General features: G+C 70.0%; 92 protein-coding genes, 10 tRNA genes, 1 pseudogene and 1 riboswitch. Of the genes and pseudogenes, 55 read left to right on the forward strand and 48 right to left on the reverse strand.

The window, feature by feature from the left end; all coding sequences use genetic code 11:
- Window positions 1–561 precede the first annotated feature (561 nt).
- The 3 genes from QSK17_RS27955 to QSK17_RS27965 all read left to right on the forward strand — a co-directional run bounded on the left by QSK17_RS27955 (window position 562) and on the right by QSK17_RS27965 (window position 2,739).
- On the forward strand, window positions 562–882 hold the full coding sequence (locus QSK17_RS27955; protein WP_285708379.1) for a hypothetical protein: 321 nt from the start codon (window positions 562–564) through the stop codon (window positions 880–882).
- A 390-nt stretch (window positions 883–1,272) separates the two neighbouring features.
- The gene (locus QSK17_RS27960; protein ID WP_285708380.1) at window positions 1,273–1,548 is read left to right on the forward strand and encodes a hypothetical protein; all 276 of its coding nucleotides are present in this window, start codon (window positions 1,273–1,275) and stop codon (window positions 1,546–1,548) included.
- A gap of 810 nt (window positions 1,549–2,358) precedes the next feature.
- Complete coding sequence (locus QSK17_RS27965) at window positions 2,359–2,739, forward strand: hypothetical protein (RefSeq protein ID WP_285708382.1); 381 nt, start codon at window positions 2,359–2,361, stop codon at window positions 2,737–2,739.
- Between the two features lie 541 nt (window positions 2,740–3,280).
- On the opposite strand, the gene QSK17_RS27970 is transcribed toward QSK17_RS27965, so the two are convergent.
- The gene (locus QSK17_RS27970) at window positions 3,281–5,551 is read right to left on the reverse strand and encodes a hypothetical protein (RefSeq protein ID WP_285708383.1); all 2,271 of its coding nucleotides are present in this window, start codon (window positions 5,549–5,551) and stop codon (window positions 3,281–3,283) included.
- Between the two features lie 621 nt (window positions 5,552–6,172).
- Here QSK17_RS27970 and QSK17_RS27975 point away from each other — a divergent pair.
- The gene (locus QSK17_RS27975; protein WP_285708384.1) at window positions 6,173–6,469 is read left to right on the forward strand and encodes a hypothetical protein; all 297 of its coding nucleotides are present in this window, start codon (window positions 6,173–6,175) and stop codon (window positions 6,467–6,469) included.
- Window positions 6,470–6,655: 186 nt separating this feature from the next.
- On the forward strand, window positions 6,656–8,011 hold the full coding sequence (locus QSK17_RS27980; RefSeq protein ID WP_285708385.1) for an IS701 family transposase: 1,356 nt from the start codon (window positions 6,656–6,658) through the stop codon (window positions 8,009–8,011).
- Window positions 8,012–8,333: 322 nt separating this feature from the next.
- Here the strand turns inward: QSK17_RS27980 and QSK17_RS27985 are convergent, their stop codons facing one another.
- Window positions 8,334–8,834, reverse strand: coding sequence for a phosphate-starvation-inducible PsiE family protein (locus QSK17_RS27985; RefSeq protein WP_285708387.1), 501 nt, complete (start codon window positions 8,832–8,834; stop codon window positions 8,334–8,336).
- A gap of 235 nt (window positions 8,835–9,069) precedes the next feature.
- Between QSK17_RS27985 and QSK17_RS27990 the strand changes: the two genes are divergently transcribed.
- From QSK17_RS27990 to QSK17_RS28000, 3 genes are all read left to right on the forward strand, one after another.
- Window positions 9,070–9,441 (forward strand): VOC family protein, encoded by a 372-nt coding sequence (locus QSK17_RS27990; RefSeq protein WP_285708389.1) that lies wholly within the window; start codon window positions 9,070–9,072, stop codon window positions 9,439–9,441.
- Window positions 9,442–9,514: 73 nt separating this feature from the next.
- Window positions 9,515–10,501, forward strand: a complete 987-nt coding sequence (locus QSK17_RS27995; protein WP_285708390.1) for a GNAT family N-acetyltransferase — start codon at window positions 9,515–9,517, stop codon at window positions 10,499–10,501.
- Between the two features lie 47 nt (window positions 10,502–10,548).
- Window positions 10,549–10,929 carry a VOC family protein gene (locus QSK17_RS28000; RefSeq protein ID WP_285708391.1) on the forward strand — a complete coding sequence of 127 codons (381 nt, stop codon included), beginning with the start codon at window positions 10,549–10,551 and terminating at the stop codon, window positions 10,927–10,929.
- Between the two features lie 75 nt (window positions 10,930–11,004).
- Here QSK17_RS28000 and QSK17_RS28005 read toward each other — a convergent pair whose 3' ends face one another.
- Window positions 11,005–11,469: a MarR family winged helix-turn-helix transcriptional regulator gene (locus QSK17_RS28005; RefSeq protein ID WP_285708392.1), complete on the reverse strand. Its 465-nt coding sequence runs from the start codon at window positions 11,467–11,469 to the stop codon at window positions 11,005–11,007.
- A gap of 125 nt (window positions 11,470–11,594) precedes the next feature.
- Here QSK17_RS28005 and QSK17_RS28010 point away from each other — a divergent pair, with 125 nt between their 5' ends.
- On the forward strand, window positions 11,595–12,593 hold the full coding sequence (locus tag QSK17_RS28010; protein WP_285708393.1) for a pirin family protein: 999 nt from the start codon (window positions 11,595–11,597) through the stop codon (window positions 12,591–12,593).
- A gap of 119 nt (window positions 12,594–12,712) precedes the next feature.
- Here the strand turns inward: QSK17_RS28010 and QSK17_RS28015 are convergent, their stop codons facing one another.
- The 3 genes from QSK17_RS28015 to QSK17_RS28025 form a co-directional block, all read right to left on the reverse strand.
- Window positions 12,713–13,729, reverse strand: a complete 1,017-nt coding sequence (locus QSK17_RS28015; protein ID WP_285708394.1) for a CU044_5270 family protein — start codon at window positions 13,727–13,729, stop codon at window positions 12,713–12,715.
- On the reverse strand, window positions 13,722–14,282 hold the full coding sequence (locus tag QSK17_RS28020; RefSeq protein ID WP_285708395.1) for an RNA polymerase sigma factor: 561 nt from the start codon (window positions 14,280–14,282) through the stop codon (window positions 13,722–13,724). Before QSK17_RS28020 ends, QSK17_RS28015 begins: the two co-directional genes overlap by 8 nt.
- A 134-nt stretch (window positions 14,283–14,416) precedes the next feature.
- Complete coding sequence (locus tag QSK17_RS28025; protein ID WP_285708396.1) at window positions 14,417–14,923, reverse strand: MarR family winged helix-turn-helix transcriptional regulator; 507 nt, start codon at window positions 14,921–14,923, stop codon at window positions 14,417–14,419.
- A gap of 67 nt (window positions 14,924–14,990) precedes the next feature.
- Here QSK17_RS28025 and QSK17_RS28030 point away from each other — a divergent pair, with 67 nt between their 5' ends.
- Genes QSK17_RS28030 through QSK17_RS28040 form a run of 3 tightly spaced genes read left to right on the forward strand, consistent with a single transcriptional unit; the run spans window position 14,991 to window position 17,328 of the window.
- On the forward strand, window positions 14,991–15,770 hold the full coding sequence (locus tag QSK17_RS28030) for an SDR family NAD(P)-dependent oxidoreductase (RefSeq protein ID WP_285708397.1): 780 nt from the start codon (window positions 14,991–14,993) through the stop codon (window positions 15,768–15,770).
- Window positions 15,767–16,507 carry a hypothetical protein gene (locus QSK17_RS28035; protein ID WP_285708398.1) on the forward strand — a complete coding sequence of 247 codons (741 nt, stop codon included), beginning with the start codon at window positions 15,767–15,769 and terminating at the stop codon, window positions 16,505–16,507. The genes QSK17_RS28030 and QSK17_RS28035 overlap by 4 nt, the downstream gene beginning before the upstream one ends.
- A gap of 8 nt (window positions 16,508–16,515) precedes the next feature.
- Window positions 16,516–17,328, forward strand: a complete 813-nt coding sequence (locus QSK17_RS28040; protein WP_285708399.1) for an SGNH/GDSL hydrolase family protein — start codon at window positions 16,516–16,518, stop codon at window positions 17,326–17,328.
- A gap of 2 nt (window positions 17,329–17,330) precedes the next feature.
- Here QSK17_RS28040 and QSK17_RS28045 read toward each other — a convergent pair whose 3' ends face one another.
- The 3 genes from QSK17_RS28045 to QSK17_RS28055 form a co-directional block, all read right to left on the reverse strand.
- The gene (locus tag QSK17_RS28045) at window positions 17,331–18,083 is read right to left on the reverse strand and encodes an amino acid ABC transporter ATP-binding protein (RefSeq protein ID WP_285708400.1); all 753 of its coding nucleotides are present in this window, start codon (window positions 18,081–18,083) and stop codon (window positions 17,331–17,333) included.
- A 96-nt stretch (window positions 18,084–18,179) separates the two neighbouring features.
- Window positions 18,180–19,040 (reverse strand): amino acid ABC transporter permease, encoded by an 861-nt coding sequence (locus QSK17_RS28050; RefSeq protein ID WP_285708402.1) that lies wholly within the window; start codon window positions 19,038–19,040, stop codon window positions 18,180–18,182.
- Window positions 19,001–19,828: a transporter substrate-binding domain-containing protein gene (locus QSK17_RS28055; protein WP_285708403.1), complete on the reverse strand. Its 828-nt coding sequence runs from the start codon at window positions 19,826–19,828 to the stop codon at window positions 19,001–19,003. Before QSK17_RS28055 ends, QSK17_RS28050 begins: the two co-directional genes overlap by 40 nt.
- Window positions 19,829–20,130: 302 nt before the next feature.
- On the opposite strand from QSK17_RS28055, the gene QSK17_RS28060 reads away from it, so the two are divergent.
- On the forward strand, window positions 20,131–20,493 hold the full coding sequence (locus QSK17_RS28060; RefSeq protein ID WP_285708491.1) for a DUF2203 domain-containing protein: 363 nt from the start codon (window positions 20,131–20,133) through the stop codon (window positions 20,491–20,493).
- A 141-nt stretch (window positions 20,494–20,634) separates the two neighbouring features.
- On the opposite strand, the gene QSK17_RS28065 is transcribed toward QSK17_RS28060, so the two are convergent.
- Window positions 20,635–21,147 (reverse strand): NUDIX domain-containing protein, encoded by a 513-nt coding sequence (locus QSK17_RS28065; protein WP_285708404.1) that lies wholly within the window; start codon window positions 21,145–21,147, stop codon window positions 20,635–20,637.
- Between the two features lie 116 nt (window positions 21,148–21,263).
- On the opposite strand from QSK17_RS28065, the gene QSK17_RS28070 reads away from it, so the two are divergent.
- Together QSK17_RS28070 and QSK17_RS28075 are read left to right on the forward strand one after the other, a co-directional pair.
- Window positions 21,264–21,812 (forward strand): RNA polymerase sigma factor, encoded by a 549-nt coding sequence (locus QSK17_RS28070; protein ID WP_285708405.1) that lies wholly within the window; start codon window positions 21,264–21,266, stop codon window positions 21,810–21,812.
- A complete protein-coding gene (locus tag QSK17_RS28075; protein ID WP_285708407.1) occupies window positions 21,809–22,705 on the forward strand; it encodes a hypothetical protein in 897 nt (298 codons plus the stop codon). The genes QSK17_RS28070 and QSK17_RS28075 overlap by 4 nt, the downstream gene beginning before the upstream one ends.
- A 124-nt stretch (window positions 22,706–22,829) precedes the next feature.
- On the opposite strand, the gene QSK17_RS28080 is transcribed toward QSK17_RS28075, so the two are convergent.
- The gene (locus tag QSK17_RS28080) at window positions 22,830–23,678 is read right to left on the reverse strand and encodes a sirohydrochlorin chelatase (RefSeq protein WP_285708408.1); all 849 of its coding nucleotides are present in this window, start codon (window positions 23,676–23,678) and stop codon (window positions 22,830–22,832) included.
- A 199-nt stretch (window positions 23,679–23,877) separates the two neighbouring features.
- On the opposite strand from QSK17_RS28080, the gene QSK17_RS28085 reads away from it, so the two are divergent.
- The 11 genes from QSK17_RS28085 to QSK17_RS28135 all read left to right on the forward strand — a co-directional run bounded on the left by QSK17_RS28085 (window position 23,878) and on the right by QSK17_RS28135 (window position 36,180).
- Window positions 23,878–24,987 carry a LacI family DNA-binding transcriptional regulator gene (locus QSK17_RS28085; RefSeq protein ID WP_285708409.1) on the forward strand — a complete coding sequence of 370 codons (1,110 nt, stop codon included), beginning with the start codon at window positions 23,878–23,880 and terminating at the stop codon, window positions 24,985–24,987.
- Window positions 24,984–25,901 carry a carbohydrate ABC transporter permease gene (locus QSK17_RS28090; RefSeq protein ID WP_285708410.1) on the forward strand — a complete coding sequence of 306 codons (918 nt, stop codon included), beginning with the start codon at window positions 24,984–24,986 and terminating at the stop codon, window positions 25,899–25,901. The genes QSK17_RS28085 and QSK17_RS28090 overlap by 4 nt, the downstream gene beginning before the upstream one ends.
- On the forward strand, window positions 25,901–26,719 hold the full coding sequence (locus QSK17_RS28095) for a carbohydrate ABC transporter permease (RefSeq protein ID WP_285708411.1): 819 nt from the start codon (window positions 25,901–25,903) through the stop codon (window positions 26,717–26,719). The genes QSK17_RS28090 and QSK17_RS28095 overlap by 1 nt, the downstream gene beginning before the upstream one ends.
- 57 nt (window positions 26,720–26,776) lie before the next feature.
- The gene (locus QSK17_RS28100) at window positions 26,777–28,081 is read left to right on the forward strand and encodes an ABC transporter substrate-binding protein (RefSeq protein ID WP_285708412.1); all 1,305 of its coding nucleotides are present in this window, start codon (window positions 26,777–26,779) and stop codon (window positions 28,079–28,081) included.
- Window positions 28,078–29,148 carry an ADP-ribosylglycohydrolase family protein gene (locus tag QSK17_RS28105; RefSeq protein WP_285708413.1) on the forward strand — a complete coding sequence of 357 codons (1,071 nt, stop codon included), beginning with the start codon at window positions 28,078–28,080 and terminating at the stop codon, window positions 29,146–29,148. The genes QSK17_RS28100 and QSK17_RS28105 overlap by 4 nt, the downstream gene beginning before the upstream one ends.
- 6 nt (window positions 29,149–29,154) lie before the next feature.
- Window positions 29,155–30,339 (forward strand): ADP-ribosylglycohydrolase family protein, encoded by a 1,185-nt coding sequence (locus QSK17_RS28110; RefSeq protein ID WP_285708415.1) that lies wholly within the window; start codon window positions 29,155–29,157, stop codon window positions 30,337–30,339.
- A complete protein-coding gene (locus tag QSK17_RS28115; RefSeq protein ID WP_285708416.1) occupies window positions 30,336–31,487 on the forward strand; it encodes an ADP-ribosylglycohydrolase family protein in 1,152 nt (383 codons plus the stop codon). Before QSK17_RS28110 ends, QSK17_RS28115 begins: the two co-directional genes overlap by 4 nt.
- On the forward strand, window positions 31,487–32,893 hold the full coding sequence (locus tag QSK17_RS28120; protein WP_285708417.1) for an ADP-ribosylglycohydrolase family protein: 1,407 nt from the start codon (window positions 31,487–31,489) through the stop codon (window positions 32,891–32,893). Before QSK17_RS28115 ends, QSK17_RS28120 begins: the two co-directional genes overlap by 1 nt.
- A gap of 34 nt (window positions 32,894–32,927) precedes the next feature.
- A complete protein-coding gene (rbsK, locus tag QSK17_RS28125; protein WP_285708419.1) occupies window positions 32,928–33,812 on the forward strand; it encodes a ribokinase in 885 nt (294 codons plus the stop codon).
- A 137-nt stretch (window positions 33,813–33,949) separates the two neighbouring features.
- Complete coding sequence (locus tag QSK17_RS28130; RefSeq protein WP_285708420.1) at window positions 33,950–35,125, forward strand: CaiB/BaiF CoA transferase family protein; 1,176 nt, start codon at window positions 33,950–33,952, stop codon at window positions 35,123–35,125.
- A gap of 140 nt (window positions 35,126–35,265) precedes the next feature.
- Window positions 35,266–36,180: an HpcH/HpaI aldolase/citrate lyase family protein gene (locus tag QSK17_RS28135; RefSeq protein ID WP_285708422.1), complete on the forward strand. Its 915-nt coding sequence runs from the start codon at window positions 35,266–35,268 to the stop codon at window positions 36,178–36,180.
- Window positions 36,181–36,214: 34 nt separating this feature from the next.
- Here QSK17_RS28135 and QSK17_RS28140 read toward each other — a convergent pair whose 3' ends face one another.
- Together QSK17_RS28140 and QSK17_RS28145 are read right to left on the reverse strand one after the other, a co-directional pair.
- Entirely contained in the window at window positions 36,215–36,421 is a 207-nt protein-coding gene (locus tag QSK17_RS28140) for a hypothetical protein (RefSeq protein WP_285708425.1), read from the reverse strand.
- Window positions 36,422–37,273: 852 nt separating this feature from the next.
- Window positions 37,274–37,528 (reverse strand): diol dehydratase small subunit, encoded by a 255-nt coding sequence (locus QSK17_RS28145; protein WP_285708492.1) that lies wholly within the window; start codon window positions 37,526–37,528, stop codon window positions 37,274–37,276.
- A gap of 471 nt (window positions 37,529–37,999) precedes the next feature.
- On the opposite strand from QSK17_RS28145, the gene QSK17_RS28150 reads away from it, so the two are divergent.
- The 4 genes from QSK17_RS28150 (at window position 38,000) to QSK17_RS28165 (ending at window position 42,041) form a co-directional block, all read left to right on the forward strand.
- The gene (locus tag QSK17_RS28150; protein WP_352231857.1) at window positions 38,000–38,377 is read left to right on the forward strand and encodes a UTRA domain-containing protein; all 378 of its coding nucleotides are present in this window, start codon (window positions 38,000–38,002) and stop codon (window positions 38,375–38,377) included.
- Window positions 38,378–38,442: 65 nt separating this feature from the next.
- Complete coding sequence (locus QSK17_RS28155) at window positions 38,443–39,507, forward strand: TIM barrel protein (protein WP_285708427.1); 1,065 nt, start codon at window positions 38,443–38,445, stop codon at window positions 39,505–39,507.
- A 127-nt stretch (window positions 39,508–39,634) separates the two neighbouring features.
- Window positions 39,635–40,681 (forward strand): hypothetical protein, encoded by a 1,047-nt coding sequence (locus tag QSK17_RS28160; RefSeq protein ID WP_285708429.1) that lies wholly within the window; start codon window positions 39,635–39,637, stop codon window positions 40,679–40,681.
- 70 nt (window positions 40,682–40,751) lie between these two features.
- Window positions 40,752–42,041 carry a DNA polymerase domain-containing protein gene (locus QSK17_RS28165; protein ID WP_285708430.1) on the forward strand — a complete coding sequence of 430 codons (1,290 nt, stop codon included), beginning with the start codon at window positions 40,752–40,754 and terminating at the stop codon, window positions 42,039–42,041.
- Here QSK17_RS28165 and QSK17_RS28170 read toward each other — a convergent pair.
- From QSK17_RS28170 to QSK17_RS28200, 7 genes are all read right to left on the reverse strand, one after another.
- Complete coding sequence (locus QSK17_RS28170) at window positions 42,017–44,410, reverse strand: GMC oxidoreductase (RefSeq protein WP_285708431.1); 2,394 nt, start codon at window positions 44,408–44,410, stop codon at window positions 42,017–42,019. The genes QSK17_RS28165 and QSK17_RS28170 overlap by 25 nt on opposite strands.
- Before the next feature lies 1 nt (window position 44,411).
- On the reverse strand, window positions 44,412–45,554 hold the full coding sequence (locus QSK17_RS28175; RefSeq protein ID WP_285708432.1) for an alpha/beta hydrolase: 1,143 nt from the start codon (window positions 45,552–45,554) through the stop codon (window positions 44,412–44,414).
- 129 nt (window positions 45,555–45,683) lie between these two features.
- The gene (locus QSK17_RS28180) at window positions 45,684–48,731 is read right to left on the reverse strand and encodes a helix-turn-helix transcriptional regulator (RefSeq protein WP_285708433.1); all 3,048 of its coding nucleotides are present in this window, start codon (window positions 48,729–48,731) and stop codon (window positions 45,684–45,686) included.
- 283 nt (window positions 48,732–49,014) lie between these two features.
- A tRNA-Val gene (locus QSK17_RS28185) sits at window positions 49,015–49,089 on the reverse strand.
- 14 nt (window positions 49,090–49,103) lie between these two features.
- Window positions 49,104–49,175: transfer RNA gene (locus tag QSK17_RS28190), tRNA-Gly, on the reverse strand.
- Window positions 49,176–49,251: 76 nt separating this feature from the next.
- A tRNA-Cys gene (locus QSK17_RS28195) sits at window positions 49,252–49,322 on the reverse strand.
- A 45-nt stretch (window positions 49,323–49,367) separates the two neighbouring features.
- Window positions 49,368–49,439, reverse strand: a tRNA-Gly gene (locus tag QSK17_RS28200).
- A 298-nt stretch (window positions 49,440–49,737) separates the two neighbouring features.
- On the opposite strand from QSK17_RS28200, the gene QSK17_RS28205 reads away from it, so the two are divergent.
- Entirely contained in the window at window positions 49,738–50,013 is a 276-nt protein-coding gene (locus tag QSK17_RS28205) for a hypothetical protein (protein WP_285708434.1), read from the forward strand.
- Window positions 50,014–50,021: 8 nt separating this feature from the next.
- Window positions 50,022–51,839, forward strand: coding sequence for a glutamine--fructose-6-phosphate transaminase (isomerizing) (gene glmS, locus QSK17_RS28210; protein WP_285708435.1), 1,818 nt, complete (start codon window positions 50,022–50,024; stop codon window positions 51,837–51,839).
- Between the two features lie 129 nt (window positions 51,840–51,968).
- On the opposite strand, the gene fmdA is transcribed toward glmS, so the two are convergent.
- The 3 genes from fmdA to QSK17_RS28225 form a co-directional block, all read right to left on the reverse strand.
- Entirely contained in the window at window positions 51,969–53,222 is a 1,254-nt protein-coding gene (fmdA, locus tag QSK17_RS28215; protein WP_285708436.1) for a formamidase, read from the reverse strand.
- 71 nt (window positions 53,223–53,293) lie between these two features.
- Entirely contained in the window at window positions 53,294–53,905 is a 612-nt protein-coding gene (locus QSK17_RS28220; protein ID WP_285708437.1) for an AmiS/UreI family transporter, read from the reverse strand.
- 143 nt (window positions 53,906–54,048) lie between these two features.
- On the reverse strand, window positions 54,049–54,333 hold the full coding sequence (locus QSK17_RS28225) for an FmdB family zinc ribbon protein (RefSeq protein ID WP_285708439.1): 285 nt from the start codon (window positions 54,331–54,333) through the stop codon (window positions 54,049–54,051).
- Between the two features lie 362 nt (window positions 54,334–54,695).
- On the opposite strand from QSK17_RS28225, the gene QSK17_RS28230 reads away from it, so the two are divergent.
- From QSK17_RS28230 to QSK17_RS28240, 3 genes are all read left to right on the forward strand, one after another.
- The gene (locus QSK17_RS28230) at window positions 54,696–55,655 is read left to right on the forward strand and encodes a Bug family tripartite tricarboxylate transporter substrate binding protein (protein WP_285708440.1); all 960 of its coding nucleotides are present in this window, start codon (window positions 54,696–54,698) and stop codon (window positions 55,653–55,655) included.
- Window positions 55,656–55,825: 170 nt separating this feature from the next.
- A riboswitch (cobalamin riboswitch) is annotated at window positions 55,826–56,059 on the forward strand.
- A gap of 147 nt (window positions 56,060–56,206) precedes the next feature.
- The gene (locus QSK17_RS28235; protein ID WP_285708441.1) at window positions 56,207–58,522 is read left to right on the forward strand and encodes a ribonucleoside-diphosphate reductase subunit alpha; all 2,316 of its coding nucleotides are present in this window, start codon (window positions 56,207–56,209) and stop codon (window positions 58,520–58,522) included.
- Window positions 58,523–58,557: 35 nt separating this feature from the next.
- The gene (locus QSK17_RS28240; protein WP_285708442.1) at window positions 58,558–59,559 is read left to right on the forward strand and encodes a ribonucleotide-diphosphate reductase subunit beta; all 1,002 of its coding nucleotides are present in this window, start codon (window positions 58,558–58,560) and stop codon (window positions 59,557–59,559) included.
- Window positions 59,560–59,681: 122 nt separating this feature from the next.
- Here the strand turns inward: QSK17_RS28240 and QSK17_RS28245 are convergent, their stop codons facing one another.
- A complete protein-coding gene (locus tag QSK17_RS28245) occupies window positions 59,682–61,259 on the reverse strand; it encodes a hypothetical protein (protein ID WP_285708443.1) in 1,578 nt (525 codons plus the stop codon).
- A gap of 165 nt (window positions 61,260–61,424) precedes the next feature.
- Window positions 61,425–62,663, reverse strand: coding sequence for a DUF5685 family protein (locus QSK17_RS28250; protein WP_352231855.1), 1,239 nt, complete (start codon window positions 62,661–62,663; stop codon window positions 61,425–61,427).
- Between the two features lie 211 nt (window positions 62,664–62,874).
- Between QSK17_RS28250 and QSK17_RS28255 the strand changes: the two genes are divergently transcribed.
- Window positions 62,875–63,465, forward strand: a complete 591-nt coding sequence (locus QSK17_RS28255; RefSeq protein WP_285708445.1) for an Rv1733c family protein — start codon at window positions 62,875–62,877, stop codon at window positions 63,463–63,465.
- Here the strand turns inward: QSK17_RS28255 and glgC are convergent.
- Window positions 63,452–64,711: a glucose-1-phosphate adenylyltransferase gene (gene glgC, locus QSK17_RS28260; protein ID WP_285708446.1), complete on the reverse strand. Its 1,260-nt coding sequence runs from the start codon at window positions 64,709–64,711 to the stop codon at window positions 63,452–63,454. The genes QSK17_RS28255 and glgC overlap by 14 nt on opposite strands.
- 86 nt (window positions 64,712–64,797) lie before the next feature.
- On the opposite strand from glgC, the gene glgA reads away from it, so the two are divergent.
- The 3 genes from glgA to QSK17_RS28275 all read left to right on the forward strand — a co-directional run bounded on the left by glgA (window position 64,798) and on the right by QSK17_RS28275 (window position 67,655).
- Entirely contained in the window at window positions 64,798–65,985 is a 1,188-nt protein-coding gene (glgA, locus tag QSK17_RS28265; RefSeq protein ID WP_285708447.1) for a glycogen synthase, read from the forward strand.
- A gap of 59 nt (window positions 65,986–66,044) precedes the next feature.
- Complete coding sequence (pgeF, locus tag QSK17_RS28270; RefSeq protein WP_285708448.1) at window positions 66,045–66,755, forward strand: peptidoglycan editing factor PgeF; 711 nt, start codon at window positions 66,045–66,047, stop codon at window positions 66,753–66,755.
- A 177-nt stretch (window positions 66,756–66,932) separates the two neighbouring features.
- Entirely contained in the window at window positions 66,933–67,655 is a 723-nt protein-coding gene (locus QSK17_RS28275; protein WP_285708449.1) for a hypothetical protein, read from the forward strand.
- A gap of 12 nt (window positions 67,656–67,667) precedes the next feature.
- Here QSK17_RS28275 and QSK17_RS28280 read toward each other — a convergent pair whose 3' ends face one another.
- The 3 genes from QSK17_RS28280 to add all read right to left on the reverse strand — a co-directional run bounded on the left by QSK17_RS28280 (window position 67,668) and on the right by add (window position 70,328).
- The gene (locus QSK17_RS28280; RefSeq protein ID WP_285708450.1) at window positions 67,668–68,348 is read right to left on the reverse strand and encodes a hypothetical protein; all 681 of its coding nucleotides are present in this window, start codon (window positions 68,346–68,348) and stop codon (window positions 67,668–67,670) included.
- A 479-nt stretch (window positions 68,349–68,827) separates the two neighbouring features.
- Window positions 68,828–69,163, reverse strand: coding sequence for a hypothetical protein (locus tag QSK17_RS28285; RefSeq protein ID WP_285708451.1), 336 nt, complete (start codon window positions 69,161–69,163; stop codon window positions 68,828–68,830).
- A 187-nt stretch (window positions 69,164–69,350) separates the two neighbouring features.
- Complete coding sequence (gene add, locus QSK17_RS28290) at window positions 69,351–70,328, reverse strand: adenosine deaminase (RefSeq protein WP_285708452.1); 978 nt, start codon at window positions 70,326–70,328, stop codon at window positions 69,351–69,353.
- 327 nt (window positions 70,329–70,655) lie between these two features.
- Between add and QSK17_RS28295 the strand changes: the two genes are divergently transcribed.
- Window positions 70,656–71,267 carry a hypothetical protein gene (locus QSK17_RS28295; protein ID WP_285708453.1) on the forward strand — a complete coding sequence of 204 codons (612 nt, stop codon included), beginning with the start codon at window positions 70,656–70,658 and terminating at the stop codon, window positions 71,265–71,267.
- A 211-nt stretch (window positions 71,268–71,478) separates the two neighbouring features.
- Here QSK17_RS28295 and QSK17_RS28300 read toward each other — a convergent pair whose 3' ends face one another.
- The 3 genes from QSK17_RS28300 to QSK17_RS28310 form a co-directional block, all read right to left on the reverse strand.
- Window positions 71,479–71,697 (reverse strand): DUF5302 domain-containing protein, encoded by a 219-nt coding sequence (locus tag QSK17_RS28300; RefSeq protein WP_285708455.1) that lies wholly within the window; start codon window positions 71,695–71,697, stop codon window positions 71,479–71,481.
- 176 nt (window positions 71,698–71,873) lie between these two features.
- Window positions 71,874–71,944 (reverse strand) — tRNA-Cys (locus QSK17_RS28305).
- A 29-nt stretch (window positions 71,945–71,973) separates the two neighbouring features.
- Window positions 71,974–72,045 (reverse strand) — tRNA-Gly (locus QSK17_RS28310).
- Window positions 72,046–72,238: 193 nt separating this feature from the next.
- On the opposite strand from QSK17_RS28310, the gene dusB reads away from it, so the two are divergent.
- Window positions 72,239–73,351 (forward strand): tRNA dihydrouridine synthase DusB, encoded by a 1,113-nt coding sequence (gene dusB, locus QSK17_RS28315; RefSeq protein WP_285708456.1) that lies wholly within the window; start codon window positions 72,239–72,241, stop codon window positions 73,349–73,351.
- Window positions 73,352–73,420: 69 nt separating this feature from the next.
- On the opposite strand, the gene QSK17_RS28320 is transcribed toward dusB, so the two are convergent.
- Window positions 73,421–75,910 carry a DEAD/DEAH box helicase gene (locus QSK17_RS28320; RefSeq protein ID WP_285708457.1) on the reverse strand — a complete coding sequence of 830 codons (2,490 nt, stop codon included), beginning with the start codon at window positions 75,908–75,910 and terminating at the stop codon, window positions 73,421–73,423.
- 87 nt (window positions 75,911–75,997) lie between these two features.
- Window positions 75,998–76,825: a helix-turn-helix transcriptional regulator gene (locus QSK17_RS28325; RefSeq protein WP_285708459.1), complete on the reverse strand. Its 828-nt coding sequence runs from the start codon at window positions 76,823–76,825 to the stop codon at window positions 75,998–76,000.
- 144 nt (window positions 76,826–76,969) lie between these two features.
- On the opposite strand from QSK17_RS28325, the gene QSK17_RS28330 reads away from it, so the two are divergent.
- Together QSK17_RS28330 and QSK17_RS28335 are read left to right on the forward strand one after the other, a co-directional pair.
- The gene (locus QSK17_RS28330; protein ID WP_285708460.1) at window positions 76,970–77,671 is read left to right on the forward strand and encodes an SDR family oxidoreductase; all 702 of its coding nucleotides are present in this window, start codon (window positions 76,970–76,972) and stop codon (window positions 77,669–77,671) included.
- Window positions 77,672–77,773: 102 nt separating this feature from the next.
- Window positions 77,774–78,256 (forward strand): hypothetical protein, encoded by a 483-nt coding sequence (locus QSK17_RS28335; protein ID WP_285708461.1) that lies wholly within the window; start codon window positions 77,774–77,776, stop codon window positions 78,254–78,256.
- Window positions 78,257–78,358: 102 nt separating this feature from the next.
- Here QSK17_RS28335 and QSK17_RS28340 read toward each other — a convergent pair whose 3' ends face one another.
- From QSK17_RS28340 to QSK17_RS28350, 3 genes are all read right to left on the reverse strand, one after another.
- On the reverse strand, window positions 78,359–79,030 hold the full coding sequence (locus QSK17_RS28340; protein WP_285708462.1) for a rhomboid family intramembrane serine protease: 672 nt from the start codon (window positions 79,028–79,030) through the stop codon (window positions 78,359–78,361).
- A gap of 205 nt (window positions 79,031–79,235) precedes the next feature.
- Window positions 79,236–79,637 (reverse strand): nitroreductase family deazaflavin-dependent oxidoreductase, encoded by a 402-nt coding sequence (locus QSK17_RS28345; protein ID WP_285708463.1) that lies wholly within the window; start codon window positions 79,635–79,637, stop codon window positions 79,236–79,238.
- Window positions 79,638–79,643: 6 nt separating this feature from the next.
- Window positions 79,644–80,225 (reverse strand): TetR/AcrR family transcriptional regulator, encoded by a 582-nt coding sequence (locus tag QSK17_RS28350; protein ID WP_285708465.1) that lies wholly within the window; start codon window positions 80,223–80,225, stop codon window positions 79,644–79,646.
- A gap of 110 nt (window positions 80,226–80,335) precedes the next feature.
- On the opposite strand from QSK17_RS28350, the gene QSK17_RS28355 reads away from it, so the two are divergent.
- Window positions 80,336–81,967 (forward strand): MDR family MFS transporter, encoded by a 1,632-nt coding sequence (locus tag QSK17_RS28355; protein WP_285708466.1) that lies wholly within the window; start codon window positions 80,336–80,338, stop codon window positions 81,965–81,967.
- A gap of 120 nt (window positions 81,968–82,087) precedes the next feature.
- On the opposite strand, the gene gnd is transcribed toward QSK17_RS28355, so the two are convergent.
- The gene (gene gnd / locus QSK17_RS28360; RefSeq protein ID WP_285708467.1) at window positions 82,088–83,509 is read right to left on the reverse strand and encodes an NADP-dependent phosphogluconate dehydrogenase; all 1,422 of its coding nucleotides are present in this window, start codon (window positions 83,507–83,509) and stop codon (window positions 82,088–82,090) included.
- Between the two features lie 362 nt (window positions 83,510–83,871).
- Between gnd and lysS the strand changes: the two genes are divergently transcribed.
- Window positions 83,872–85,584, forward strand: a complete 1,713-nt coding sequence (lysS, locus tag QSK17_RS28365; RefSeq protein WP_285708468.1) for a lysine--tRNA ligase — start codon at window positions 83,872–83,874, stop codon at window positions 85,582–85,584.
- Between the two features lie 124 nt (window positions 85,585–85,708).
- Here the strand turns inward: lysS and QSK17_RS28370 are convergent, their stop codons facing one another.
- Window positions 85,709–86,251, reverse strand: coding sequence for a GNAT family N-acetyltransferase (locus QSK17_RS28370; protein ID WP_285708470.1), 543 nt, complete (start codon window positions 86,249–86,251; stop codon window positions 85,709–85,711).
- A gap of 98 nt (window positions 86,252–86,349) precedes the next feature.
- On the opposite strand from QSK17_RS28370, the gene QSK17_RS28375 reads away from it, so the two are divergent.
- Entirely contained in the window at window positions 86,350–87,150 is an 801-nt protein-coding gene (locus QSK17_RS28375) for a class I SAM-dependent methyltransferase (protein ID WP_285708472.1), read from the forward strand.
- A gap of 47 nt (window positions 87,151–87,197) precedes the next feature.
- Here QSK17_RS28375 and tnpA read toward each other — a convergent pair.
- Window positions 87,198–87,477 (reverse strand): annotated as a pseudogene (gene tnpA, locus QSK17_RS28380) (IS200/IS605 family transposase); the annotation flags it as partial.
- Between the two features lie 22 nt (window positions 87,478–87,499).
- Here tnpA and QSK17_RS28385 point away from each other — a divergent pair.
- The gene (locus tag QSK17_RS28385; protein WP_285708473.1) at window positions 87,500–88,732 is read left to right on the forward strand and encodes an RNA-guided endonuclease InsQ/TnpB family protein; all 1,233 of its coding nucleotides are present in this window, start codon (window positions 87,500–87,502) and stop codon (window positions 88,730–88,732) included.
- A gap of 166 nt (window positions 88,733–88,898) precedes the next feature.
- Here the strand turns inward: QSK17_RS28385 and QSK17_RS28390 are convergent, their stop codons facing one another.
- Window positions 88,899–89,186, reverse strand: a complete 288-nt coding sequence (locus QSK17_RS28390) for a VOC family protein (protein WP_285708475.1) — start codon at window positions 89,184–89,186, stop codon at window positions 88,899–88,901.
- Window positions 89,187–89,313: 127 nt separating this feature from the next.
- Between QSK17_RS28390 and QSK17_RS28395 the strand changes: the two genes are divergently transcribed.
- The gene (locus tag QSK17_RS28395) at window positions 89,314–91,014 is read left to right on the forward strand and encodes an SWIM zinc finger family protein (protein ID WP_285708477.1); all 1,701 of its coding nucleotides are present in this window, start codon (window positions 89,314–89,316) and stop codon (window positions 91,012–91,014) included.
- 147 nt (window positions 91,015–91,161) lie between these two features.
- Here QSK17_RS28395 and QSK17_RS28400 read toward each other — a convergent pair.
- From QSK17_RS28400 to QSK17_RS28410, 3 genes are all read right to left on the reverse strand, one after another.
- Window positions 91,162–91,233: transfer RNA gene (locus QSK17_RS28400), tRNA-Val, on the reverse strand.
- A gap of 15 nt (window positions 91,234–91,248) precedes the next feature.
- Window positions 91,249–91,319 (reverse strand) — tRNA-Cys (locus QSK17_RS28405).
- Window positions 91,320–91,332: 13 nt separating this feature from the next.
- Window positions 91,333–91,404: transfer RNA gene (locus tag QSK17_RS28410), tRNA-Gly, on the reverse strand.
- Window positions 91,405–91,544: 140 nt separating this feature from the next.
- Between QSK17_RS28410 and hutH the strand changes: the two genes are divergently transcribed.
- The gene (hutH, locus tag QSK17_RS28415; RefSeq protein WP_285708479.1) at window positions 91,545–93,092 is read left to right on the forward strand and encodes a histidine ammonia-lyase; all 1,548 of its coding nucleotides are present in this window, start codon (window positions 91,545–91,547) and stop codon (window positions 93,090–93,092) included.
- 33 nt (window positions 93,093–93,125) lie between these two features.
- Here the strand turns inward: hutH and QSK17_RS28420 are convergent, their stop codons facing one another.
- Entirely contained in the window at window positions 93,126–93,353 is a 228-nt protein-coding gene (locus tag QSK17_RS28420) for a hexameric tyrosine-coordinated heme protein (RefSeq protein WP_285708480.1), read from the reverse strand.
- Window positions 93,354–93,491: 138 nt separating this feature from the next.
- The gene (locus tag QSK17_RS28425) at window positions 93,492–94,715 is read right to left on the reverse strand and encodes an NAD(P)-binding domain-containing protein (protein ID WP_285708481.1); all 1,224 of its coding nucleotides are present in this window, start codon (window positions 94,713–94,715) and stop codon (window positions 93,492–93,494) included.
- 89 nt (window positions 94,716–94,804) lie between these two features.
- Between QSK17_RS28425 and QSK17_RS28430 the strand changes: the two genes are divergently transcribed.
- Genes QSK17_RS28430 through QSK17_RS28440 form a run of 3 tightly spaced genes read left to right on the forward strand, consistent with a single transcriptional unit; the run spans window position 94,805 to window position 97,606 of the window.
- The gene (locus tag QSK17_RS28430) at window positions 94,805–95,746 is read left to right on the forward strand and encodes a LysR family transcriptional regulator (protein WP_285708482.1); all 942 of its coding nucleotides are present in this window, start codon (window positions 94,805–94,807) and stop codon (window positions 95,744–95,746) included.
- Window positions 95,747–95,756: 10 nt separating this feature from the next.
- Entirely contained in the window at window positions 95,757–96,752 is a 996-nt protein-coding gene (locus QSK17_RS28435) for an anthranilate synthase component I family protein (protein WP_285708484.1), read from the forward strand.
- A 23-nt stretch (window positions 96,753–96,775) separates the two neighbouring features.
- The gene (locus QSK17_RS28440) at window positions 96,776–97,606 is read left to right on the forward strand and encodes an aminotransferase class IV (protein ID WP_285708485.1); all 831 of its coding nucleotides are present in this window, start codon (window positions 96,776–96,778) and stop codon (window positions 97,604–97,606) included.
- A gap of 4 nt (window positions 97,607–97,610) precedes the next feature.
- On the opposite strand, the gene QSK17_RS28445 is transcribed toward QSK17_RS28440, so the two are convergent.
- A complete protein-coding gene (locus tag QSK17_RS28445; RefSeq protein WP_285708486.1) occupies window positions 97,611–99,035 on the reverse strand; it encodes an LVIVD repeat-containing protein in 1,425 nt (474 codons plus the stop codon).
- An 83-nt stretch (window positions 99,036–99,118) separates the two neighbouring features.
- Between QSK17_RS28445 and QSK17_RS28450 the strand changes: the two genes are divergently transcribed.
- Window positions 99,119–99,742: a DUF305 domain-containing protein gene (locus tag QSK17_RS28450; RefSeq protein ID WP_285708487.1), complete on the forward strand. Its 624-nt coding sequence runs from the start codon at window positions 99,119–99,121 to the stop codon at window positions 99,740–99,742.
- 107 nt (window positions 99,743–99,849) lie between these two features.
- Here QSK17_RS28450 and QSK17_RS28455 read toward each other — a convergent pair whose 3' ends face one another.
- A complete protein-coding gene (locus QSK17_RS28455) occupies window positions 99,850–100,266 on the reverse strand; it encodes an SsgA family sporulation/cell division regulator (protein ID WP_066943720.1) in 417 nt (138 codons plus the stop codon).
- Window positions 100,267–100,905: 639 nt separating this feature from the next.
- On the opposite strand from QSK17_RS28455, the gene QSK17_RS28460 reads away from it, so the two are divergent.
- A tRNA-Val gene (locus QSK17_RS28460) sits at window positions 100,906–100,980 on the forward strand.
- A 562-nt stretch (window positions 100,981–101,542) separates the two neighbouring features.
- On the forward strand, window positions 101,543–101,986 hold the full coding sequence (locus QSK17_RS28465) for a S1 family peptidase (protein ID WP_285708488.1): 444 nt from the start codon (window positions 101,543–101,545) through the stop codon (window positions 101,984–101,986).
- Window positions 101,987–102,581 lie beyond the last annotated feature (595 nt).

Consider the following 102,581-nt stretch of genomic DNA (forward strand, 5'->3'; position numbering starts at 1 on the left):
TGCGCACAGCCACACCCGCTCTCCTGCGCCGCCTCCTGTTCCAGATCCCCGCACGCCTCGTCCGGCGTGCCCGCAAACGCCTGATCCGGCTATGCGCCGACCATCCCCATACCGCCGACCTGATCACTGCCTGGAACAAGATTCGAGCCTTGTCCGCCCCCTCCTGACCGTGGCCCATCCGTCCCGACGAGGAGAAAGGCCCCGCCACCGGCCCGCCAGGGGAGACCGAGGGCCTAACCCGGCAACCACCGGGCCTTCTGCATGCCCGAACCCGGAACTCTGCACCCAGCACCCTGATCAACACGACCCCAGCAAGGCTTGATCATGATCGTGAAAGATCTGGGCCAGCCGTTGCCTGATAAGGAAGCGAGAGCAGGGCACACCCAGGGCACACGAGCGCGAAAAGCAGCGCGCAGCGATGAGAAGCCGCGAACGTTGAAATCCCAGCTCAGCACATGAGCTGGGCAGTCGCCGCAGGTCAGCCGTCAGGACAGATCAGATCTCGATGATCTGGCACTCAAAGGGTGTCCACACATCGGGGGAGGGCCCGAGTGAGGTCCGATGATCGCTCAGCCTGGCATGTTGTCCGCCATGATTGAGTCAGTCGACGAAAGGCACGCAATGCGCCGATTACGTGAGTTGATCATGGAGTTCATCGGGGAATTCGTGCTCTGGATGATCCTGGCAATCACCGGAGCGGGTGTCGTCGTCGGAGTATCTGCACTGCTCAACCGGCCATGGCTGACTGAAGCGCTTGTGACATCAGCAGACGCTGACATCACTCTTCTGGCGATCATCGGTCTCGTCGCCCTGATCGGCGCAATCGTCGCTATCACATGGTCGGTACGGAAGATCAAGAAAAAAGTTCCACCGACCTGCTGAACCTTACCTAGCCCGACGCACAGCAACGGTTGACCACACAGCCTTGCCCCGGGCCCTTGCCCCGCCGCCTTCCGGGATGATGGGCGGCACTTGAGCAGGGCGAGGAGCCCTCTACGTCGTGACTGGCTCCCGTTTGCAAGCAGGAAGTCAGGGGGGTTGCCAGGTGCCGAGAGCCCCGGGTCGGCGCGCTGCCGCTTTGCGGTGGATCGATGGCAAGCGGGACAGAGGGGGCAGAGAACATGCTCGCGCCCGAGCAGCCGGAACTAGAGCGAAAAAGTAAACGTTCCATGATTGACTAGATCGAAGAGCCGAGGGCGGCAAGTGAGCGACGCGCAGCACTCAAGCAGGCGAGCAAAACGGCGACGCGCCCGAGCGGCCAAGCAGGCGGCCATGGAGAAAAGCGCGGTTCGCAGGCTTGTGCTCTACACGGTGGCTGGCGTTCTTATTCTCGGCGGCTTGATCTTTCTGGTGTTTCCGGTCGTGGGAGTGGTCGGTGCGGGTGGCATCGCCTCGGGCGTGATCTTCGCTGCTTCAGCGGGTGGGTCCACAACCTGGGTAGTGTCACCTAATCCCCGTGCACCTTATCGCGCCCTGGTCATGGCCATCAGCGGTCTTCTGCTCCTAGCGTTCGTGATGGTGTATGGAGTCTCGGAACAGATCGGGTGAGTGACCAACTGCGTGACAACGCCGACGAACGACACTGGACGCTGGCGGACGGCAGTGGACTGCCTCCGCAGGTAGAGGCCATGCCTCGGTCCGCACATGGCCAGCGACGAGACCGTCATCAGTAGTGTTCGTCTAGGGCTTCGACCAGGTTTCGGAGTTCGCGTGCCCGCCGCGGTGACATTGCCAGCGTCACCGCTTCGAGGTACTCACGGGCCTGCCATGGGTCGCCGCAACAGGCCCATTCTGTGCAACCGGCGTCGTTGTAGTCCCACAGGCGTCGATTCGGTTGGTGGACGAAGCTTCGCCAGCGCACAAAGGCCGACCCGATCGAGCCCGGCCATAAATACTTCTTCTGGCGCTCGATCCGTCTAATTTCGGCGAGGGCTGCCGAGGACAGGCCAGGAATATCCGTGGGGTGATTGTGCGTCTGGCGCCGGCGTGAAAGCCCAGCGTGAACGCGGCCAGGCCGTCTACGCGGCATAGACCTTTGTGGTGATCGTCATGCCGCTCATCCTCTCACCAGTGCGTGCCATGCGTCTCGGGCCGGGGCACTTTGGGGGCACATGGCACCGGAAAGTATTGGCAAGCCATGACAACGAATGGAAGCGTTCTCGCAGGTCGCTCCAGATGCAGGGCGAGAGCATGCAGGTAGGGAGCGTGCGGAATTTGAACCCGGGCCTACAGGCCGACTCTTCCGCCTCACCCGGCTCCAGCCGGTTAATCACTGTGCAAGGGCAACACAATCGTCTATTGTCAAGGCGCCGCGCCTACTCTGGGAAGTTGGCAGTGGCCCAACTCTAGGACGAGGGTGTGAAGAACGATCGCAGGCTGCGCCGCCTCGTCGATGGCGACACTATATGGCTCTGGTCGGTGCGCCAGAAGCTCGACAGGAACCGGTACGAGAACTGCCGTCTAACCCTGTCGCTCTGGCGGGAGGGCTCACGTTCCCGCCTGTCGATCGTCTTCCGGCCCGGCCCGGACAGGGTTATCTCCAACACGTACTTCGAGGCTGGCACCGTGGTAGCACTCCCCGAACGTGACGAGTTGAACCTCTACGAGCCTAAGACAATCCACCGCCTCCTTCAGATTGCAGCAGCGCGCGAAGAGTTGCCCATGGGGCCCGGCACCAGGGAAATCGACGGGTGGCACCTCTTCGAAGCTTTGATGGCTGCCCAGAACGCCGAGGCCTGAGGACGTGACTGCTGTACATCCGAGGTATGCGGAGACCTGGGGACCATTCGGGGACCACACGCTATGCACATCGCCGAACGATCAGCACGGGCGTTCACCTTGCTCTCACCCTTCTGACCCGCGTTGAGCTGCATAAACGACTACACCAACGTCCTGGGGGACAAGGGGGCGCGGCCATCTGCTGGATGTTGATCTGCACCGTCATGAAGTTCCAGGCCTCCATCAGCTGGCGCAAGCTCGTGAAGCGTCTGAGAAAGTCAGGGCGGTGCCTATGCGAGCCCCGCCCCTCCGTGCTTTGACTGCTGATCAGAATTGGGTCTTTGAATCGACACGAGGCCTGGCGTCTTATGCCGCAGTGTCCGGAGCGCTTCCACGCAGAGGCGGGGGAGCTTCAGCGACCGACGGGACCCCCTCCGTCGCCGGCCCGATGCCGCTCCGCGGTGGGTCGACGGCGTACGAGGTGATCAGGGCAGGGGAGGACTACTTGTCGCTGGCACGCGAGGGTCGGGGAGAGCCCTGCGGGAACTCTTCCGCTATTGAATCAAGCAAAGGGACTATCGCACGTCTCCAGATTCCATACGCGACGGCAATCACTTATCAATTGCCACGCAAACTCGCTATTGATGCCCATGGCCGACCGGGTCCGCGCAAGCATGTCGAATGCACAGAGTCCAGAGGAGTTGTCCGCCGCCGCCTCAACCTGGTGCTCATCAAGGTCTTCATTGAAGATATCTTGTAAGGTCATGCCGAAGTATATGTATGTCGCAAACTGTCGCCGAAGCGCAAGCACTTGTTCGGCTTCGCTGCCCACGGATTGCAGAATTTCGTGAAGCAGTTGGCTGAGGGGTTGGCCTTCGTGCTGGCCACTCTCGATTTTATGTAACTGCAAAAGCAGTCGTGCATTGTCCTTGACGGCGGGAAGCTGAGAAAGGGCACGAGCCTTTCTATGAATATCGACCCTTACGGCACTGCTGCAAGTCCGGGCAAATTCGGAATGCAGATTGGCGGCACGAATGACGTATCGAGCAGTTCTTATCAAGTCTCTCGCTAGTCCGGCTGATAGGGCATGACAGAAAGCGACATAGGGCTCGGTTAGTCCGATTACGCGCCGATAGAGCAGTCGGCGAGACTCCTCGTAGGAGAGCAACTCCACGCGTAGAATTTCATCGAAGGAGCTATCGAAGGCGTCGCGAAGTTGAAAACCTCTCCTCTCAAATGCGGTCAAGGCATCGTCGGACACGGTTATTAGAAAATACACCTGCGGAATGCCGAAGATGCTTTTTATCTCATTGAGAAACTTCTCGGCCTGCTCGGCCGAGCCGATCTTGTCCAGTTCGTCAACGCCAATAGTGACACGTCCACCCCTATCATTCACATGTTGCGACACCGTTCTGGCAAATACTCGAAACTCCCGCACAATCTCTGGATAGCTTAAAGGCTGTTCTGCGCGCGATACACCGTGAGATCTTTGAGCATCGAAACCTAGGCTGACGGGCAGGTTCAGGCTAGTTTTTATACTTCCCGACCATGACGTACTCTGCGTTTGCAGATATCGAACTCTTGCGAGGTTGCGCTGTGCAATACGCCTCAAGTAGCGATCCTTCCTTGAATTGCGCCCCCGACGGACTAGTCGAACAATCTCTCCTGTGACAATCGATAGGTTCATCCAGCCACCGATAAGGAGGAAGACTATCGAAATTACGATCGGCACATCGGCATACAAGCCGATCCACAGAAGGCTATCAAAGAGCGAAATAAGGATGACGAACGCTATCGTTTCGACCGCAAAGTATTCCAGCTTGCGCCCGACTGTCCGGCGCGAAGTCGGTGCGTGTCGATGGCTAAATCTCTGAGATACGCTACGGCACAGCATCGCAAACAGGAGAAGAACGAACTCCCTCGCCACATAATCAACAGGGGCAGAAACCATGCAGCGGACATCCGCGGTGGCCCTGCTATTCCGAACCTCGCAATGGATACGCATGAGGGAAGACTTTCCAGCGCCGCGAGGTCCTGCGATTCCGATGCTGCCGCCCGATAGTTGATCAAGAAGCTCGCTTAGTTCTTGAGATACTCCAGTTGGCACACGGTATGCAGATTCGTGAAGATCGCTGAGGCCGCGGCTGTCCTGTACGGCGAATTTCTGGCCGAGGCGGTCTCGTCGCGCTTGATTGATTGATTGTCGTAGTATGGGAACGATGAGATTGCGATCGACGACCGCATTTATCAGCTGGGCGCGAGCGGAAACCATGAGTCTGTGATAAGGGTTATTCGTAGCCCTGAAAGAAAAGTATTGACCGAATATGGTCGCTCTTGCGTGATTTGCACCGAATAGGGCTGCGGATAGGAGAAATACGGTAAGGCCGATGGCCATAATGATTGTTCCTGCAAAGTCTAGCCAGAACCCCAGCATCAGCCCGATTATCAGTAGAGCTGCCCCGATCAAGCAGCCCTGCTTGCTCCTTGAAAGTAGCACCTCCCTTGTCGGATTACTTGATGCCGATCTTAGAGAAGACTCCAGGGCAGTCGAATAATCATCAAAGGCAAGACGATATTTTTTATGCTCATCGGGGGCCTCTTCGAGAATCTTGTCGAGCTGACGAGAAGTCATATCGTAGGTTCGATCACGGTCGACTCCTAATTCCGCCATGGCATGCCTAATCTCTTCTTCTTGCAGCGCGGCTTTTACTAGGCCCCTCAACTTTAGGCGTAATGATAGATCTTGATGGGTGGCGCTTGCTTCGCTATCGTCATTTAGTTCTTCGGTGATACTGGAGAGCCATCCTTTAATGCCCACGAACATCTTCCCCATTTGAAGACCGGAGGTGTTATGCCGACGCGGGATAACTTACGGGATCGATTTGCCTAAATAATTTGTGCTCGTCACGCTCGAAACTGATTCTCTACCCGCGTTCACACCGAAGCGCTCCATCGCAGATCTCTGCATCGCTCAACCGATGGGGGCTACGGGGAGCACCTGTCATGGCCGACGAAACACGGGAGAGTCCGCATAATGGTGATCGCAGACTGCCCACCACCGCTCTGCGCCGGCATCCAGCACGAGCACACTACGGGTGGCCTGGTTAGGACAGGGGGCAGCCCAGGTGCATTGCTTGCGTCGAGCCGGACTCTTGGCGCCGTGCACCGTGATGTCCCACTCGCGCTCCTCTAGGAGTTCCATACGCCCAAGGTAGTGTTGTGATCCATGCCTGGCCAGGTATCAAACGGGGACCACATGGGGACCGCACGTCATGCGCGTAGCCGATCAATTCGCGCGTCACCAGGCGTTGTGCATGGCTACCTGAATGCCGTTGAACTGCTGAGATGCCTACCGCATCGTCCTGGGGGTCAAGGGGCTCCAGCATTAAGACGCTTCACGATGGACCGCCCAGGTCTCATATGAGACTCTCTCGACGAAGGCGGGAGGCGGAGAGTGGACGAGGCGGAGCGCCGGTTTCACCGTGCGATGATCGAGATCTATCAGACCGCCAAGCGGGATCTCGGGTACAACGCGACGCGCTTCATCCAGATGGTTTCAGACCGCGGGGGTCTTGGCGCCGCGCGGCAACTCTTGTGGAGTGACCAGATTTCGGATGGGTTCGAGACCCTTCGGAGCCATGGTCGCCTTGACCTTACTGTGGAAGCGCATGTCCTGAAGGAAGAGTTCGCAGAGCTCTTCACTGACGCGGACAAGCAACGCGCGCGGGACAGGCTGGACCTGCTTCGGTGAGCCGCCTCCCAGGGCACATCTAGGGCACACGCGCGTAAGAAACGCTGTGAAACGACGAGGAACACTGCACAGCTAAAAGGCAGCCCAGAAGCATGGCAGTTACGGCAGCTGTAGATCGAGATCGTGAGGCTGTAGTGATCGCGGGGGCGCCTGCGGGCATGAGAACGGCCACCAGCATGATCGTTTGTGAGAACAAATCCAGACACGGTGGCCGCAAAGATCAACGTAGCGCATGAACACTGGCCGATCTGCTTCAACGGGCTGATGGACCGGATCGCCGACTGCTTCCCCCGCCGGGAAACCCGGATGACCTGCCGGAACATGATCGAAGCGATGCTGACGGTCCAGGACGGCGCCAACTGCTGGACCCTCGGCGAGGCGATCGGCCACCGCGGCCCACACGTACTGCAACACTTCTTGTCCCGGGCCCGCTGGAATGATGACGCCGTCCGCGACCGGGTCGCCACCTGGGCAGTCGGCCAGCTCGGCGACGCGGGCGTGGTGCTCGTCGTCGACGAGACCGGTGATGAGAAATCCTCCACCGACGCCGCCGGAGCCTCCCGCCAGTACTCGGGTGCGCTGGGCGGGGTCGGCCTGTGCCAGGTGGCCGTGCACCTGTCCTACGCCACGGCGGCCGGGCACACGCTGATCGATCGGCGTCTCTTCCTGCCCAGCGGGTGGGCGGCCGATGAGGAACGCCGCCAGCTGGCCGGGGTCCCCGAGGAGGTGATGTTCGCGAGCAAGCCGCAACTCGCCGTCGACATGCTCGCCCGCCTGCCTGCCGGTGGCGTCACCGACGCCTGGGTCGCTGCTGATGAGGTGTACGGCGGCCGGGAAACCCGCACGGCGATCCGCACCCTGGGCTACCGCTATGTGATCGAGGTGAAGACCGACCACCGCCTGGCCACCCCGGCCAGCACCTTCACTGTCACCGACCTGGTCAAGCGCTTACCCGCCCGGTCCTGGCAGCGGCTGCGGACCGGTAGCGGCACCAAAGGCGACCGCCACTACGACCGGGCGATGATCGACGTGCTCGCCGACGACACCCCTGACGGACACCAGGCCGGGCAGAGCACCCTGTTGGTGCGCCGCCACCGCTACACCGGCACCCTGTCGTTCTATCGGTGCTGGTCAGCCACACCCCGCCCGCTGTGGGAGCTGGTGAGCGTGGTGTGCCGCAGGTGGCGGATCGAGGAGGACTTCCAGGCTGCCGACGGCCTGACCGGGCTGGACCAGGGGCAGGTTACCGGCTGGACCTCCTGGCATCGGTGGAGCCTGATCAGCATGATCGCCTACGCTCTGCTGGCCGTCACGATCACCCTCGAACGCGGCGGTACCACCGAGACCGGGCAGGTCGAGCTCGTCCCGGTGAGCTGCCGTGAGCCGGTGAAACTCCTTCGCCGATTCACGCTTCCCCGCCCCCGGCAAGACATCGATCCCGAACACGCTCTGCGCTGGTCCCTGTGGCGGCGTCGCCATCAATATCGGGCAGCGACCTGTCATCGGCGGTGGAACGAGGTCACCGCGGTTTCGACCACGTGACCTCTGCCGCAGCACCTAACGATCTACAGCTGCCGTAGCAGTGACATAGTCGCAGACCGGAAGCTCAGCGAGCTTACTTCCAGTGGAAGTGAGCCGACGGCACGTCCGCCGGGCGTGACGGACGGTGACCGCCCGCGTCCGGCGGCGGCGATGGTGCGGAACGGCGTGCCAGACGAGGACGGCCCCTACGAGTGCGAGCCGCGATGGCCGCCCGACGGCGTCGAGTGCGGGCTCCGCCGAGTGTGAGCCGTACGGCCAGGAGACCGGGAGCCAGGAGTCCCGGCGGCCGGGGGAGGCGGGCCGGGCGGTCAGGAGTCCGGGCTCAGCTCCGCTTCGACCAGCGCGCGATGGCCAGGGCCAGGACGAGTATGAACGCCACTCCCGCGTAGACGGCCATCTCCGTGAACTGGTCGCGTCTCTCGGCCATCGTCATCGTGACGCTGAGCCGTACGACGACGGACAGGATGTGCCGGACCACGGCGATGACGCCGACGATGATGAAGGGTTCGAGCTGAATGCGCCCGCCTTCGAGGTGGGCCCGCACCGTCACGAAGATCTCCAGGACGATCAGAACGAGCAGTAGCTCCTCGATGAGGATGATCGCCCTCTCCGGCCACGGTGACGGGTTCCGCGCCGCCGTCACGAACATCATGACTATGATGCCGCCCGCCACGGCGAGCAGGATGGCCGAGACCAGGTACAGCAGCGTCCGCTCGATCCGGTTGAGGATCCGCAACATGGGGGCGTCCGGCTTGGTCCGCGTGGTCCCGGCGGGCGATTCCGCCGTACCCGCGTGGTGCGGGACGCGTGATTCGTCGTCCATCGTTCAGCAGGGACGAGGTCGAGTGCGAGTTCCGGTCACAGCCGCGTCTCTTACCCGGATATGGCGACCGATGCCGGTCTTTGCCGATCTTTTCGCAGTTCGTCGGCATCGCGTGTGCGGCATGTCGCCCCGGAGGCCGCCCCGGCGGTGGCGAGCGCATGGTGGCGGACAGGGAGGGCATGCCCTGAAGAAGGGGGAATGCCGGTTCCCCTAACGGGACGGGAGGACACTTTCGATGTCCGTCGCACTGAACCACACCATCGTGCCCAGCAGGGACAAGCGCGCGTCGGCGGAGTTCCTGGCCGGGATCCTGGGGCTGAAGGCGGCCTCGCAGTGGGGTCCGTTCGTGCCGATCCAGACGGCCAACGGCGTCACGCTCGACTACATGGACGTCGACGAGGTCCAGAAGAACCACTACTGCTTCATCGTCACCGAGCCCGAGTTCGACGTGATCTTCGCGCGGATCAGGGAACGGGGGCTCGACTTCTGGGCGGATCCGCACCACGAGAAGCCCGGGGAGATCAACCATCTGTACGGCGGGCGCGGGGTCTACTTCAACGATCCCGACGGCCACAACATGGAGGTCATCACCCAGCCGTACGCCTGACCGGCCGAGCCGCCGAGCCGTCCACCAATCCAGGATTAAGTCGCCGCCAAGTCGCGGACGGTACAAACGCGGGGTGAACGGATACGACATCAGGCGGCCCACCGAGGGCGACGCGGAGGCGATCCACGAGCTGGTCGCCGAGCACGACACCGAGGTCCTCGGCAAGCCCGACGCCACCCTGGAGGACGTCGCCGAGGTACTCGGCGAGCTGGACCTCGCCACGGACGGTTGGCTGGTGCACCAGGGCGACCGGCTCGCGGGCTGGGGGTGGGCCTGCCCCAAGGGGACGAGCGACAACGTCGACATCGACGTCCAGGCCCGGGACGAGGCCGTCGTCGCCTGGCTCTGGGAGCGGGTCCTGGAGCGGGCAGTGGAGATCGCTCGCGACCTCGGCCACGCCCAGGCGCGGGTGGACATCGGCATCTACCGCGAAGACGTCGCGCTCCAGGCGGCGGCCAAGGAGCGCGGGCTCGCCGTCGCCACCAGCTTCCACCGCATGCGCATCGACAACGGTGATGACCACGGCGGCCACGCGGGCGCGGCGGAGCCGGAGACTCCCCCCGGCGTGATCGTGGAGAGCGGCGAGCCCGACCAGGAGCGGCTTTGTACGGCGCACCGGATCCAGCAGGAGGGCTTCGCCCGGCACTTCGGGTTCGTGCCGAAGACCTTCGAGGAGTGGGTCTCCGACATGGAGGCGTCCAGTGCGAGCGACTGGAGCCAGCTCCTGATCGCCCGTGTGGACGGCGAGCCGGCCGCCATGTTGCTCGGGACCAACCACTTCGTGTCCGACGAGGACTGCGGCTACGTGCGCACCCTCGCCGTACTGCCCGCCTTCCGCGGCAGGGGGCTCGGGAAACTGCTGCTTCGCACGGCGTTCGCCGCGGACGCGCGGCGCGGCCGGACCGGCACGATCCTGCATGTGGACTCGAACAACGTCACGCCGGCTCTCGACCTCTATCTCTCCACGGGGATGCGCCAGGTGCTCGCCATCGACGCTTGGCGGGCCGACCTGCCGACCGGGCTGCCGACCGGCCCGGCGACGTCGGACGAAGCCGATTAGACGAAGCCGTGGTGGGCCACGCGCGCTGATCGGGGTATGCCGACCGCATGGCATGCCGTATCACCGAGCTTGTCCTCGACTGCCGTGACCCGGAGCGGCTCGCCGCCTTCTGGTGCGAGGTGCTGGGCTTCGCTGTGCTCGACCGGTTGGCGGGCAGTGTCCGGATCGGCCCGCCGGAGGGAGGGTTCGGCGGGCTCCAGCCGACCCTGGTGTTCAACCCGTCGAACGAGCCCAAGCCGGGCAAGCTGCGCCTGCACATCGATGTGAACCCGACTGACCGCGAGCAGGCCGAGGAACTGGTACGCCTGCTCGCGGCCGGGGCGACCCGCGCCGACGTCGGGCAGACCGGCCACGAGCCGTGGGTCGTGCTCGCCGATCCCGAGGGCAACGAGTTCTGCCTGCTGCACCACCGGCTGGACCCCGCCTGAGCGGGCGGCGCCGGCCGGGAACGCCGAGTGCAGGCCAGGAACGTCGTGTGCAGGCCAGGAACGCCGGGGCGCAGGTCAGGACGCCGGACGCTGCAGGTGGCCGCGGATCTTGGTGCCGACGGTGCGGAGAAGCGCCACCTCGCGCGGCGTGAGCAGGTCGAACATGTGGGCGCGGACCGCGGCGACGTGCCCGGGCGCCGTGGCCGCCAGCTTCGCGACACCATCCTCGGTGAGCTCGGCCTCGGTGCCGCGCCTGTCGTCCTCGCAGTCGGTGCGGCGGACCCAGCCGAGCCGTTCCAGCCGGGTCACCGCGCGGGTCGCGCCACTGCGGGTCGAGAGCACGGCGTCGGCGAGGTCGCGCATCCGCATCCGCTGGTCGGGTGCCTCCGACAGCATGACGAGCACCTCGTAGTCGAGCATCGAGACGCCCGCGTCCGCTTCGAGCTGGCGATCGAGGGCCTGGATCAACAGCCGTGTGCCGTCCAGGTAGGCGCGCCACGCCTGCTGCTCCTCCGCGTCGAGCCACCGAACCTCGTTCATGCCGTCCAGCCTACGGGAATAGTTGACGGCGAAACTACATTGGGTACAGTGAATGTCGTTGACGGCGAAACGACCTCGTGCCGTACGCCGCCCCGCGACCCCTGCGAGACCGGAAGGAGGGCCCCATGCCCGCCGTCACCGTGGAGAACCTGCTCGCCCTGCCCCGCGTTCCCCAGCCGAACCCGCTGACCGACACCGACCGGCCCGTCGTGTCCGTGACCACCGCGCCCCGCGCCCTCGAAGGCGAGGGCTTCCCCGTACGGCGGGCCTTCGCAGGGGTGGACCTGCGGGCTCTGGACCCGTTCATCCACATGGACCAGATGGGCGAGGTCGAGTACGCCCCGGGAGAGCCCAAGGGCACGCCCTGGCACCCGCACCGGGGCTTCGAGACCGTCACATACATGATCGACGGGGAGATGGCTCACTCCGACTCCCACGGCGGCGGCGGCCTCATCGGAGGCGGCGACACCCAGTGGATGACGGCCGGCTCCGGGATCCTGCACATCGAGACGCCGCCGGAGTACCTCGTCGCCAGCGGCGGGCTGTTCCACGGCCTCCAGCTCTGGGTGAACCTGCCGCGCGCCCAGAAGTTCGCCGCGCCCCGCTACCAGGACATCACCTCCAGCAAAGTCGCCCTGCTCAGCTCCGGCGACGGAGGCGCGCTGGTCCGCGTCATCGCCGGAGAGGTAGGCGGGCACGCCGGGCCCGGCTCCACGTACACCCCGATCACGCTGGTCCACGCCACGATCGCGCCCGGCGCGTCTTTGACGCTCCCATGGCGGCGCGACTTCAACGCCCTCGTGTACGCGCTCGGCGGCACCGGCACGGTCGGCGCCGAGCGGCGGCCGCTCAACTCCGGCCAGCTCGCGGTCTACGGCGAGGGGGACTCCATCACCGTCGCGGCGGACGCCCGCCAGGACTCCCGTACGGGCGGACTGGACGTGTTCGTCCTCGGCGGCCTGCCGATCCGCGAGCCGGTCGTCGCCTACGGCCCGTTCGTCATGAACACCAAGGCGGAGATCATCACGGCGATGGAGGACTACCAGGCCGGGCGCCTGGGCAGCATCCCGGCAGCCCACGCCGACGTCCGGGCCGCCACCACAGGCGACGCCGAGGACGCCTAAGAGCTATCCCGTGGATCTTTTGGGCCTACTGAGGTCGCCGACCGATCCTCGATACGGCAAAGATCCACGGGACGCACGCGCTGGCCGACCGGATGCCCGGTCGGCCGGCCCGGTGCCTGTTACTCAGCCGACGGCGGGGATGGCTTGGTGTCGGTCCAACCGGACTCCAGCACCACGTTGACCGGGACGCCGTTCTGCGGCACGCCGGTGACTTCGAAGGTCAACACCTTGGAGGTATTGGGGTCGATGATCAGCCTGCTCCGGGGGGTTCGGTCCCCCTGGAGCAGGAAGGTCACGGCGATACCCGAGCGCCCCCGAGGGTCGGTGGCCGGGCCTTCGACCCGCACTGCGGGCAGCGTCGCCAGCGCCTGGTAGGCGGCGCTGCGCACCTGTGGGGAGGCGGGCAGTTCGTACAGAAGCGAGGCCAGGGTGCGCGGCAGTGCGTCCTCTGCCGGATCGACGCCGTTGTCTCTGCGGATGGCTTCAAGGGCCCGCTTCTTCAGCGCTTCAGGGTCGGCGGGCAGCGCCGCGATCTCCTTCAAGGTCATGGGCATGGCGCTCCAGTAGAGCCTCTGCTTCCTCTTGTTCTGGAAGAACGTGCTCTCGCCGGGGGAGGTGGAGTAGACGCCGCCGTCCGGCCCCATCGGCCATTCGGTCGGCGAGCCGTCCCGGCGCCATGCCTCCAGGTCCAGGGGGCGTGCGGCCAACTGCCTGTCGCCGCGCCAGGTTCGGCCGTCCTTGGCCACCCACGTCTCCGAGAGCTCGGAGGTTTCCAGGTAGTAGGTGTCGCCGTTTTTGCCGTACGGCCCAGGCCGCCTCCCTGCGTACAGCTCCTTGAGATGCCAGTAGGCCCCTTCCGGGGCGGCTTCGGCCTTGGCGGCGGCGGCCAGCAGGACCGACGTGCCCGACAGGGAGGTGCCGCCGGTTGTGTCCGTGGGAGAGGGCGCTGCAGTGGGGGCGATCTGACCGAGGAAGACCGCCGTCGCGGTCGCAGCCGCTGCGAGCCCGATGGCACCGGCCCGCCACGGCTGGCGCCGCCGGACCGGCCCGCGCAGGCGTGCCTCCACCCTGGCCTTGACGAACGGGTCGTGGGCAGGCGGGTTGTACAGTTCGCGCACCTTGGCAAGCTCATCCATGGTCGGCCTCCATCGGGTTGACGCCGCCCAGAGCGGTCCGGATCTTGCTTCTGGCACGGTTCAGCCGGGAGCCGACCGTGCCGTAGGAGATGCCGAGCGCGGCGGCGATCTCCTCATGGCTCAGCCCTGCGAGCGCCATCAGGAGCAGCACGTCGCGCTGGCCCTGGCTCAGACGGGCGATGGCCTCGGCGAGTTCGGAGCGCAGGCTTTCGGCGCTTACCTGGGCTGTCACCCGTTCTTCGTGGCTGGGTGAGCTGGGCGGAAGGCCGTGCCTGGTCATGGCACGCAACGCGCGCACCTCGGCCCTGCGGTGCTTGTGGACGAGGTTGGTGGCGATGCCGTACAGCCAGCTCCTCATCGTGGCTTTGGCGGGGTTGTACCGCGCCCGCTTGCGGAATGCGACCAGGAATGTCTCGGCCACTACGTCCTCGGCCGGCAGCGGACCGAGCCGCTGGGCGACGTAGCCGTATATCTCGTCGAAGTAGCTGTCGAAGACTGTCGAGAAGTCATCGAGCCGCTGGTCCGGCGGGTGTTCCACTGGCACGACTGCCATCGGGAACCTCTCATGAGGGGATGTCATCATGAGGTGTCACCCGATGGGCCAGTTCACTTTCCCCCGGACGATCTCTTGGTGACTGACCGGGCATCCGCGGTGAGCGGCGGGGCCGGCCTACTGCTCCAGTGTGGTCACCATGGTGCTTTCCGGTATCCGGGGTGGACACCGGAAGTGAGCCCTTGCTGGGCGGCGATGGCTTCGAGCAGGGTGGCGAGCTGCGCCCGCTGGTCGTCGTCGAGCGCGGCGCAGATCTCGTCCTCGTGCGCGGTGGCCAACTCACGCATCTTGCTCATCACGAGCGTGCCTTCCGCGGTGAGGTGCAGCGCGTAGTTGCGCCGGTCCTGCGGGTTCCGCCGCCGCTCGACCAGTCCTTTGCGCTCCAGGCCGTCGACCAGTGAGACGACCCGGCTCGGCACGACTCCCAGCTCCTCGGCCAGGGACTGCTGGCTGCGCCCTGGCCGACTGGCGATCATGCGCAGGAGTCCGACATCGGAGGGGAGCACCCCCAGACCGCTGATTCGTTCGGCGAACCGCGTCGCGGCCTGTGCACCCACCTGAGAGAGCAGGAACGCGGTTCCCCTCGGCCGGGAGCGCCGCGCCGGTCCGTCGTCGTGGCCGGTCTGCTGTTCCGTGGACATGCAAGCGATGGTAGTGGCAGAGAATAGTTCTGTGCTATGAATAATTCACCTCACAGAACGGAGTGACATGATCAGCGATATGAGCGGCCCGGCGCACCCCGACCTGGCCGGCAAGGTGGCGCTGGTGACCGGCGGCTCACGGGGAATCGGGGCGGCGACCTGCCATGCCCTGGCGGCGAACGGAGTCAGAGTCGCGGTGAACGGCCGTGACCGGGCGGCGATCGACGCGGTCGTGGAGAAGATCACGGCAGCCGGCGGTACGGCGGTGGCGGCACCCGGTGATGTCACCGATGAGACCGCGGTGCGAGACATGCGCGACACGATCGAGCGCGCGCTGGGATCGGTGGAGATCCTCGCGACGTTCGCCGGCGGCCAGGGCGCCCCCGTGCCCACCGCCCAGCTCGGATCCGACCGGTGGCGTGCGATCGTCGAGTCCGACCTGACGTCGGTGTTCGTAACGGTGGCCGCGTTCCTGCCCGCCATGATCGAGCGGGGTGGCGGGAGCATCATCACCATGGCGTCCACGGCAGGACGGCAGCCAAGCGGCGCGAACGCCGCGTACGCCGCGGCGAAAGGGGGCGTGGTGATGTTCACCAAGCACCTGGCGAACGAGGTCGGCAGGCACGGCATCCGGGTCAACTGCCTGGCCCCGTCCGCCGTGCTCAACGAACGCATGCAGCGGTTCATGTCCGCGGAGCAACTCGAGGAGCTGGCCTCGGCTTACCCACTCGGCCGCATCGGGCAGCCCGGCGACATCGCCCAAGCCGTGCTGTACCTCGCCTCGAAGGCCTCGTCCTGGGTCACCGGGGTCACGCTCGACCTGACCGGTGGGCGGGTGATCGTGTGACAACCGTCGAGCGCACTCGGCGACAGGCCGACGGCGGGCCGCCGCTGGGGATCCTCGCCGTGGTGTTCACGGTGTTGTTCCTCGGCGGGATCGTCGTCAGCACAGCGATGGCGGGCGGTGCCACCTTCCCGTCACCTTTCGGCTCCGCGGCCGAGATCATGGCGTACTTCACGGGTCACCAGGACGCCGTACACGTGAGCGCGTTCCTGCAGTTCGCCGCCGCGGTTCCGATGGCGATCTACGCCGCCACCGCCTCCGCCCGCCTGCGCAACCTCGGCATCCGGGCACCTGGCGCCACCATCGCCCTGGCCGGTGGCTTGCTGGCCGCCGCCATGCTGGCCCTGTCCGCGATGTTCAGCTGGGTGCTCTCACGCCCGGAGGTGCTCACCGAGCCCGCTGTGGTGCGAGCCCTGCAGGATCTCGCCTTCGCCGCCGGCGGTGCCGGGCACGTCGTCTTCCTGGGACTGCTCGTGGCGGGCATCGCCGTACCGGGGCTGCTGGCCGGTCTGCTGCCGCGAGCGATGGCGTTCGTCGGCCTGGCCATCGCGGTCGTCGCCGAACTGTCCCACCTGGCACTGCTGGTCCCCGACACGGCGATCCTGTTGCCCGTAGCCCGGTTCACCGCCCTGGCCTGGCTCATCGCCACCGGCTTCCTGCTGCCCCGCACCAGAACCAACAGAGCCGGCGCCCGACGGAACCGAACGACAGCGTCGATGGCTGAAGAAGGAGCCGTATGAACGCCGCAATGACCGAACGTCTCATCCGGTTCCAGCACCCTGAGAAGGCCCTGGGATATCTCGGAGGGCTCGATGACGACCGCATCGCCGCGCTGTACGGACTGGACGCGGGCTCCTACCAACGGGTGCGCCAGGAGCACGCCGAGCAGGCTCGTCGCGCCGCGACGGAATTGCTCGACGATCCCGAGTTCGCCGAGAAGGTGGACCGGTTGCCGTTCGCACCTGATCAGCGCGTCGTGGCCGTCGGCGAGAGCACCACCGACGACCTGCTGTCCTGGTTCGAGATCCTGCGCCACGTCATCGACCTCCGGCGCCCCGCCGACGGCATCACCCTGACGAACATGGCGGTCTCCGGACACACGAGCACACAAGCTCTCACCTTGCTGCCCGGGTTGTCCTTCCACCGCCCGGACTGGGTGCTGTGCATGCTCGGCGGCAACGATGCCCAGCGCCTCGGGTCGGTCGACGGACCGACCCTGGTCAGCGTCGCCGAGACCGAACGCAACCTCCGGGCCCTCCGCGATCTCGCCGCCGAGCGCACCGCGGCGCGATGGGTGTGGATCACTCCGTCGCCGGTAGACGAGGCACGCGTCGCGGCCTACCAGCCGTTCCAGCGATCCGGGCTCACCTGGGCCAATCGTGATGTCGACGCCATCAGGCAGATCCTGAACGCGCAAGCGGACCTCACGGTCGACAGCCACTCCGTCCTCGCCCGGCAGACGGGAGAGAAGTTCCTCCTCGACGACGGGCTCCACCTTTCCCTCGCCGGCCAGCGAGCCCTGACCGCCGCCGTGGTCGAGGCTCTTACGGACAAGTCGTGAAACTACTCATCGTCGGCCCCTTCTGGGTGCAGCACCCTGCCGAGAAACTCGCGGGTACGGGGGTGCCGGGGATCGGCGATCACCTGCTCCGGCGGCCCGTCCTCCACGATCGCTCCCCGGTCCATGAAGACGACGCGGTCGGCGACCTCCCTGGCGAAGCCCATCTCGTGCGTGACGACCAGCATGGTCATGCCGTCCTGGGCGAGCTCGCGCATTACGGAGAGCACATCGCCGACGAGCTCCGGGTCGAGCGCCGACGTCGGCTCGTCGAACAGCATCAGCGACGGGTTCATGGCCAGGGCGCGGGCGATCGCCACGCGCTGCTGCTGGCCGCCGGAGAGCTGAGCGGGGAAGGAGTCGGCCTTCTCACTGAGGCCGACCTTCTCCAGGGTCTCCCGGGCGATCTCCTCGGCTTCCGCCCTGCCGCGCTTCAACACCCGCTCCTGCGCGATCGTGACGTTGCGCAGCACGGTCAGGTGCGCGAACAGGTTGAACTGCTGGAAGACCATGCCCAGCCGACGGCGTACGGCGTCGATGTCCACGTCCGGGTCGGTGAGCTCCGTGCCGTCCACGAAGACCTGACCGGACGTGGGCCGCTCCAGCAGGTTCACGCAGCGCAGCAGCGTCGACTTGCCCGACCCCGAAGGGCCGATCACACAGACGACCTGCCCCGCCTCGACCGTGAAGTCGATTCCCTTGAGCACCTCGAGCTGCCCGAAGGACTTGTGCAGGTTCCTGATCTCGACGGTGCTCACTGGTCGCTCACCGCTCCTCGTTCGCTGCGCGGGCCGCTCGTTCCTCGTGGACCACTTCGCTCACTGCGTCGGGTTCGCTCCGTGCTCACTGGTCGCTCACCGTTTCCCTCTTTGCCGTGACTCCAGCCGGCGCGCGACGTACCCCAGCGGGATGGTGATCAGCAGATACGTCAGCCCGGACACCAGGATCGGCGTAGGGCTGGCGAAGGTCGACGCCTGGTCGTTGCCGAACTTGGCCAGCTCTACCTGAGCCGCCGTGACCCCCAGGAACAGGACCAGCGACGAGTCCTTGAACAGCAGGACCAGCTCGTTCGTGAGCGGCGGGATCACGATGCGGACCGCCTGCGGAACGATGATCGACACCATCGCCCGCATGTGCGGCATGCCGAGCGAGCGGGCCGCCTCCATCTGTCCCTTCGGCACGGCCTGCAGCCCGGCACGGAACGTCTCCGCCATGTACGCCGCGGAGACGAGGCCGAGGCCGAGCGCCGCCTGGCCGTACACGCCGCCTGGAACCTGGAGTCCCGGGAATGCCAGCGGCAGGCTCCCGATCATCAGGAAGATCACCAGGGCGGGAAGGCCGCGGAAGATCTCGATGTACGTCGAGGCGGTCCACCGGTATGGAGCCACCGAGGACTGCCGCATCAGTGCCAGCAGCATGCCGAGGGCGAACCCGACGACGTAGCCGCTGATCGTGTAGATCACCGTGTTCTTGAGGGCGACGGTGAACAGCCGGGGCAGGCCGTCGGCCGCCACCTGAGTGTTGAAGAACGACTGCCGGATCGCTCCCCAGTCGGCGAGGGAGGCGAGCACGACGGCGACGACGATCAGGAGGGTGTACTGGGCGCCCCGCCCGATCCGCTGCCGCTTGCGGGGACTCCACGCCTTCCGCGACGGGAGGGTGGTCGGCTGCTCGCTCACGATGACGCGGCCGGGCTCGGCTCGGTGCCGAACCACTTCTTGTAGATGGCGGTGTACGTGCCGTCCGCCTTGGCGGTCTCGATCACCTCGTTGACGACCTTGGACAGGGCGGTGTTGCCCTTCTTCATGCCGATGCCGTACTGCTCACCGGTGTCCAGGTTGGCGATCACCTCGTACTTCGCGCGGATCTCCGGCTTGTTCAGCCAGGTCAGCGCGACGGGAAGGTCCTGTACGACCACGTCGGCCTGGCCGGTCTCCATGCCGAGCAGCTCCTTGGGCGAGTCGGCGAACTCGATCGGATCGAAGCCCTTGCCCTTGACGTACTGCAGGCCCGTCGTCGAGGCCTGCGCGCCGAGCTTGAGGTGCTTCGCCTTCACGTCCCCGAGTGAGGTCAGGCCGCTGCCCTTCTTGGCCAGCAGCGCCTGCGTGGCGTCGAAGTACGGCACGGAGAATTCGAGGTTTCTGCTGCGCTCGTCATTGATCGTCATGCCGGCCGCGGCGACGTCGCATCTACCGGAGTTGAGCACGGCGCCGCTCTTGATCGCGGCGAAGTCGATGTCGATGACGTCCTGCTTCACGCCCAGCTTCCTGGCGACGAGGTCGATGATGTCGATGTCGAACCCGACGATCTTCGCGCCCTGGTTGAACTCGAAGGGCTCGTACTGGAGGTGCGTACAGGTCGTGAGCCTTTCGGCGTTGACGAGCGGGACACCGCCCTTCGTGCCGCCGCCGGTGCTGCCGCCGCAGGCGGAGACCGCGAACGCGGTCACCAGCGCGGCGGCGCCGATGGAGAGCATCCGACGGCGCATGGGCCAAGGAGCCACGCGGCCCTCCCTTTAAAACGCGACATAAGCGAACATTTACGACAATCTATATGAGATGGGACACGGCTTCGTCATCGTCTCGACAGGGAAGTGATAAACGGTTGATTTCAGGAAATAAAAGACATTTGTGACGACTGTTGCGATCGTTCGCTGTGTTTCCCAAATGCCGGTAGATACCGCAGGTGTACTGGCAGATGTGCCGGCAGACAGCGAGATCCGCGGCGGAGTCCGGAGGCCGCTCCCTGGCTGCTCCCCGAGGGTTACGGCACGCCGCCGTCACGGCAGGAGGTAGCGTGCCGGGAATGGACCGGATCTTCAGCGTTGACGAGGCCAGGTCGCTCATGCCCGACGTCCGCGCGCGGGTGGCCGACCTGGTGGCGCTCCGGGCGGACCTCGCCGAGCTCTCCTACGACCTGGAGAGCGCCGGAAGCTCGCCGCTCGGTGGCATCCCCGAAGGAAAGGCTCTGGAGGCCCGCATCGGCGAGATCCTCCTCTGGTTCGGCGACCACGGCATCGAACTCAAGGGCGTTGCGCCCGTCCTCGTCGACTTCCCCGCCGTTCTCGACGGCGTCTCGGTACGGCTGTGCTGGATCGAGGGGGAGACGGACCTCGTCTGGTACCACCGCACCGAACTCGGCTTCGCCGGACGGCGCCGCCTCCCGTGACCGGCCGGTCCGCCCGCCGCCTCCAGGATCGCGCTCGGAATCGCGCCAAGGGCGCGTAGGCCTGGTCGTCGGACGGAAGATTTGGCGCGGTCCCCGCACGGAGGCGACCGCAGGCGACCGCTGGTTCCACGGCCGCGCGGTTCAGGAGCCCCGCGGCGTCCGGAAGCCGTCCTCCAGGTAGAGCCCGCCCCTTTCCCGCGTTTCCAGGCAGGCCCGGAGTCGGCGGGCCATCGCCGGGCGCACCAGATCGTCGAGGTCATCGGCCGCCACGAACGCGAACCGGTCCAATTCGTCCGGCGGGAGCCGGATGTCCGCCACATCCTCCGCGGACAGGACCCCGCCGTCGAAGACGAATATCAGCCCGCCGTCCCACGGCGGCAGCGGAGGGACCCAGTCCACGCACAGCAGGGGCCCGATCTCCGGCGTGATGGACAGTTCCTCCGCGAGCTCGCGGACGCACGCCGCGCGCGGCGACTCGTCCCGCTCCAGCGAGCCGCCCGGAATATCCCATGTCTCCTTGTACGTGGGTCGTACGAGCAGGACCCGGCCGGCGTCGTCGCGGATCAGCGCGCCCGCGGCCGCCCGCACCCGCACCAGCCCGGCGATGTACGCGAGGTCGGGATCGCGATCAGAAGCGTGATCGGAAGCGCTCACCAGCCGACAGTACGCGGAGGCGCTCGCCCCATCCAGACAGTCGCGGACCCGGCGGCGAAATGGCGTCGGGAACGCGGACATGGACGGGATGACCGACGATCAATTAAGGAGGCCGGATGGGAGCCGATCCCCACGGCCGGTTCGCGGACGTCTACGAGCGTGCCTACGAACCGATACTCGGGTACGTCCTGCGCCGCTGCCGGGACCCCGAGGACGCCGCCGACGTGGTGGCCGAGACGTTCACCGTCGCCTGGCGGCGGATCGACGAGCTGCCCGAGGGCGACGAGGCCAGGCTCTGGCTGTACGGCGTGGCCCGGCGGGTGCTCGCCAACCACAGGCGGGGCGAACTGCGCAGGGAGCAGCGGGCGGAGGCGCTGCGCGAGCACCTCGCCTCCCTGCCCGCCGTGACGCACACGCGCTCGCCCGAGGAGGACTTCTCCCCAATCGGCAGGGTCTTCCGCGCGCTGCCGGACGGCGACCGGGAGCTGCTGTCCCTGGTCGCCTGGGAGCGGCTCGACACCCGGCAGCTCGCCGCCGCGCTCGGCATCTCCCGCAACGCCGTGCGGATCCGGCTCTACCGGGCGCGCAGGAGGTTCGCGCGGGCGCTCGCCACGGCCGGAGTCGACCATCCCCACGCCGCCATACTCGAAGGGAGCTCGTTGTGAACCTTGCGAACCTTGCCCGGCTGCGTGACGAGGACCTGGCCGGACAGGCGTCCACCGCCCAGGCCCGGGCGCTGATGGAGTCGATCGTGTCCGAGGAGCGCGCGCCCGCCGGGCGGCGCCTCCGGGTGGCGCCTGCTCGCAGGGCGCGGCGGGCGCTCGCGCTCGGCGCGGTCGCCGTGGGTCTGGGCGTCGCCGTCGCGATCGGCGTCGGCCTGCCCGGCGGACCGGCCACCCGTTACGCCAATGCAGCAGTCACCATCGAGAGGGCGACGGACTACTTCAGCGTCACCGTCACCGATCCGGCGGCCGACCCGGGCCGATTCGAGGAGGCGTTCCGGGCGGTGGGGCTGAACGTCACGGTGAAGACGATCCCGGTGCCGCCCGACGAGGTGGGCAGGCTGATCGGACCGGTCGTGCCCGCCGGCTTCCGCGGTCCGGGGAGCATCGGCGTGCAGCACGTGGCGCCGTGCGCGGCGGCGTTCTGCGGCAAGGTGTGGCTGCCCGCCCACTACTCGGGCCGCGTCGTGTTCGGGATCGGCCGCGCCGCCGCGCCGGGCGAGCCATACGCCGACGATCGTCTGTTCGACCCGGGGGAGGAGGCCCTGGACGGCTACCGGAGCCACGGCAGGACGGTCGCGGAGGCCCGGGACGAGCTGCGCCGGCGGAGGCTGAAGGTCGGCTATCGCCTGTACTGGACCCTTCCGGACGGGGGCTTCGTCGACCAGCGGGTCACCGCCGACCGGATGGAGGACGGCTGGATCGTCGAGGGCTCCCGCCACTCCAGCTCCGACACCGTCGATCTCTACGTCGTTCCCGGTCCTGAAGCGGGTCCGGCGCCCGACCCCATGACCGTCTACGAGGCCGAGCCTCACTGGTACGACCTGGAGGGCTGACGCCCTCCTCCGGCCGTACCGCGCCCGCTCCGCGGAGCACGGACGGGGGAGCGGGCGTGAGCCGGGAAGGGGGCACCGAGCGCGGGCCGGACCGCCCCCTTCCGACTGAGGCCCCGGAAGGCCCTCAGTCCTCGTCGGACTCCTCGTACGAGCCGAGGGCGGCTCCGTAACGGATGCCAACCAGGCGGGCCACGGCCTCGTGGGCGCCCAGCGGCGCGGCGCAGCCAGCGCCGATGGCCTCGGCCGCGGCGGTGGCCTTCTCGTGGTCGGCCTCGGGCCCGATGACGAACGGGACGACGGCGAGCCGGTTGGCGCCGATCTTGCGCAGCCGCTCGGCGGCGTCCGCGACGTTCGGCACGCCGTCGAGCGCGGCGGGCACGACCGGCAGGGTGAGGCGCGCGGCCAGGAGCACCGCGGTGGCGTCCGCCCCGCGTGCGCCCTCGTCGCCGCCGGTGGTCGCGACGATGATGCCGTCGACCGGCGAGGTCACGTTGAACAGCCGCATGCGGTCCACGCGGGCCAGCCCCGCCTCAGACAGCCGCATGTGCAGCGCCTCGGCGAGCAGCGGGTGCGGACCGAGCGGATCGGTGATCGTCACCGGTGTCTCGCTCTGGGTGACCGCGTCGCGTACGGCCCGCATCACGCGGGGGTGGGAGCCGGTCACCAGCGGGACGGCCACCGCCGCGGTCTCCGCGGCCGGCCGGTCGGCGGCGGCGGAGACGAACTCCTTGGCGAGATCGGCGCCGCCGTCCATGAGCGAGACCAGGCGCAGATCGATTTGCGGGTTGTCGAGCCGGATGATCGATGCGATCTCGGCCGCGACGTCTCCCGCCATGCCGGGAACGGCCAGCACCAAGGCGGGCGCGTCCGGCGGCAGGGTCGCCGGGAGCGGGCGCCGGTGGCGGCCGCTTCCAGGCCGGGAGGATCGCTCCCGGGTGGGAAGCTTCGGCGGGTCGTCGTGACCTTCGTTCACATCGGCGGATTCTAGGGCGAATCCGGCCGAATGAGTGAACCAACGCACCGCTTGATGCCGATCTTTAGCCGGATCGGTTTACGGGATCGTGACTTGACGCTCTCCGTGACCCGCATGTTTCATGGCTTCATCCCATCCGTAAACGTTTACAGACATGGTCCTGCCGTAAACGTTTACACCAGCACTGACGAGGTGACTTGTGGCCGAAGGCCCCACGATCAACACGATCGCGCGGCGTGCCGGGGTGTCGATCGCCTCTGTCTCGCGCGTACTCAACGGACTGCCGACGCGCGAGGAGACGGTCCGCCGCGTGCTGAGCGCGGCCGAGGAGCTCGGCTACGTCCCCAACTCCGTGGCGCGCTCGCTCAAGAACCGGCGTACGAATCAGGTCGCGTTCGCCATGGCCGACATCGGCAACCCCGTCTATCTCGCGATGGTGCGGGAGATCCAGCCGGTGCTCCGCGCCGCGGGCTACCGCCTCCTGCTGCACTCGACCGACGCCGACGTGGCCGACGAGCTGGACGTGCTGCGCGGGCTCGGCGAGCGGTACGTCGACGGCCTGATCATGAGCCCGCTGCGGGTCACCGACGAGCATCTCCGCGCGCTCGCCGCCGCCCGTGCCCCCGTCGTCGTCATCGGCTCGGTGCCCGAGGGGACCGGTGTCGACAACGTGCGGGCCGACTCGCGCACCGGCGTGCGGCTCGCGCTCGACCACCTGCACGGGCTCGGCCGGCGCCGCATCGCGTTCGTCAACGGCCCGACCGACACCGTTCCCGGCGCGGCGCGGGCCGCCGCCTACCGTGAGGCCCTCGCCGCTCTCGGCCTGCCGTACGACGAGGACCTCGTCGAGGTGGGCGACTTCTACCGCGCCGACGGGGCCGCGGCCGTGCAGGCGCTGCTGGACCGCGCCGCCGACGTGGACGCGATCATGTGCGCCAACGACCTGATCGCGCTCGGCGCGTTGGACGTGCTGCGCCGCGCCGGGCGGCGGGTGCCCGAGGACGTGGCCGTCGTCGGCATGGACGACACCTACCTGGCCGCGGTCGCCTGGCCCGCGCTGACCAGCGTGTCGCTCGGCTCGGCCCGCCGCGGCCGCGCCGCCGCCGAACTGTTGCTCGACCGGCTGGAGAACGGCCAGCGGGAGCCGCGCGTCGTCACCGTCGAGCCGCGCCTGGCCGTACGCGCGTCGACCGTGGGCGTGCGGGCGGCCGAGACCGTCGAGTCCGGCGGCTCCTCCTGGGCCGCCGGGGAAATCGGGGCCGCCGGCGACGGCGGAAGCACCGGGGACGGCGGGGAGGGGAGCCGATGACTCTCACGGACGTCCGGCCCGCCGGGACCCGGCGCGGCCCGGCCCGGAACCGGTCCCGGAATCGGGCACAGAACCGCGAGACGCTCGTGCTACTGCTCCCGGCCCTGATCCCCGTGCTGGTGCTCAGCGTCGGACCGCTCGTCTACGGCATCATGCTCGCGTTCACCGACGCCAGGTCGGGGCGGAACACCGAGACGTCGTTCGTCGGTCTGGCGAACTTCGGCGAGCTGCTCACCGACGGCGACTTCTGGGAGTCGTTCCGCATCGGCATGGTCTGGGCCGTGTCGGTCACCGTGTTGCAGTTCCTCGCGTCGCTCGGGCTCGCCCTGCTGCTCGACCAGGACCTGCGGCTGCGCGGGTTCGCCCGGGTGCTCGCGCTGGTGCCGTGGGCGATGCCGCCCGTGGTCATCGGCCTGATGTGGCGGCTCGTCTACCACCCGGACGCGGGCATACTCAACGCCGTCCTCGGCACCGACGTGGACTGGCTCAACGACTTCTCCGTCGCGCTCCCCGCCGTGATCGTCGTGGGGGTCTGGATGGGCATGCCGCAGACGACGGTCGTCCTGCTGGCCGGGCTGCAGAACGTCCCCAAGGAGCTGCACGAGGCGGCCGGCGTCGACGGCGCGGGCGTGTGGCGGCGCTTCTGGAACGTCACCCTGCCGCAGCTCCGGCCGGTGATCGTGGCGATCACCTCGCTCGACTTCGTCTGGAACATCAACCAGTTCAGCCTGGTCTACGTCCTGACACAGGGCGGCCCGGGCGGGCGGACACGGCTGCCGATGCTGTTCGCGTACGAGGAGGCCTTCCGCTACGGCTTCTTCGGGTACGCGGCGACCCTCGGCGTCGCGATCACGATCGTCGTCCTCGCCGTGCTCGGCGTGTACCTGTGGCGGCAGATGCGGGAGGCCGACTGATGCGCACCGCCCTGAAGTACCTCGCCCTGCTGGGCTACCTCGTCTTCCTGGCGTTCCCACTCGTCTGGCTGCTGTCCACGGCGCTCAAGACGCCGCAGGAGATGGCGAACCTGGATCCGACCTGGATCCCGCGCCACCCGACCCTGGCTAACTTCGCCGACGCCTTCGGTGAGCAGGACATCGTGGGCAGCGCCGCGCGCAGCCTGGTCGTCGCGCTGGCGAGCGCCGTGATCACCGTGCTCGTGGCCCTTCCCGCGGCGTACGCGCTGGCGCGGTACCGAAGCACGCTCAACAAGATCGCGATCGGGTGGGTGCTGGTCAGCCAGGTCTTCCCGGTCATCCTGATCATCATCCCGCTGTTCATGGTGCTGCGCCGGCTGGAGCTGGTGAACACGCTTCCCGGCCTCGCCCTGGTGCACGTCACCTTCACCCTGCCGTTCGCCCTCTGGATGCTCCAGGGCTACGTGCGCGCCGTGCCGCGCGAGCTGGAGGAGGCGGCGTCCGTGGACGGGGCGGGCCGGCTCCGGGCGCTCGCCAGCGTCGTCGCGCCGCTCCTCGTCCCCGGCGTCGTGGCCACTCTGCTGTTCGCGTTCATCTCGTCCTGGAACGAGTTCCTGTTCGCGCTCGTGGTCCTCAAGGACCCCGAGGTGGCCACCCTGCCGCTGACGCTGGTGAAGTTCACCGGCCCGGAGGGCGTCGTACGGCTGGGCCCGCTCGCCGCCGCCTCGCTGCTGGCGACGATCCCGAGTCTGGTGTTCTTCGCGATCATCCAACGGCGGCTGAGATCCGGCCTGATGGCCGGCGCCGTCAAGGGGTAGCCCGAAATGCCCCGAATCTTCCGAGTTTCCCCGCGTTCCCCCCGATAGGAGAGTCACATGAGGCGTTGGAGTGCCGCGCTCGCGGTCGCGGCCGTCGTTCTGGCCGCCGGATGTTCGAGCGGGGGAGGCGACGGCGACGGCGCCGCTTCCGGCGGGCCGGTGAAGCTGCGGTTCCTCAGCCTCGCCTGGCAGAAGGAGTCGATCGCCGCCAACAAGCAGCTCGTCGACGAGTGGAACAAGGCCAACCCCGAGATCCAGGTCGAGTACGTCCAGGGGAGCTGGGACAACGTCAACGACCAGCTCGTCACGTCGTTCGAGGCGGGCGACCCGCCGGACGTGATCCACGACGACTCCCCGGCCCTGTCGGGCTTCGCCTCGCGCGGCTTCCTGCTCGACCTGTCGAGCTCACTGCCGGCCGAGCTGAAGAGCGACATCCCGCAGCCCGCGTGGGACACGGTCACCTTCGCCGACGGCAAGGGCGGCCAGGGCGTGTACGGCGTGCCGTTCCTGCAGGAGTCCCAGGTCATCTACGCCAACAAGAAGCTGCTCGACGCGTCCGGGGTCCGGATCCCGACCTCTGACGCCCCCTGGACGTGGGACGAGTTCGCCGCGGCCGCCAAGAAGATGACCAAGGGCGGCGCGTACGGCGTGGCCTGGCCGATGAAGTCGCCGGTCAACAAGGTGCTCACCCTCGGGCTCAACTTCGGCGGCACCTTCTTCACGACGGAGGGCGGCAAGACCACGGTCAAGGTCGGCCCCGAGGAGCGCGAGGTCCTGCAGCGCATCCACGACCAGCTCTACAAGGACAAGTCGGCCGACCCGTCGGCGCTCGGCATGGGCACCGCCGACCCGCTGCCCGGCTTCTTCGCCGGGAAGTACGCGATGGTGCCCGCCGGCGTCTACCTGCGCCAGCAGGTGGCCGAGCAGGCGCCCGACGGCTTCGAGTGGGTCACGCTGCCGCCGCTGAAGGGCGCCACCGCCCAGCAGGGCGCCACCTCGCAGACGCTGTCGGTCGCCACGGACAGCAAGCACCCGCAGGAGGCGGTGAAGTTCATCTCCTTCTTCCTGAACGGCCCGAACCAGGCCAAGCTCGCCAAGGGCGACTGGCTGCTCCCGACGAGCACGGCCGCCGCGGCCGACCCCGCCATGACCACCAAGGAGAACTTCTGGGACGTCGCCACCGCGTCGGCCAAGAACCTCGTGGTCGCGCCGTACCTCAAGGTCAACGGCTACGACGAGTGGAAGAGCAAGGTGGGCGCGCCGACGCTCCAGGAGTACTTCGCCGACAAGATCAGCCTGGACGACGCGGCGAGGAAGCTCGTCGAGGAGGGCGACAAGGTGCTGGAGCGGTACGCGCGGTGACCGCTCCACTCGCGTCACTCTCGCCACTCCCGCCGTTGTCGCCGCGGGATCGCGCCCGGGGGTGCCTGCTCGGCCTGGCGGCCGGCGACGCCCTCGGCGCGCCCGCGGAGAACCTGACTCCCGAGGCCATCGCGGCGCGCTGGGGCGTGCTCGACGAGATCGAGGGCGGCGGCACGGACGACACCGAGTACAGCCTGTTCGCCGCGTCCCTCCTGCTCCGCCACGGTCACGCGCTGACCTCGCAGGACGTGGTGGAGGCATGGCGCACCGAGATCGTGGCCCGGGCCGACGGGCCGATGCGCGGGGCGGGATTCTCCGAACTCGGCACCGTCCAGGCGCTCCGCCGCGGGCTCCGGCCGCCGCTGACCGGCCGGTGGCACCCGCACGGCTGGTCCGACGGACTGGCCATGCGGGCCGCGCCGTACGGGATCTTCGCGGCGGGCGACCCGGACGAGGCGGCGCGGCTGGCCGAGGTCGACGGGCGGGTCAGCCACAGCGGCGAGGGCGTCCTCGGCGGCCGCGCGGTCGCGGCGGCGGTGGCGGTCGCGATGACCGGCGCCGAGCCGGGCGAGGTGATCGAGGCGGGACTGCGGGCGATCCCCGCGGACTCGTGGACCGCGCGCGCCGTCGGGAAGGCCATCGAGATCGCGGACGCCGGGAGGGAGACGACCTCGCGCGAGGAGTTCGCGCGCGGGCTCCACGACGCCGTCGTGGTGAAGCACTATCCGTGGACCGATCTGGCCCCGGAGGCGGTCGCGCTCGCCTTCTCCGCCTACCTCAGGGGCGGCGGAGAGGTCGAGGCGGCCGTGGTGACGGCGGCCAACCTCGGCAGGGACGCCGACACCACGGCCGCGATCGCGGGCGCCCTGGCGGGCGCGGGCACCGGCGAGGCGGGCGTGCCCGCGCGCTGGGCCCGCCGGATCGGGGCGGTCACCGGCCGCTGCCTTCCCGTGGTCGCCGGACGGCACGTCCTGGACGCCGCCGACCGACTCGTGGACCGACTCACGGACCGACTCGCCGAGCGAACCAGCGACCGGCCCGCAGACCGGCTCGTGGAAGGGATGTAGAGAAACATGTCATCGGGGGGCGGCGGCGGCACGCCGCCGCAGGAGGATCGCGTTCTGGGCGCCTTCATCGGCCTCGCCATCGGGGACGCCGCCGGCTGGCCGGCCGCGCGTCACCGGTCGCTGCGGCTGGCGCCGTGGAGCAGGCGGCTGCACCGCGAGCTGGACGCGTTCGCCGAGGAACGCCAGGTGACCACGCTGCCGGTGCCGTTCGCGCTGAACCAGCCGGTCGAGCCGCTGGCGCTGGGGCCGTCCGACGACGCCGAATGGCTCGCCTGGACGGCGGCGACGATCCACGACGACCGCGCCGAGGCGTTCGGACGGCTCGCCGAGCGCGACGACCTGCGCGCCCGGATCTCCGTCTGGTCCGCGCTGGACAACCTCGCCGCCGGCCTGGGACCGCCCGCGAGTGGTCACGACAACCCGCACTTCTTCGACGACGCGGCGGCCGTACGGGCGGTGGCGTTCGGCGCGGCCGGGATGGACCCGGTCGCCGACGCTCAGGTCACCAACTCCGGGGACGGCGTCCTCGGGGCCGTGGCCGTCGCGACGGCGGTCGGCGCGCTGGTGAGGGGTGCGCCGATGCGGGAGGCGGTCGACGCGGCGGTCGGCGCGCTTCCGGAGGACACCGCGATCGGGCACGCCGCGCGTACGGCCGTGGCGGTGGCGCGGGAGCACGGCGACCCGTTCGCCGCCGTGCCCGCTCTCGACGCGGCGCTGCTCGACCACGTCTACAGCTACGGAGTGGCGGCCGCGGAGACCGTACCGATCGCCCTGGCCCTCGCCGACGTGGCGATGTCGCCAGGAGAGCCACCGGAAGAGTCGCTGGGAGAGCCGGCCGGAGGGGCGGCCGGAAAGGCCGGAGCCTCGGCGCTCGGGGCCGGGGGAGCGTTCGGCGCCGCGGTGTCGGCGGCGGCCTGCCTGGCGTCGGTCGCGGACTCGGCGCCCGCGCTCACCGGCGCGCTCGCCGGGGCGTGCGCGGGACACGCGGCGCTGCCGGAGGGATGGCGGACGGCGGCGCGCACGCTGACGGGCTGCTGCCTGCCCGAGCTGGCGGGCGCGGACCTGCTCGCCGTCGCGCGGGCGCTGGTGGCCGGCCACGGGACGGGAAGCACACGCGACTCGACAGGTATTTCGATACAGATGGCGACACAGATGGCGACACAGATGGCGACACGGAGGGGAACGGCATGACGCCGCTTGAGGACAGGGCCGTCGGCTGCGTGGCCGGGGCGGCGGTCGGGGACGCGCTCGGCGGAGCCACCGAGGGATGGACGCCCGAGCAGATCCGGGCGCGCTACGGAGGCCACGTCGAGGGCGTCGTCCCGCCGTACTTCGCGGACTGGCGCAACGCCCGGCCCATCGCGCCGTACCACAAGGGCGACGGCCACGTGACCGACGACACGCTGATGACCCACGCGCTGATCCGCGTGTACGAGCGGGCGGGCGGGCACCTGGACGCCTACGCCGCCGCCGAGCACCTCGTGCCGGAGATGATGGGCGAGAAGCGCTGGATCCCCGAGCTCGAAACCGAGGCGCTGCCGCTGCACCGGGTCTTCCTGGCCGAGAAGTGGCTGGTCCTGCGGTTGCACTACGGCCACATCGACCCGCGCGAGGCCGGCGTCGGCAACATTGTCAACTGCGGCGCCGCGATGTACATGGCGCCCGTGGGCGTCGTCAACGCGGGCGACCCCGACGGCGCCTACGCCGAGGCGATCGACCTCGCCGGTGCGCACCAGTCCAGCTACGGCCGGGAGGCGGCCGGGGTCCTCGCCGCCGCGGTGGCCGAGGCGATGCGGCCTGGCGCCACGCCCGACTCGGTGGTCGCGACGTGCCTGCGGCTCGCGCGCGACGGCACGAAGGCGGCCATCGACGCGGTGTGCTCGGCGGCGCGGGACCTCGGCCACTGGGAGGGGTCCTTCGAGACGCTGCGCGCCGCCATGCGGCCCTACGACACGGTGGCCGACACCTACCGCGACCAGGGGCTCGGCGCCCGCCGCCCGAGCCGCGTGCACAGCATCGAGGAGCTGCCGCTCGCCCTCGCGTTCCTGCTGATCGCCAAGGGGGACTACCGCGAGACCGTGCTCGGCGGGGTGAACTACGGACGGGACGCCGACTCGATCGCGTCGATGGGCGGCGCGGTCGCCGGTGCGCTCGGCGGGCGGTCCGCCGTACCGGCCGGGTGGATCGAGGAGGTGTCGGCGGCCAGCAGGACCGACCTCGTCGCGCCCGGCCTCGCCCTGGCCGAGGTGGCGGGCAAAGTGCGCGCCGCCGACGCGGAACGCCGCCGCGCCGCCGACGCCGCGTTCGCCGAGCTGCTCGCCGCCGGGGACGCCTCGTGATGCGGCTCACCTGGGTCCAGCCGGAGGACCTCGTCGGTCACGAGCTGCGCCAGGCCGCCGAGGACGGCAGGTGGGACCTGCCGGAGGCACGGGAGATCGCCGCGCGCTGGCACGCCGCCGGAGGGCACGCGGCGCCGCCCCGCGCCGGCGCCTCCCCGGAGGCCCCTCCCGTACGGCTGCGCCGACTGGCGGAGGAGCTGCTCGACGAACTGGCGGCGATCCCCTCGCCGCTGCCCGAGCCGTCCGGCTGGGACGAGATCGTCGCCGCCTGCCCCGGCTGGCCGGCCGGGGAACGGCGCGGGGAGGGACCCGGATTGCGGGAACCGGGACGCCCGGCCCGGCCCGCCGACCCCGCCCGGGTGCTCGGCGCGTGGCAGGGCCGGGCCGCCGGATGCGTGCTCGGCAAGCCGGTGGAGAAGATCCCGCGCGAGGGCATCAGGGAGATCGCCGAGGCGACGGGCAACTGGCCGATCCGCGGCTGGTTCACCGCCAGGGGACTGCCGCCGGAGACCGCCCGCAGGTGGCCGTGGAACCGCCGCAGCGCGGTCAACAGCCTCGCGGAGAACATCGACGGGATCCCCGAGGACGACGACCTCAACTTCGCGCTGCTCGCGCTGGCCGTCCTGGAGCGGTACGGCAGGGGCTTCACCACCGGCGACGTCGCGCAGATGTGGCTCGACGAGCTGCCCGGTGGCCGGGTGTTCACCGCGGAGCGGGTGGCCTATCGCAACCTCCTGATGGGCATCGAGCCGGAGGCCGCGGAGATGCGTGGCCGCCGCGGCCGCACGACCGCCACCTACCGCAACCCGTTCCGCGAATGGATCGGCGCCCTCATCCGGGCCGACGTGTACGGCTGGGCGAACCCGGGGGACCCGGCGACGGCGGCCGAGTTCGCCTGGCGGGACGCCCGGCTCAGCCACACGGCGAACGGCGTCTACGGCGCGATGTTCACGGCCGCCATGTGCGCGCGGTCCCTGGACGCCTCGTCCGCCGTCGAGGTGGTCGAGGCGGGATTGTCCGTGGTTCCCGCCGGATCCCGGCTCGCCGCCGCCGTACGGGACGCCGTGGACGTGGCGGGCGCGGAGCCGGACTTCGAACGGGTCGTGGACCACCTCCACGACCGGCACGGCCACCTGCACTGGGTCCACACGATCAACAACGCCGCCCTGATCGCGGCGGCGCTGGTCCACGGACGGGGAGACTTCACCGCCTCGATCGCGGGCGCGGTCGCGGGCGGCTGGGACACCGACTCGGCGGGCGCGACCGTCGGATCGATCGTCGGAGCGCTGAACGGGGGCGTTCCCGGGCAGTGGTCCATGAAGGACCGCCTGACCAGCAGCGTCACCGGATTCGACGGCATCGCCCTGGGGGAGCTCGCCCGGCGCACCCGGTTGATGGCAGGGTAAGCGGGATAAAGGTGACGATCCTGGAGGAAACATCGTGATCTCGGTGTTCGGCAGCGCCAACATGGACCTGGTGGCTTACGTGCCGTCCGCTCCCAAGCTGGGCGAGACCGTCACGGGACGGGCGTTCCGCACCGTGCCCGGCGGAAAGGGTGCAAACCAGGCGGTCGCGGCCGCCCGGGCGGGGGCCAAGGTGGCGTTCATCGGAGCCGTCGGCGACGACGCCTTCGGGCCGGCCCTGCGTGGTGCGCTGTTCGAGTCGGGCGTCGACACGAGCAGGCTGCGGGTCGTGCCGGGAGCGTCCGGGATCGCGCACATCGTCGTGGAGGACAGCGGCGGCAACTCGATCATCGTCGTGCCCGGCGCCAACGGAACCGTCACCGGCTGCGCGGCCGAGGACATCGAGCTGATCGCCCGCTCGCGCGCGCTCCTGCTGCAGCTCGAACTGCCCCTCGACGCGGTCGTCGAGGGCGCCCGCGCGGCCCGCGCCGCGGGCGTGCCCGTGGTCCTGACGCCCGCCCCCGTGGTGGAGCTGCCGGACGAGCTGCTCGACGCCGTGGACCTGATCGTGCCCAACGAGCACGAGGCCGCCGCGATCACCGGCGCCGCCGACCCCGACGACGCGCTCAAGGCCCTGCTCGACCGCGTGCCCGAGGCTGTGATCACCCTCGGGTCCAAGGGCGCGCTGTACGGCTCGCGCGCCGGGGCCCGGCTGCTGGTGCCCGCCGTACCCGTCGAGGCGGTGGACACCACGGCGGCCGGCGACACGTTCGTCGGCGCGCTCGCGGTCGCGAGGTCCGAGGGCCGCAGCCCCGCGGACGCGCTGCGCTTCGCCTCGACGGCAGCGGCGCTGTCCGTCCAGCGAGAGGGTGCGAGCACGTCCATGCCGAGCCGCGCCGAGATCGACGCCGCCCTGTCGTGAGCTCGGCCGGCCGCTCTGCTGTGGGCTCTGCCGGCCGCTCTGTGTCAGCGCTGCCGTGACCGGAGGCCCGCGTGCTCGTCCACCGCGGACGAGCACGCGGGCCTGTCCCCGGCGCGGGAAACCCGATTGGAGGAACGATGACCGCCCCCGCCACGCCGCCACTGTCGGGCGTCCGCGTGCTGGACCTTGCGACACTGTTCGCCGGGCCGATGGCCGCGATGCTGCTCGGCGACTACGGCGCGGACGTGATCAAGGTCGAGCACCCACGGAAACCCGACCCCTCGCGCGGCCACGGGCCGGACGGGCTGTGGTGGAAGATGCTCGGCCGCAACAAGCGGACGATCACCCTCGACCTGTCCGCGCCGGACGGCCAGGACCTCCTGGTCGAGCTGGCACGGGACGCCGACGTGGTCATCGAGAACTTCCGCCCCGGCACGCTGGAGCGGTGGAACCTGTCCTACGACCGGCTCGGCGCGGCCAACCCGCGGCTCGTGCTCGCCCGCGTGACCGGGTTCGGGCAGTTCGGCCCGTACGCCCGCAGACCGGGGTTCGGCACGCTGGCCGAGGCCATGAGCGGGTTCGCGGCCATGACCGGGGAGCCGGACGGCCCGCCGACGCTGCCGCCGTTCGGCCTGGCGGACGGCATCTGCGCGCTCGCCACGGCGTTCGCGGTCATGACGGCGCTCAGATCGGGCCGAGGGCAGGTCGTCGACCTGTCGATCATCGAGCCGATCCTGAGCGTGCTCGGCGCGCAACCCACCATCTACGACCGGCTCGGCGTCGTGCCGCCGCGCACGGGGAACCGGTCCGTCAACAACGCGCCGCGCAACACCTACCGGTGCGCGGACGGCTCGTGGGTGGCCGTCTCCACCTCGGCGCAGAACATCGCCGAGCGCGTCATGCGGCTGGTCGGCCGTCCCGAGTACATCGCCGAACCGTGGTTCGCCACCGGCGCCGGGCGGGTCCGGCACGCCGACGAGCTGGACGCGGCGGTGGCCGCCTGGGTGGCCCGCCACACCCGTGACGAGGTCCTCACGGCCTTCGAGGAGGCGCAGGCCGCGGTCGCCCCGGTCTACGACGTGCGGGACGTCATGGCCGACCCCCAGCTCCGGGCGCTCGACGCGATCACCACGGTGGAGGACCCCGAGCTGGGGCCGCTGCGCATGCAGAACGTCATGTTCCGGCTGTCGGGGACGCCCGGCGAGATCCGCTGGACCGGCCGCCCACACGGGGCCGACACCGAGGAGGTGCTGACCTCGCTCGGCCTGCCGCCCGGCCGGATCGCCGCGCTCCGCGAGAAAGGCGTCGTGTGACGGATCGTCGTGTGCCGGATCATCGTGTGCCGGATCATCGTGTGCCGGATCATCGTGTGAGAGATCACAACCCCGGCGAGGTTGACCCGGCGTGTCAGGGGGATCATCAAGCGGCAGAAAACGCGACGAGGAGTGACGCAGTGCCGCAGAACGTGCCTCCGGGCGGACCCCGGCCAGTGCCCGGAACCGGACCCAGAGCCGGGTTCCCGATCATGCCGCTGACCTGGTTGTACGTGCCCGCAGACCGGCCCGACCGGGTCGCCAAGGCGCTGGCCACGGACGCCGACGTCGTCATCGTCGATCTGGAGGACGCGGTCGCGGCCGAGAACAAGGGCCGGGCCAGGGCCGAGGCCGTCGCGCTGCTCGCCACCCCGCAGCCCCGGGTCCAGATCCGCGTCAACGACGTGCGCACGCCGTACGGTCAGGCCGACATGCACGCGCTGGCCTCCCTCGTCACCGGGACATGCGGCATCCGCGTGCCCAAAGTGGAGTCCGCGGCGGAGGTGAGGGAGATCGCGGCGGCGGTGCCCGGCGTGCCCCTGCATCCGCTGCTCGAATCCGCGCTCGGGCTGGAACGCGCCTTCGAGATCGCCGCCGCGTCCGAGGCGGTGGCGAGCATCGGGCTGGGCGAGGCCGACCTGCGCGCCGATCTCGGTGTCAGCGCCGACGGCGGGCTGGCCTGGGCGCGCTCCCGCGTCGTGGTCGCCGCCCGGGCGGCCGGGTTGCCCGCGCCCGCCCAGTCGGTCTACCCGGACATCCGGGACCTCGCCGGGCTGGCCGCGTCCTGTCTGGAGGGCCGAGCGGCGGGGTTCCGCGGCCGGGCGGCGGTCCACCCGGCCCAGCTTCCGGTCATCGTGAACGCGTACCGCCCGACCGAGGCCGAGATCGCCGCCGCCCACGAGGTGATCGCGGCCGCCGGCCAGGGCGCGGTCGCCCTGCCCGACGGCCGGTTCGTGGACGAGGCCATCGTGCGGCAGGCCCGCGGCGTCCTTGAGCTCTTCCACAGGGAGCCGCCGGGTCCGCACTGGGGCCCGCCGGTCACCGCCACGCCGTGAACCCCGGCCGGGGGATGTGCGCCACAAGCGAGTCTCAGCGCGGGGCCGAGGCCAGCAGGTCGTAGGCGACCACGTACCGGTGGCCGAGCGCGCCCGCCACGTCGCCCCGCCCGAGGGCGGGGGCGCCGGGCAGCTCACGGGCCGGCACGCCGAGGATCTCTTCGTCGCCCGCCGGGCCGCCGACCACGACGGCGCGGCGGACCGGCCCGCCGCCGAGCGCGGCGGCACCCGCGCCGGGCACTGCGTGACGCCCAATGTAAAGGGTCAGTACTGCAATCAGACGGGTGACGGCGATTGCACCACCCGATAGAGTGCCGCTGGGCTCGCACTGCCTCGCCGCACGGTGCGGCCCAGCGCACTTCCGCCCCTCCAGAAGCGAGAGATGAGACTTACAGCCCTCACCGCCGTACTGGTCGGCATGGCGGGCATATCGGCCTGTGCCAGCAATAGCCCGCCCGCCCGGGGCTCCGCCACTCATCCGCCCTCCCGGACGCCCTGTCCAGCGGTCTTCTGCCACGAGGCAATAGGCACCGACCCCGCAATCCTCGTGCATGACCGAGTAGGCAGCCATATGATGCCGCTGGTCGCCCGCCTCAAGTGGATCGAGAACGAGTCCTGCCTGGTCCTTGTCACTACCAAATATCCGCCAGTACGCACTGCCGTCCCTCTATGGCCCAAAGGCACCACGCCGCTGCGCGCGCCGGACGGTAGGCGGGGAATCATTACCCCTGAAGGAGAGCAGATCCTAGACGGGGACACCTTCAGCGGGGGAGGGTCATGGGTCACGAAGACACAACCCTCCTACTCCCTCGTCAGGCCGCCTGCAGGTTGCGGTAAGCACGAAGGGTTCTTCACGATCGACCGCTCCGACATTGAGCGTGCCGAGCATTAGCGAGCGATCATCAGGACACGCCAAGCGCCACCGCATCACGATGACGAGCAGGAGAGATCCTGGCTGGAGGAACTGCGGCGGCACCAGGGCACCTGAGACGACGGCTCTAACGTACGATCGCCACAGCTTGCGCACGGCCCGCGTTTCACCCATTCGACCGACGCGTGGCGTTGCCGACGTCGACGCCCGCGACGAGCCGGGTCACCGCGTCAGGCCCCGCCGCGCGTGGACGTCGCGCGCCTCGCGGACCAGGGCGGCGTTCCGCTGGCAGCCCCGCCCGTCGAGCCACTCGGCGAGGTCGGACAGCTCCGCGGCGGTGGAGCGGCGCGGGCGCAGCGCCTCGTAGACGCGCATCACGTCCTCGTCGGACAGCAGGGCCAGCTCGGCGGCCCGCCGGAAGTTGGCCGCGAGCTGCGGGTTGCCGTGCCGCTCCGCGACCACCGCCTGGGCCTCCAGGGGCTCGGGGGGATGCGCAGGTCGTCCCGCGTCACCTCACCCCGGCGCACCGCGTCCACGGTCACCGACTCCACCGGCCGCCCGGAGTACGACCTGGTCACAGTGTCAGCGGCTCGGGTCCGAGCGGGAGATCGCGGCCCGGATGGGCGTCAGCCGTACCACCCTGCGCCAGGCGCTCGGCCTGCTCGAACAGGCGGGCGCGGTGCGCAGGGTGCCCGGCAGGGGCGGCGGCACCTTCGTCAGCGGCAGCAAGGTCGAGCGCGACCTGTCGAGCGTCGTCGGCGTTCCCGACCTGCTGCGCGAGCAGGGCTTCACCGCGGGTCCCGGGTGGTGCGCGCCACCACGCGGGCGCGGACGAGCCGACGGCGGCGGCGCTCGGGATCCAGCCCGGCGACCTCGTCACCGAGATCGTCCGCATCCGGTTCGCCGACGGCGTCCCCCTCTCGCTGGAGCAGGCCCGCTTCCCCGGCGCTGCGCTTCCCCGGGCTGCTGGAGCAGCCGCTCGGCGGCTCGGTCTACGAGCTGCTCGCCGCGCAGTACGGCGTGCGCCCGGCCGCCGCGCTCGAACGCATCGAGGCGGTGTCGGCGGGCGAGGAGGAGGCCGCGGTCCTCGGCGTCGATTCGGGCGTCCCGGTGCTGGCCATCACCCGCACCACCTCGGACGAGCGGGGCGTGCCGTTCGAGTTCTCCCAGGACATCTTCTGGGGCGACCGGACCCGCATCCTCGTCCACGTGAGCGACGCGACCGGCACCACCCACTCCGCCCGCGAGCAGGGGCGGCTGGTCCACTTCCCCGTCGGCCTGCCCAAGGGCTCGCCGACGGACGGCGTGAAGACCGAGGGGCTGTAAGGACCGCGTGCCGGGACGCGCCGGAGGGTAGGGCACGGAGAGACCCCGCGTGAGAGGACCCCGCCGTGGACGCCGCCGCCGACCCCGCCGCCGTAAGCCGGACTCCTGAGGCGCGTACGGAGGGGAGCGCCGACGAACCCCACGGGCAGGGGCCGCTGACTCGGGTCAGGATCGCGAGCGCGCCGGTCAACTTCGGCGTGTACACGGCGGAGGGCGCGCCGATCGCCGCCGACGAGATGCTCGCCACGATGCGCGACGCCGGTTATGCCGGAACGGACTCCGGCCCCATCGGCTACCTCGGGACCGGAGCGGAGCTGTCCGACCGGCTCGCACGGCACGGCCTCGGCCTGGCGGGCGGCTGGGTGGACCTCCGGTATGGCGACGCCGCCGGGTTCGAGGAGGACCTGGACGGGCTGGACGCGGCCCTGGACGTCTTCGCCGGAGTTCCCGTGGACGATCCCCGGTTCGCGCCCCGGCCGACGCTCGCCTGCCCGGCGAACCCGGCGAGATTCGCCCGGCCGGGCGAACCGGTTGACCCGGCGCTGCGGCTGAGCGCGGAGGAGTGGCCGGGGTTCGCCGTCCGGGTGCTTCGCGCCGCCGCCCTGTGCCGGGACCGGGGCCTGGAACCCGTCTTCCACCACCACCTCGGCACCGACGTGGAGACCGTCGAGGAGATCGAGCGGCTGCTCGGACTCACCGATGTGTCCCTCTGCCTGGACACCGGGCACCTGTGGCTCGCGGGCGGCGACCCGGTGGCCGCGATCGGGCGCTGGGCGGGCCGGATCCGTCAGGTGCACGTCAAGGACGCCTCCCGCGACACGCTCGCCCGGGTCCGCGCGGCGGACGGCGACCTGTGGGAGGCCGTCCGCCGCGGCGTCTTCCCACCGCTCGGCGCGGGCGACCTCGACATCGAGGCCGTGGTCCGCGCGCTCGGGCGGATCGGTTACGAGGGATGGGTCGTCGTCGAGCAGGACGTCGCCGGTACCGGCCGGGGTCTCGGAGCGGTCGCCGCCGACCAGCGGGCCAACCTGGACCGGCTGGCCCTGGCGGGGCTGATCGGCGGCCCGTCTGCCGTTCCACCGGCCCCACCGGCGCCACCGGCGCCGCGAGGGCGCAGGTACGGAGGCTGAGCCGGGCGGCCTCCGGGGGCGATTCGATCGATTTCGATCACGAATGGATGACCGCTGCCCCCGAATGCCGATATTCCCCGCTCCGGCGCGGCAGGGTGGGAGCCATCTCCACACGAGGAGGCGAACGGTGGCTCTGGCTCGGGTGACGCGGCTCCCAGCCTCGGCGGCCCTGCCGTACGCGCTGCGACGGGACACAGGCGGCGCAGGCGGCGGCGCAGGGGGCGCGGCGGCGCGGGAGGAGGCCCTCGCGGCGTTCCTCAAATCGCGCACCAGGACCACGGTGGGACGGGTCCTGGAGACCGCGTCCCGGGTGGCTACCCGCAGGCGCCCGGCCGCCGCGCTCAAGGGCGTGGCCGCGACCGACTGGTTCCGCCTCGACGCCAAGGACGACATCACCGAGAAGTGGTACCCCCAGGGTCTGTCCTGCGGCTCCGACGCCGGGCTGAGCAGCCCGGCGGCGTTCGCCATCAGCTGGTACTGGAAACCCGACCCCGCGGCCGAGCCGGAAAGGGGGATCCGGGTCAGCTTCCTCAACGTGGCCACGCTGAAGTACGCCCACGTGTTGCTGGTCGAGCCGGACGCCGCCGGGAACCCCGTGCCGATCAACGTGCACGCGGGCGGGCTCGCCTGGTACAAGAACCTGCTCTACGTGCCCGACACCACGGGCGGCCTGCGGGTATTCGACCTGCGCAACCTCTGCGAGGGCGGGCTCTTCGGCTACTCGTTCACGCTGCCCCAGTCGGACATGTGGTCCTGCGACCAGGCGCTGGGGGCGAGGTTCTCGTTCGCGACGCTCGACCGGAGCGCGGATCCCGTGCTGCTCGTGTCCGGTGAGTACCTCACCTCGGGCACCGGGCGCGTGGTCCGCTGGGCGCTCGCCGCCGACGGCTCACTCGCGACCGACGAAGAGGGGACGGCCGTGCCGGTGGACGCGTACAACAGCCCGGGCCAGAAGATCCAGGGCGCGGTGTCCTACAAGGGGCGCTGGTACTTCAGCCAGTCCGGTGGCACAGGGCCGAACGACCGGCTGCTCACCGCGCTCCCCGGCCAGCCCGTCGAGGAGCGCAACTACCCCAAGGGGCCCGAGGACCTCACCGTGTGGCGGGGGAAGAGCACGGTCTGGACCATCGCGGAGAAGCCCGGAGGCCGGGTCATCCTCGGCGTGCCGCTCTGATCCGTCCGCCCTGCGACCGGCCGTCTTCCGTGGCCGGGGCCGGGGCGGGCCCGCGGCGTATCGTGGCCGCATGGTGCTCGAACTCGACGGCAGGGAAGTGAAGATCACCAACCCGGACCGCGTGGTCTTCCCGCGGACGGGACACACCAAGGGCGATCTGGTCGCCTACTACCAGGCGGTGGCCGACGGCGCCCTGCGCGGCGTCGCGGACCGCCCGGTCATCCTCAAGCGGTACGTCCACAGCGTCGAGGACCCGCCGTTCTTCCAGAAGCGGGCGCCGGCGAAACGGCCCGAGTGGATCGAGGTCGCCGAGCTCGCCTACCCGTCCGGGCGCAGCGCCGACGAGGTCGTCATCCGCGACCTCGCGCACCTCCTCTGGACGGTGAACCTGGGCTGCGTCGACCTCAACCCCCATCCCGTACGCGCCGCGGACCTCGACCACCCCGACGAGCTGCGGATCGACCTGGACCCGGTGCCCGGCGTCGGGTGGGAGCAGATCGTCCGGGTCGCACTGCACGCCAGGGACGTGCTGGAGGACCACGGCCTCGCCGCGTGGCCCAAGACGTCCGGCTCGCGCGGCTTCCACGTCTACTCCCGGATCGCGACCCGCTGGACGTTCCGTGAGGTGCGGCGGGCCGCCGAGGCGGTCGCCCGCGAGGTGGAGCGGCGCGCCCCCGAGATCGCGACCAGCCGCTGGTGGAAGGAGGAGCGGCAGGGCGTCTTCGTGGACTACAACCAGAACGCCAGGGACCGGACCGTCGCCTCGGCCTACTCCGTGCGGCCGACCGGACACGTCTCCACGCCGCTCGGCTGGGACGAGGTGGAGCGGTGCCGCCCGGACGCGTTCACGATCATCACGGTCCCCGAGCGGCTGGCCGCGGCCGGCGACCCCTGGGCGCCCATGGACGGGACGGCCGGGTCGCTGGACGCGCTGCTCGAGCTCGCCGAGGCGCAGGGACCCCGACCGTCGCCCGCCAAGGACTCGAAGGACTCCAAAGACGCTGAAGACGCTGAAGGCGCCGAGGACTCCATAGGCACCAAGAGGGCCAAGGATGCCAAGAAGGCCGAGGATGTCGGTGAGGCCGGTGAGGTCAAAGGCCGCCGCCGGCCGGTCAAGCCCCTCATCGAGATCGCCCGCGCCGGGACGGTGGACGAGGCCATGGTCGGCTTCGAGCGCTGGAAGGCCCGCCACCCCGGCGTCGCCCGCCTGCTCCGGCCAGCCGACGTGCTGGTCGACTCCATGCGCGGCCGCAGCTCGACCTGGACGCGGATCCGGGTCAACCTCCAGCACGTCCCCGAGGCGGAGCGGCCCGCCCAGGAGCCGCTCGAGGTCGACTACGACCCGTGGCGCGGCCGGTAGACCTCCCACAGCTCGCCGAGGAAGAACCTGCCGAACCTGGCCAGCGCCGCCGCGCCCCCCGGCCCCTCCGTACGGAACGTCGTGAGCATCCTGGCCAGATCGGACGGAAGTATGTGCAGCGTGCCCGCCGCGACCACCGGCGCCGTGTCGTCCTCGCCCTCGGCCACCCGGCCGTCGAGAAGCCGGGCGAGCATCGTCGTGGTGTCCGGCCAGACCCGGGTCGGCGGGCCGGGACGCACGTCCTTCCAGCCCACGAGGGTGCGAGGCCGGCCCTGGCCGTCGGTGAACTGCAACCGATAGCGCATCTCCCTGCGCCCCGGGCGGTCGCCCGGGGCGAAGAGGTTGAACCAGCCCCGCTCGATCGGACGCCGGCCCCCGCACATGGCGGCGTCGATCCATCCCTCGGCCCGCGCCGGATGCTCCGGCTCGGCCAGGAAGCGATTCACGTCGTCGGCGGTCACGGTCAGCCGGAAGGCGAACCGGCCGCCCTCGGGCATGCCGTCGAGCTCGCGCGGATCCGTCAGGCCGGGGGCGAGGAAACCGCGCATCTCCTCCACGAACGACAGCGACGTGCGACCGCCCGTTTCGCCCGGGCCGCCCAGACAGGCCGGGTCGTCCGGGCGGTCGCACGCCGCGCCTCCCCCCACACCGCCCGCCGGGAGCGCCGGTGGCCCGGCCTCCAGCAGGCGGGTGCACATGCGGTCCGCCAGGGCCGCGATGGTGAGCGACGGATTGGCCCCCACCGGCCCCGGCATCGCCGCGCCGTCCGCGACGTACAGGCCGGGGAAGCCGAAGACCTCGCCGTGGGCGTCGCACACCCCCTCGCCGGGGTGGCGGCCCATGGGCACCCCGCCGAGCGGATGCACCGTGATGGTCCGGTCGCGGTGCCACGCCGGGCTGTCGGCGTACTCGGCCCCGAGCACATGGCCGATCCGCCGCATGGCGGCCCGCACCCGTCGGACGTACTCCTCGCTCGTCTCGGCCGTCCAGACGACGTCGAGCCGCCCGTCCCGCAGCCTGAGCACGCCGTCCGGCACGTCCCGGCCCATGCCGAGCAGCGGCAGCGAGCTGCCCGAGAGGTCACCCGACCCGATCAGCGCGGCGATCTCCGCCGACATGTTCGTGTCGTGTCCGGCCAGCGCGCGTAGCCGGTCGACGGCGAACCGGGCCACCCGGCCCAGCTCGCCGCGTACGTCCGCGCCCTCGACCAGCCAGTCCACGAAGCCCGGGTAGCCGCCCTCCTCGATGTACGCCCCACGGCCTCCCTCACCGTCCGGCAGCCGGATGGCGCTGGTGATGACCGGCCCATGGCTGGCGCTGATCGGAATCGTCCGGCTGCGGTCCCTCGCCCTGAGCAGGAAGGACAGGATGTCGCCGTTGCCGGAGAACCGGGTGCCGAGGGTCCCGCTCAGGCCCGGGAAATGCGCCCGGTTCTTCAGCAGCAGGTACGACGTCCCGAGCGTGCCGGCGGCCAGCACGAGACGGTCGCACGTGATCGTTCCGGTGACGCGCCCGGCCGGATCGGCGGGGTCGTGCCGCACGTAGTCGACCGCGTAGCCGCCGCGATGCCCGTCACCCTGCCGGCCCCCGTGACCGCCCTGCCCGCTCCCATGCCCGCTCCCGTGCCAGGGCCTGATCGTCTTGACCTCGTGCAGGGTGCGCAGGTCGGCGCCATGATGCCGGGCCGCGGCGAGATAGGTGTGGTCGAGGCTGTTCTTGGCGCCGTCGTTGCAGCCGATGTCGCACTCGCCGCACAACCGGCAGGTACGGCGCAGCACGCCGTGCATGCTGCCGTACTCCGGGTCCACGACGGGCAGGCCGAGACCCGGCTCCGCACCGGGGGAGGGGGCGAAGCTGATCGCCAGCGGCGGCAGCCGCCAGTCGAGGCCCAACTCGGCCGCCGCGTCCCGCATCGCCCCGGTCTTCAGCGTGCCCGAATAGGCCGGCCGGTCGAACGGGTACGGCGTCACGCCGATCATGCGCTCCACCGCGTCGTAGTGCGGGTCGAGGTCGGCCCGGCTCACCGGCCAGGACTCGTACCCGCCGCCCGGCAGCGGCTCCTCGTGGACGAAGGTGTCCTCGTCCTTGCGCAGCAGCACGTTGGCGTAGATCAGCGAGCCGCCGCCGAGGCCGCTCGCCACCACCGAGTCGCAGTCGCGGAAGCTCCACACGTCGAACATGCCGTACAGGTGCTCGGCGGGGTCCCAGAAGGCGCGGCCCATCTGGGACGGGCTACGCGGGAACGACCCCGGCGGGTACGGCCGGCCGCGTTCGAGTACGACCACCGACAACCCGGCCTCGGCGAGCCGGTAGGCCGCGACCGAGCCGCCGAAACCGGAGCCGACGACGACGGCGTCCACATGTTCCACGTCAGTGCCGCTTCAGGAAGTCGAGGATCCGGGGGAACACGTCCACGTGCGCGTTCTTTCCGATCATCGGGTCGATGTGCCCGTAACCGGGAAGGATCTCCAGCTCGTGCCGGCCGGGCGCGACCCGCTCCAGGATCCGGTGCGCGACGATGTTGGAATCGGTGAACACGTCGTTGTGGTCGCCCGTCAGGAAGAGGATCGGCGTTCCCGGCCGCGCCGGGTTCGCCAGGTGATGTCCGAGATAGTCGCCGGGAAGCCCGGCGTGCCGCGGGTCGCCCGGATCGAGCCGCACCGCGCGCCCGGCCGCCACCATCGCCGCGACGTGCCGGTAGTAATGCAGGCCGGCGGCGCCGTTCAGGTCGGCCAGCCGCTCGTGGACGTGCGTCTCCGGGCGGAGGTTCCCGTGCCGGTACATCGCGGGCCGGCCGCTGCCCCACATGAAGCTCTGCATGTGGCAGGCCGGCTCCCGGCATTCGGGGTGGGCCAGTGACACGGCCCCGGCCAGGAGGCGGCGCCGGGAGAGCGGTGGCGCGTCGGCGAACCGCGGGTCCAGGCAGGGCAGGCCGAGGACGTGCTCCAGGAGGGCGGGGCCGAGCTTCAGCTTGAGCCGCGCCCACGGGTGCACCCGTGGGATCGGCCCGACGCTGTTGGCGACCAGGCTGGCGACGCCACCACCCGGACCGTCCTCGACGGTGTCAAGAGCGCCCCCGAACAGGCTCATGTGGAACGACACCGACCCCAGGCAGTGCGCGATCACGTGGATCCGCCGCGCCCCAACGTGGCGGCGGAGTTCACGCAACGCGGCCGGGTGGTCGAAGTGCGCGATGTCGTCCAGGCTGTGCCTGCGCGTCTCGACGTTGTACGGGAACCGGTTGCTCATCCGGAAGTCGAGCGCCCAGACGTCCCCGAACCCGTTGCCGTGCAGGAACCTGACCAGGTTCGTGTGCTCCGGCATGATGAACATGTCGCTGGACGACGTCAGCCCGTGGATCAGCAGCACGACGTCGCCCTCGGAGGAGCCCGGCCCGGGGTCGAGATACCGGGTCAGCGTGAGCCCGAGATCGTCCTCGGTCGTGAACGGGTGGACCGACACTGTCGCGCCGGACACACCGTCCAGCGTGAAACGCGGAATGTTGTGGTCCATCTCGTTACCCCTCCTTGACGGCGTTTATGTTCCCAATGCCGCACATGTCGGCGGCATCGTGGAAAACCCGTACTTGTCCCGCACAGGTGGTACTCAGGGGACACGCGGCTCCCGCTCGGCTCCGCCGGGTCAGCTCGGGCGGCTCAGGGCCGTCGCCACGCCGACCCGCGACGAGACGTCGAGCTTGGCGAAGACCCGCGAGAGGTGGGTCTCGACGGTCCTGACGCTGAGGAACAACCGCTGCGCGACCTGCTGATTGGTGAGCCCGTCGGCGACCAGCAGGGCCACCTCCAGCTCCCTCGGGGAGAGCCCGAACGGTGCGCCCCCCTTCCCCGGGGGCGCGCCCGCCACCCGGACACCCAGGCGGCGCAGCTCGCGGTCGGTTCGCGCCTTGAGGTTCCGCGCGCCACACGCGTCGAAGGCGGCCGCCGCGGCCTTCAGGTCCTCCCGCGCCCGCGCCCGCTCCCCGGCCTCCAGATGCGCCAGACCGGCGGCCAGCAGGGCTCGCCCGGCGTCGAGCCGCCGCTCCGCCGCGGCGAGCAGACCGGCCGCCTCCCGCGCGGCCGCGGCGGAGCGGGCCGGTTTCCGCGCCCGGAGCGCGTGCGCCCGGGCGAGCGGGACGAGCCCCGAGAAGGCGGGCAGATGGGGATCGTCCATCGCCGCGGCGCGGTCCGCCCAGGCCGTCGCCTGCTCCGGGCGGCCGAGTTCGGCGGACACCTGCGCCAGCGTCTCGCAGGAGAGCAGCAGCGTGCCCCGGTCCAGGCGCGGCGCGGAGAACCTGTCGCAGGCGTCCAGCACGGCCTCCGCGCCCTCCTCCAGACGACCTGTGTTGATCAGAGCCTGCCCCCGGGCGTGCCGGGCCATCGCGCCCCACACCTCGCCGCCGCCGACGCCGCGCCGTACCGCCTCCTCGCCGGCGAGGATCGCCGCCTCGTCGTCGCCGGCCCAGGACGCGGCCAGGCAGCGCTGGGTGAGCGCGAAGACGAGCTGCTGCCCGGAGTCCAGCAGCCTGGCCTCCTCCTCCGACTCCTCCGCCGTCGCCAGGGCGTCGGCCAGCCGGCCCGTCATCACGAGGGTCCGTGCCTTCCCGGCCAGCAGATTCGTCAGGATGTAGCTCTGCCCGGTCGCGTCGGCCACCCCCGCCGCCCGGTCGAAGTGCCGCAACGCCTCGCCGTGCCTGCCGAGGTTCATCTCGGCCCAGCACAGCCACGAGATGGCATCCAGCCACTCGGCCAGATGGTCGTCGGGCGCGGCCGCCATCAGCCGCCCGGCCGTCTCGGCGTAGCGCACGGCCTCGGCGCTGCGGCCCGCCGCGTACGCCGGCATGGGCCGCAGCGCCGCCACCGCCACCGCCAGGCCGGGCTCCCAGCCCTCCGCGGCGTCCGGCATCAGGTCGAGCACGGCCTGCGCCGCGTCGAAGTCGACGCGCATGAGGCTCTCGGCCACCAGCCGCATCCGCAGCGGCACGGCGGCGGCCGCCCGCGGGTTCGGCATCCGGCCCAGCTCGTCGAGGAGGAGCGCGCGGGCCTCGTGCGGGCGGTCGAGCTGGCGCTCCATCAGCGCGCACAGCCGCGCCGCCCTGCCCCTGCGCGGGTAGTCGTCGGCGGGCAGGATCCGCAACAGTTCGCGGGCCGTGTCCCGGCCCTCCGCCAGCCGCCCGCTGACGCCCTGGGCCCGGCTGAGCTCCAGCAGCAGCTCCATCCGGGAGTCGCGGGTGCCGGAATCGTCGGGCATCAGCCGTACCGCCGCCTGCAGCCAGTGCGCGGACGTGGCGGGCGCGTGCGCGGCGACCGCGCGGGCGGCCTCGACCAGCACCTCGACGGCGCGCCGATCCCCGAAGGACCCGGACCGCTCCAAATGGCCCGCCTGGGCGACGGCGGGCGCGCCGACCGCGGCCAGGCGGGCGGCGATCCGCGCGTGCGCGCCCACCCGCCAGCCGGCCGCCGCCGACTCGTAGACGGCACGCCGGACCAGCGGATGCCGGAACCGGAACCGGCCGCCGTGCGCCCGGACGATGTCGCGCTGGGCCAGCTCGTCCAGGGCGTCCAGCGTGGCGTCCCTGGGGATCTCGGCCGCGACGGCGGCGATGTCCGGGTCGAACTCGTCGGCTGCGACGGCCGCGCCCTGCGCCACCAGCAGGGCGCCGGTCGACAGTTCGCCCAGTTCGACCTGGAGGGCGGCGAGCACGGTCGGCGGCAGCGCCCCCGGGGCTCCCAGCGCGCCCTCCTCCATCCTGGCCAGGGCCTCCAGATAGAAGGGGTTGCCTCCGCTCGCCTCGTACAGGGTCCGGCCGCGTCCCTTGCTGAACCGCGGGCCGAGGAGCTCCTCGGCCTCGTCGGGCGCGAGCGGGCCGACCGTGATCTCGTGGCCGCGCACGCCCGCGCCCAGGGGGAGCGTTGCCAGCCGGGGCGGGGCCTGGGCGGGACGGAAGGCGACGGCGAGCAGCACCGGCCCGGCGGGCGGGTGGCGCGTGATGTGGTCGAGGAACTCCAGTGAGCTCTCGTCGGCCCAGTGCACGTCGTCGAGGATCAGGACGAGCCCGCGCGGTCCCGACAGCGTGTCCACCATCTGCCGCACGGCGCGGTGGAGCCGATAGCGCGCGAGGCCACTCCGGTCTGTGCCGTGCCGCTCCGTGCCGTGCCGCTCCGTGGCGTTCTGCTCCGTGGCGTTCTGCTCCGCGCCGTGCCCGGTGCCGCTCCGGTCCTGGTACGGCTCGGCGGACTCCCCGAAGTGCGTCCGCTCCCGATGGTCTCCGGCGTGGTGGGGGGCGAGGGCGGGGAACACGGTCGCCAGCAGCCGGGCCGTCGCCGGGCCGAGGGTGTCGGCGATCTCCTGGCGCCGGGTCTCCAGGTGGTCGTCGAGCGCGTCGACCAGCGGACTGAACGGCATCATCTGCTCGAACTCGGCGGCCCTGCCCCACATCGTGACGCGGCCGAGGTCAGCGGCCATCGTGGCGAGCTCGCCGAGCAGCCGGGTCTTGCCCACTCCGGGGTCACCCGCCAGCGCCAGGAACCGGAATCCGTCCCGCCCGCTCGTGCCGAGCGCGTCCCGCAGGGCGGCCAGCGCGTCCCGCCGCCCGACCAGAGGCGTGGGAGCACCTGGTACGGCTGGCCCGGCCGTACGACCCTCCATGTCCACCCCAACAGCGACGCGTTCCGCGTCACGACCAGGGTTCACGCGGACATTATTTTGTGAGGCACTTTACAGATCTTGCGCGGCGGAAGCAGTACATATCTCCCGGAAATGTACAAAAATCCCCCGGGTTGCTGTCGTACCGGGCCGCAGGAACGCCGCCGCACCAGGCGGCCAGCGGATGAGCCGAAGGTCTTGTTGAACGTGGCGGCTGCGCCTGTTTGGCCGAGTGTGCCCCGGTACGTTTCGAATCGGTGGCTCGCGAGGGAGCGACGTGTTCGGAAGGTGTTCAAACAGAAAACCCCAGGCCGTTGGCCTGGGGTAACTGTGGTGGACGATACTGGGATTGAACCAGTGACCTCTTCCGTGTCAGGGAAGCGCTCTCCCGCTGAGCTAATCGTCCGTGCAGGAACTGCGAGCGGAAGACGGGATTCGAACCCGCGACCCTCACCTTGGCAAGGTGATGCTCTACCACTGAGCCACTTCCGCGCGATCTCCGAGGTTTCCCTCGGCGACGCCTTCTTTACTTTAGCGGATCAGACGGGGTTCCCGTGCCATCCGCTAGAGGTGGAGACGGGATTTGAACCCGTGTACGCGGCTTTGCAGGCCGCTGCCTCGCCTCTCGGCCACTCCACCAGGATCGTAGGTCGTCTGCACACGAGGTGCCCGCCGACGAACCCGAGCGGAAGACGGGATTCGAACCCGCGACCCTCACCTTGGCAAGGTGATGCTCTACCACTGAGCCACTTCCGCGTGTCTTCCGGGAGAACTCCCGGCCACGCGGAAGACTCTATCGCCTTCCGGCCCTTACCTGTGCAACCACGGCCGCCGACGGCGCCGAATCGGTGACCATCCGTTTCCCGGCCGGTGGAATCCGCGCGCGGGCCCCGCATTGCCTGGCGAACGGCCTGCTCCGCTGGCGGACCGCCCTGGTCGGCTGAGGTCGAGAACCCGCTTACGGCGATCGCGGAGGGCTCTGAGATACTGATCCTGCCCGATTTCGGGCACGAAACTTGGTGTCCTGCATCCACCGTCCGTATGGTCCTGCTCTGTGTCGACGCAACGGCATCCCCATGAGGACCTCATCGCTCATCTGACCCGGACGACCGCGCTCGGTCCCGGAGAGGCGGCGCGTGTGGTCGCCGACGTGCTCACCTACTTCGGTGAGCCCGTGGACGACTACGTGCGACGCCGTCACGGTGAGCTCAAGTCGAAGGGGTTCTCCAACGACAAGATCTTTCCGAAGATCTCGGCAGAGCTCTCGGGAAGGCGCGTCGCGGCACCGGAGCTGTCTCTACGCCAGCTGCGCCGGATCGTCTACGGATAGGAGCGGATATGTGCGGAATCGTCGCTTACGTCGGGTCGAAGGACGCGGCCCCCATCCTGCTCGAAGGACTCCAGCGACTGGAGTACCGCGGCTACGACTCCGCGGGCCTCGCCGTGGTCAACGGCAAGTCGCTGAAGATGCGCAAGGTCAAGGGTCGCGTGGCCGACCTGGCGGAGGCCGTACCGGCCCGGTTCAAGGGCGCGTGCGGCATCGGGCACACACGATGGGCCACGCACGGCGTGCCGAGCGACGTCAACGCGCACCCGCACCTGGACCACGAGCAGCGGATCGCCGTCGTGCACAACGGGATCATCGAGAACGCCGACGCGCTGCGGCAGCGTCTCGAAGGCGAGGGTGTCACCTTCGAGAGCGAGACCGACACCGAGGTCCTCTGCCACCTGATCGCGCGGACCGTCAAGGAGACCGACTCCCTGGACGACGCCGTCCGCAGGGCGCTGAAGAGCATCGTCGGCACGTACGGCATCGCCGTCATCGACGCGCAGCGGCCCGGAGAGATCGTGGTGGCCCGCAACGGCAGCCCGATCGTCCTCGGCCTCGGCGAGAAGGAGATGTTCGCCGCCTCCGACGTCGCCGCGCTGGTCCGCTACACCCGGCAGGTCGTCCACCTGGAGGACGGCGAGCTGGCGGTGCTGCGGGCCGACGGCTTCCACACGTTCACCAGCGACGCGAGGGAGACCGCGAAGGAGCCCTTCACGGTCGACTGGGACACCGGCCACTACGACAACGGCGGCTACGAGCACTACCTGCTTAAGGAGATCTCCGAGCAGCCCGAGACGGTGGCCCGCACGCTGCGCGGCCGCATCGACGACCGCTTCCACATCGCCCACCTCGGCGGGCTCAACATGGACGCCAGGGAGACCCGGTCGTTCCGCCGCGTGAAGATCATCGGTTGCGGCTCCGCGTACTACTCCGGGCAGATCGGGGCCCAGCTCATCGAGGAGCTGGCCCGCATCCCCGCGGACGCCGAGCCCGCCTCCGAGTTCCGGTACCGCAACCCGGTCGTCGAGCCGGACACGCTCTACGTCGCGATCAGCCAGTCGGGGGAGACCTACGACACGCTCGCCGCCGTCCAGGAGCTCAAGCGCAAGGGCGGCCGGGTGCTGGGCATCGTCAACACGGTCGGCAGCGCGATCGCGCGCGAGTGCGACGGCGGTCTCTACCTCCACGCGGGGCCCGAGGTGTCGGTGGCCTCGACGAAGGCGTTCACCTCGACCGCGGTGTCCTTCGCGCTGCTCGCCCTGCACCTGGCGCGGGTACGCGACCTCTCCCCGGCGGACGGCCGGCGCATCTGCGAGGGCCTGCGCCGGCTGCCCGAGCAGATCGAGCAGATCCTCAAGCTGGACGAGCACATCAAGACGCTCGCCGAGAAGTACGCCCAGTCGCCCAGCATGATGTTCGTCGGCCGGGTCCGGGGCTATCCGGTGGCGCGTGAGGGCGCGCAGAAGCTCAAGGAGATCTCTTACGTCCACGCCGAGGCGTATCCCGCGAGCGAGCTCAAGCACGGTCCCCTGGCCCTGATCAGCGAAGAGCTGCCGACCGTGGCGATCGTCCCCGACGACGAGCTGCTCGACAAGAACCTGACCACGCTGGGTGAGATCCGGGCGCGCAGCGGGCGCATCCTGATGATCGGTCACCGGACCGCGGAGGCGGCCGACGACTGCGTCGTGGTGCCCAAGAACGAGACCGAGCTGGACCCGATCCTGCTGACGATCCCGCTTCAGCTCTTCGCGTACCACGCCGCGGTCGCCCTCGGCCGCGACGTCGACCGGCCGCGCAACCTCGCCAAGAGCGTCACGGTCGAGTAGGCGCCCGGCCGAGGCGGCGCGTGACAAAGTGTGCGGGTACGGCTCCCGCCCCCATCTCCGGGGGTGGGAGCCGTACGCGTCAGGAGATCGGACGGGCCGAGGCCGGGCGAGCCGCGCCCGGGTGGAGGGTCAGGACGTCACGGCGCACTGCCCGCGGTCCTTCCTGACCGGTCCCTCGGCGGTCGGCCGCACGTCGAAGTCGAAGATCTCGGTCGGCAGGTAGAGGGTGCAGCACGCGTTCGGGATGTCGACGATCCCGCTGATCCGTCCCTCGATGGGAGCCGACCCGAGGAGCAGGTAGGCCTGCTCGCCCGTGTAACCCCATGTCTTCAGGTACTCGATCGCGTTCAGGCACGCCCTGCGGTAGGCGACCGTCGCGTCGAGGTAGTGGTTGGTGTCCGTCTCATGGTCGACCGAGATCCCGATGAACGAGAGGAACTCGGAGTACCGCGGCTCGACGTTGCCCGGCATGAAGATCGGGTTGGTGGTGACCCCGTACTTCGCCATGCCGCCCTTGATGAGATCGACGTGGAGATCGATGAAGCCGCCCATCTCGACCGCGCCGCAGAAGGTGATCTCGCCGTCGCCCTGGCTGAAGTGCAGGTCGCCGACGGAGAAGTTGGCGCCCTTGACGTAGACGGGGAAGAAGACCCGCGACCCCCGCGTGAAGTTCTTGATGTCCTGGTTGCCGCCGTGCTCGCGCGGCGGGACGGTGCGCGCGCCCTCACGGGCGATCCGCTCGGCCAGGTCGCCGGTCGCCGTTCCCGTGACCGCATTGTTCGGCTCCGGCGGGTTGGCCAGCGGCGGGACCCGGCCGGCGTCGGTGTCGATGAGCGCCCGCTCCCGCCGGTTCCAGCTCGTGAGCAGCTCGGCCGACGGCGCGGTGGCGAACAGGCCGGGATGGGTGATCCCGGTGTACCGCACGCCGGGCAGGTGCCGGGACGTCGCGTGGATGCCGTGGAAGTCCCAGATCGCCTTGTACGCGTCCGGGTAGTAGTCGGTCAGGAAGCCACCGCCGTTCGCCTTCGCGAAGACACCGGTGTACCCCCAGCCCTGCCCGGGGACGTCGCCGGTCCGCTCCGGGTACGGGATCGGGCCGATGTCGAGGATGTCGACGATCAGGAGGTCGCCGGGTTCGGCCCCCTCGACGCCGAAGGGCCCGCTCAGCATGTGCACCTTCGTCAGGTCGACGTCCCGCACGTCGTTGGCTGAGTCGTTGTTGCCGACCTGGCAGTCGGTCCAGTCCCGGCACTCGACGCGGAACTCGTCCCCGGGCCGCACCGTGGCGACCGCCGGGATGTCGGGGTGCCAGCGGTTGTGCCCGGGCACGTCCTGTTCCCGCATGGGCTTCGACTGGTCGATGCTGAACACGACTTTCGGCATGAGATGTCCTCCTTCTCGATCGGCCGGTGTCGGCCGGTTGCCGGCGTGCGGCGGGGCGGCGGGGCGACGGGTCACTCCGCGGGCCGGGCTGTGCGCCCGCGCGTGAGCGGCCACAACGCGGCGAACACGACCACGCCGAACGCGGCGAGGATGATCGCGACGAGGTTCTGGTTCCAGCTCTTCCAGAAACCGGTGAGGGTGAGATAGGCGGGGACCGCGCCGGTGACCCATCCCTCGATCGCCGTCACCCAGCCCACATACGCCGTGAGATGGTCGCGTTTGAGGCCGAGCAGCAAGAAGAAAAGGAACCACAGGAACGACCAGTAGAGCCAGATGGCGCCGAACGGCGCGTCCTTCAGGATCTGGAAGTTCGCGTACGAATAACCCAGCGCCATGATGGCGACGAACAATGAGAAATACCCGACGCCGGTGGTGTCGAACCCTCCGAGGGTCCCGATTCCCACATAAAGATAGGTGAACGCGAACAGGTACAACCCCGACGCCGAGAGAATGGTGCTCGCCCCGCCGCCCGCGCCGATGATCAGGACGGTGGGCGTGACAACCTGGAGCGCCCCGACGAAGAGGTTGAAGAGGGCGGCCGCTCGCGCGTCGACCAGCCCCAGCAGCATCAGGCCGTTCATGAACAGCACCGCGCCGACGTAGAGAAGTCCGACATCTCCCATCGGGACGCACCTCCTGGCGCCGGTGGCGGACGGCCGGCGCGTGTGGCGGACGCGCGGCCCCCGACCGGCCCCCGACCGGCCCCCGACCGGCCCCCGACCGACTCGCGACCGACTCGCGATCGGCTCCGGCCCAGATCGGGGGATCAGGGCCGGGGAAGGTGGGCCGGCGCCGGGTGCGGTGGGCGCGCCGCCGCCGGTCCCGTCCCGCCGCGCGGCGCACGGACGACCTCGGGCGCCTCCCTGCTCCGCTCCTCCCCGGCCAGCCCGGCGGCCAGCGCCGGATGCACCCGCCGCAGGTTCGGCCCCGAGAAGCGGCGCCGCGCGGGCCCCTCGCAGGCGGAGCAGGCGCCGGTCTCCGGCGCGGTCCCCATCGGCAGGGACACGTCGAACGGCCCGCAGTCCGGGCAGAGATATTCATAAATCGCCATGGGCACCTCTAACCGGCCGGACGGCCCCTCACCCGAGCGTGGCCATACACACCCAGACAACCCGCAAAAATAGTTACCTGTCAAGATAAATCAACTGATCATGTAATACGTTGTCGAGTGGTGATTTTTGGGGTCAATAATTGTTGAACGTTCCGGAAGGTGAGATGGCCGGAGAAATGCCACTCCTTTCCTTTTATTGATGTTCTCCTTTGTGAGACTTGCCGATCTCCGTGTTGAGAATCACCCGTCCGGTCAGCCTCCGGCCGTCCGTCGCAGGGTTGGCCGGATAGCGGCATTTCATCACTTACTGTGACGAGTCGTACGCTTGCCGTACCGGGGACTCTCGCAGGAGGGGGACCGATTTGCGGCGCCGCGCGTTTCTTGCTCTGGGGCTGGGCCTGCTTCCTCTGTCGGCCGGATGCGGAACGAACCGGCCGCGGACTGGCCCCCCGATCTCGCTGGTCGTCCCCACGCAGGCGGGGGCGCAGGGCGGCCCCTTCGCCAGGGAGCTGAAGACCCTCATCGAACGTCAGCGGCTGGCCGGGAAGGTCGAGATCCGGACCCGATCGGGCGACGCGGGAGCGCGGGCGCTGGCCCGGTTCGCCGCCGGGAGGGACTACGACGACCTCATGGTCGCCGGCCCCGCTCTCGTCGCCATCGCCGCGAGGAACGGCCTCGGCGGCCTCATCGAGCGGACCTCCCCGCTGGCCCGGTTCGCCGGGGAGTGGGTGGTCTTGGTCACCGGGCCGCACTCCCGCTTCCGCACGTTCGACGACCTGGCCGCGGCCCTGATCCGCGACCCGTCCCGGCTGCGGCTCGCCGGGCGGGACACGGGCGGCCCCGACCACGTGCTCTACGGCCTGACCGCGCAGGGGCTCGGGATCCACCCCCGCAGCCTCAACTACGTGGCGCTCCCCGACCTCTCGCAGGTGCTCGCCGCGACGCTCGACGGCAGCGCCGTCGCCGGGCTCGGCGGCCGGAGGGAGCTGGCGGCCGACATCCGGGCCGGTCGGGTGCGGCCGCTGGCCGTCTCGTCGCTGGAGCGCCTGGACGGTGTGGACGCGCCGACCCTGAAGGAGTCCGGCGTGCGCCTGCACTACGCCCACTGGACCGGGCTCCTCGGCCCGGGCCGGCTGGGCGGGCAGGAGCGGGAGCGGCTGCTCGACCTGTGCCGCGCCGTCTCCGACCTGCCCGGATGGGCGGAGGTATGCCGCGGCAACGGCTGGGCGCCGATGTTCCTGGACGGCGACGACTTCCGCCAGTGGCTGGGCACCGAGGCGCGCCGCACCAAAGTCGTTCTCGGCGAGCTCGGCCTGCTCTGACGGCCTCTGCTCGGAGGCTGCTCTGAGACCTGCTCGGAGGCTGCTCGGAGGGCTGGTCCGAGGGCTGCTCCCGGCCGCCCGCCGATCGCCCGGGAGGCGTTATCCGGCACCGACACCCCCCGGATCGGCACAATTTGTTGTGGTGGTTGCGCCGACCGGCACTAGATGTAGGATCCTCCACTGTTGCTGGTTCACCCCGTGCCCGGGGTGAGGCAAGAGGGAACCCGGTGCGATTCCGGGACTGCCCCGCAGCGGTGAGCGGGAACGACCGCCGTCAATTTGAGCACTGGGCCGACCGTCGGCCCGGGAAGCGACGGCCAGTAGGACCGGCGCGCGAGCCGTACCCCGGCCCGTGCGGCGCCATGCCCGCGAGTCCGAAGACCTGCCGGCGACGTGCGCGCGGACCTGACGTCCGCGTGTGTTGTGCCGGGCCTCGAGGGAGGGCTCGCCGACGAGCGACGCGCCGTCCGTGGCGCGAGCCTGCCCGCTCCGACGCGTACGCCCGCCTTCCGAGGCCCCTGACGGGGTTCCGATTCGGAAGGGGAGATCACGTGACACTGGCCACGATCGCGGATGCGGGGGCCGAGGCCCGGTGGGCGGCGATCGAGGAGGCGGCGGCGCGGGTCGTCACCGACCCGGAGAACTCGAAGGCCGCCGCCCGGCTGCTGGCCGGGCTGATCGCCGACGAGGCGGCCGAGCACGGCGTGACCGGCTCGTCCGGCTTCTCCCGCTCGGTGGCCGCGACCCACGAAGCGGGCCTGGTCCACGACGAGCTGGCCGCGTTCGTCGCGCGGCACGCCGACGAGCTGGACGCGCTGGTCGACCACTCGGCGGACGAGCGGTTCGAGTACTTCGGGCTGCGCACGGTCTACGACCGCTATCTGCTGCGGCACCCGGTCACCCGCAAGGTCCTGGAGCGCCCGCAGCACTTCTTCCTGCGCGTCGCGTGCGGGCTGGCCTACCCCTCAGCAGGCGGGGCGGGGGTCGCCGAGGCGGCCGAGCTCTACCGGCTGATGTCGACCCTGTCGTACCTGCCGAGCTCGCCGACGCTGTTCAACTCGGGGGCGCGCCGCCCGCAGCTCTCGTCGTGCTTCCTGCTCGACTCGCCGCGCGACGAGCTGGAGAGCATCTACGAGCGGTACGGCCAGGTGGCCAGGCTGTCCAAGTACGCGGGCGGCATCGGCGTCTCCTGGACCCGGATCCGGTCCCGCGGCTCGCTGATCCGGGGCACCAACGGCCACTCCAACGGGATCGTGCCGTGGCTGCGCACGCTCGACTCTTCCGTGGCGGCGGTGAACCAGGGCGGGCGGCGCAAGGGCGCGGCCTGCGTCTACCTGGAGACCTGGCACGCGGACATCGAGGAGTTCCTGGAGCTGCGGGACAACACCGGTGAGGACGCCCGCCGCACGCACAACCTCAACCTGGCCAACTGGGTGCCGGACGAGTTCATGCGCCGGGTCGAGGCCGACGCCATGTGGTCGCTGTTCGACCCCAAGGAGGTCCCGGAGCTGACCGACCTGTGGGGAGAGGCGTTCGACGCCGCCTACCGCGCCGCCGAGGACGAGGGCCGGTACGTCCGGCGGATCCCGGCCCGCACGCTCTACGGGCGCATGATGCGCACCCTCGCCCAGACCGGCAACGGCTGGATGACCTTCAAGGACGCCGCCAACCGGACCTCCAACCAGACGGCCCTGCCGCACAACGTCATCCACCTGTCCAACCTGTGCACGGAGATCCTGGAGGTGACGAACGACGCCGAGACCGCCGTGTGCAACCTCGGCTCGGTCAACCTCGCCGCGCATCTCGCCGAGCAGGGCCACCGCTCTCATCCCCGTGACGTCGACTGGGCCCGGCTCCGCGCCACGGTCCGCACCGCCGTACGGTTCCTGGACCGGACGATCGACCTGGGGTTCTACCCGACGCCCGAGGCCGAGGCGGCCAACCGGAAGTGGCGGCCCATCGGGCTCGGGGTGATGGGCCTCGCGGACGTGTTCTTCGCGCTGCGGCTGCCGTTCGACTCGCCCGAGGCGCTCGCCCTGTCGACCCGGATCGCCGAGGAGATCGCCCTCGCGGCGTACGGGACGTCCTCCGACCTCGCGGTGGAGCGCGGACGGCACCCCTCCTACGACGACACCCGCGCCGCGCGGGGCGTGCTGCACCCCGACCACTACGCCGACCGCGCGGACGGGGACGCCGGGGCGGCCGGGGAGCGCTCCGAACGGCGCGAGGAATGGGCGGCCCTGCGCGAGAAGATCGCCAGGACCGGGCTGCGCAACTCCCTGATGATCGCGATCGCGCCGACGGCCACCATCGCGTCGATCGCCGGATGCTACGAGTGCATCGAGCCCCAGGTCTCCAACGTGTTCAAGCGGGAAACCCTTTCGGGCGAGTTCCTCCAGGTCAACCGGTACCTCGTCGCCGACCTGCAGACCCTCGGGCTGTGGACCCAGGAGATGCGCGACGCCATCAAGCGGGCCGACGGCTCGATCCAGGACATCCCCGGCATCCCCGACGAGCTGCGCGCGCTCTACCGGACGGCCTGGGAGCTGCCCCAGAAGGCGCTCATCGACCTCGCCGCCGCGCGCCAGGCGTACATCGACCAGGCGCAGTCGCTCAACCTCTTCATGGCGACGCCCACGATCGGCAAGCTCTCGTCGATGTACGCGTACGCCTGGCGGTCCGGCCTGAAGACCACCTACTACCTGCGGTCCCGCCCGGCGACCAGGATCAGCCAGACCACCGTGCCGACCACTGGGCCGACCATAGTGCCCACCACTGGGCCCGCCGCCGTGCCGATGGCCGTGGCCGACCCGGAGGCGGTGGCCTGCTCCCTGGAGAACCCCGAGATCTGCGAAGCCTGCCAGTAGTCGCCCACACAGCCGCACCTACGCCAGAAAGCGTGATGACGATGTTGCTCGACCCCGGCATGGACCTGACCCTGCGGCCCATGCGCTACCCCGACTTCTACGAGAGGTACCGCGCCGCGATCAGGAACACGTGGACGGTGGAGGAGGTGGACCTCCACTCCGACCTGGCCGACCTGGTGAAGCTGGACGCGGGGGAGCGGCACCTGATCAACCGGCTCGTCGCGTTCTTCGCCACGGGGGACTCGATCGTGGCCAACAACCTCGTGCTCAACCTCTACCAGCACATCAACGCGCCGGAGGCGCGGCTCTACCTCAGCAGGCAACTGTTCGAGGAGGCCGTGCACGTGCAGTTCTACCTGACGCTGCTCGACACCTACCTGCCCGACCCCGACGAGCGCGCCAAGGCGTTCGCGGCGGTCGAGCACATCCCCTCGATCCGCGACAAGGCCGAGTTCTGCTTCCGGTGGATCGGCTCCATCAACGATCTGACCCGGCTGGAGACCAGGGACGACCGGCGCCGCTTCCTGCTGAACCTGATCTGCTTCGCCGCGTGCATCGAGGGACTGTTCTTCTACGGCGCGTTCGCGTACGTCTACTGGCTGCGCTCCCGCGGCCTGCTCGGCGGGCTGGCCACCGGGACGAACTGGGTGTTTCGCGACGAGTCCATGCACATGGAGTTCGCCTTCAGCGTCGTGGACACGGTCCGGGCCGAGGAGCCCGGCCTGTTCGACGAGGAGCTCGGCGCCCAGATCACCCGCATGATCGAGGAGGCCGTCGCCGCCGAGCTCGCCTTCGCCCACGACCTGTGCGGCGACGGCCTGCGCGGGATGAGCGCCGACAGCATGCGCCAGTACCTGGAGTACGTGGCCGACCGGCGGCTCGCCCGGCTCGGCCTGCCCGTCCGGTACGGCACCGCCAACCCGTTCGCCTTCATGGAGCTCCAGGACGTGCAGGAGCTGGCCAACTTCTTCGAGCGGAGGGTCTCGGCCTACCAGGTGGCCGTGGAGGGCGACGTCAGCCTGGACGAGGCGTTCTGAACCGGAGACGGGCTGAACCGGAGACGGGCTGAACCGGAGACGGGCTGAACCGGAGACGGGCTGAACCGGAGACGGGCCCGAACCCGGCCGGAGCCGCCTTCGGCGGGGCAGTGTCCGACGTCTCACGACGGCCCGGACGGCCTCAGCACGCGGGTGGCTCCGGCGATCAGGGCGGTGGCCAGGATCCAGCCTGCGGCGATGAGACCACCGGCCAGCCACTGCGTCCAGCCGACCGGCTCCCACGCGCCGCGCTGGTCGAACAGGCTCACCGGGGCCAGCAGGTCGAGCGTGTAGAGGAGGGGGCTGAAGCTGCGCCGCTCGTCCAGACCGATCTGCGACGGGTGGTGGGCGGAGAACACCGCCGTGCCCAGGGCGAGCAGCAGGGTCGCCCACACGCCCGCCAGCCACGGGCGGTAGCCGTACCCGACCATGACGTCGAGCAGCCAGCCCCAGAGCCTTCCGGGAAGCCGGAGCGTCCTCCGCCGGCTGCGCTGCTTGGCCAGGAGCACCCTCCGCGCGTCGGACTCGTGCCCGATCCGCCGGAAGTAGGCGGCGAGCTGCTCGTACGGCTGCGGCCGATATCCGTCGGGGTCGCGCCGCAGCCAGGCCAGCCGGTCGGAGAGCCGGGCCGGCCCGCGCAGCGACTCATACGTTGTCTCGTTGAGGTGGACGGCCCCCGGATAGCAGTCCGGTCGGTCGAGCAGCACGCCGATGCGCGAGTAGCCGAGGTTGATCTCGCCCTCGACCGAGGCGGGGGTGAGGATGAGCTCGTCGACCTGCATGTGGCTCAGATGCAGCGCGCGGCCGGGCGCCTTCAACGTCGCCCGGTTGAAGGACAGCACTCCGGTGATCCGCGCGCCGCGCAGCCGGATGCCGCCCTCGGCGGTGAAGCCCTCGCTGAATTCCACAGTGGTGGCCTGCAGGTGGTCGGCGTGCACGGCGTATGCCCCGGCCGGTCGACACGCGGTCGCGATGACGGACCGCTGCAGGTAGATGCCGCTGTTGAAACGGGCGCCGATCAGGCGCAGCGTCCCCGTGCTGCGGAGGCCGCGCAGGAACGCCCCGCCGTCCACGGTGAGGCCGCCCGCCCACAGTGCCGTGTGGCTCCGCGCGAGCCCGCGCGTCTCCGTCTCCTCCCGGCTGTACGGCGCCCGAGTGTCCTCGAGGAAGCTCTCCGAGCCTCGCGAGACGTCCTCGGGGGTGCCGATCGTCGCCCGGGACAGCCGGAACTGCCCGGTGACACGGGTGTTGTCCAGGCGCACCCCGGCCCGGATCGTGGACCCGTCGAGATCGAAAAGGCCGTCGATCACGGCCCGCCCGGCCTTGAACCTGCGGATGTCGCACCCGCGGAAGCGGACGCCTCTGGTGCGCGCGTCGTTGAGCGAGACCGCGCCGGGGATGTAGCAGTTCAGCAGGTGCAGTTTCGAGGTGAAGACCGCGTCGGACAGATTGAGGTCGCCGACGATCCGCGCCCCGGCGAGCCGGACGCCCGGCACCTCGCCCGGCCGGCCCTCCCGCATCCCGAGCAGCAGCGCGGCGATCACCTGGGCGCGCACCACGCGCTCGCGGCCCCACGAGGCTCCGGTCGCGGGATCGTCTTTCTCGGTCTCGCGCAGATCGACCCAGGCGCCGGAGGGATAGGCGTCCCACAGCTTCCGCTCCGCCGGATTCAGCCGCCAGAAAGGCCGTGATCGTCCCACCCGACGGACTGTATATCTAGATCGCCCGGATCGTCCCGGCGATCTCTTCGAAAAGGGCGTCCTCGTCGTCGATGTCGGTGGCGAGGGTGACGACGCAGGTCGTGCCCTTGCGTCGCCTCGCCGGGAACACAACCGTTCCAACGGCACACATACCCGGTCAAGCCGTCAATCGCAGCCGCAGCCGCAATCGCAGTCACAACAGCAGTCGTCGCAGCACCCGCCGCCCTCGCCGGCGCCGGATCCGCCGCCGGACCCGTGCCCGGAGCCGCAGCACCGGCCGCAGCAGTCCGCGCAGTCGCAACATCCGTCACATCCGTCACACCCGTCACAGCGGCCGGCATAGCAGCGGTCGTCCCACGACTCGTCCCGCAGGCGGCTCCACGACGGCCGGTAGAGGCCGCAGGTCAGGAAGGTGAGCATGCCCGCCAGCGCACCGCGTACCGGATCCGGCGCCGCGCCCGCCCGGTGCTCAGGGGTGGGGTGACCGGTATGCGGGTCGAGGGCGCGGTGACCGAAGGTACGGGCGATCGCGCGCCGGGTCTCGTCCACGAGCAGCGCCTCGGCGAGATGCCGCTCCTCCAGGTCGAGATCCGCCACGGCCAGGCGCAGACCGTGCAGCGCGTCGTCGCAGAGCCGGCGGGCCTCGGAAAGCGTCGTCCCGGTCGCGGCCAGCGGGTTGAACGCTCCGCGCGCCACGTCGTCGTCCAGGTCCTCGACCGCGTCGAGCAGGTGCGCGATCCGCCCGAAGAGCCGGCCGGCCTCCCGGAGCGCCTCGGCGTTGTGCGGCGTTCGCGCGAGCGTGGCGGTGTGCGCGAACGCCGCCGCGACGGCGGTCTCGGTTGGCTCGGTGAGGTCGAGCAGGGACAGTCCGGGCGTTCTCTCCCGCTCGGCCTGGCGTTCCGGGACCGAGACGAGTCCAGACGTGTCGAACCCGAGTGCCCCGCCTCCGCGGCCCGCCGCGGCTGTCCAGGAGCCGGCGATGAGGCGGAGCGGCGCTCCGGCGAAGCGGCGGCCGGCCGTCCCGTCACCGTCGGCCGCGTGGTCGCGGATCTTGCCCGAAGCGAGCGCGAGTGAGACCGCGGCGGCGAGCCGCGCGCCCTCCGCCCGCGAGGAGACCACCTCCGCGCGCCGGAAACCGCGCAGCGGGCACGGGCCGGCCACCCGGCGCGCCGTGGATTCGGGGCGCTGGGCCTCGGTCAGCACGGAGAGCACGAGCCCGTCGTAGTTCGTCGCGGCCCTGGCGAGCTGCCCGTGCCTGTCCCGTAGGGTCAGGCACATCCCGCACAGATGAGCCCGCCACGCCTGGTGCAGTCGCGGGCAGGAGTGGCGCGCGCACGGCCGAAGGATTCCGAACACGAATGCCCCTTCTCCGTCCTGACGGGCCCCGGGCGTCGTGCCCGGCACGCCGTGTTTCGCGGTGATTATGACATCCAGTGGGGATCTGGAGGGGTATGTCGGTCGGCTTCGCTCCGCATCGCTCCGGTGACGGTGTGGGGTGCCGTGAATCGACCATAGGTGTCAAGCCTTTCCGGAAAAGGCATTCCCTCTCATTATTTTGGCGCGCAAAATAGGTATAAGCGGGACTCGCAGCGGTAATGACCCTGTGAGGTGTGAGATGTCGCAGAAGCCATTCACCCGGCTCGCTCGATGGCTGGGATTCGACAGGAACCCGCTACGCCGCCGGTGTGACCGGATCGAGGCGATCACGAGATTGATCGCCGTCATGGGCGTGGCGGTCGCCGTCGTACTCGGGATCCTGTTCGGTGCCCGGGCGTACGGCGACGGCCTGCGGGCCGAGGCCGCTCAGGCGCACTCACGGCACCTGACCCGGGCGACGATGCTCCAGGACGTTCCGGCGCGCGGGCTGTCCCCGTCCGGGGTCGCCGTCGGGCACGGCCAGGCCGAGTGGACGACCGGCACCGGAGTCCACCGCACGGGCGTCGTCGAGGCGCCGCCGGGCAAGAGCGCCGGCGATGTCGTGCTGATCTGGACCGACGACCACGGCGCGCCCGTCCGGCGGCCTCAGGACCGGGAGACGACCGTCGTCGGCGCCATCACCGTGGGGGCCGGCCTGCCCACCGGGGCCGCCGCCCTGCTGGCCCTGCTCGTCCTGGCCACCCGTACAGTCAACCAGCGGCGCGCCACCCGCGTGTGGGAGGCGCAGTGGAGCGTCGTCGAGCCCATGTGGCGGATCAACGGTCGATGATCTCGTTCTTGCCGATCACCACGATGCCGCCGCGGGTCACCGCGAACCGCTGCCGGTCATGGTCGAGGTCGACGCCGATCCTGGCGCCGTCCGGGATCACCACGTTCTTGTCGATGATGGCGCGCCGGACGATCGCGCCCCGGCCGATCTTGACCGAGCCCATCAGCACCGAGTCCTCGACCAGCGAGTGCGAGTGGAGCACGACGCCGGGGGAGAGGATCGAGCGGACCGCCGTGCCGCCGGAGACGATGACGCCGGGGGACACCAGTGAGTCGAGGGCACGGCCGACCCGCTCGCCCTGGTTGTGCACGAACTTCGCCGGCGGTAGCGGGTCGTGCCCGGTGTAGATCGGCCACCGGCTGTTGTACAGGTTGAACATCGGAAGCGCCGAGATGAGGTCCATGTGCGCCTCGTAGTAGGCGTCCAGCGTCCCCACGTCCCGCCAGTAGCCCCGGTCCCGCTCGGTGGAGCCGGGGACGACGTTGTGGGCGAAGTCGTACACCTCGGCGCCGCCCGACTTGACGAACATCGGGATGATGTCGCCGCCCAGGTCGTGCCGGCTGGCGGGGTCGAGCGCGTCCTCGCGCAGCGCCTCGATCAGCGCCTGGGTCTTGAAGACGTAGTTGCCCATGGAGGCGTAGATCTGGTCCGGCGCGTCGGGCAGGCCCACGGCGTCCTTCGGCTTCTCCCGGAACGCGACCATGCGCCGGCCCGTGGGGTCGGTCTCGATGACGCCGAACTGGTCGGCCAGCGCCAGCGGCTGGCGGATCGCCGCGACCGTCACGTCCGCGCCCGAGTCGATGTGCTGCTCGACCATCTGCCGCGGGTCCATCCGGTAGATGTGGTCCGCGCCGAAGACGATGCAGTGGTCCGGCAGCTCGTCGTAGATCAGATTGAGGTTCTGGAACAGCGCGTCCGCGGAGCCGGCGAACCAGCGCGGGCCGAGCCGCTGCTGGGCCGGCACGGGCGTCACGTAGTTGCCGAGCATCGCCGACAGCCGCCAGGTCCGCGAGATGTGCCGGTCGAGGCTGTGGTTCTTGTACTGCGTCAGCACCACGATCTGCAGATAGTGGGCGTTGGCCAGGTTCGACAGCACGAAATCGATCAGCCGGTATATCCCCCCGAACGGGACGGCGGGCTTGGCGCGGTCCGCGGTCAGCGGCATCAGTCGCTTTCCCTCACCGCCGGCGAGAACGATCGCGAGGACCTTCATAGCCAGGACCCTAACCCGCCAAAGCCCGCGCAAAACACTACGATTTATGACGAGAAACTCGAAATGACCACCGAATCCGATGCAGCGGCCGTACGGCGAGATGGTTCTAAGCTCCTCCCATGCGTGTCGATCTGCTCAGCCGGGAATATCCGCCCGAGGTATACGGCGGCGCCGGAGTCCATGTCGAATACCTCGCCCGCGAGTTGCGCAGGCTCGCCGACGTCCGGGTCCGGTGCTTCGGGGCTCCCCGCGATGAGGTCGGCGTGCACGCCTACCGGGTGCCCGGCGGGCTGGAGGCCGCCAACTCCGCGCTCCAGGTGCTCCGGGTCGATCTGGAGATGGCCGCCGGCTGCGAGGGCGCGGACGTGGTGCACAGCCACACCTGGTACGCGAACTTCGCCGGGCAGGTCGCCAAGACGCTCTACGGCACGCCGCACGTCGTGACCACGCACAGCCTGGAGCCACTCCGGCCGTGGAAGGCCGAGCAACTCGGCGGCGGGTACGCGCTGTCGTCCTGGGCCGAGCGGACCGCCCTCGCCTCGGCCGACGCGGTCATCGCGGTGTCCGAGGGCATGCGCCGCGACGTGCTCACCTCATATCCCGAAATATCGCCTGGCCGGGTACAGGTCATTCACAACGGCATCGACACCGTCGAGTATGCGCCCTCTCACGGCACCGAGGCTCTGGTCAGGCACGGCATCGACCCGAGCCGGCCGTACGTCGTCTTCGTCGGGCGGATCACCCGGCAGAAGGGCCTGGTCCACCTGCTGCGCGCGGCGCGGTCCTTCGACCCGGGAGCCCAGATCGTGCTGTGCGCCGGGGCGCCGGACACCGCCGAGATCGCCGCCGAGGTCGGCGGCCTGGTCACCGAACTCGGCCGCACCCGGAAGGGCGTCGTCTGGATCTCCGAGATGCTGCCGCGGCCCGAGGTGATCCAGATCCTCACGCACGCCACCGTCTTCGTCTGCCCCTCGGTCTACGAGCCGATGGGCATCGTCAACCTGGAGGCGATGGCCTGCGAGACCGCCGTCGTGGCGACCGCGACGGGCGGGATCCCCGAAGTCGTGGACGACGGCGTCACCGGCCTGCTCGTCCCGATCGACCAGGGCCCGGACGGCGAGCCACGAAAGCCGGAGGCGTTCGCCGCCGCCATCGCCGAGCGGGTCGGCACCCTGCTCGCCGACCGGGACAGCGCCGCCGCCATGGGCGCGGCGGGCCGGCGCAGGGCCGTCGAACACTTCTCCTGGCGGCGCATCGCCGAGCGGACCCACCGCCTGTACGCCGACCTCGTCGGCGACCGCACCTGAACGGCCGACGGGAGCCGCGGCCCGTCAGCGACCTCGAACGGGGCGGCTACGCTGATCTGATGATTGCGATCGACCGGGTCCGGATGGCCTTCACCGACCGGCACGGCGGCGTCAGTGCCGAGCCGTACGGCACCCGCAACCTCGGCGGCGCGGTGGGCGACGCTCCCGCCGCCGTGGCGGAGAACCGGGCGGCCACCGCCGCGGAGTTCGGCCTGGACCACGTCGTGTTCATGCGCCAGGTCCACGGCGCGGACGTCGCCTACGTCACCGCCCCGTTCGGCGACGACCCGCCCGCACTGGACGCCGTGCTCACCGACCGGCCCGGCCTGGGCATCGCGGTCCTGGTCGCCGACTGCGCCCCCGTGCTCGTCGCCGACCCTGTGGCGGGCATCGTCGGAGGCGCGCACTCGGGCCGTCCCGGAACCGAGGCGGGTGTGGTCTCCGCGCTCGTGGAGGCCATGGCGGCGCGCGGCGCCGAACCGGCCAGGATGGTCGCGGCGATCGGGCCGGCCGCCTGCGGCCTCTGCTACGAGGTCCCCGCCGACCTGCGGGAACGGGTCGCCGCACGGGTGCCGGAGACGTGGTCCACGACCCGGTGGGGGACGCCCGCCCTCGACATCCGCGCGGGCATCGCCGCCCAGCTCACCCGGTCCGGCGTGGCCGACGTCCGGCATGACGACCGCTGCACGATCGAGACGCCTGACCTCTACTCCTACCGGAGGGACCGGCGCACTGGCCGATTCGCCGGATACGTCTGGCTGGGCGACTAGCCAGCGGTTACGGGCGGTTACGGGCGGTTCACGGCTCCGCCGGAGGGCGGTTGCACGCCGATTGCAGGACGCGGGCAAGCGCAGCTCAAGAGACGTGCAGGCGGCAGAGCGTTCACTGAGGACACGAAGCCCGGAGGCAACGGCCGGCCCGGGCGCCACCCACCTCAGGAGATCACGATGAAGCGCAGCACGCTCGGCCTGGCCGTCTCCGCGATGACCGGCCTCACCCTCGCCCTCTCCGCCACCGTCGCGGCCACACCCGCCATGGCCTCCGGAGACTACGGTCCCGACACCTGCCTCAAGGGGTACGTGTGGCGCACGGCGCGGCCGTCGGACCTCGTCTGCGTCCAGCCCTCCGTCCGCGACCAGACCGCCAAGGACAACCAGGTCAAGGCGTCCCGCTGGACCGACGGCCCGTACGGACCGCACACCTGCGTGACCGGCTTCGTCTGGCGCGAGGCGTTCACCGGGGACGACGTGTGCGTCACCTCCGATGTCCGCGCCCAGGCGCGGCTCGACAACAGCAAGGCCGACGAGCGCAAGGTCTCCGCCCGCCTGTGGATCAGCCGTTACACCGTGCCGCCGCGAGACAACGGCGACGGCACCTCCACCAGCACCTCCATCGATGACATCCCGCGGTTCAAGCTCAGCGGCGACCACTACAACTTCGGACAGGTGAAGCTGTACATCCGGTTCGACACCGGGCGCCTGTACTGGAGCGGAACCGTCACGGCCACCGCGCACAGCGGATACGCCGGAGGGAGCTTCGGCAAGAACACCGACGTGTTCGACTGCGCCGCCGCCGGCAAGCCCAGCAACGGCTACGCCCAGGCGTACGACGTGGTCTCCGGCCGCTGGTCTCCTCGCGTCCGGGTCCGGATCGGTTGCTCCGTACTCTGACAGGCGGCCGGTTCAGCGACGGGTGAGGCGGCAGGCGTCCTCCCAGCGCCGTCGATCGACCGGCGCCTCATGGCGGACCAGCTCGGCGCAGTCGCCGATCGTGTCCGTCAGCAGTTTCCTGAGCATCGCGTCTGGATCGGCGACGCATGCCTCCGAGATCCCCCGCACCGCGAGCTGGACCGTGTTCGGCGCCGCGTACCGGCGGAAGCCCTTGGCGGACACCCGTACGCCGCGCCGGAACCGGTAGGCCCAACGGGCTGCGTCCGGAACCTGGGCGAGCGCGAGCGCGCTCTGCTCGCCGACGCTGCCGTTCGGCCGACCGTCGAGGGTGGACAGCACGTGCTCGGCGGAGAGCACGGACACGGCCAGCGCGAGCTGCCGCTCGTGCGAGACCACGGGCAGCGCCGAGATCGCGCACCGGAGCGCGATGCGGGCGTCGATGCGCGGGTCATCGCCGGCGAGCCCGATCACGGACGGGATCAGCGGCGCCAGCAGCGGCCGGGCCGCGTCCGTCGTGTGGTCGTTGACCAGGCGCGCGAGCCCGGCCAGCAGCGGATGCGTGCAAGCCGGATGGTCGCTCCAGCGCTCTCCGGCGAGGAAGGACGCCAGCTCCATGAAGCACGCGCCCTTGCTGGGGTTGCGATGCTTGCCGCGTGACAGCAGCGGCATTGCTGTGGGCATCTGATCGTGCACGAGAAACTCCCACCCGAATCGCCCAACATGTCGCTTTCCAGTGTGCGCTCAGGGGGCGTCATTGAGAAGAACCCGCCCCTCAGGGGCCACATGGAGGGGGGCGAAGGGCTATGCCGCGGAACGCGGCCGAGGCCGGAATCATACATTTCATGGGCTTTCCGGGAGCTCCGCTTTCCCGCCGGCGAAGCCGGGTTTCAGTGAAGTCAGACGTCGGAGCCGCGGCGTCTCAACGGGTTTCGGAGGGCGGCGTGCTCCGACGGCGGGCAATCAGGCTCAACAAGCCTTTTGCCTTAAACAGGTGACCCGCGTGATTTCCGCCCTTTAGCGTGAGGTTAAGTCAACGCCGTTTCGGCGTCCTCCCGGGAGACCGATTCGACGCTCCGTCAATCCGCAAGCGCCAGCAGGCCAGGCCGAACCGCTTGGCAGGCCTGGCGACATCTGCGACCACGTCCCGCCGACGAGCTGGACGGGGAGCCACATCACACGGAGTGATTCAGATGCTCAAGCAAGCTATCGCGGCAGCTGCGATGGTCGCCTCGGCGTTCGTCGTCCCGGTAGCGATGCCCGCGCAGCCCGCGGCCGCCACCACACCGGCCGCGGTCGTCACCTCGATCAGCGATACGGGGCAGCTTCAGCCCTGCCGACATGGCCGCTGTAGACACGGGCGCAGGCACCACAGGCACTTCCAACAGCAGCAACAGCAACAGCAGCAACAGCAGCAGCAACAGCAGCAGCAGCAAAGGCGTCGCCAACAGCAACAGCAACAGCAGCAACAGCAACAAGGGCGCAGGCAGCAGCAGCAACAGCAGCAGCAACAGCAGTAAAGAGCTGCCACGCGTCGCGGGCTCTGCCCGCTGATCCGGCGTCGCCCCGTGAGCGCTCCTCACGGGGCGACGTTCTCATGATTCGGCTCAGCGGCCGCGGTCAACGGACCCGCGCCGCTCGACGCGCGATGGTGGAAAAAGCGTCGATCCCGAGGTTCTCACCGGAGCGACGCGGAGGTCACGACGCCAGCCACTCGCCGGTGCGCCGGTGCAGCAGCTCCTTCGTCGCCGCGGGGGCGAACGACGCGTCGATCCCGGCCCGGGCGAGCTCGGCCAGGACCAGGTCGTCGTAGCCGAAGGCGTCCCGTACCCGGGTGTACTCCTCCATCAGCGATGTTCCGGCGATGGACGGGATGTCGGTGTTCAGCGTGACGGTCAGCCCGGCCTCACGCAGCCGCGGCAGCGGGTGGTCTTCCAGGGACGGCGCGAACCCGAGGGCGACGTTCGAGGACGGGCACACTTCGAGGGGGATCCCTCGCTCGCGCAGCTCGGCCACCAGATCGTCGTCGTCCAGCGCCCGGATGCCGTGTCCGAGCCGCTCCGCGTGGCCGAGCACGAGAGCCTCGCGGATGCTGTCGGGGCCGCACTCCTCGCCGGCGTGGTGCACGAGACGGACGCCCGCGTCCTTCGCGGTGTCGAGCACGTCCGTGAACGGGGCCAGGGAGTAGGACTCCTCACCCGCGAGGCCGATGCCGATGACGCCCTCGGAGGCGTACCGCGTGGCGAGCTTGAGCGTGCGCCAGGCCCGCTCCACCGACCGGCGCCGGGAGTGGTCCAGGATCACCCGGCACTCGATGCCGTACGCCGCCTGCCCCTCGGCCAGGCCCTCGAGCACCGCCTCCAGAGGCATCTCGGGCCGGCCCAGCCGCTCGCCGTGCGATGCCGCCGTGAAGGTGACCTCGGCGTAGCCGGTGCCCTGCGCGGCCTCGTCCTCGCAGAACTCCAGGGCGATCCGCCGGAAGTCCTCCGGCCGGCGCAGGCACTCCCGTACGAGGGAGTTGTAGTCGGCGAACTGGCGGAAGCCGTCGAACGCGGGCGGGACCTCGGGAATGGTCAGGCCGTTCGCCTCGGCGATCTCCCGAGCGGTGGTCCACCGTACGGTGCTCTCCAGATGGACGTGCAGATGGACCTTGGGCAGCCGCGCGATGTCCCGCATGCGGACGAGGATAGGGGCCGGGACCGGCGGCGGGCACCTGGGTATTTCGCGTGAACCGTTGGTCTATTGACGAGTTGATCCGAACAAACGGTAATCCGCCTCGACCGAGCCCTTTGCCACTTACGGGTGACCACCCCCTGTGAGCGTCCCTACCGTTGGGGTAGGTCGACACGCCGTTTCGGCGTCATCCCGGGAGACCGATTCGACGCTCCGTCCGTCCGTCCGCACCCGCCCGCGGCCCCGCCGCGTCGCTTCGCGGACCCGACACCACGAGATCCGGTCCCGCCCCGAGCGGGGCGGGGAACCGTCACACACGGAGTGATTCGCATGCTCAGACACGCACTCGCCACCGGCGCGCTGGTGGCCTCCGCCCTCGTCCCCACGGCCGCACTCGCCCAGGCGGCGAACGCCACCGTCGCGACTCAGGGGGCACCCACCACCTCGACCGCAACGAGCGCACAGGAGTGCTGGTGGGAGAACGGCTGCAAGTACTGCAGGCAGCGCGGAGAGGTACGCCGGGTCACCTGCCGCGAAGAGAGGCGCGGTTACGGGCGCGAGCGTATGCGGGAGCGCGGTCGTCTCGAACGGGAGCGCGGCCGTATCGAGCGGGAGCGCGGCCGTATCGAGCGGGAGCGCGGCCTTCTCGAGCGGGAGCGTAGGGAGCGCGGTCGTCTCGAGCGGGAGGAGCGCATGGAGCGCGGCCGTATCGAGCGGGAGCGCGGCCTTCTCGAGCGGGAGCGTAGGGAGCGCGGCCGTCTCGAACGGGAGGAACGTATCGAGCGCGGCCGTATCGAGCGGGAGCGCGGTCGTCTCGAGCGCGGTCGTCTCGAGCGGGGGCGTATGGAGCGCGGCCGTCTCGAGCGGGAGGAGCGTATAGAGCGCGGCCGCCCCGTGCGCGAGCGCCTGGAGCGCGGCCGTATGGAGCGCCGCTTCGAGTAGTACGGGAGCGGTGAGTCCTAGGACGATCCGTCACTCAGGCTAGGGAGTGTCAGACACGACCTAGAGCCGGCTTGGTCCGGCAGATCCGTGCCGTCGCCTCGCGGGAACTCCCGCGAGGCGACGGTGTGTCTCGAAGGACAGCGTCGAAAGTCGGGGTGACCCGTCCTCAGCCCAAGAGCGAGGAGGAGGGATGTCGCCTCGGCGACCTCGATCAGCCGCCGCTCTTGCGGCGAAACGAGCGCCGACCTCCGGCGGGGCCGTGCGCGGCGTGGACCTTCGACGGATCCTTGCCCCCACCCGTGGCGTTGCGCTCGGCCTGCGTGCGCTTCTTGCGCTCCAGGGCCTCGCGGAACTTGCGCTTCATCTCGTCTTCAGAGACGTCTTCGGAGGCGTTCTCGGGGGCGTCGCGCTCCGGATCGGCAGCAGTCATGCGGACCTCCTGAGGTGCATGCGCGCGGCTGTCAAGACCGGGCGCGGTTCACGGCTCACCCTACCCTCACGCGCGGCTTCCTTGATCCAACGGAACTGGACAGCACCAGGGAGTGCGAGGGAACAAAAGTGAAGACGCCGATAAGGGCGCACGGCACCGGATCGACGCCGGTTCAGAGGTGGAGACGGGATTTGAACCCGTGTGGACGGCTTTGCAGGCCGCTGCCTCGCCTCTCGGCCACTCCACCGAGGGAGGCCCGTATTGGAGACCCCTCAGAGCGGAAGACGGGATTCGAACCCGCGACCCTCACCTTGGCAAGGTGATGCTCTACCACTGAGCCACTTCCGCGACCGCCTCATGGCGTTGTCGTAACTGTACCGGGTTTCCGGCTCGGGTGCGTACTTCACACGGTTTGGCGCGATCCTCGGCCGCAAGAGCATGCACGACCTCCTCGCCTCGACGTTGACCAGCGTATCCGCGGCCGAATCTCCCGTTCATGATCTTGTACCTTGCACGCCCGGTGGGCGGCGACAATGAACGCATGAAAATCGGGACGTTCGAGGTGTGGCCCCCGGTGGTGCTCGCCCCGATGGCGGGGATCACCAACGTCGGCTTCAGGACGCTCTGCCGCGAGCAGGGCGGCGGCCTGTTCGTCTCCGAGATGATCACTTCGCGAGCGCTGGTGGAACGCGTGCCGCTGACGTTCCAGATGATCCGCTTCGGCCCGGATGAGCGCCCGCGCAGCATCCAGCTCTACGGCGTCGACCCGGCGATCGTCGGCAAGGCCGCCCGGATGGTCGCGGAGGAGGACCTGGCCGACCACATCGACCTCAACTTCGGCTGTCCCGTCCCCAAGGTGACCAGGCGCGGCGGCGGCTCGGCGCTGCCGTACAAGCGGAACCTGCTGCGGGCCATCCTCAGGGAGGCGGTGTCGAACGCCGGGCCGCTGCCGGTGACGATCAAGATGCGCAAGGGCATCGACGACGACCACCTGACCTACCTCGACGCGGGCCGGATCGCCGTGGAGGAGGGCGTCGCGGCGGTCGCCCTCCACGCGCGTACGGCCAAACAGCACTACGGCGGCACCGCCGACTGGGACGCCGTCAAGCGGCTCAAGGACGCGGTCCCGGAGATCCCGGTGCTCGGCAACGGTGACATCTGGACGGCGGACGACGCGCTGCGCATGGTGGCGGAGACCGGCTGCGACGGCGTCGTGGTCGGCCGCGGCTGTCTCGGCAGGCCGTGGCTGTTCCGCGACCTGGACCTCGCCTTCCAGGGGTCGCAGGAGCGGACCCGGCCGTCCCTCGGAGAGGTCGCGGCCACGATGTTGCGCCACGCCGAGCTGCTGTGCGAGGTCATCGGCAGCGAGCCGCACGGGCTGGCCGACTTCCGCAAGCACGTGGGGTGGTACCTCAAGGGCTTCGTGATCGGCGCCGAGACGCGGCGCGCGCTCACCACCGTGTCGAGCCTCGCCGAGCTGCGCGAGCGCGCCGCCGAGCTGGATCCGGACCAGCCCTGGCCGGCCGAGGCCGACGGCCCCCGGGGCAAGAGCGGCGAGCGGACCAAGGTCATGCTGCCGCACGGCTGGCTGGACGACCCCGACGAGATGGCCGTCCCCGGCGCGGACGCCGAGGACGCCACCTCGGGCGGCTGACCGTCCCTGCCGCCTCCAGCGGCCCGGGCCGTACGAGAAAGGCCGGGGTGGCCGCGAGAGGCGGCGGGATCAGAGGCGCGTCATGCCCGTGACGTGGAGCACGGCGTGGCCCTCCTCGTCGGAGGCGGCGAGGTCGACCTGCGCGGTGATGCCCCAGTCGAGGTGTCCGGCCGGGTCCTCGATGACCTGGCGGACCCGCCACAGCTCCTTCTCCTCCTCGATCTGGAGCAGCGCGGGGCCGCGAGCGGACGGACCGGTGCCGATCTCGTCGTGCTCGTCGTAGTACGCGTCGAGCGCCGCGCCCCAGTCCACCTCGGACGCCAGCTCGACCAGCTCCTCTTCGCGGTCGAGGGCGGCGAGCTCGACCATGCGGAACATCGCGTTGCGCACCAGCACCCGGAACGCCCGCGCGTTGGCCGTGACCGGCCTGATCCTGGACTCCAGCTCGGTCTCGGCCTCCAGGGCCTCCGACGGGTTGGCCAGCTTCTCCCACTCGTCGATCAGGCTGGAGTCCACCTGGCGGACCAGCTCTCCGAGCCATTCGATCAGGTCGATCAGGTCGTCGGTCTTGAGGTGCTCGGGCACGGTCTTCGACAGCGTGCGGTAGGCGTCGGCGAGGTACCGCAGGACCGTGCCTTCCGACCGGGCCAGCTCGTAGAACTGGATGTAGTCGGTGAAGGTCATGGCCCGCTCGTACATGTCCCGCACGATCGTCTTGGGACTGACCGCGTGGTCGCCGACCCACGGGTGGCCGCGCCGGTAGGTCTCGTACGCGCCGAACAGCAGGTCGGCGAGCGGCATGGGGTAGGTGATCTCGGCGAGGCGCTCCATGCGCTCCTCGTACTCGACGCCGTCGGCCTTCATCTGGGCGACCGCCTCGCCGCGCGCCTTGTTGAGCTGCGCGTGCAGGATCTGGCGCGGATCGTCCAGCGTCGACTCGATGATCGAGACGATGTCGAGCGCGTACGTCGGCGACTCGTGGCTCAGCAGCTCGAACGCGGCGAGCGCGAAGGTGGACAGCGCCTGGTTGAGCGCGAAATCCTCCTGGAGGTCCACGGTGAGGCGTGCCCTGCGCCCGTGCTCGTCGGGCTCCTTGAGCGTCTCCACGATGCCGCCGGCGAGCAACGACCGGTAGATCGCGATCGCGTGGCTGATGTGCCGCCGCTGCGCCTTGCGATCCTCGTGGTTGTCGGTGAGCAGCCGCTTCATCGCCTGGAAGCAGTCGCCCGGCCGGTTGATCACGGAGAGCAGCATCGCGTTGCTGACCTTGAACCGCGAGGTCAGCGGCTCGGGCTCGGCCGTCTGCAGCTTCTCGAAGGTCTCCTCGCTCCAGCCGACGAAGCCCTCCGGCGGCTTCTTGCGGGCGTAGCCGCGCCGCCGCTTCGGATCGTCGCCGATCTTGGCCAGCGCGCGCTCGTTCTCGATGACGTGGTCCGGCGCCTGGCACACCACGTACCCGACGGTGTCGAAGCCGGCCCGCCCGGCGCGCCCGGCGATCTGGTGGAACTCGCGGGCGCGCAGCCGCCGCACCCGGTTGCCGTCGAACTTCGACAGGGCGGTGAAGAGCACCGTGCGGATCGGCACGTTCACCCCCACGCCGAGGGTGTCGGTGCCGCAGATGACCTTGAGCAGGCCCGCCTGGGCGAGCCGCTCCACCAGGCGGCGGTACTTCGGGAGCATCCCGGCGTGGTGCACGCCGATGCCGTGCCGTACGAGCCGGGAGAGAGCGCGTCCGAAGCGCGTGGTGAACCGGAAGTTGCCGATGAGAGAGGCGATGGCCTCCTTCTCGGCCTTCGTACACATGTTGATGCTCATCAGGGACTGGGCCCGCTCCATCGCGGCCGCCTGGGTGAAGTGCACGACGTAGACCGGGGCCTGCTGCGTGGACAGCAGCTCCTCCAGGGTCTCGTGCAGCGGCGTCACGCGGTAGGAGTAGAGCAGCGGCACCGGGCGCTCGGCGTTCTTCACCACGGCGGTGGGGCGGTCGGTCCGGCGGGTGAGGTCCTTCTCGAACCGCTCGACGTCTCCCAGCGTGGCCGACATCAGCACGAACCGCGCCTGCGGCAGCTCCAGCAGGGGCACCTGCCAGGCCCAGCCGCGGTCGGGTTCGGCGTAGAAGTGGAACTCGTCCATGATCACCGTGCCGACGTCGGCGTCCGCGCCGTCCCGGAGGGCGATCTGGGCGAGGATCTCCGCCGTGCAGCAGATGATCGGAGCGTCGGAGTTGACCGAGGCGTCACCGGTCATCATGCCGACGTTCTCGGTGCCGAAGATCGCGCACAGGTCGAAGAACTTCTCCGACACCAGCGCCTTGATGGGCGCGGTGTAGAAGCTCACCTCGTCCCTGGCCAGCGCGGCGAAGTGCGCGCCCGCCGCGACCAGGCTCTTACCCGAGCCCGTCGGCGTGGCCAAAATCACGTTGTTGCCGGAGACGACCTCGATCAGCGCCTCCTCCTGCGCCGGGTACAGCGTCAGCCCCCGTTCGGCGTTCCAGGCGCTGAACGCCTCGTAGATCGCGTCGGGGTCGCTGTCGGCGGGAAGGCGCCCGATGAGATTCATGCTCTTTATCCTGCCGAAGCTTCGGGGCTGCTTCGACCGCCCGGCGGGCCGTTCCCACCTCGGCGGGGATGTCCCGGATCGGGAGGCTCATATCTCCGAGAGCAGCCGGAGCTCCCGGAGTGCCTCGTGCGAGCGGGAGCCGGGGACCGGGGCGTAGACGACGAGTCGCTGGTCGCGGTCGGGGATGTCCAGCACCTGACAGTCCACCTCGATCTGTCCGATGACCGGGTGGAAGAGCCGTTTCCGCTGGTCCCTGCGGATCTCCACGTCGTGCGCGGTCCACAGCGCCGCGAACTCGGGGCTGCACGCCGTCATCTCGGCCACGAGGTCGCGGATGCACTGGTTGTCCGGATAGCGGCCCGCCGCCGCCCGCAGGTCGAGCACCGAGGCCCGCGCGAAGCGGCCGCGCTCCTCGTCGGACAGGTGCTCCCGCAGATCGGACGAGCTGAACATCCACCTGATCATGTTGCGGTCGCGGGGCGCCAGCGAGTCCAGGTTCCCCATGAGGGCACCGGCCAGCGGGTTCCAGGCGAGGATCTCGTACTTCGCGTCCAGCACGTACGCGGGGACGTCCTGCAGGGCGGCGAGCATGTTCAGGATGCCGGCCGGGACGTCCCTCCGCGGGCCGGAGACCGGGGCGGGCGTCTCGCCGGCGAGATGGAACAGGTGGTTCCGCTCGTCCGTGGTCAGCATCAGCGCCCGGGCCAGGGCGTTCAGGATCTGCCGCGACGGGCGGGGACCACGCCCCTGCTCCAACCGGATGTAGTAGTCCACCGACATTCCGGCGAGCTGCGCGACCTCCTCGCGCCGCAGACCCGGAGTGCGGCGGCGTTCCCCTGCGGGTAGCCCGACCTCGCCCGGCTGGAGCCGGGCCCGGCGGGTGCGCAGGAAGTCGGCCAACTCGTCCCTGTTCACGGCGTACTCCCGGGAGGTCGCTCCTTACACGTATTTCTAGGATGGAGGAGAAGCGGGGATTCCAGGCCCCCGCGGGGTGGGATCGCCGATCCCAGGTTGCGCGAGTCCTTCCGCGCCGCGTATGGCCGTCGCGAAGGTGGGGACATGACTACAGCTCTGATCACCGGTGCGAACAAGGGAATCGGCTACGAGATCGCCCGGCTTCTCGGACAGGAGGGCGTCACGGTCCTCGTCGGGGCCAGGGACACGGCCAGGGGCGAGGCGGCCGCCGAGCGGCTCGGCGCGCGGTTCGTCCAGATCGACGTCACCTCGCCGGAGTCGGTGGTCGCCGCCGCCAAGCAGATCGGGGATGAGTACGGCGCCCTGGACATCCTGGTCAACAACGCCGGCGTCGCCCTGGGGGCGGAACCGCCCAGCGGGACGACGGTCGAGGTCACGCGAGCCGTCTACGAGACCAACGTCTTCGGCGTCATCGAGGTGACCAACGCCATGCTCCCGCTGCTGCGCCGGGCGCCCGCCGCGCGGATCGTCAACGTGTCCAGCGAGGTCGGCTCACTGACCGCGGCCGGAGACCCGGACAACTCGTTTTACGCCCTCAACATGATGGCCTACCAGTCGTCGAAGGCCGCGTTGAACATGATCACCGTGTGTTACGCGAAGGAGTTCAGGGAGACGCCCATCAAGATCAACGCATGTGATCCGGGATACTGCGCCACCGACATGAACGACCACCAGGGCCCGCGCAGCGCGGAGGAGGGCGCCCGGACAGCCGTACGGCTGTCACTGCTGGGCGCGGACGGTCCGACCGGCGCGTTCGTGGGGGGCGAGGGTTCTCTCCCTTGGTAGAAGGAACCTAACCTGCACGCCTTTCGGCACGCGGGCACCCATCGCCGTTCGGTTACTGTCGGCGACTGTTCCATCACAGGCCACCTGAAAGGAATTGGTACGTTGACCGTGACCATTGAGGGCTTGGACAGGCGGGTGACCGTGCTCGAAGGGCAGGTGAAGACCGTGAGCCACTTCGCCGGGCTGGCGCAGCGGCGTTACGAGGCCACCGCGGAATGCGTCAGCGTCGTACAGATCGAGATCAAGGAACTGCGCACCGAGATGAACGAGCGGTTCGACGCGCTCGGCCGGCGCGTCGGCAAGCTCGAACAGCGCATGGATCGGCTCGAAGGACGCATGGATCGACTCGACGAGCGCATGGATCGACTCGAACAGCGCATGGTCCGGCTCGAGGAGCGCATGGACCGCTTCGACGAGCGGCTCACGAACGTCGAGAACCGGCTGACGAACGTCGAGAACCGGCTGATGAACGTCGAGGACCGGCTGGCCAAGGTCGAGCAGCGTCTCGACGGGGTCGAGGTGATCCTGAGGTCGCACGGCGAGATGCTCCAGGAGATCCTCCGCAGGCTCCCGTCAGCCGCCTGACCAGGCCGCTCGGCGGTACTGCTCGACCGTTATCGCCCGACCCTGCTCGGTCGGGTCGCATGACCGTGCCGCGCCCCGGGCCCCGTCACGGGACCCGGGGCCTCACAGGCCGAGGTCCTCGATCTCCTTGAGCAGGGCCGATCGGGAGTCTCCCGCGGACCCGGGCGCGGCGTCGCCCCGGCCGGGGGAGACGGCGGGCCGGCGGTCCCGGAAGAGATAGCCGCCGGCGATGCCGCCCACGAACCCGAACAGGTGCGCCTGCCAGCCGATCCCCTCGGCCGGCAGGAGCCCGGTGAACTGGTAGGCGAAGCAGAGTCCCATGACCACGCCGATCACGATGTCGATCAGGTGCCGGTCGAACGCCCCGCGTACCAGGACGTATCCGAAGTAGCCGAACACCAGCCCGCTCGCCCCGGCGCCGACGGTGGAGGGAGCGGCGGTGAACCACGCGCCGAGCCCGCTCGCGACCGCGATCAGGGCGGTCACCCCGAGGAACTTCTTCACTCCGCGGTACGCCGCGAGGAACCCGAAGATGAACAGGGGGCCGGAGTTGCTCTCGATGTGGCCCCAGCTCCAGTGCAGGAACGGGGCGGTGATGATGCCGGGCAGTCCGTCCAGCTGCCAGGACCTGACCCCGTAGCTGTAACTGAGGCTGTAGCCGGCGGCCCAGTTCACGACCTGGATGACCCAGATGAGGCCGAGAAAGCCGACCATGACCCAGAACGCCTTCCGGGCCTCGGCGATCATGATTTCCGCGGTGCGGCCGTCGCTCAACGAACCTCCCCGTCCGCCGGATGCTGCAGCCGAAAGATATCCCCGAGCGCGGCCGATCGCCACCGGCACCGCTGCCGACGCCGCCGCCGTCCGGCCAAGGTTTCGGGCGTTGCTGTCGTCGTCCGAGCGGTCGTGCCGTCATCCGGGGCGGCCCGTGGTGAGGCCGGCGGCGGGCCGGGAGTCCGGCCCGCCGCCCGGCCATCGGTCAGGCGCGTTCGATCACGACCACCGGGATCTCCCGTTCGGTCTTCTGCTGGTACTCGTCGTAGGCGGGCCAGGTGGCGGTCATGGCCCGCCACATGTCCGGCTTCTCCTCGGGCGTCGCCGTACGCGCGACGGCGGCGAACCTGTCTCCCTTGACCTGGAACTCCACTTCGGGGTCGGCCTGCAGGTTCCGGTACCAGAGCGGAGGCTCGTCGGCCCCGCCCTTGGACGCCACCACCAGGTAGGCGTCGCCGTACTTCTGGTAGATGAGCGGAGTGCTGCGCTTCAGCCCCGACTTGCGGCCGGTCGTCGTGAGGATCGCGACCGTCGTGCCCTGCCAGTCGTGGCCTTCCGCACCGCCCGTCTCGACGTAACGCTTGACGTGTTCCGCGCCGAAAAGCATGGTGAGTCACCTTCCCTCTCGTGCGGTGCAACCTTCCGCCGAGTCGATCAATTCCAGGGCGACCTCCAGCGCGGCCTCCGTCCGCTCCTCGTCGGTCGCCTTCTCGTCGCGCAGCACGAACCAGACCGCGTGCATCGAGAAGATCGCCATGGCCCGGCGCAGCTTGACGTCGATCGGGTCGTCCGATCCGCAGAGCACGCCGAGGAGGGCGGTCATCCGCTCGCGCATCATCCCGACCTTGCCGTGCCCCTGCAACGCGGTCTGGTTGCGTTCGAGGAAGCGCATGACCTGGTGGTCGCGGCCGTGGGTCATGTCGTGGGAGTAGCGGCGGATGAGCTCCCGGCGCGTCTCGGCGGTGTGCGGCTGCTCCTTGGCCCAGGCGACCAGCGCGTCCAGCGACTTCACCCGGTCCTCGGTGAGGCTCGCGACGATGTCGTCTTTGGTTTTGAAGTGGTAGTAAAGGGCGGCTTTGGTGACGTTGAGCGCTTCGGCGATCTCCCGCAGGGATGTCGCCTCGTACCCGTTCTCGGTGAAGAGCTGAAGCGCGACCTCCTGGATCCGACTCCGCGTGTCGGTCTGTGCACCCATTGCCTTGCTTTACCCCTTTATTCAACTTGACGGCCGGCAAGCAAGGAGCTTAGCTTATCCCCCTGCCGCTTGCCGGTCGGCAAGTAAGTTGCATCTCGAGGGGGACATCAATGACAGAAACCGCCGCACCGCCAGGGCGCTCGAAAGAAGTCATGGTGGTGCTGCCGGGGCTCATGCTCGCGATCATGCTGGCGATGCTCGACAACATGATCGTCGGTACGGCCATGCCGCGCATCGTCGGTGAGCTGAACGGCCTGGAGTACTTCACCTGGGTGACCACGGCGTACGTCCTCGGGACGACGGTCTCGACGCCCATCTGGGGAAAGCTGGGTGACCTCTACGGTCGCAAGACCATCTTCCTCGCGTCGATCGTCATCTTCCTGGTGGGATCCGCGCTGTGCGGTATGGCGGGCTCGTCGCTCTTCGGCGGCACGGCCGACGGCATGATCGAGCTCATCGCCTTCCGTGCCGTCCAGGGCCTCGGCGCCGGCGGTCTCATGGTGAACGCGATGGCGATCATCGGTGACCTCGTGCCGCCCCGCGAGCGCGGGCAGTACCAGGGCATCATGGCCGCGATCATGTCGCTGGCCATGATCGCGGGTCCGCTGGTCGGCGGTTTCATCACCGATCACCTGAACTGGCGCTGGGCCTTCTACGTGAACCTGCCCCTCGGCGGCATCGCGCTGATCTGGCTGATCCTCAAGCTGCACCTGCCGAAGCACCGCACCGAGCACCGCATCGACTGGCTGGGCGCGGGCGTCCTCACTATCGGCATCACCGCGATCGTGCTGGTCACCTCGTGGGGCGGGCAGGCGCACGGCTATCCATGGGGTTCCTGGCAGATCCTCGGCCTCGCCGCCGTGGCCGTGGTCTCACTGGTGCTCTTCCTGCCGATCGAGAAGCGCGCGGTGGAGCCGATCATGCCGCTGCACGTGTTCGCCAACCGCAACTTCAGCCTGATCTCGGCGCTCGGGTTCCTGCTCGGGTTCGCGATGTTCGGCGCGATCAGCTTCCTGCCGCTGTTCCAGCAGACCGTGCAGGGCGCCACCGCCACCAACTCGGGCCTGCTCCTGCTGCCGATGATGGCCGCGTCGATGGTCGTGTCGCTGTTCGTCGGCCGCGCCATCACCAAGACCGGCAAGTACAAGATCTATCCGGTCGTCGGCGGTGTGGTCATGGCCATCGGCACCTTGCTGCTCTCCCTGCAGGACGCGAAGACCAGCACGCTGACGACCGGCGTGTACATCGCGGTCCTCGGCCTCGGCATGGGCTTCCTGATGCAGACCACCATGCTCATCGCGCAGAACAGCGTCGAGCAGAAGGACCTCGGCGTCGCGAGCAGCGCCTCCACGTTCTTCCGCTCGATCGGCGGCTCGTTCGGCATCTCGCTGTTCGGCGCCGTCTTCAACAACCAGTTGACCAACCAGCTCACCGCCAAGCTCGGCCCCGAGATGGCCGACAAGGTGGCGTCCAGCGGCGGCCGGATGAACCCCGCCCAGCTCGCCCAGCTTCCCCCGCAGATGAAGGACGGCATCCTGGGCGCGCTCGCCGACTCCATCAGCGGGGTCTTCGGATGGTCCGTCCTGTTCGCCGTGCTCGTCCCGGTCTTCGCGATCTTCGTGAAGGAGGTCCCCCTCCGCAGCGGCCCCACCGCTCCCGGAGGGCCTGGCAAGCCAGGAGGGTCCGGGGAGCCGGGGGAGCCGGGGGAGAAGGCCGCACCGCCGGTGCCCGCCTTCGAGTGACCGACATGCCGGGGCAAGCGAAATAGCCCAAGCGACTCGACGTCCCGGCTGACCTCCCGTACGGCTCGCGCCCCCGCGCAGGGGTGCGAGCCGTACCGCGTTCCGCGAGCGGCGTCCGGCTCAGGCGGGCCGTTCCCGCCGGTCGCCGGACCAGTCGGTGTGGAACGCGCCCTCCCGGTCGACCCGGTGATAGGTGTGCGCGCCGAAGAAGTCGCGCAGGCCCTGCACGAGCGCGGCAGGCAGCCGGTCCCGGCGCAGCGCGTCGTAGTACGCGAGCGCGGAGGAGAAGCCGGGCGTGGGAACGCCGATCGTCGCCGCCGTGGCGACGACCCGCCGCCAGGAATCCTGGGCGTCGGACAGCGCGGCGGCGAACGCCGGGTCCGCCAGCAGGGTCGGCAGGGACGGTTCGGCCTCGTAGGCGATGCGGATCCGGTCGAGGAACTTGGCCCTGATGATGCAGCCGCCCCGCCAGATCGTGGCCATCGCGCCCCGGTCCACGTTCCAGCCGTACTCCTCGCTCGCGGCGGTGATCTGGTCGAACCCCTGCGCGTACGCGACGATCTTCGAGGCGTAGAGCGCGTGCCGTACGTCGTCGACGAACTCCGCGTGGGCGGCGGTGCCTTCCGGGCCGGCGAGGGAGCGGGTGGCGGCGCGCTGCCCGGGATGGCCGGACAACGAGCGTGCGAACACCGCCTCGGCGATGCCGGTGACGGGCACGCCGAGTTCGAGGGCGCTCTGCACGGTCCAGCGGCCGGTGCCCTTCTGTTCCGCCTGATCGACCACGATGTCCACGAACGGCCGGCCGGTCGCGACGTCGGTGTGGCCGAGCACCTCCGCGGTGATCTCGATGAGGTAGGACTCCAGGTCGCCCCTGTTCCACTCGCGGAAGACGTCGGCGATCTCGCTCGGGGACAGTCCGAGTGCCTGCCGCAGCAGGTCGTAGGACTCGGCGATGAGCTGCATGTCGGCGTACTCGATGCCGTTGTGCACCATCTTGACGAAATGCCCGGCACCGTCCGGCCCGACATGCACGCAGCAGGGGGTGCCGTCCACCTTCGCCGCGATGTCCTCGAGCAGCGGCCCGAGCGTCTCGTACGCCTCGGCGGCGCCGCCCGGCATGATGCTCGGCCCGTTGAGGGCGCCCTCCTCGCCGCCGGAGATGCCGGACCCGACGAAGTGCAACCCGCGTTCCCGGAGGGCGGCCTCCCTGCGGCGGGTGTCCTCGAAGTGCGCGTTGCCGCCGTCGATGATCATGTCGCCCGGCTCCATGTACGCGGCGAGCTCCTCGACCACGGCGTCGGTGGCGGGGCCGGCCTTGACCATGATGATCGCCTTGCGCGGCCGCTGGAGGGAGGAGACGAACTCCTCGACCGAGGAGGACGGAACGAAGGCGCCCTCGTGCCCGTGCTCCTCCATGAGCTGCTTGGTGCGGCCCTCGGTCCGGTTGTGGACCGCGACCACGTGGCCGTGGCGGGCGAAGTTCCTGGCGAGGTTGCGGCCCATGGTGGCCAGCCCCGTCACTCCGATGTCTGCTGTGCGCATGGTTCCAGTCTTGCTCATCGCATGGCGCCGTCGCGGGACCTCGTGTCCCCGCCGCCGTCCGCGCTTTCCCGCCGTGACCTGGGGAGACGGTCGAAGCGATCAAGCGTCGAGGGCGGCGCGAGGGCGGCCGGGCGGCTCTACCCGAGCCGCACGACGTACGGCGCCGGGCACTGGCGGAGGGAGGTGATCGAGGTGGCCGACCGCGCGGCCGTCGACCCCGCCACGTCCCGTGAACGAATCCATTCGAGGATTTGTGGGAGATTTCGTGCGGGGAATGCCTCCGGTCGCGTCTCTGAGGGACCAGGGAGCCCCGGGCATCCGGGAGAATGGATGACAGGCTTCAAAGAAAGGGTGCGTCGATCGTGGCTGGAAGTTCCGAGACCGACTGGGTCTCCCGTTTCGCGGACGAGGTCATCGCCGAGGCGGAGCGTCGCGCGCCCGGGAAAGTCATCGTCTGCGCGTCCGGCCTCAGCCCGTCCGGCCCCATCCACCTCGGGAACCTGCGCGAGGTCATGACCCCGCATCTCGTCGCCGACGAGATCCGCCGCCGCGGATACGAGTGCGTGCACATCATCTCCTGGGACGACTACGACCGGTTCCGCAAGGTGCCGGCCGGCATCGACCCCGCGTGGGCGGAGCACATCGGCAAGCCGCTGACCTCCGTGCCCGCGCCGCACGGCAGCCTGTACGCCAACTGGGCCGAGCACTTCAAGGCGCCGATGATCGCCGCGCTCGCCGACATGGGCGTCGAGTTCCACGGGATCAGCCAGACCGAGCAGTACACGTCGGGCGTCTACCGCGAGCAGATCCTCTTCGCGATGCGCGAGCGGGAGCGGATCGACGCCATCCTCGACAAGTACCGGACGAAGGACAAGGGCGCGTCCCAGGCGCCCAAGCAGGCCCCGGTGGACGAGGCCGAGGCCGCCGCCGCCGAGGGGTCGGGCGCGGCGAGCGAGGACGACGGCACAGCCGCCGCCGGCTACTTCCCGTACAAGCCGTACTGCTCGGCCTGCGAGCGTGACCTGACCACGGTCACGTCCTACGACGACGCGACCACCGAGCTGGCCTACACCTGCGTCTGCGGCTTCTCCGAGGTCGTACGCCTCTCCGAGCACGACCGGGGCAAGCTGGTGTGGAAGGTCGACTGGCCGATGCGCTGGAAGTACGAGGGGGTCGTCTTCGAGCCCTCCGGTGTGGACCACTCCTCGCCGGGCTCCTCGTTCGTCGTCGGCGGTCAGATCGTCAGGGACGTTTTCGGCGGAGAGCAGCCGATCGGCCCCATGTACGCCTTCGTGGGCATCAGCGGCATGGCCAAGATGAGCAGCTCCAAGGGCGGCGTGCCGACGCCCGCCGACGCCCTGGAGATCATGGAGGCCCCGCTGCTGCGCTGGCTGTACGCCCGGCGCAAGCCCAACCAGTCCTTCAAGATCGCCTTCGACCAGGAGATCCAGCGCCTCTACGACGAGTGGGACGCGCTGGAGCGCAAGGTCGCGGACGGCACGGCGCTGCCCGCCGACGTCGCCGCGCACGCCCGGGCGACCGGCACTGCCACCGGCCCGCTGGCCGCCACGCCGAGGCCGGTGCCGTACCGCACGCTGGCCTCCGTGGTCGACGTCTCGGCCGGGGACGGCGAGCAGACCCTGCGCATCCTGCGGGATCTCGACCCCGCCGACCCGATCGCCTCCCTGGACGAGGTCAGGCCCCGGCTCGACCGGGCGGCCCACTGGATCAACACCCAGGTGCCGGCCGACCAGCGCACCCGTGTGCGGGACGAGCCCGACACGGAGCTGCTCGAGTCCCTCGGCGACGCCGAGCGGGAGTCGCTGCGGCTGCTGCTGGACGGCCTCGACGAGCACTGGTCGCTGGATCTGCTGACCACCCTCGTCTACAGCGTGCCCAAGATCCAGGCGGGCCTCGCGGCCGACGCGAAGCCGACGCCGGAGCTGAAGGCCGCGCAGCGCGCCTTCTTCGCCCTGCTGTACCGGCTGCTCGTCGGGCGGGACACCGGCCCGCGGCTGCCGACGCTGCTGCTCGCGGTCGGCGCCGACCGGGTGCGCAAGCTGCTCGGCGCCTGAGCCGTTCACACGTCGGCCCGGGGTCTCACCCCGGGCCGACGTGTTGTGTCAGCGGGTCGGCGCGGTGTCAGCCGGCCGCCGTGAGAGGACGGCGAGGCCGGCTCAAGGGAGGCGACAGGACCGCTCAGGGGGCGGCGGGACCGTCGATCAGTTCCTCGGCGAGCAGGTCCATGAGGAGACCGTCGTGCCACGTGCCGTCGGGGCCGCGCTCGTAGTTCCGCATGACACCGACCGGTCGAAAGCCCACCTTGCCGTAGCAGCGGATGGCGGCGGCGTTGTCGGCGGCGGGGTCGATGGTCAGCCGGTGGTGCCCGTGGTCGGCGATCAGGTGCCGGGCGAGCGTCCGCACCGCGTCGGTGCCGAGACCGCGGCCGTGCGCCGCCGGGTCGAGATAGATGTCGATGCTCGCGTGGCGGTAGTCGGGCTCGTCCTCAGCCGACCACTGGATCTGGCCGACCATGTGTCCCTCGTACACGATCGCGAGGACGGCGGTGTCCGGGTCGTTCAGGTCGCCGGCCACCTCCGCCGCCAGATCCTCGCCGCCGCGCCACCACCGGTACACCTCCGGGGTGGACCGGATTGCGACCAGCGCCGGCACGTCGGCGTCCGTGGCCGGTCGCAACGTCACGGCCGTGCCGTACAACGTGGCATGGGTCTCCGGGGGCATGTCCGGGAACGTACCGGATCCACCCGCTACCCGGCCAGCGCGGTGCCGGCGAGAAATCCGGTTGATCCCGGTTCCGGCTGACCGGCATTCTCACGGACATGACAGAGCGGTCGGAGCTGGCGCCGGAGATCCTGGACTACTACCTGCGGGGGAGAGAGGACGGGCGGCTGCGCTCCGGCCGGGGACGGCTGGAGTTCTGGCGCACACAGGACGTGCTGCGCCGGGTCCTGCCGCCCGCTCCGGCCCGCGTCCTCGACGTGGGCGGGGCCAGCGGCGTGCACGCGGAATGGCTGGCCGCCGACGGCTACCGGGTCGAGGTGGTCGACCCGGTGCCGATGCACGTGGAGCAGGCGGCCGCGCTGCCCGGAGTCGTGGCCCGGGTGGGGGACGCGCGGGCGTTGGAGGCCGCCGACGGCTCGGTCGACGCCGTCCTGCTGCTCGGCCCGCTGTACCACCTCACGGATCGGGCCGACCGGGTGCGCGCCCTGGCCGAGGCCCGCCGGGTCGTACGGCCGGGCGGTGTGGTCGCGGCGGCCACCATCAGCAGATGGGCTGCCGTGCACGACATGATCAGGCTGGGCCGTTACACCGAGGAGCCGGTTCGCCGCGTGGCGGACGATTCGGCGCGTGACGGGCTGCTCCGCGGCGACGAGCGGACGGGCTTCACCACCGCCTACTTCCACGACCCTGACGAGATCACCGCAGAGTTCGCCGACGCCGGGCTGCCGGACGCCCGGAGGTACGCCCTGGAGGGCGTTTTCAGCCTGTACGCCGAGGTCGATGAGTGGCTGGACGACCCAGAGCGCAGAGGGCTGCTGCTCGACGTGGCCAGGCGGTCAGAGGGAGAGCCCACGCTGCTCGGTATCGCCGGCCACATGCTCACCGTCGCCCACGCCTGACCACGCCCGTCAAACAGCTTGTTCGCCCGGTAGTAGTGGCGGGCCAGGTCGGGAAACTCGGTGCGCATCCGCCGGGAGGACACGCCTTTGAGTGAGTTGACGAGCCTGGACAGGGCGACCTTGGGCGGGAAGTTCACCCGCAGATGCACGTGATTGGCCTCGCCGTTGAACTCGGCCAGCTCGCACTCGAAGTCGGCGCACACGTCCCGCATGATCTGCTCCATGCGTTCCGAACACCGGATGCCGGAACTTGGTGAGGAAAACCAAGTGGGCGTGCAGGCCGAAAACGCAATGCCTGCCTGTTCTGATATCTCCACGCTCGGCCATAAACCAAGAGTAGGATCACGGTGTGCAGCTCCGGTACAACGTCCGCCTGTACCCGACTCCCGTCCAGCGTGAAGCGCTGACTCGGGCGTTCGGGTGCGCTCGGGTGGTGTACAACGACGGGCTGCGCGCACGCCGGGACGCCCACGCGGCCGGGCTGCCGTACATCTCGGACGGGGAGTTGTCCAAGCAGGTCATCGCCGAGGCGAAGAAGACGCCGGAACGCTCCTGGCTGGGCGAGGTCTCCGCCGTGGTGTTGCAGCAGGCGCTCGCCGACCTGAACACCGCCTACCGCAACTTCTTCGCCTCCCTGGCGGGCACGCGGAAGGGGCGTAAGGTCGCCCCGCCCCGCCTCCGGTCCCGTAAGGACAACCGGCAGGCGATCCGCTTCACCCGCAACGCCCGGTTCTCCATCACTGCGGGCGGGAGACTGCGCCTGCCGAAGATCGGCGATGTGGAGGTCCGCTGGTCGCGCACCCTGCCCGCCGACCCATCCTCGGTCACGGTGGTCAAGGACGCAGCCGGGCGGTACTTCGCCTCATTCGTCGTCGAGGTCGCCGAACAACCCCTCCCGCCGATCGGCGCTGAGACCGGCATCGACCTCGGGTTGGGGCACTTCGCAGTTCTGTCGAACGGGCGGAAGATCGACTCACCCCGTTTCCTGCGCCGAGCCGAGAAGAAACTCAAGCGACTCCAGCGGGCGCTGTCCCGCAAGGCCAAGGGCTCGGCGAACCGGGCCAAAGCCCGTACGGCGGTTGCCCGCCAGCACGCCAAGGTCGCCGACGCGCGCCGCGAGTTCCACCACCAGGAATCCACAAGAATCATCCGTGAGAACCAAACGGTGATCGTGGAAGACCTGGCCGTCGTGGGACTGGCGCGCACCAGGCTGGCCAAGAGCGTGCACGACGCGGGCTGGTCATCCTTCATCGGCATGCTGGAGTACAAGGCCCGCTTGTACGGGCGGACCTTCCACCGGATCGACCGGTGGTTCCCCTCCTCCAAGCTGTGCTCCGAATGCGGAGCGCTCGCCGAGTCCATGCCGCTTTCCGTCCGGTCGTGGATCTGCCCGTGCGGGGCGGCCCACGACCGGGACGTGAACGCGGCGAAGAACATCCTGGCCGCCGGACGGGCGGAGAGGTTAAACGCCTCCCACACTCGTGGGCGGGACGGCGCGTGCCGTCCCGGTGGAGGGCAGGTAAGACCACCCCACCGGGTGGCACAGCCCGATGAAGCAGGAAGCCGCAGAGGTGCCGCATGAAGCGGCACGGGCTGAATCTCCAGCCTTCAGGCTGGGGAGCGCGTCAAAAGCGGTATGTCGCCGGCGCGGGATGACGGCCCCGCGTCGTGGAGACACATCCGTGCAGAGCTGTGGTCGGCGCTAGCTCTGCCCGACTGCGGTGTCGCTGGGCCGGATTGAGCAAGGCTCAGCGTTCGACGTGCAGCTCTACCGCGCGGCCGTCGGGATCGTGGAGCACATGTCGCCCGGCGCCATATCCGGGCAGGCTCTCCACGGCGAATCCGATCCGGAACGTGCCGGTCGCACCTGCGGCGGCGGGATAGATCTCGAAGACCATCCCGTCCGGGAGGACCGCCGCGTAGTGCTCTGGCCCGTTCCCGTGCTGCTCGGCCTGGAAGTCCATCCCCAGCGAGGCGTAGAAGTCGCGGCATTCCTCACGCCGGGTGGTGTAGATCACGAGGAGGTTCGCCCGCATCGCTCCAGGATGGAGCGGCGTGCGAAGTGGCGGCTGACGCGGAACGCGCATTCGCCGTAGGGATCCCTCGGAACGGCTTGCGCGCCCGGGGAAACCCGGCAGGATGCCCGGCATGGCACGAGTTGTGGTGACTGAGGATTTGATCAGGCGCTGGGCGGACGGGCGTTCCTTCGAACGCGGTCAGGCGTACTTCGCTCAGGGGCGGGTGCGCAGACTGGCCGCCGACGGGGTGGCCGTGACCGCGACAGTGGACGGCACCCGGACCTACCGGGTGCGGCTGCGCGTTACGGCCGCCGGGCTGGATGGGGAGTGCAGCTGTCCATATGGAGCGGACGGCATGTTCTGCAAGCACTGTGTCGCGACCGGGCTGGCCTGGTTGGGGAAGGGGCACGTGATCGACACGCCGCCGGACGCGCCAGAGAAGATCACCGATGAGGCGCTTCGCGGCTTTCTTGAGAGGCGGGACCCGGGTTGGCTGGCCGCTGAGCTGCTGCGCGCGGCGGAGGCCGATCCTCTGCTGCGGGCGCGTCTGGAGGTTGCGGCGGGTGCCGATGTCCGATATGCGTTCGACGATCGGGACCTGCGAGAACGGCTGGAGGACGCGATCGAGATCGACGACTACGTGTCCTACGGTGAGGCGTACTCCCACTTCAACCGCGTGGAGGACGTGTTGCACGGGGTGACGGAACTGATCGTCGAGGGATTCACGGACACGGCCATCGAGCTGACCGAGTACGCGATGGAGCTGATCGAGGCGTCCGCCGGCTATGTCGACGACTCCAACGGCGAGGTGGGCGGCGCGCTCGCTACGGCCCAGCGGATCCATCTCGACGCCTGTACGGCGGGGCGCCCCGATCCGGTCGCGCTTGCGGACCGGTTGGTGGACCGCGCCCTGTCCAGCGACTACGAGGTGTTCCTCGACGCGCTGCCCGGCTACGCCGAGGTCCTCGGCGAATCAGGGATGGCCCGTTACCGGGAGCGGGTGGAGGCGGCCTGGCGGGCGCTGCCGCCCAGGCGGCCCGGCGTGTACGGCGACGGACGGTTCGCCGTCACCTATCTGATGGAGCGGCTGGCCGAATGCGAGGGTGGCACCGATGCGCTGATCGAGGTCCTGGCGCGGGATGTCACCTCCGGCTATGACGTGCTGCGAATCGCGCACAAGCTGGCCGGCGACGGCCGGGACGAGGAGGCGCTGGCGTGGATCCAACGTGGCCTGGACGACTTCGACGGCGGCGACCAGCTGCGCGACCTTGGCGCGGAGTGCCTGCTACGCCTCGGCCGCAGAGAGGAGGCCGTCCGGTTGCGATGGGCCAATTTCGAGGAGAACCCGTCGCTGGCGGACTATCAGGCGTTGCGCGCGGCGGCGGCAGAGGACTTTCCCGCCTGGCGGGAGCGGGCGCTGACCCTGCTGGGTGTCCAGCCCGCCATGGTCGAGCACCACGTGGGCGTCCGGTATCTCCAGAGCGCCGGGCACTCGGTCCTGGTGGAGATCCTGATGTGGGAGGGGGACGCCGACGGTGCCTGGCAGGCCGCTCAGCGTGGCGGCTGCCATCAGGATCTGTGGCTGCGGGTGGCCCGGGCGCGAGCGACGACGCATCCGGCCGACGCACTGCCGGTTCTGCGGCGGGCCGCCGAACGTTTGATCGAGGAGAAGAACCGGTCCTCCTATCAGCAGGCGGCCGAACTGCTGGCCGAGTCCGAGGCTCTGTCCGATAGATGCGGGCGGAGCGAGGACTTCCGGGCGTACTTGGTCGGGCTGCGGGCCGCGCATAAGCCCAAGCGGGCTCTGCGGGAGGAACTCGATCGGGCCCGCCTCCCTGGCGGGTAGGGGGCCGGATGCGAGCGAGCCCGCGGTGTTCCGCGGGCTACGGCACCTGTACGAGATGCGGGGCCCTGCGGCCGGGAATCACGAAACAGGGGAAAAGAAGATCGAGAAAACAGAAAATCCCAGGCCGTGGGCCTGGGATCTCATGTGTGGACGATACTGGGATTGAACCAGTGACCTCTTCCGTGTCAGGGAAGCGCTCTCCCGCTGAGCTAATCGTCCTTGGCGTGGGGCCAGAGGTGGAGACGGGATTTGAACCCGTGTACGCGGCTTTGCAGGCCGCTGCCTCGCCTCTCGGCCACTCCACCACGTAACGCTCCGAGCGGAAGACGGGATTCGAACCCGCGACCCTCACCTTGGCAAGGTGATGCTCTACCACTGAGCCACTTCCGCGTGATTTCCGCCTCCGAGGCGGCCTCACGCAGAGAACTCTAGCGAATCCGCGCCCACTCCCCAAATCAAGCGGAAGACCTGTGTCATGTAAGCAGCTAACATTGCAGACGCTAGTTACCAAGTGCTGGAAGAGTGGAACCATGCGCGACAACGAGGTCGTGGAGATCGGGCCGGCGCCGCTGGCCTTCGACGACGTGATCAGCGTGGCCAGGTACGGCACAGCCGTACGGCTCGGAGACGACGCGATCGCGGAGATGGCCGCCTCACGCGGCAGGATCGAGGAACTCGCGGAGGGGGACACCCCCGCCTACGGCGTCTCCACCGGGTTCGGCGCCCTCGCCACCCGGCACATCGACCCGTCCCTGCGCGGCCGGCTCCAGCGGAGCCTGGTCCGCTCACACGCCGCCGGATCGGGCCCGGAGGTGGAGACCGAGGTCACCCGGGCCATGATGCTCCTGCGGCTGAGCACCCTCGCCACCGGTCACACCGGCGTGCGCCCCGCGACCGCCAGGGTCCTGGAGAGCCTCCTCAACGCCGGGATCACGCCCGTGGTCCACGAGTACGGCAGCCTGGGCTGCTCCGGCGACCTCGCGCCGCTCTCCCACGTCGCCCTGACGATCATGGGTGAGGGGGTCGTCCGCGACCGCGAGGGCCGCGTCCGGCCCGCCGACGAGGCGCTCAAGGAGTACGGCATCGAGCCGGTGGAGCTGGCGGCCAAGGAGGGACTCGCCCTCATCAACGGCACCGACGGCATGCTGGGCATGCTCGTGCTCGCCCTCCACGACCTGGAGCGGCTGCTGCGGACGGCCGACATCAGCGCCGCGATGAGCGTCGAGGCGCTGCTCGGCACCGACCGGGTCTTCGACGCGGCGCTCCAGGCCCTGCGGCCCCACCCGGGCCAGGCCGCCGCGGCGGCCAACATGCGGGCCCTGCTCTCCGGCTCGGGGATCATGGCCTCGCACCGGGACGGCTCGTGCACCCGCGTTCAGGACGCCTACTCGCTGCGCTGCGCGCCCCAGGTCGCCGGCGCGGCCAGGGACACCGTCGCCCACGCCGCCGTCGTCGCCGGGCGCGAGCTCGCCAGCGCGATCGACAACCCCGTGGTGCTCGCCGACGGGCGGGTCGAGTCGAACGGCAACTTCCACGGCGCTCCCGTGGCGTACGTGCTGGACTTCCTGGCCATCGCGGTCGCCGACGTGGCGTCGATGGCCGAGCGGCGGACCGACCGCATGCTGGACGTCGCCCGCAGCCACGGGCTGCCGGCGTTCCTCGCCGACGACCCCGGTGTGGACTCCGGGCACATGATCGCCCAGTACACGCAGGCCGCCATCGTCTCCGAGCTCAAGCGCCTGGCCAACCCCGCCAGCGTCGACTCGATCCCCAGCTCCGCGATGCAGGAGGACCACGTCTCGATGGGCTGGTCCGCCGGACGCAAGCTGCGCCGGGCGGTCGACGGCCTGACGCGGGTACTCGCCGTCGAACTGCTCACCGCCGCCCGGGCCATCGACCTGCGCGCGCCGTACGCGCCGGCGCCCGCGACGGGGGCCGTGACCGGGGTGATCAGGGAGTCGGTCGCCGGTCCCGGACCGGACCGGTTCCTGGCGCCCGAGATCGAGGCGGTGGTCCGGCTCGTCGCCGAAGGGGCGGTGGTCTCCGCCGCCGAGTCCGTCACGGGCCCGCTGGCCTGAGCCACCCGATGCGCCGAGGCGGCCGAGGGGTCGTCAGCGCCAGTAGTTGTTGGCCGCGGCGATCGTGGCGAACTCAATCGCGACGACCTGCGCCGCCGAGGTGAGACCGTCGACGCTCTCGGCGTAATCCGGGCGCGCGTGCCTGAGCACGTCGACGTCCGGCTGGATGGCGCGCACCGTGTGGCGCGCCATCAGCACGGCCAGCGCCCGGCCGTCCTCCGGCGTCGCCGTGATCAGCGAGTTTCCCGGTACGAGTTCCATCTCGGCTCCCTGCCCCCTGCCCCTGCTTCCTGGTTTCGCCCGGCCGCGCGGTACGTGTGAGCGTGCTCGGAGTTCGCGGCGTTCGCCGCAACTACGTACGGTAACAACTGGTCGCGGAGTGTGGGCCGAGGGGGTCGGTCAGGTGATCGCCGCGATCACCTCGACCTCGAGTAGCGCGTCGGGATGGAAGAGGCGGGACACCTCGACCGTGGTGCTCGACGGCGGTTCGCCGGTGACGTACCGCGCCCGGACATGCCCGTAGTCGGCCAGCCGGTCCATGTCGGTGACGAACGTCTTGACGTGGATCACGTCGCCGAACGAGCTGCCCTGGTCCGCAAGGATCCGGCCCAGGTTCTCGAAGATGTACTCCGACTGGCGGGCCATGTCGTCCTGGCCGACGATCCGCCCGTCCGCGTCCAGCGCGACCTGCCCGGACACGAACAGCAGGTCTCCGAAGCGCACCGCGTGGGAGTACCACCCGTTGGTCGCGGGGACGGTGGCCGGATTGATCCGTTCGGCGACCTTCCCGCTCCGCGGCTCACTCCGCCGACCAGTCGCCCACCGGATGACCGCGGTGAGGTCCTCGGAGCCGAGCCCCGCGGCCGCCGCCTCGTCGAGCAGGTCACGCGCCGCCGCGGCCACCGTCTGGTCCGCGCCGGCGCCGCCGGTAGCGAGCCGCAGGTCCTTCGCCGCCAGGCCCAGCGCGTACCGGGTCTCGGCGGGCCCCTCGTCGATCGCGGGCCGCAACCGCCGGGTGAGCGCGCCGAGCGGGGTTCCGGCCAGCACGTCCAGGAAGATCGCGCGGTCCACACCCATCCGCTCCGCGTACGCCAGGTTCTCCGCGAGCATCACCTGGGCCGGGACGAGCGCGCTCATGACGGCCAGCTTGAGCGCCGCGCCGGCGCCGGCACGGCCCACCTCGCGAACCGTGCCGAAGACGGCGAGCACGTCACGGCAGCGGGCCAGATCTTCGGGGGAGCCCCCGGCCAGGACGACCAGCTCGCCCTCCCTCGCGGGTGCGACACTGCCGAGGACGGGCGCGTCGACCAGCCCAGTCCCGGAGGGCAGCAGCTGCCTGAGGCGGGCGACGGCGTCGGGGCCGATCGTGGACATCTCGACGACGACCGCCCCGGGACGCAACCCGGGCAGCGCGGCCCGTACGACGGTCGCGACGGCGTCGGGGTCGGCCAGCATCGTGATGACCAGATCCGCGTCGGCGACGGCCTCCGCCGGGGTGGCCGCCACCGTGGCGCCCGGCAGATCCTTCGGGGTGCGGTTCCAGACGGTCACCTTGTGCCCGGCGTCCACGAGGCGCCGGGCCATGGGGGCACCCATGTGCCCCAATCCGAGAAAAGCGATCACGTCTCGGGACTGTAGGCCGGAGGCGACCCATTCCACCAGCGACTAGATTGCATGTGAGCCATGCGTTCAACTCATGGAGTGGGGTGGTCGTGTTCGGAACCGACGCGCTCAGGCTGCTCGACGCCGTCGCCCGCACCGGGTCGTTCACGGCGGCCGCGGCCGAGCTGAACTACACGCAGTCCGCCGTCTCGCGGCGCATCGCGTCCCTGGAGACCGCTGCTGGGGGCCCGCTGTTCGAGCGGCTGCCCCGCGGCGTACGGCTCACGCCAGCGGGGCACGCCCTCCACCGGCACGCCCTGGATGTCCTGGAGCGCCTGGAATCGGCGGCTGAGGAGCTGTCGGCCATCCACCGGGGCACCGGAGGGAGGCTCCGCGTCGGGGCCTTCGCGACGGCCAACGCCTCCCTCGTGCCCGGCGCGCTCCGCGCGTTCATGGAGGGCAGTCCGGGCGTGGAGACCGCCATCGTCGAGGGGCCGAGCGGCCGCCTCATGGAACGCCTCGCGTACGGCTCCATCGACGTCGCCGTGGTCAGCGACTACCCGTCGGCGCTCGAGACGGGACCGGAGAGCACGCTCACCCCGCTCATGGAGGACGAATTCCTCGTCGCGCTGCCGAGCGGTCACCCGCTGGCGGGGAACCCGGTGGTCCAACTGCGCGACCTGAAGGACGAGAACTGGATCGAGGCGCCTCCGCGCGGGCACTCGACGATGCTCGCCACCTCGTGCGCGCGGGCCGGATTCACGCCGAGGACCGGCTTCCGGGTGGCCGAGTGGACGGGCAAGTTCGGATACGTCGCCGCCGGGCTCGGCGTCACCCTGGTCCCCGCCATGGCGGCGGAGGGCGTCCGCGGCCGGACCGACCTCGTGCTGCGCCCGCTCGGCGAGTTCGCGCCGCGCCGGGCGGTGTACGCCGCGCTGCCGTCCACGGCGCCGCTCCCCGCCGCGCTGGCGTTCCTGCGGCGGCTCCAGGACCAGGCCCGATCCGGCCGCGTACGAGAAGGGATGTGCGAAAGCACAGGCGGGAAAGGGTGAGAATGGACCGGTGCACGACGCTTTCGCCCACGTAGGTGGTCTCCTGGCCACCGGACTGCGCGATGTGACCACCGATCTGGCCGCTCTCGACGGGACCGGATGGTGGGCCGTCGTCGTGACCTATGAGGGCAAGGTCACCTGCGCGCGCTTCGGCGACGTGCGGCCCGCGCCGCTGCCCCGGCCGCGCGCGCCATGGCCGGGCCCGGCTCCCGAGGCGTGGGCGAGTTCGCTCGACCAGCGGGCGTACGAGGCGGGTGTGCGGGCGATCAGGGACCACATCGAGCGCGGCGACGTCTACCAGGCCAACCTCTGCCGGGTGCTGTCGGCTCCGCTGCCGGGCGACGCCGATCCGGCGGCCCTCGCCGTACGGCTCGCGAAGGGCAATCCGGCGCCGTACGCGGCGCTGATCAACGTGCCCGGGCTGACGGTCGTGTCGGCGTCGCCCGAGCTGTACCTCTCGCGCGCCGGCGACGTGGTCGAGTCCCGGCCGATCAAGGGCACCGGGGTCACCGCGGCCGACATGCTCGACAAGGACCACGCCGAGAACGTGATGATCGTCGACCTCGTGCGGAACGACCTCGGCCGGGTCGCCGAGGTCGGCTCGGTGTCGGTGCCCGCGCTCTGCGAGGTCGAGGAGCACCCGGGGCTCGTCCACCTCGTCTCGACCGTACGGGCACGGCTCGCGGAGGGCATGGGGTGGCCGGAGCTGCTCGCCGCGACCTTCCCGCCGGGATCGGTGACGGGAGCGCCGAAATACACGGCCTTGCAGATCATCAATCGACTCGAACCACAGCCGCGCGGGCCGTACTGTGGGGCAGTGGGCTGGGTCGACGCCGATCGGCGGGAAGCCGCGCTGGCGGTCGGCATCCGCACCTTCTGGGTGGAGCAGGGCATGATCCGTTTCGGCACCGGGGCGGGCATCACGTGGGGTTCCGACCCCACGCGGGAGTGGCGCGAAACCGAGTTGAAGGCGTCCCGGCTCATCGGACTCGCGTCGCGGAACTAACACGAGCAGGGATGGAGATCTCGATGGCTGTACCCGTGTGGGTCAACGGTGAATTGCTGGACCCGGAGAAGGCCACCGTCTCGGTCTTCGATCACGGGCTGATGGTCGGTGACGGCGTCTTCGAGACGATCAAGTTCGTGCGGGGAGAGGCGTTCGCGCTCACCCGGCACCTGGACCGGCTCGCGCTCTCGGCCAAGCGGATGGACCTGCCTGAGCCCGACCTGGGCGCCATCGCCGACGGCGTGCGGCAGTGCCTCGCCGCCGCGCCCAAGTGGCCGCTGGGCCGGATCAGGATCACCTACACCAGCGGGCCCGGGCCCCTCGGCTCCGACCGCGGTTCCGAGGGGACCAACGCGATCGTCATCGTCGCGGAGCAGAAGCCGTTCCCCGAGACGGCGGCGGTCACCGTGGTGCCCTGGCCGCGCAACGAGCGCGGCGCGCTCGCCGGCGTCAAGAGCACCTCCTACGGCGACAACGCCAAGGCCCTCGCGTACGCCAAGGAACGCGGCGGCGCGGAGGCGATCTTCGAGAACCTGGCGGGCAACCTCTGCGAGGGCACCGGCAGCAACATCTTCATCGTGACGGGCGGCCGCCTGGTGACGCCGACGCTGGCGTCCGGCTGCCTGGCCGGGGTGACGAGGGCGCTGGTCCTCGAATGGTGCGGCGGCGTCGAGGAGGACGTCCCGATGTCCGCCCTCTACCAGGCGGACGAGGCGTTCCTCACGTCCACGACGCGGGACATCCAGCCGATCCGGCTGGTCGACGACACGGAGCTGCCCCAGGCGCCCGGTCCCGTCACGCTCGCGGCGATGAAGGCGTTCGCCGAGCGGTCCGCGGCCGACGTGGACCCGTGACCGGTCAGCCTCCGTACGCGTACTGGGTCTGGGCGTTGAACTCCTGCACGGTCACGCTCTTGGCGGGGTCCGTGCGCGGGTCGTCGATCCGCAGGACGTCCAGACCCTTCGTGATGTCGCTCGAGTAGATGTGGCCGTTGTAGTAGTACGCCGACCACGACCCTCCGATGCGCAGGTCCGGCCGCAGCGGGCCGCGCTCGAAGAAGGCGATCTCCACCGGGCAGTCGGAGTCGGTGAAGTCCCAGACGGAGACGCCGCCCTGGTACCACGCCTGGACCATGATGTCCCGGCCCGGCACGGGGATCAGCGCGCCGTTGTGGACCACGCAGTTCTCCTCCGGGCCCTGGACCCGGGGGATCTTGAAGTAGCCGTGCCGTACGAGCTTATGCGAGGGCGTGATCTCGTAGACGGCGTTCGCGCCCTTGGTGTCATTGCCCGAGGAGCCGCACGTCGCGACCATGCCGCCGCCCAGCTCGTCGCCGAAGACGACCTTGGTCCCGTCGTTGTTGAAGGTGGCGGAGTGCCAGAGTGAGAAGTTTTCCCGGTCCGTCACGGTCGAGAGGACCCGGGGGCGGACCGGGTCGGAGATGTCGAGCAGGTAGCCGTCGCCGTAGCACGCGGCGGCGGCCAACTTCTTCGCCGGATAGACCGTGATGTCGTGGCAGCCTCCGTAGTCTCCGCCGTCATGACGCTCCTTGAACAGCGCGGGGGTGGCGACGACCTTGGCCGCTTTGGGATTCCGCACCGGCACCTCGACGATCGAGATGCCGTCGTGCGGCGCCGGGCAGTTCGGCGCCTCCGGGTCGGGTCCGGGCGCCGAGGCGTAGACGTAGACGGTGTCCGGGTCCGATCCGGGCACGATCACGTTGGTGTGCGAGCCGCACTCGGTCGCCACCGCGGCCACGTACTCGGGTTTGGCCTTGTCCGAGATATCGAAGATCCGGAGGCCCTCCCAGCCCGACTTCGTCGCGGGGTCCTTGGGGTCGCTCTCGCAGCGGTCGTCGGCCCGCGGGTGGTCCACGGACACGATGAGCAGGTCGCCGGAGACGGAGACGTCGTTCTGCCCGCCCGGGCACAGCACCCGGGTGACCGCCTTCGGGTGCGCCGGGTCGGAGATGTCGTGGACGGTGAACCCGTCGTAGTTCCCGGCGAAGGCGTAGTCGCCCTGGAAGGCCAGATCGGTATTCCAGGAATGCGGGCCGTCGAAGGGCCCCTCAAGGGGGACGTTCGCGAGCAGCGTGATGTTGTCGCTGTGCAGGACCTCGTCGACGCCGAGATCGGCGCTGGCGCGCTTGGCGACGCCGGACGCGCCGCTCGATGCGCGGGCCGCCTCGGACGACGGCGCGGCCCCGGACGGGTCGGAGCCGGAGGAGCAGGCCGCGGCGCACAGCGCCATCGCCAGGCACGCCATCAGCCCCGCACGCTTCACTGTTCCCCCTGGATCTTGGAGACTGCCCCACTATGGACGTTATGTCGGGCAGAAGCAGCGCGGGTGGCACTTTTGTAACAGTTGTGCTGGCAGTTCTGGTCGGGGGAGTGGCGGGCTGCGCCGCGGACACCCCCGCCGCCCGGCGGGACCCCTTCGTCGCAGGAACCGGCGCGCCTGTCGTCGTCCCTGGCGGCCCCGGAGGGCACGCCCGTACGGCGACGCCCGGGGAGCGGATCGGCGAGTCGGACGCGCGGACCACGGCCGCCGACGTGCGCTTCGCGGACGCAATGATCCCCCACCATCGGCAGGCGCTGGAGATGACCGGCCTGGCCGACGGCAGGGGAGCGGGAGGCGAGGTGGCCGCGCTGGCTCGGCGGATCGCCGGGGGTCAGGGGCCCGAGATCGCGACGATGACGTCGTGGCTGGCCTCCCTCGGCCGTCCCGCCCCCGCCGTACACGATCACGCTCGCCAGGGCGCGTACGGCATGGCCACGCTGGAGGAGATGAACCACCTGCGCGAGGCGCGGGGCGCGGCCTTCGACACCCTGTTCCTGCGGTTGATGATCAGGCATCACGAGGGCGCGGTGCGGATGGCGGGGGAGGAGCTGCGCGACGGGACGGACCGGCTCATGCGGGAGATGGCCCGTGACATCGTCTCGGGGCAACGGGCCGAGATCGGCCGGATGCGGCGGATGCTCGCCGGTTAGGACACCCGCTCAGGGCGTCCGGGGTCGGGACACCGGCCGCTCAGGGGCCGGTCCCGGGGGTGATCACTAACACTGGTTTCAGCGCCGGTCGATCGGGACCGGTCGGATCAGGAGCTCCACAGCATGTTGCTGAGCTCTTCGTCGAGGTCCATGAAGTCGGTCTCACGGCCGGCGGGGACGAGCTCGAAAGTGCGGTGCAAGAACTGCGTCAGCGGGGCCAGGGGCACTTCGAACAGGGCCTGTCCGAACGGGGAGGTGAGACTGATGTTCAGGGTGCGCTCGCCGTCGGAGCGGGCGGGCCACACCTGGACGTCGCCCTCTCCCACGCGCCGGACGATGCCGACGGTCAGTAGTTCGCGGGCGAAGATCCACTCGACCGGTTCGTCGTTCCCCACGTGGAATGCCATGCGTATGGCGTACGGGTCCTCGGCCGTGTAACTGAGCCCAGCGAGCAGGGGCACGGTAGTACGGTCGGGGACCACAAGCCGAAGGCCCAGCTCGGCAGTGACGGTGGTGCTGTTCATCGTCAGCCAAACCTTTCGTGTCGGGTCCCCTCACAGGGGCTTGCAACTGCTCTCACGGACTTGCTCTCGCCCGCGAAGCTATGTACGCGAACGAAGAAACCCGTAGGAGAGATTCCGCTTCCTGGGCCTTCTGTAACGCATCTCACAGGTAGACATTTGAGCATCTACCTGGCCAAACATCGCTAACGTGCGCATGTTGGCGGCGGTTTTGCGTGTCATTCCGGCTGTCGTGGCGAAGTCTTGCACGGTACAAATGATCTTAGCTTGGGGCGTATGCGTCGAGTCTGGGGCATCACGATGCTATGACAACCCGGCGGCCTCCGGCGGTCCGGCCGGGAACGTTTCGGTGTATGGCCGGGACAGGTGGGGAGCCGGCCGGAGGGGCAGAACGTGGCGGCGGCAGCGCTCCGGGGCCGAAGGACGCCGCGGGAAGTGCTCCGGGGGCCGGAGGTCGCGGGGGAGCCCTCGGGGGGCGGAGGTCGCGGGGGAGCCCTCGGGGGGCGGGGAGCGGCGGCCGAAGCGCCCGGAGGCGGTGCCGCTGTGGGGATCGCGGCCCGGGGGAGGTTCGTTCGCTTCGCCAGGACCCCTTCGAGTGCGGTATGGTTTTCCCCGTCGGCGCCGCAAGGGGCCGATCATCCCGGGCGATTAGCTCAGCGGGAGAGCGCTTCGTTCACACCGAAGAGGTCACTGGTTCGATCCCAGTATCGCCCACCATATTTCCGCAGTTCAGAGGCCGGACCCCGAGATCGGGGATTCGGCCTTTCGCTTCCTGGACCGTGGTTGGACCGCAGGATCAGACGTCATGTCCCGTCCCGGATCGTCACGGAGCCGCTTTTCTTGGCACCGGACGATCTCGCGCAGCTTGATGCCTGCTCGACTGTCGCCGGCCCCGCCGCTGAGATCGGTTTCGGTGGCCGGCAAGCCCTTATTCTGATCTTCATGCTCCCAGTGCCGACGCGAGCGTTCGTCGCTGGACCGCTCGCCGTCATGTACGCCGTCATGTGCGCAGCCATCGCCACGGGATGCGCCGCACCCCGGCAGCCGCACGCTGCCCAGAAGAGCGCCGCGGCTCCCGGAGAGAGCTCCGCACCTTCCGGGGGGAGCGCCCGTCCGTACACCGGAGAGGCGGTCCGCAGCGTCGTGCGCGTCACCGGAACCGCGCGCGCCTGCGACCGGGATGTCGCGGGAACCGGCTTCGTCTACGCCCGAGAGCGGGTGATGTCGACGGCGAGCATCGTGGCCGGAGCGGATCGGCCCCTTAAGGTTTCGCTCGCCGATGGGCGACTTCGACGCCGAGGTGGTGGACTTCGATCCACTGACGGACATCGCGGTGCTGTGGGTCAGGGGCCTCCCCTCGCCTTCCCTTCCTCTGCAGGTGAAGCGCGAGGCGTCGGCGACGATGATCGGATACGAGGAGGGCAGCACGACCCCGTCGGCCCAGCCCGCCACCGTGGGTGATCGAGTGCCCGCCAAGTCTCGGGGGATCTACGACGATCAGCTCGTCGAGTTCGACAGCTACCCCTTCCGGGGGCCACGTGTGCGGCGGGGTATGTCGGGGGCTCCTCTCGTCTCCCGCGACGAACGGGTTCTCGGCATGGTCTTTGCCGCGGATACGGATCAGGAGGGCAAGGGGTACGCGTTGACCGCCCGGCAGCTCACGGTGGCCGCGAAGGCGGGAAGGCACGCGACCGTTCCGGTCTCCACCGAAGGGTGCGCCTGAGCATCGTCCCTTCCCACATCCCGAACAGCCTGACTATCCGCTCGCCACATGCCCTGAACCGCCGACCCCATCACCACGCCGTACGCCCCTGACCACCCCCAGCCCTACGTCCCGGTTCGGTCAAGACGCCCCTCCGTCAGCCCTCCACGACATCCACGTGCGTGCGGTGGTGTCTTGGAGTGTGTGTCCGGCAGCGAACCGGGCGATGCCGGTCCGCGCTTCAGACTCAACTTCATGATCTACATAGTAAAGATGATGGCATGATTGTAGATCTCTAAGTTCTTGGCGCTCCTTGGTTCGTGTCGGTCGAGGGGGGCGCAACCGGTCATGGCGGCGAGTGGTTCGGCGAGCAGAGTGGCTTGTGGAGGGCTCGGTGGACTATCCCAAGCGATCCGCGCGTGTCGTGGTCGGATGGCTCGAAGGGGCCGGGATGTGGTGGCGACACGGTTGCCGCTGAATGCTTGACGCACTAGGAGCCGTTTTGTAGATCTTCGTTGTGGTGCGGTACAAGGTCATGGTGCAAGATCGCCATGACCTGACCGACGAGGAGTGGCTCCTCCTCGAACCGCTCATGCCGGCTCATCCGCCTCGGGGG

This window comes from Microtetraspora sp. NBRC 16547, from assembly GCF_030268965.1.
In the GTDB taxonomy this organism is placed as follows: Bacteria; Actinomycetota; Actinomycetes; order Streptosporangiales; family Streptosporangiaceae; genus Microtetraspora.

Bases quoted from the DNA above. Each gene is read 5' to 3' on its own strand.
- QSK17_RS28440 (WP_285708485.1), top strand. From the start codon at position 96,776: ATGGCTGTACCCGTGTGGGTCAACGGTGAATTGCTGGACCCGGAGAAG.
- QSK17_RS28090 (WP_285708410.1), top strand. From the start codon at position 24,984: ATGACTCTCACGGACGTCCGGCCCGCCGGGACCCGGCGCGGCCCGGCC.
- QSK17_RS28070 (WP_285708405.1), top strand. From the start codon at position 21,264: ATGGGAGCCGATCCCCACGGCCGGTTCGCGGACGTCTACGAGCGTGCC.
- QSK17_RS28345 (WP_285708463.1), bottom strand. From the start codon at position 79,637: ATGCTTTTCGGCGCGGAACACGTCAAGCGTTACGTCGAGACGGGCGGT.
- QSK17_RS28030 (WP_285708397.1), top strand. From the start codon at position 14,991: ATGATCAGCGATATGAGCGGCCCGGCGCACCCCGACCTGGCCGGCAAG.
- QSK17_RS28350 (WP_285708465.1), bottom strand. From the start codon at position 80,225: ATGGGTGCACAGACCGACACGCGGAGTCGGATCCAGGAGGTCGCGCTT.
- QSK17_RS28165 (WP_285708430.1), top strand. From the start codon at position 40,752: ATGGTGCTCGAACTCGACGGCAGGGAAGTGAAGATCACCAACCCGGAC.
- QSK17_RS28375 (WP_285708472.1), top strand. From the start codon at position 86,350: ATGACAGAGCGGTCGGAGCTGGCGCCGGAGATCCTGGACTACTACCTG.
- QSK17_RS28220 (WP_285708437.1), bottom strand. From the start codon at position 53,905: ATGGGAGATGTCGGACTTCTCTACGTCGGCGCGGTGCTGTTCATGAAC.
- hutH (WP_285708479.1), top strand. From the start codon at position 91,545: ATGCGCGACAACGAGGTCGTGGAGATCGGGCCGGCGCCGCTGGCCTTC.
- QSK17_RS28010 (WP_285708393.1), top strand. From the start codon at position 11,595: ATGCCCGCCGTCACCGTGGAGAACCTGCTCGCCCTGCCCCGCGTTCCC.
- QSK17_RS28275 (WP_285708449.1), top strand. From the start codon at position 66,933: ATGAAGCGCAGCACGCTCGGCCTGGCCGTCTCCGCGATGACCGGCCTC.
- QSK17_RS28095 (WP_285708411.1), top strand. From the start codon at position 25,901: ATGCGCACCGCCCTGAAGTACCTCGCCCTGCTGGGCTACCTCGTCTTC.
- add (WP_285708452.1), bottom strand. From the start codon at position 70,328: ATGCGGGACATCGCGCGGCTGCCCAAGGTCCATCTGCACGTCCATCTG.
- QSK17_RS28005 (WP_285708392.1), bottom strand. From the start codon at position 11,469: ATGAACGAGGTTCGGTGGCTCGACGCGGAGGAGCAGCAGGCGTGGCGC.
- QSK17_RS27970 (WP_285708383.1), bottom strand. From the start codon at position 5,551: ATGGGGAAGATGTTCGTGGGCATTAAAGGATGGCTCTCCAGTATCACC.
- QSK17_RS28100 (WP_285708412.1), top strand. From the start codon at position 26,777: ATGAGGCGTTGGAGTGCCGCGCTCGCGGTCGCGGCCGTCGTTCTGGCC.
- QSK17_RS28390 (WP_285708475.1), bottom strand. From the start codon at position 89,186: ATGCGGGCGAACCTCCTCGTGATCTACACCACCCGGCGTGAGGAATGC.
- QSK17_RS28420 (WP_285708480.1), bottom strand. From the start codon at position 93,353: ATGGAACTCGTACCGGGAAACTCGCTGATCACGGCGACGCCGGAGGAC.
- QSK17_RS28020 (WP_285708395.1), bottom strand. From the start codon at position 14,282: ATGGCAGTCGTGCCAGTGGAACACCCGCCGGACCAGCGGCTCGATGAC.
- glmS (WP_285708435.1), top strand. From the start codon at position 50,022: ATGTGCGGAATCGTCGCTTACGTCGGGTCGAAGGACGCGGCCCCCATC.
- QSK17_RS28370 (WP_285708470.1), bottom strand. From the start codon at position 86,251: ATGCCCCCGGAGACCCATGCCACGTTGTACGGCACGGCCGTGACGTTG.
- fmdA (WP_285708436.1), bottom strand. From the start codon at position 53,222: ATGCCGAAAGTCGTGTTCAGCATCGACCAGTCGAAGCCCATGCGGGAA.
- glgA (WP_285708447.1), top strand. From the start codon at position 64,798: ATGCGTGTCGATCTGCTCAGCCGGGAATATCCGCCCGAGGTATACGGC.
- QSK17_RS28110 (WP_285708415.1), top strand. From the start codon at position 29,155: ATGTCATCGGGGGGCGGCGGCGGCACGCCGCCGCAGGAGGATCGCGTT.
- QSK17_RS28040 (WP_285708399.1), top strand. From the start codon at position 16,516: ATGACCGAACGTCTCATCCGGTTCCAGCACCCTGAGAAGGCCCTGGGA.
- QSK17_RS28000 (WP_285708391.1), top strand. From the start codon at position 10,549: ATGGCATGCCGTATCACCGAGCTTGTCCTCGACTGCCGTGACCCGGAG.
- QSK17_RS28025 (WP_285708396.1), bottom strand. From the start codon at position 14,923: ATGTCCACGGAACAGCAGACCGGCCACGACGACGGACCGGCGCGGCGC.
- QSK17_RS28255 (WP_285708445.1), top strand. From the start codon at position 62,875: ATGTCGCAGAAGCCATTCACCCGGCTCGCTCGATGGCTGGGATTCGAC.
- pgeF (WP_285708448.1), top strand. From the start codon at position 66,045: ATGATTGCGATCGACCGGGTCCGGATGGCCTTCACCGACCGGCACGGC.
- QSK17_RS28175 (WP_285708432.1), bottom strand. From the start codon at position 45,554: ATGGACCACAACATTCCGCGTTTCACGCTGGACGGTGTGTCCGGCGCG.
- QSK17_RS28015 (WP_285708394.1), bottom strand. From the start codon at position 13,729: ATGGATGAGCTTGCCAAGGTGCGCGAACTGTACAACCCGCCTGCCCAC.
- QSK17_RS28120 (WP_285708417.1), top strand. From the start codon at position 31,487: ATGCGGCTCACCTGGGTCCAGCCGGAGGACCTCGTCGGTCACGAGCTG.
- QSK17_RS27990 (WP_285708389.1), top strand. From the start codon at position 9,070: ATGTCCGTCGCACTGAACCACACCATCGTGCCCAGCAGGGACAAGCGC.
- QSK17_RS28355 (WP_285708466.1), top strand. From the start codon at position 80,336: ATGACAGAAACCGCCGCACCGCCAGGGCGCTCGAAAGAAGTCATGGTG.
- QSK17_RS28225 (WP_285708439.1), bottom strand. From the start codon at position 54,333: ATGGCGATTTATGAATATCTCTGCCCGGACTGCGGGCCGTTCGACGTG.
- QSK17_RS27960 (WP_285708380.1), top strand. From the start codon at position 1,273: ATGGAGAAAAGCGCGGTTCGCAGGCTTGTGCTCTACACGGTGGCTGGC.
- dusB (WP_285708456.1), top strand. From the start codon at position 72,239: ATGAAAATCGGGACGTTCGAGGTGTGGCCCCCGGTGGTGCTCGCCCCG.
- QSK17_RS28295 (WP_285708453.1), top strand. From the start codon at position 70,656: ATGCTCAGACACGCACTCGCCACCGGCGCGCTGGTGGCCTCCGCCCTC.
- QSK17_RS28130 (WP_285708420.1), top strand. From the start codon at position 33,950: ATGACCGCCCCCGCCACGCCGCCACTGTCGGGCGTCCGCGTGCTGGAC.
- QSK17_RS28330 (WP_285708460.1), top strand. From the start codon at position 76,970: ATGACTACAGCTCTGATCACCGGTGCGAACAAGGGAATCGGCTACGAG.
- QSK17_RS28060 (WP_285708491.1), top strand. From the start codon at position 20,131: ATGGACCGGATCTTCAGCGTTGACGAGGCCAGGTCGCTCATGCCCGAC.
- QSK17_RS27985 (WP_285708387.1), bottom strand. From the start codon at position 8,834: ATGGACGACGAATCACGCGTCCCGCACCACGCGGGTACGGCGGAATCG.
- gnd (WP_285708467.1), bottom strand. From the start codon at position 83,509: ATGCGCACAGCAGACATCGGAGTGACGGGGCTGGCCACCATGGGCCGC.
- QSK17_RS27955 (WP_285708379.1), top strand. From the start codon at position 562: ATGATCGCTCAGCCTGGCATGTTGTCCGCCATGATTGAGTCAGTCGAC.
- QSK17_RS28320 (WP_285708457.1), bottom strand. From the start codon at position 75,910: ATGAATCTCATCGGGCGCCTTCCCGCCGACAGCGACCCCGACGCGATC.
- QSK17_RS28300 (WP_285708455.1), bottom strand. From the start codon at position 71,697: ATGACTGCTGCCGATCCGGAGCGCGACGCCCCCGAGAACGCCTCCGAA.
- QSK17_RS28115 (WP_285708416.1), top strand. From the start codon at position 30,336: ATGACGCCGCTTGAGGACAGGGCCGTCGGCTGCGTGGCCGGGGCGGCG.
- QSK17_RS28240 (WP_285708442.1), top strand. From the start codon at position 58,558: ATGACGATGTTGCTCGACCCCGGCATGGACCTGACCCTGCGGCCCATG.
- QSK17_RS28455 (WP_066943720.1), bottom strand. From the start codon at position 100,266: ATGAACAGCACCACCGTCACTGCCGAGCTGGGCCTTCGGCTTGTGGTC.
- QSK17_RS28465 (WP_285708488.1), top strand. From the start codon at position 101,543: ATGGGCGACTTCGACGCCGAGGTGGTGGACTTCGATCCACTGACGGAC.